The organism is Botrimarina colliarenosi (assembly GCF_007859955.1).
Classification (GTDB): Bacteria; Planctomycetota; Planctomycetia; order Pirellulales; family Lacipirellulaceae; genus Botrimarina; species Botrimarina colliarenosi.
Window position 1 is genome coordinate 510388 of sequence record NZ_SJPR01000001.1, and the last position, 115343, is coordinate 625730.

Annotated in this window: 62 protein-coding genes, 1 tRNA gene and 2 rRNA genes (1 of these 65 running past the window's edge); 26 read left to right on the top strand and 39 right to left on the bottom strand. The window is 62.7% G+C overall.

Annotated elements, in window-relative coordinates; genetic code table 11:
- The 9 genes from Pla108_RS20750 to Pla108_RS02070 all read right to left on the bottom strand — a co-directional run.
- The coding region (locus Pla108_RS20750; RefSeq protein WP_197526158.1) for a hypothetical protein at nucleotides 1-238 on the bottom strand (238 nt) is incomplete at its 3' end.
- A 339-nt stretch (nucleotides 239-577) separates the two neighbouring features.
- The gene (locus Pla108_RS02035) at nucleotides 578-1270 is read right to left on the bottom strand and encodes an imm11 family protein (protein ID WP_146442251.1); all 693 of its coding nucleotides are present in this window, start codon (nucleotides 1268-1270) and stop codon (nucleotides 578-580) included.
- 8 nt (nucleotides 1271-1278) lie between these two features.
- A complete protein-coding gene (locus tag Pla108_RS02040) occupies nucleotides 1279-25587 on the bottom strand; it encodes a choice-of-anchor Q domain-containing protein (protein WP_146442254.1) in 24309 nt (8102 codons plus the stop codon).
- 286 nt (nucleotides 25588-25873) lie between these two features.
- Nucleotides 25874-26884, bottom strand: coding sequence for an IS630 family transposase (locus Pla108_RS02045; RefSeq protein ID WP_146442257.1), 1011 nt, complete (start codon nucleotides 26882-26884; stop codon nucleotides 25874-25876).
- 58 nt (nucleotides 26885-26942) lie between these two features.
- A complete protein-coding gene (locus Pla108_RS02050; protein WP_197526160.1) occupies nucleotides 26943-27098 on the bottom strand; it encodes a hypothetical protein in 156 nt (51 codons plus the stop codon).
- Nucleotides 27099-27108: 10 nt separating this feature from the next.
- Complete coding sequence (locus Pla108_RS02055; protein WP_315851604.1) at nucleotides 27109-28326, bottom strand: transposase; 1218 nt, start codon at nucleotides 28324-28326, stop codon at nucleotides 27109-27111.
- Nucleotides 28327-29263: 937 nt separating this feature from the next.
- Entirely contained in the window at nucleotides 29264-29998 is a 735-nt protein-coding gene (locus Pla108_RS02060) for a PEP-CTERM sorting domain-containing protein (RefSeq protein ID WP_146442263.1), read from the bottom strand.
- A gap of 378 nt (nucleotides 29999-30376) precedes the next feature.
- Nucleotides 30377-33025, bottom strand: coding sequence for a PEP-CTERM sorting domain-containing protein (locus Pla108_RS02065; protein WP_146442266.1), 2649 nt, complete (start codon nucleotides 33023-33025; stop codon nucleotides 30377-30379).
- A gap of 129 nt (nucleotides 33026-33154) precedes the next feature.
- Complete coding sequence (locus Pla108_RS02070; protein ID WP_197526161.1) at nucleotides 33155-34228, bottom strand: DUF1559 family PulG-like putative transporter; 1074 nt, start codon at nucleotides 34226-34228, stop codon at nucleotides 33155-33157.
- Nucleotides 34229-35329: 1101 nt separating this feature from the next.
- Here Pla108_RS02070 and Pla108_RS02075 point away from each other — a divergent pair.
- The 3 genes from Pla108_RS02075 to Pla108_RS02085 all read left to right on the top strand — a co-directional run bounded on the left by Pla108_RS02075 (nucleotide 35330) and on the right by Pla108_RS02085 (nucleotide 40791).
- Nucleotides 35330-35893 carry a sigma-70 family RNA polymerase sigma factor gene (locus Pla108_RS02075; protein WP_146442272.1) on the top strand — a complete coding sequence of 188 codons (564 nt, stop codon included), beginning with the start codon at nucleotides 35330-35332 and terminating at the stop codon, nucleotides 35891-35893.
- Nucleotides 35894-35974: 81 nt separating this feature from the next.
- Nucleotides 35975-37429, top strand: a complete 1455-nt coding sequence (locus Pla108_RS02080; protein ID WP_146442275.1) for a hypothetical protein — start codon at nucleotides 35975-35977, stop codon at nucleotides 37427-37429.
- A 356-nt stretch (nucleotides 37430-37785) separates the two neighbouring features.
- Nucleotides 37786-40791: a PQQ-dependent sugar dehydrogenase gene (locus Pla108_RS02085; RefSeq protein ID WP_197526162.1), complete on the top strand. Its 3006-nt coding sequence runs from the start codon at nucleotides 37786-37788 to the stop codon at nucleotides 40789-40791.
- Between the two features lie 76 nt (nucleotides 40792-40867).
- On the opposite strand, the gene Pla108_RS02090 is transcribed toward Pla108_RS02085, so the two are convergent.
- The 4 genes from Pla108_RS02090 to Pla108_RS02100 form a co-directional block, all read right to left on the bottom strand.
- Nucleotides 40868-41710, bottom strand: coding sequence for an SDR family NAD(P)-dependent oxidoreductase (locus Pla108_RS02090; RefSeq protein ID WP_197526163.1), 843 nt, complete (start codon nucleotides 41708-41710; stop codon nucleotides 40868-40870).
- Complete coding sequence (locus Pla108_RS20755; protein WP_197526164.1) at nucleotides 41703-42206, bottom strand: zf-HC2 domain-containing protein; 504 nt, start codon at nucleotides 42204-42206, stop codon at nucleotides 41703-41705. The genes Pla108_RS02090 and Pla108_RS20755 overlap by 8 nt, the downstream gene beginning before the upstream one ends.
- A 156-nt stretch (nucleotides 42207-42362) precedes the next feature.
- A complete protein-coding gene (locus Pla108_RS02095; protein WP_146442281.1) occupies nucleotides 42363-43097 on the bottom strand; it encodes a Crp/Fnr family transcriptional regulator in 735 nt (244 codons plus the stop codon).
- Nucleotides 43094-44494 carry a dihydroorotase gene (locus Pla108_RS02100; RefSeq protein WP_146444404.1) on the bottom strand — a complete coding sequence of 467 codons (1401 nt, stop codon included), beginning with the start codon at nucleotides 44492-44494 and terminating at the stop codon, nucleotides 43094-43096. Before Pla108_RS02100 ends, Pla108_RS02095 begins: the two co-directional genes overlap by 4 nt.
- Nucleotides 44495-44785: 291 nt before the next feature.
- On the opposite strand from Pla108_RS02100, the gene Pla108_RS02105 reads away from it, so the two are divergent.
- Entirely contained in the window at nucleotides 44786-48241 is a 3456-nt protein-coding gene (locus Pla108_RS02105; protein ID WP_146444405.1) for a S8 family peptidase, read from the top strand.
- 11 nt (nucleotides 48242-48252) lie between these two features.
- Here the strand turns inward: Pla108_RS02105 and Pla108_RS02110 are convergent, their stop codons facing one another.
- The 11 genes from Pla108_RS02110 to Pla108_RS02160 all read right to left on the bottom strand — a co-directional run bounded on the left by Pla108_RS02110 (nucleotide 48253) and on the right by Pla108_RS02160 (nucleotide 60704).
- Complete coding sequence (locus Pla108_RS02110) at nucleotides 48253-49290, bottom strand: glycosyltransferase family 4 protein (RefSeq protein ID WP_146442284.1); 1038 nt, start codon at nucleotides 49288-49290, stop codon at nucleotides 48253-48255.
- Between the two features lie 30 nt (nucleotides 49291-49320).
- A complete protein-coding gene (locus tag Pla108_RS02115) occupies nucleotides 49321-50766 on the bottom strand; it encodes an O-antigen polymerase (RefSeq protein ID WP_197526165.1) in 1446 nt (481 codons plus the stop codon).
- A 53-nt stretch (nucleotides 50767-50819) separates the two neighbouring features.
- Nucleotides 50820-51602, bottom strand: a complete 783-nt coding sequence (locus tag Pla108_RS02120) for a class I SAM-dependent methyltransferase (RefSeq protein WP_197526166.1) — start codon at nucleotides 51600-51602, stop codon at nucleotides 50820-50822.
- A gap of 39 nt (nucleotides 51603-51641) precedes the next feature.
- Nucleotides 51642-53177, bottom strand: a complete 1536-nt coding sequence (locus Pla108_RS02125; RefSeq protein WP_146442294.1) for a lipopolysaccharide biosynthesis protein — start codon at nucleotides 53175-53177, stop codon at nucleotides 51642-51644.
- Between the two features lie 115 nt (nucleotides 53178-53292).
- Nucleotides 53293-54495, bottom strand: coding sequence for a DegT/DnrJ/EryC1/StrS family aminotransferase (locus Pla108_RS02130; RefSeq protein WP_146442297.1), 1203 nt, complete (start codon nucleotides 54493-54495; stop codon nucleotides 53293-53295).
- On the bottom strand, nucleotides 54485-55180 hold the full coding sequence (locus Pla108_RS02135) for a sugar transferase (protein ID WP_146442299.1): 696 nt from the start codon (nucleotides 55178-55180) through the stop codon (nucleotides 54485-54487). The genes Pla108_RS02130 and Pla108_RS02135 overlap by 11 nt, the downstream gene beginning before the upstream one ends.
- A 12-nt stretch (nucleotides 55181-55192) precedes the next feature.
- Entirely contained in the window at nucleotides 55193-56149 is a 957-nt protein-coding gene (locus tag Pla108_RS02140) for a sulfotransferase family protein (protein ID WP_146442302.1), read from the bottom strand.
- Nucleotides 56068-57252, bottom strand: a complete 1185-nt coding sequence (locus Pla108_RS02145) for a glycosyltransferase family 4 protein (RefSeq protein ID WP_146442305.1) — start codon at nucleotides 57250-57252, stop codon at nucleotides 56068-56070. The genes Pla108_RS02140 and Pla108_RS02145 overlap by 82 nt, the downstream gene beginning before the upstream one ends.
- A 95-nt stretch (nucleotides 57253-57347) precedes the next feature.
- The gene (gene wecB / locus Pla108_RS02150) at nucleotides 57348-58481 is read right to left on the bottom strand and encodes a non-hydrolyzing UDP-N-acetylglucosamine 2-epimerase (RefSeq protein ID WP_231934252.1); all 1134 of its coding nucleotides are present in this window, start codon (nucleotides 58479-58481) and stop codon (nucleotides 57348-57350) included.
- Between the two features lie 25 nt (nucleotides 58482-58506).
- Complete coding sequence (locus tag Pla108_RS02155) at nucleotides 58507-59655, bottom strand: polysaccharide biosynthesis C-terminal domain-containing protein (RefSeq protein WP_197526169.1); 1149 nt, start codon at nucleotides 59653-59655, stop codon at nucleotides 58507-58509.
- Nucleotides 59652-60704, bottom strand: a complete 1053-nt coding sequence (locus Pla108_RS02160; RefSeq protein WP_146442312.1) for a polysaccharide biosynthesis protein — start codon at nucleotides 60702-60704, stop codon at nucleotides 59652-59654. The genes Pla108_RS02155 and Pla108_RS02160 overlap by 4 nt, the downstream gene beginning before the upstream one ends.
- A gap of 303 nt (nucleotides 60705-61007) precedes the next feature.
- Between Pla108_RS02160 and Pla108_RS02165 the strand changes: the two genes are divergently transcribed.
- From Pla108_RS02165 to Pla108_RS02180, 4 genes are all read left to right on the top strand, one after another.
- Nucleotides 61008-62108 carry an SLBB domain-containing protein gene (locus tag Pla108_RS02165; RefSeq protein WP_146442315.1) on the top strand — a complete coding sequence of 367 codons (1101 nt, stop codon included), beginning with the start codon at nucleotides 61008-61010 and terminating at the stop codon, nucleotides 62106-62108.
- Nucleotides 62109-62156: 48 nt separating this feature from the next.
- Entirely contained in the window at nucleotides 62157-64424 is a 2268-nt protein-coding gene (locus Pla108_RS02170) for a polysaccharide biosynthesis tyrosine autokinase (RefSeq protein ID WP_146442318.1), read from the top strand.
- An 83-nt stretch (nucleotides 64425-64507) separates the two neighbouring features.
- Nucleotides 64508-67210: an O-antigen ligase family protein gene (locus tag Pla108_RS02175; RefSeq protein WP_197526170.1), complete on the top strand. Its 2703-nt coding sequence runs from the start codon at nucleotides 64508-64510 to the stop codon at nucleotides 67208-67210.
- A gap of 23 nt (nucleotides 67211-67233) precedes the next feature.
- On the top strand, nucleotides 67234-69045 hold the full coding sequence (locus Pla108_RS02180) for a polysaccharide biosynthesis protein (RefSeq protein ID WP_197526171.1): 1812 nt from the start codon (nucleotides 67234-67236) through the stop codon (nucleotides 69043-69045).
- Between the two features lie 8 nt (nucleotides 69046-69053).
- Here Pla108_RS02180 and moaCB read toward each other — a convergent pair whose 3' ends face one another.
- The gene (moaCB, locus tag Pla108_RS02185; protein WP_197526172.1) at nucleotides 69054-70034 is read right to left on the bottom strand and encodes a bifunctional molybdenum cofactor biosynthesis protein MoaC/MoaB; all 981 of its coding nucleotides are present in this window, start codon (nucleotides 70032-70034) and stop codon (nucleotides 69054-69056) included.
- Between the two features lie 4 nt (nucleotides 70035-70038).
- Entirely contained in the window at nucleotides 70039-71229 is a 1191-nt protein-coding gene (locus Pla108_RS02190; protein ID WP_197526173.1) for a molybdopterin molybdotransferase MoeA, read from the bottom strand.
- A 241-nt stretch (nucleotides 71230-71470) separates the two neighbouring features.
- On the opposite strand from Pla108_RS02190, the gene Pla108_RS02195 reads away from it, so the two are divergent.
- The 5 genes from Pla108_RS02195 to Pla108_RS02215 all read left to right on the top strand — a co-directional run bounded on the left by Pla108_RS02195 (nucleotide 71471) and on the right by Pla108_RS02215 (nucleotide 80895).
- A complete protein-coding gene (locus tag Pla108_RS02195; protein WP_146442335.1) occupies nucleotides 71471-74275 on the top strand; it encodes a TolC family protein in 2805 nt (934 codons plus the stop codon).
- 72 nt (nucleotides 74276-74347) lie between these two features.
- Nucleotides 74348-75919 carry an efflux RND transporter periplasmic adaptor subunit gene (locus Pla108_RS02200; RefSeq protein WP_146442339.1) on the top strand — a complete coding sequence of 524 codons (1572 nt, stop codon included), beginning with the start codon at nucleotides 74348-74350 and terminating at the stop codon, nucleotides 75917-75919.
- Nucleotides 75919-76725: an ABC transporter ATP-binding protein gene (locus tag Pla108_RS02205; RefSeq protein WP_146442342.1), complete on the top strand. Its 807-nt coding sequence runs from the start codon at nucleotides 75919-75921 to the stop codon at nucleotides 76723-76725. Before Pla108_RS02200 ends, Pla108_RS02205 begins: the two co-directional genes overlap by 1 nt.
- Nucleotides 76726-76730: 5 nt before the next feature.
- The gene (locus Pla108_RS02210; protein ID WP_146442345.1) at nucleotides 76731-78068 is read left to right on the top strand and encodes an ABC transporter permease; all 1338 of its coding nucleotides are present in this window, start codon (nucleotides 76731-76733) and stop codon (nucleotides 78066-78068) included.
- A gap of 166 nt (nucleotides 78069-78234) precedes the next feature.
- Entirely contained in the window at nucleotides 78235-80895 is a 2661-nt protein-coding gene (locus Pla108_RS02215; protein WP_146442348.1) for a CehA/McbA family metallohydrolase, read from the top strand.
- Between the two features lie 87 nt (nucleotides 80896-80982).
- Here Pla108_RS02215 and Pla108_RS02220 read toward each other — a convergent pair.
- Nucleotides 80983-81055, bottom strand: a tRNA-Phe gene (locus Pla108_RS02220).
- A gap of 228 nt (nucleotides 81056-81283) precedes the next feature.
- Here Pla108_RS02220 and Pla108_RS02225 point away from each other — a divergent pair.
- Complete coding sequence (locus tag Pla108_RS02225; protein WP_146442351.1) at nucleotides 81284-82657, top strand: purple acid phosphatase family protein; 1374 nt, start codon at nucleotides 81284-81286, stop codon at nucleotides 82655-82657.
- An 8-nt stretch (nucleotides 82658-82665) separates the two neighbouring features.
- On the opposite strand, the gene Pla108_RS02230 is transcribed toward Pla108_RS02225, so the two are convergent.
- Both Pla108_RS02230 and Pla108_RS02235 read right to left on the bottom strand, forming a co-directional pair.
- A complete protein-coding gene (locus Pla108_RS02230; protein ID WP_146442354.1) occupies nucleotides 82666-83577 on the bottom strand; it encodes a response regulator in 912 nt (303 codons plus the stop codon).
- Nucleotides 83574-84392 carry a sensor histidine kinase gene (locus Pla108_RS02235; RefSeq protein ID WP_146442357.1) on the bottom strand — a complete coding sequence of 273 codons (819 nt, stop codon included), beginning with the start codon at nucleotides 84390-84392 and terminating at the stop codon, nucleotides 83574-83576. The genes Pla108_RS02230 and Pla108_RS02235 overlap by 4 nt, the downstream gene beginning before the upstream one ends.
- Nucleotides 84393-84740: 348 nt before the next feature.
- On the opposite strand from Pla108_RS02235, the gene Pla108_RS02240 reads away from it, so the two are divergent.
- The 3 genes from Pla108_RS02240 to rrf all read left to right on the top strand — a co-directional run bounded on the left by Pla108_RS02240 (nucleotide 84741) and on the right by rrf (nucleotide 90047).
- Nucleotides 84741-86219: a diguanylate cyclase domain-containing protein gene (locus tag Pla108_RS02240; RefSeq protein WP_146442360.1), complete on the top strand. Its 1479-nt coding sequence runs from the start codon at nucleotides 84741-84743 to the stop codon at nucleotides 86217-86219.
- 763 nt (nucleotides 86220-86982) lie between these two features.
- Nucleotides 86983-89790 (top strand): 23S ribosomal RNA (locus Pla108_RS02245).
- Between the two features lie 148 nt (nucleotides 89791-89938).
- Nucleotides 89939-90047: ribosomal RNA gene (gene rrf / locus Pla108_RS02250) — 5S ribosomal RNA — on the top strand.
- Between the two features lie 193 nt (nucleotides 90048-90240).
- Here rrf and Pla108_RS20760 read toward each other — a convergent pair.
- From Pla108_RS20760 to Pla108_RS02260, 3 genes are all read right to left on the bottom strand, one after another.
- Nucleotides 90241-90405, bottom strand: a complete 165-nt coding sequence (locus tag Pla108_RS20760; protein WP_197526174.1) for a hypothetical protein — start codon at nucleotides 90403-90405, stop codon at nucleotides 90241-90243.
- 489 nt (nucleotides 90406-90894) lie between these two features.
- Entirely contained in the window at nucleotides 90895-91851 is a 957-nt protein-coding gene (locus Pla108_RS02255) for an alpha-L-glutamate ligase-like protein (protein WP_197526175.1), read from the bottom strand.
- 64 nt (nucleotides 91852-91915) lie between these two features.
- The gene (locus Pla108_RS02260; protein ID WP_146442367.1) at nucleotides 91916-93490 is read right to left on the bottom strand and encodes a 7TM domain-containing protein; all 1575 of its coding nucleotides are present in this window, start codon (nucleotides 93488-93490) and stop codon (nucleotides 91916-91918) included.
- Between the two features lie 270 nt (nucleotides 93491-93760).
- On the opposite strand from Pla108_RS02260, the gene Pla108_RS02265 reads away from it, so the two are divergent.
- On the top strand, nucleotides 93761-94363 hold the full coding sequence (locus Pla108_RS02265) for an ATP-dependent zinc protease family protein (RefSeq protein WP_197526176.1): 603 nt from the start codon (nucleotides 93761-93763) through the stop codon (nucleotides 94361-94363).
- 118 nt (nucleotides 94364-94481) lie between these two features.
- Entirely contained in the window at nucleotides 94482-96248 is a 1767-nt protein-coding gene (locus Pla108_RS02270; protein WP_231934254.1) for a sodium:solute symporter, read from the top strand.
- Between the two features lie 252 nt (nucleotides 96249-96500).
- On the opposite strand, the gene Pla108_RS02275 is transcribed toward Pla108_RS02270, so the two are convergent.
- From Pla108_RS02275 to Pla108_RS20765, 5 genes are all read right to left on the bottom strand, one after another.
- Nucleotides 96501-97871 carry an alkaline phosphatase family protein gene (locus Pla108_RS02275; RefSeq protein ID WP_146442374.1) on the bottom strand — a complete coding sequence of 457 codons (1371 nt, stop codon included), beginning with the start codon at nucleotides 97869-97871 and terminating at the stop codon, nucleotides 96501-96503.
- Nucleotides 97872-98021: 150 nt separating this feature from the next.
- Nucleotides 98022-98864, bottom strand: coding sequence for a sugar phosphate isomerase/epimerase family protein (locus tag Pla108_RS02280; RefSeq protein ID WP_146442377.1), 843 nt, complete (start codon nucleotides 98862-98864; stop codon nucleotides 98022-98024).
- Nucleotides 98865-98956: 92 nt separating this feature from the next.
- On the bottom strand, nucleotides 98957-99871 hold the full coding sequence (locus tag Pla108_RS02285) for a UbiA family prenyltransferase (RefSeq protein ID WP_197526177.1): 915 nt from the start codon (nucleotides 99869-99871) through the stop codon (nucleotides 98957-98959).
- Between the two features lie 196 nt (nucleotides 99872-100067).
- Nucleotides 100068-101072, bottom strand: coding sequence for a sugar phosphate isomerase/epimerase family protein (locus Pla108_RS02290; RefSeq protein WP_197526178.1), 1005 nt, complete (start codon nucleotides 101070-101072; stop codon nucleotides 100068-100070).
- A 12-nt stretch (nucleotides 101073-101084) separates the two neighbouring features.
- Entirely contained in the window at nucleotides 101085-102260 is a 1176-nt protein-coding gene (locus Pla108_RS20765; protein ID WP_197526179.1) for a class I SAM-dependent methyltransferase, read from the bottom strand.
- 108 nt (nucleotides 102261-102368) lie between these two features.
- Here Pla108_RS20765 and Pla108_RS20770 point away from each other — a divergent pair, with 108 nt between their 5' ends.
- The 5 genes from Pla108_RS20770 (at nucleotide 102369) to Pla108_RS02320 (ending at nucleotide 109494) form a co-directional block, all read left to right on the top strand.
- On the top strand, nucleotides 102369-103388 hold the full coding sequence (locus tag Pla108_RS20770; RefSeq protein ID WP_197526180.1) for a DUF6690 family protein: 1020 nt from the start codon (nucleotides 102369-102371) through the stop codon (nucleotides 103386-103388).
- A 24-nt stretch (nucleotides 103389-103412) separates the two neighbouring features.
- A complete protein-coding gene (locus Pla108_RS02305; RefSeq protein WP_146442387.1) occupies nucleotides 103413-104348 on the top strand; it encodes a GNAT family N-acetyltransferase in 936 nt (311 codons plus the stop codon).
- 469 nt (nucleotides 104349-104817) lie between these two features.
- Entirely contained in the window at nucleotides 104818-106329 is a 1512-nt protein-coding gene (locus Pla108_RS02310; protein ID WP_197526181.1) for a DnaA/Hda family protein, read from the top strand.
- Nucleotides 106330-106506: 177 nt separating this feature from the next.
- Complete coding sequence (locus tag Pla108_RS02315; RefSeq protein ID WP_146442393.1) at nucleotides 106507-107973, top strand: Gfo/Idh/MocA family protein; 1467 nt, start codon at nucleotides 106507-106509, stop codon at nucleotides 107971-107973.
- Between the two features lie 183 nt (nucleotides 107974-108156).
- Complete coding sequence (locus Pla108_RS02320) at nucleotides 108157-109494, top strand: sugar porter family MFS transporter (RefSeq protein WP_146442395.1); 1338 nt, start codon at nucleotides 108157-108159, stop codon at nucleotides 109492-109494.
- A 24-nt stretch (nucleotides 109495-109518) separates the two neighbouring features.
- Here Pla108_RS02320 and Pla108_RS02325 read toward each other — a convergent pair whose 3' ends face one another.
- A complete protein-coding gene (locus Pla108_RS02325; RefSeq protein WP_146442398.1) occupies nucleotides 109519-110436 on the bottom strand; it encodes a hypothetical protein in 918 nt (305 codons plus the stop codon).
- A 212-nt stretch (nucleotides 110437-110648) separates the two neighbouring features.
- Between Pla108_RS02325 and Pla108_RS02330 the strand changes: the two genes are divergently transcribed.
- Together Pla108_RS02330 and Pla108_RS02335 are read left to right on the top strand one after the other, a co-directional pair.
- Nucleotides 110649-112517, top strand: a complete 1869-nt coding sequence (locus Pla108_RS02330; protein WP_146442400.1) for a glycerophosphodiester phosphodiesterase family protein — start codon at nucleotides 110649-110651, stop codon at nucleotides 112515-112517.
- A 231-nt stretch (nucleotides 112518-112748) separates the two neighbouring features.
- Nucleotides 112749-114194 (top strand): cytochrome c peroxidase, encoded by a 1446-nt coding sequence (locus tag Pla108_RS02335; RefSeq protein ID WP_146442403.1) that lies wholly within the window; start codon nucleotides 112749-112751, stop codon nucleotides 114192-114194.
- Nucleotides 114195-114232: 38 nt separating this feature from the next.
- Here the strand turns inward: Pla108_RS02335 and Pla108_RS02340 are convergent, their stop codons facing one another.
- Nucleotides 114233-115343 carry the 3' portion of a CRTAC1 family protein gene (locus Pla108_RS02340; protein ID WP_146442405.1) on the bottom strand. Its footprint extends 674 nt past the window's final position, so the window shows 1111 of its 1785 coding nt (coding positions 675-1785); its start codon lies off the right edge, out of view; the stop codon is at nucleotides 114233-114235.

The following is a 115343-nucleotide window of genomic DNA, read 5'->3' on the forward strand; positions in this document are numbered from 1 at the left end:
GCTTGCCCGGGTGGGCGAGCACGGCCCGCTGGGCGTGGGGCTCGACCAGCCGCAAGAACCACTCGTAGCCGACGGTCGCCTCGACGACGACCTCGTGGGGCCCCAATTCGCCGAAGAAGGCCTCGATTCGATCGGGCTCGACGCACCAGAACCGCCGCGACTGAAGCACCTCGCGCGATTGACTCACGACACAAACACTGATCGACTTCTTGTGGAGGTCCACGCCGACGTAATCCATGACGGTCTCCTGCAGGGGTAAAACGGGGAGGGTGACAACCCTCGTTTACCACCAATCCGAAGAACCGCCTACTCGGCGCGGCCTCCTCTCATAGGTTCACCCGGCACGGTGCTTCCAACAATTCGGGTTCGCGCAGGGGTGGCCAAAGAAGAGCGGCGAGTGGCTGGAGGCGAGAGGCTACGGAAGCAGCCGCCACGACGCCAAGCGCGCCAGGCCCCCCCGGGGTGGCCGGCGTCGCAGGGGTCAGCCGGATTCCCCGGAGCGGCGGCCGTCTTGGTGATTCACCGGGGGCTCCGCTTCGCTGCGACCCCGGCCACTCGCCACCCGCCACCTACCAGTCTACACGCTACTTTGCTCTCGTCGTTCCTCCCGCATCGCGCGGTACTCTTCGAGACTCCACGGAACTCGCTTTCGGACCGTTGGCTCGTAGTAACTGATGCCGCCGATCAGAAGGCACTCCGTGTTCACTTCGTAAAACACATGCCGATCCACCGCACCGTATAAAATCAGCGCGTCCTTCACGTCTTGGTTGATGAACATCCGAAAATTCCAATCCGGCAGCCTGAATATCGCATTCCCGGCAGCCTTGTCGGCGTCAAACACCAATCGCCCGATATCGTCGATCTCACCCCGCTTGTTGGGCCAAGAGCTCAGGCCTTGTGGATGATAACACTCGATCACCGACGCCTCCCAGTCGAGGCAATCGACCATCGAGAGGGTGTTCAGCAGAAACAGATCCGGTTGCGCCTCGTACTGGCAAGGAATAAGCTGGATGCTGTCGCCGGCGATCCCTCGGAGGACCTCCCCAAGCTCCTTCTCGACTACGAGGATGCCGTAGCCTTGCAGGTAAAGCGGACAGGGGACGCCGTCGTTTCCTTCCACCAGTTTCACCGGAGGCTCTTCGGGGAATCGGGCGCCGCGAATGTACTCCCAGTCTTCACGCGGACCTCCTTCCAGCGTCGCCGCGATATGCAAGCACCGCGTCTTGTCGTCGTATTGCAGATCATCATCGTACAGCCAGTAGTATCTCATTCTTGAACTCATCTTATCGCTCCGCGCTCGGCTGTTGACGCCCCCGCTTGGACCAATGGTAAGAGTTCGCCATCAGGGCCAAGCTCTCGACGAATCCCAAGAAGACCTGTTACGAAGGCGTTCTGATACTCTCGCGTCCCCGGCGAGAAACCAGCAACCGCTTTTCGAAGTCTTTCCTCGACAATCGTGTTGTAGTAACCGTGCGGACCGATGTGCCCTGGCACCTCGATCTTGTTTAGACTTCCGTCGATATCGACCCGTGCGTTGTTGAATAGCTTATTTAGCCGTCTTCCTATGGCACCGTAGGGCGTCGCAATGTGATGGTCGTTCACGCGGAACAACTGCTGCGGCGTGACAATTCTCCCGCCGATTTCCTCGGCGAGCAGTTGCTGCCGTTTCACAACCTCTCGCACGCCCCCACGCACCCCAACGTACACCTGAGCCGCGAACGCGCTCAGGGGGTCATTGACTCCAAGCAGCGGGCCGCGAGCGCTTAAGAAGCCTTGCGCAAACGGCAGGCCAGTGTCGTAGGCAAACTGCCGGCCAGCAGCGATCGCGTTCCCCGTCGCTTTCGAGACAACTCGGCCCGAGACGCCCGTCAGAGTCCCGCCGCCGTGGACAAGTCCGCCGCCGACCGCACCGCCAAGGGTGGAAGCGGCGAAACCCCCCACAGTGGGGCCGGCGGCGCCGCCTCGGTCAAACGCCGCGTCGAAGGCGGCGGCGGTCACGGTCGTTCCGAGGTACTCGGCCCCACCCGCCGCGCCACCCACGAATAAGGCCGTTGCAAAGGTCCCCAGCCCGTACGAGGACGCGGCGATGCCCGCGCCGGCGCCGGCCAGCACGCCAAGCCCGGCTCCGACGCCGACACTCGTGTAAACTTCTCCGTCGGTCGCGCTGGCGAGGAACGCGTCTCCCAGCACGCTGCGGTATCCTTCCCCGAAGGCGTAGAGGACTGTGCCGAGAATACCCTCCCCGTAGATCGCCGTACGTTCTTCAAGGCTGAGCTCGGGGATTGCCGCCGAGCCGGGGGCCTGCCGGACATTCACCGGGTCGCCGCCGGCGTACTGGTAGAGGTTGGTCGATCCCCCCGCTTCGCCAAGCGGGTCCTCGCTGAGGAAGCGTTGGTGGGTCGGGTTGTACCAGCGGGCCCGCATGTCGTAGAGGTCGGTCGATTCGTCCAGCTGGTGGCCGGCGAAGAAGACGGGGCTCGCCGCCAGGACCTGGGCGAACGGGGAGCTCTCTCGGCCCAGGAGGACGCTGTCCTGCATCCCGGCAAAGTCCACGCCGAGCCCGCCGGCCGCATCGACATTGCGGTGCCGGAGATGCCAGTTGGAATCGTTCGGGTCGCCGGTGTAGTCGTAAACGCCCACCGACGTGACCGTGCCGACGTGGTCGGCGAATTGCCACACCGTCTTGATGCTGCCTGCCGCGGTCTGGTCAATCGCCAGGACCTCATTCACGCCCGGGCCATTGAAGTAGCTCCGCGTCACCTTGTCGGTTGCGACGTCGATCTCGAACGCTAGCCGCTGGCCGTCGTAGGCGTACGCCGTCCGCTGCGAATCCGTCAGAGACGTAAAAGACCTCTCTGACTTTCTTCCCAGCACGTCGTAGTAGTAGTCGACCGTGCTGTAGGTGATGGAAGTCGGGGCGCCGGGATGGGGATTATCGACCTGTCTCGTGACTTCCACCGAGGTAAGCAGGCCACGGTGGTCCCATGTGTAATCCGAGATTTCGCCACTAGAGCGTAGCGTTGTTTGTGTGAGCCGCCCTTCGAGGTCGTACGCGTAATCCGTCGTGGCGTCGGACACGAGCCGGTTTAGACTGCCGTAATCCTGGCCGGCCGCGTTCGTATTGCCGAACCCGTCCCTCCCGAAGTTCGAGGGAGTGGTCTGGGTGACCTCGCCGATCGAGCTCTTGCTGTCGGCGCCGACGCCGGTGACCTCGCCGCGGGGGTTGTAGAACACGGTGGGTCGCGAGGTGCTGAGCAGCCCGCCCATGTCGTCGTGGATCGCCATGCCGGCCCCGTCGATGCGACCCGTGTCGTCGTACCCGAAAAGGTAGCTGGCGATCGCCGACGCAGCGCCCTCGGCCCGGTGGTGCGCCAGCGTCTCGAGCGTCCCCTCGTCCAGGTAACTGTAGTCGGTGTGGCCGATCGAGCCTCCAGTTGTGCTGGCTGTAGCGTACCGGTCGATGCGGTGGCGGCGGTTGTCGGCGTTGTAAGCGAAGGCCGCCGCTTTGGCGTCGGCGGCGACTCCCCCAGCCCACGGGCCGCCGCCGCCTGCCGACTGTGTCACGGCGTTCACCCGACCGCGGGCGTCCAGGCCGTACTCGTTGTGGGCAACCAGCGTCGTCCCGTTCAGGTTCCAATCGGCCCGCTCGCGGACCCCGTTGCGGTGATACGCGATTCCTTCCACGCTGGTGGTCGGCGCCTGAACCCCTTTGAACGTATGCTCTGAGGTTTCTGAAGAGAGTCGCCCGTATTCGTCGTAGACGTACTCGACCGCGGATTGGTCGATGCTGCTGGCCAGGAGAGTGCTTCCGTCCCATCCGGCGGTCCAAGCGTCGATGGCTTCTTGAAGGCTGCCGTCGGCGTTGTAGCGGAAGTAGGCGGTGTAGGCCTTGTAATCCTCATAGCCGGCCGGCGCCGACACGGTCCATTCTTTATCGACCGCTGGTCCTTGCGGACCAGCAGGGGCGAACTCGGCGGCGAAAACCACTCCGTTCCGGTCCTTACTAGTCGTCTTAAGCCCGTCATAGGTCCACGTGCGGGTGACCTCTTCGGTCCCGCCGCCGGGCTCGTCAATTGTCGCAGACTCCTTGACGATGCGCCCGGCCTGGTCGTACTCCCAGGTGATCTCGTTCATGCCGTTGACGCTCATTGAGAGCCGATTGCCCGCCGAGTCGTAGGCGTATTTTGTGACTTGCTCGCCGCGCTTGACCGTCTCGACGAGGGGCAGGCCGATCGAGGTGTTGTACGTGTACGTCGTCGTCTTGCCAGCGCCGTCGATTGATCCGGAGAGCAGCCCGTTTTCGAAGTACTCGTTCGTCTGTCGGACCTCGTAGCCTGGAGAAAACACGGCCGCCCCTGGGAATGACCCAGCAGGGATGTCGTCGGACTCTTCGAGACCGCTAACCCGCACGGCCGACTTCAAGACATCGCCGCGGGTATTGAGCAGGCTACGCGAGACCGTCGTCTCGTCATGTTCGCGAGTCCCGGACGTAAAGTCTTCATGCTCCGCGCGGCGGCTGGTGGCCCGGGTCGTCACGACGACGAATCCGCCGCTGTAGGCGTACGAATTGATGACCAAGAGGTCGTCGTTCATTGACGCGTCTCCCACGGTCTCGTCTCCCACCCGCACGACGACGGCGTTGCCCAGCGAGTCGTACCGGGTGCTCGTCTTCACGCCGAGGGGGTCCGTCACGACGAAATCGTAGTTGTTGCCGGAACCGTCGAAGTATTGCGTCCTCGTGATGAGCTCGCCTACTCCGTCGTCGGGACTGGCGTCGATCAGCTCGCCGTGCTGAGTCGCTTTGACGATCCGATTGAGACCGTCGTAGGCGTAGGTCGTGATACAGTTCCCGCCGCCGGTGGGGGCGTCCTCGGTCACCTTGATCAGATTGCCCGATTTGTCGTATTCGTAGTTGGTGACGCCGCCGTAAGCGTTCGTCCCGCGCAACAGTCGCCCGGCGCCGTCGAAGTATTGGTAGGTCTTGACGCCTTCGGGCGAAGTGGTCTCGACCTTGCGGGTGACGATCGGATTGGTGCCGATGGTGGCGGCCGACGCATCGTTCGTCGATGTGACCGTCGAGACCCGGGCGCCGCCGTTGTCGTCGGCGTGGTCGGTGACTTTGCGAAGCCGGCCCGATTGGTCGTAACCGTATTCGGTGACGTAAGTCTTCGCGGCGCCGACGGGCTGCTTGCGGTACTCGGTCTCGGTGAGCACGTCACCGGCGGCGTTGTTTGCGTAGACAAACCTCGCCCCGTCGAGGGAGAGAACGTTCGTCTCGATCAGGTAGCCCAGCTTGTCGTAGCGATAGGCCCGCGGCGCCGCGCCGGGAGTCCGCTCGAGGATCACGTTCCCTTGGATGTCGTACACGAACGACGATTTGATCTCGTGCGGGTCATACTCGTTGTTGAGGTGGAGTTCTTCAACGACCTCGGTCGGCGCGTCGTGTCGGAGGTCGGAGTAGGCGTAGGTCGTGAGCGCTCCGCTGAGGAGATTCTCCTCCGAGATTAGTCGCCCTGCCTTGTCGATTAGCTGCTCAACGGTTTCGGTTAGTTCGCCGAAGCCGAAGGCTCCACCACCGGCGCCATTCGGGTCGTATGTCGTGAGGCCGGCGACGCCGGTTGTGCTTGTGCTCTGCTGGAGATAATTCTTAGCGGTAACGCTACTGCCTACCAGCGGAAGTTCCTGCCGCTGGACGACGGCGTCGGTGACGGTGATCGTCTCGCCGTCCGGGAGGGTCGTCTGCTTCAGACGGCCGTCCTTGTAGTAGGTGTAATTGGTGGTTACGGGGTTGGTGTCTGTCGCTCTATTGGCGAACTGTTCGACCTTTGTCAGCAGTCCGCGTAAGTCATAGGTGTACTTGGTTTTGCTGTGATTATTCGCTTCTCCAAGAGTCTCCGTCTCGATCAAGCCGTCGTCATAGTAGGTATAAGACGCTTCTGACAACACGGCGCCGCCCGATTTGTCATACACGACCATCGACTTCAGCAAGCCTGTGCGGTCGTAGTCGTAGACGGCATAGGAAAGGACGACGTTGTCGACTTCCACGGTCTTCGTCGCGACAAAACCGTTGTCGTCGTAGGAATAAGTCGACTTTGTGGTCCGACCGCTGTCGGCGAGGTTTGCTACGCCGGTGTCGGTCACCTTTGTGGATTTAAGTCGCCGGTCGCTTGAGTCGTAGTCGTACTCCGTGACGAGGCCTCTGCTGTCGACGTGTTTGGCGAGCAACCCCGAGAATGCCAGATTGTAGAACTCGTCGTTAGTCCTGGTCGAATCACCGTGGAAATAGACCCACGTCTCTTCATACTCGTTACCGATCGTCAGCTTGACGAGTTGGCCGTACTTATCCCATTCTCGAATTGACTTGAGGCCGTTCGGGTCTACCGCCTGGACGAGCTTGCCCATCGCGCCGAACTTGTTGTCGTCCGTGGAGTAGGCGTATCGCGTGGTCCCGGAGAAAGAATCCAGGCGGACCACGTTGCCGCGGTAATCGTCATTGTCGTAGAGACCCGACGTATCGTTCGCGGGATTCGGCGCGGAAACGTCAGCGTTCTGGTAATCGTAGACGAAGTACGAGACGCGCCCGATTGCGTCCGTGTACGATTTGACCGAACCGAGGTAGTCGTAAGTCCACGCTTCGGAGGAAATGAGGGCGCTGGCCACATATCCTGTGCCGAAGTACGACTCGGTTGTGACACGGTTGCCCGTGTCGTCGTAAGTATGTTTAGTAAACCAGTCAGTGGTTTCATCATTGTCGAGCGCGACCGTCGCAAACCGCCCCGTGTTTGCAATTCGAGAATCGCCAGCGTTATCGATTCCAACCGAGGCTTCAGTGCCCGTACCATGTACTACACGCCCTAACAGCGAAGGACTTACCGTGTAAGTGCCGGCTCCGTGGGTGATTGTCTTGATGGCTCCTGACCCGGTTTGTGCCGCGTCAAAAATAAAGCTGGTTGAGCGTTCGATCGTTCCACCACCCCATTTGTCCGTCGCAAGGAGAGCCGTTGCGTTGCTGACGTAGGTGAAATCACGTATCCTATCGCCTGACGTCAGGTCATACTTGTGCAGAATCTTGTCGAGTTGATTGTTGCTATCGATTGTCAAATCGACACGTGCATCTCCGTTACCAGCGGCGTCGAAGTCAACGTGTACTACGTTGCTTTGTAGCGCCCCAATCGTGGTGATGTATCCATCCGTGCCCGTTATGCTCGCAATACGCAGTGGGTCGTTCGTGGAATACTCGAAACTGATCGGACGATCAGCTTGTGGCACGCGGATCTCGCTCAACCGCCAAGCCGGATGCGAATCGACCGTCTGCATCTTGAAGACGTAAGCGACTGCGTCCGGAGAGGTGTAGACGATAGAGTTGCCAGGCAGCTTGTTGATCTTTTGCGTTCCGAATTCACGGGGGTCTTGCAGGCCCGTCTTTAGGTTGAGCGGTACGAACTTGCTGAAGGCGCCATTTGCGGGGTCGTTGAAGTAATCTTGGCGGCTGTAACCCTCGCCTAAGTCTCCAAGTCCGAAGACAATCGGTTGCTCGCCCGGAAACCACAAGATGATCCTGTCGTCCTTGGTGGTGTCGCTTCCTGACCGGAGGTCGTCGATGAACAGCTGCGGCACGCCCTCCAGCGCCCAGCCTTCGCCGAACTGAGGCGTGTAGTTCCAACTTGTCGGGCTGCCAGTGACAAAATCACCCGCGTCAACCTTTTTCTGCACCACCACTGCTGTTTCGCCGCTTTGCGTGAAGTTGAGCTTCTCGTCGCCAGTGATTTTGCGGTTGTCAACCTCTGCTTCGAATGCAACCTTCCATCGGTACACGCCGGAAAAGATGGGAGCTTCGCTGGGCTGGAACGCGAAGTGGTACGGCTCCCCTGTCGCGAGGCCATTGCTAATTTGCGTCAAGGCGGTGCCGGTGTAGGTCACCTCCGTCACAACTTCGCGCGGAGTGGTACCGCCTGTGCTGACGTGGTCGTACCAGGTGAAAGTCGCGGTCAGTTTCTTAACCTTCGTGTCTTTCGGAGCGGTGAGCGTCGCCTCGATTGTCGGCCGCGGGTCCGCCACCGACGAGTCGTAGATCAAGCCTGGTAAAGTCGCTTCGGCGGCGCCGCCCGACCCGTCCAGCACGAGGTCGTGGCGCCGTATGATCGATCCGTCGACCAGGTTGACGAGGGTGTCGCCCACGACTTCACGATCGACGCCCTGCCGGTACGTGTTGACGTCGGACGCAGCAACCGACCACCTGTCGGTGTCCAGCAAGTCGTCGGGGTCTTTCGTAACCAAGCCTGGGCGATGGATCGAGCTAAGCCACGCGGCTTCGGTCGAATCGCCCGTTTGAACGGAACTAGTCAGCGGATGAACCGTGAGCCGAATCTGCTTGACCAGAGCGGCATTCTGGCTGTTTGCCTGCCCGTCGGTAGCGGAGACAATAAAGCTGTAGGTGCTGCTGAATCCAAACGCGTTGAGAGAATCATTGGACTTTGAGTCCTGGCTAATAACGATCCGGGCGTCGGTCTGGGCCGGCACGTCCGCGCTTTCCAGTTTGACCTCACGAACGGCTGATGTATTTCCACCCAGTTGCTTGTAGGCAAAACTGGCGGTGATGCTATTGCCGCCTGTGAGCGGGTCGGCCCCTCTGAACGGTTCATCTGAATCTGACACGGGGAGCGTGAGAGGGTTCACACTCTTGAACTGCTGTATTTTGATCGGATCGCCGTCGGGGTCGTACAGCAGGTCCGCTAGGTCAACGACATAGTTCCAGTTGCGAGCGACGTCGATCGTTTCGGTTAGCTCTAAGACTCCGCTAGGGTTGCCGATATAGTCGGACCGGAACACAGGCAGGCTGTTGGTCACCTGGATGGTGAGTGGTTGGTCTTTGAGCAACACGGCGCCGTCGTTTGTATCGACAATCCGATAAGAGAGCGCCTCTTTGGCGTAGTAGTACGACCCCCCTCCTCCTTCCGACTGCAAAGCGTTCTTGGTGAGGAGGTCGCTCTTCGGTTGGTAGACGAGGGCGCCGTCGTTTCTGAGAGAGAGAGTGCCTAGCTTGAAGACTCTAGACGGGTTTCCCGTGGTGAGCAGCTTGCCCGTCTCGGAGTAATTGAAGGTAAGGACGGATGAGCCGCCCGATTGGACGATTTCAACTCGGAAGGCCTTCCCGGGAGAGTTCTCGAAGGTCGCGACGGGATTGAAGACCAGCGTGGAGGCGTGCGACACCGTGTGAGTAAATGCCGCTTCGGTGGGCGTGTTCGCAACGACAATCGGCTCAAGGCCGGCCTCGGCGGCGAGTTTGGGATCGAGCGCCGCGATCTTGAAGAGGTTAACGCGGACATCGACTTCTTCAAACAACTCGCCTAGGTCGGACGCCCGGACCTTGAATTCAAGCGCGTCGAGCCCTCGCAGATCGGCGCCGCTCTTAACCTTGATCAGGCCTGTGTCTCTGTCGATCTCGATCGCGTTCGCGACGGCGGCCCCGCCGATGATCTCGTACTCTAGCTTGTCCGACGTATCCTGGTCGTAGGCGGTGACAACCCCTACGACGTCTCCGGTGATTGCTGTCGTGGGAAGGTTGAACGTGAGCGATCCGGCGAAAGTGGGCGCCTCGTTCACGCTTTCGACGACGATGCGGATATAGCCCTCAGCGTCTTGAGCATCGGGCCCGTCGGCATAGACCTGAAGGGCGTAGATCGGAGTCCGCTCGGCGTCGAGCTTCGAGGCGTCCTCGACCCGTATCTCTCCGGTCAACGCATCGATCGAGAAGACTCCGTTGAGGTTGCCGCCGATGATGCTGAACGTGAAGTCTCGCCAGGCAGGATCGATCTGGACGCGGGCCACCAGCTGGCCCGTTTGGACGCCTTCCTTGAGAACGACGTCGCTGCTGAGAAATACCGACGGACTGGTGTCGGCTTCCCCTTCGAACTCATAGGCGCCGATGTCCCGAAGGGTGTCGGGAGCCTGCGGCACGTATCCCCGCTGGTCGATATAGAGTTTGTGCTCGTCTGAAAGGGGGCCGCTTGGAGGGTCGGCGTCGGTTTGGACGATGGCAGGCGACCCACTTACCAGTGGGTGATACTGAATCGCCTCGTTGGCAGGCGCCAACGCGCTCAGAACTTGGCTTACATCGGTGACGTCCGTATTCGCTGCGAACGAGATCGTTTTGAATGACGTATCGAGGAGGAGCCCGCCGGCGGACGTCGCGGCATTTTCGATTAAGTTTCTCGTCGAGTCATCGGTAAACGCCTCTCCGGCGCCGTCGACAGAGATGGTTGTTAGTGCGGCGCCGGCGGAGTTCGTATTGCCGGCGAAGAGTGTTTTCACTGCGGTGACGACTTGGCCATCGGTGTAGATCGCCGCCCCGGCGGCCGCCCGGTTATGTACGAGTGTGGCGTTGACAAGCGTCAGTATATTCGCGCCCGCCGTGGGGTCGCTCGTGAAAATGGCTCCCCCTTCGTTGGCGCGATTGTTGGAGAAAGTGCTGTTGATGACCTCGACGACGGATTCTCCTTCCTGCCAGAGGCCACCGCCTTCTAAGACGGTGCTCGCCACTCCATTGCTGATGAAGGCGCTCCGGTTGATAGAGACCTCGCCGCTGTAGACGGCGAGGCCGGCGCCTTTCTGCGCCTCGTTCTGATTGACGGCGCTCCGGATGATTGTGGCTTCGATCCCCGCGAAAGAGACTCCGCCGCCATGGCCGTATGTCGCCGTGTTACTTTGAATGACGCTGTCGCGGATCGTCAGTTGTTCGCCGACGAAGGCCACACCGCCGCCATCGCCGGTTGTTGCCGTGCTGCCGGTGATTTCGACGCCGGAGAGCGTGAGATTGCCGGCTGAGTAGATGGCGCCGCCGCTGTCGGCCTGACCGTCTTCAAGAATCAGGTTCTTGAGCGTCGCGTTGACATCCTCGACGACAAAGAACAGTCGCGTGCTGCTGTTTCCATCGATTGTCAACTTGCCCGCACTGACCTCGCCATCGATGGTCACGGCGGTGTCGATCGTGTATTGGGCAGTTGGCGAGAGGCTCGTGAGGTTGTCGGCAAAGGCGATCACATCCGCCTTTGAATCCGTCTTGGCCCACAACAACGCCTCTTCAAGCGTCAGGCCGCCCACTCCGACCACCAACTTTTCTTCCGTGAGTTGCGACGCCTTGTCAGACGGCGTGTAAACGTAGGCGCCATTCGTGCTCAGGACGTCGTCGAGCTCGTCGCCTTTAACAAGGTCGAGCGTCACAGCATGGGCGCTGCCGGCGCTCGTGATCGTCTGCTTTCCGTCGTACCCCAGAACGATCGTAGCGGGGTCCCCGGCCCAGTCGGTGAGCAGTAGCTGGTCGACCCCACCCGCGTCCGCCAGGACGAGGTCTGCGTCGTTATGATCCGACAAGTAGTACCTATCGGCGCCCAAGCCGCCATTGACCGTCACCGACCCCGCGCCAATGAAAATCGAGTCGTCGCCGGCGCCTGTTGAGATATCGTACAAAACGTTGGCGTTCAGCCCGACGTTCACAAGGCCGCGAAGGTCAATGGCGTCGTTGGTGGACCCCGTGACGATGGCGATCTTCAACACGTCCGATACTTTGACCGTAGTGAGTTCGTCGTTCACCACGAAGTAATCGACGCCGCCGTACGACGCCACCGACAACTCAACCCGCGGAGTCTTGCTCGACCCGTTGCGAACCTCAAAGCGATCCCCATTGAGGCTCCACTCCACCGCCTCGAGTTGGCTGAGTCGGTACCTCTGCGCCACGACCTGTGCGCCGGTGCTCGCTGTCAGGTCGAACTTGCCCGACTTGCTTGCGGCCAGCTCGGGGTCGCTCCACGAACCGGACACGGCTTGCGTGAACGTGTTCTCCGTGGCGCCACCTTCCTCAATCCATCGGGTGGTCAGCAGCGACGAGCCGGCAACGCCGACGACTTGCTTGATCCAGGCCAAGCCGAGGCGTCCGTAGCGGTCGGCGGCAAGACTAAAGCCGCTGATGCGTTCTCCCGTTGTAATTCCCAGAGTGCTTGACGCATCCGCGACGTCGATATCCTCGACTCCGGACATCCAGACGCCGTTCGCGCGTCGGCTTATGCGTACACGATCACTTCCCCCGCTGTCGGGGCCTTCTGCCGTGGACAGGTTGCTCCATTCGGCAGTCTCTCGCCAGCCCACGACGGGCTCTCCACTCGGGCCGATCGCGAGTTGGATGTCACTAACGGCCCAGTCATCGAGGGAGTCGCCGTACGGCGGAACGGATGGCGTGGCGATGAGTAAAGTCGCGTTCCCCCAAGAAATAGACGACAGATCGTAGTCAGCGGCATACAACCGACCTTCGGTAACCGATTCTTCTAGCCACGCCAGGTGAATCGTCAGACCGTCGCTCGAGACGGTCGAGACAACGCCGCCTTGCGTGCCACCGGCAAGATTGACGGGAACGACGCTCGGCGCGAGCAGCTGCATCAAGTCACCCGAGCCACTCAGCGCGTACCGCCCGAGATAAGCGGAGCCCGAGGAAACCCATGTCACGATGAACGAATCGTCGTTGGCGATGAACGACAGAGAGCTTAGTCCGTCGGAGGCGACCGACTCCGCTCCGGTCACCGCTACCGCGTTTCCGGCAGCGACGAGCTGCTCACCGATCAGATTGAAGCGTCTGGCGTACAGGCACGCGCCAGTACCGCTTGTCTGTTCCCAGACCACGAGGAAGCTGCCGTCTTCCCCCGCGACGACCCGGGGGTTTGACGCTGTCACGTCGTCGGCGACAACGACAATCCCAGAGAGCAACGAGCCATCGGCCGCCACCCTCCTACCCCGGAGCCCCCCCGCCTCTTGCCAGACATGCAAGCCAATGCCACGGGCGTCAATCGCCACCGCCGGCGATCCGCCGTCGCGAGCGGCAGTGGTCAACGTTTGGACGGGCCCCACTTGTGGCGTGACGGCGACGTCGATGGCGCCCGTTGCGATGCTGAGGTCTTCGCCGTCAGCAAGCGCCTCGTCGACCAGACTCAGCGACCCGACAACGTCCTCGACGCTGACGACTTTCCCCGCCTTGCCGGCGGTCTGATCCCAGACTCGGAAGAAGACAACGTCCTCGACTGAGCCCGTGAAGTCGTCCTGCTTATTGAATCTTACAAGCGCGGCGCCCGGCAGAAGGAAGGCCTTGCCGGACAGGAGGTAGGGAACGGACCGCCAAGTCAACCCGTTGTTCAAGCTGTATTCGACCGAGCTGTTCGGAGTCGAGCCGAGTTCGACGCGCACAATCGCCATGCCTATTTCGTTCTTCGGACCGACATCCTCGTCCGAAGCTCCGGCAAGGAGCGAGGAGACCGCTACGCCTGGGTTCGTAGCAGGCGTCACGTCGCTCGCTAGCGAGATCGGCGGCGCCGGTCTGTCCAGCGTCGGCAGGTCGTTGACATTGATGACGCTGATCAGCGGGAGCACCAACGGGTCGGATTCGCCGTTCGCGCCTCGCGACGGGTCGGTGATGGTCAGGCTGACCTCTAGCGTCGCCGAATCATTGACATCGGAGTAGAGCGACTCGAAATCGACGACCGCTCCGGGCTTAATCCACAGCTCGCGGGTCAAACGCCCCTGCGCGTCGGTCGGGATGAAGAAGAGGTCGCTATTCGCGCCGCCAATCACGGCTGACCACGGCGAACTCGCGAGGTTTGTCAGCCTCAAGCCCGCGACCTTCATCCCGTCCGGTTGCGGGCCTTCGACGATACTCGGGACGACATTCGTCGCTTCAACGAGCGGCGGAGAGAGCGGATCGATCAGAGCCCCCGTCTCGTGGGCGCCGATGTCGATTGCGTCGCCAACTAAACGGTCGTATCCGGAGCCTCGCTGGTCCGTCGTCGGCGAGGCGCCAAGGGTCGTCCGGCCCGCGTCGATCGCGATGCTCTTGTCGTTGACGGCGAAGTCGTCGCTGAGCTCGCCAACGAAGCGTATCTGTCCCAGGGCTACGCGGTCACCACCGGCGGTCACGTCGGGTTCGCCGTAGAAGTTGTCGGTGATCGTGATGATCACCTGATCGGCGAGCACGGGCGTATCGAGCACATACGTCTCGGACAATCCCGCAACGCTCGGCGTCGTCTCCCGCGTCCATGTGATACAGGATCCAACCGGGTCACCATCGCGCTTGAAATCGATCTTGAGGACCTTCGCTTCGTCGCCGTTCCGGAAGAGGCTGGTGATCGCCGACCAGATGACGATCTCAGATAGCTCGACCGACCCCCCCAGGTCAAAATCGAAAGATGGTTCATCGTTGATCGCGCTGCCGCCAAAATTGCCGGGATCGTCGTCGAAGAAATCGCCCGAAGCGCCTCCAGCAGAAGTTGTCCGCCACGATTCGTGGCGAATCCTCTGTTTAAGGATCGCCTCATTGCTTCCGTAGGGCAGCGTCATCGGCGACGCATTGGCGGGAGGTCCTACGCCGTTGATTGCTTCATTGAATCCAACGATCGGATCGGCTGTCATCTGACTCGCCTCTTCGCCGGCTTCAGACCCCTGGCCCGTGTAACCGATGGCGCCGCTGGGGACGTGAATCATTGCGAGGGTGGAAGTGCCTGAAACTAGCGGCGCATGCGTCGCGTTAGCGCCTCCATTGTCCGCTAGGAGATCAAGCCCTGGGTCCAGGACGCCTGCGAAATAATATGGATCCGTCGATAAACTGACTCCATCCATGTAGTAGTACCCGGCGCCGATAGCGTAGCCGCCGATGAGATTGCCCCATTGATCGGCCTCCGGAACGCCTCCTTGGTCCCACGGCAGATTCTGGCCGGGCACGTCGGGGTTTACATACCGACCTTGAACATATCCAAATGACCGGTTAGGGGATGCCGGTCCATTTGCCGAATACCATGACGAGTACAGCGAGTAGTTGTTCCCTATCAAAGAATGATCGATCTGAAGCATGTCTCTTATTAGAGGTTCAATGCTCGTGTCGTTCGGGTCGGAGGAACTGGGCAAATATCCAAAGTAAATGTCTGAGGAGCCGGTGGTCGAGTTTTTCGCAGTCTTGGCATTGCTTGAGTCTGTCGAATCATCTAAGTGCTCGAAAGTGCTGTAGCTATAATTCGACGCGACGATGGAATGGTCGATCGTTAGCTTGCCGTGGTAGTCTTCGACCGAGGCGGGACCGCCGTCGGGGAAGTAAATGCCCGCCCCTACGTTCGCGGAATCTCCGGAAACCTGGTAGCTTCCATGGACGCGGTTCTCGACCACGGTCGAGTGTTCCAACGTGAGCGCGGCTTTACCATCGGCAGCGATGCCGGCGCCTTTTGGCGAGTCATAGAGGTTGTACCCCTCCGTCCGTAGGATCCGCACCTTCGCGTCATTGTTGGAGATCGTTGAGTTTCTCACCGCTAGATAGGCGCTCGAAGCGAGATCGAACTGATCCTTGGAACCGTGGAGGTACACACCGGCGCCGTAGTGAGACTCATTGAAGGAGATCTCCGAGTTGCTAATGACAACCGAAGAACCGTCGATGAAGAGCCCGCCTCCCGAAGCGCCCTTCAATTCGTCAAGTAGCGACGGCGAGTACGATTCCAGGCTCTCGCCGCCACTGTAGAGGTACGGTTCGTCAGAAGCTAATGCAATGTTGTTAGTGATGACGCTGCCGTCGATAACGGCCACACTTTCAACAATAGATACCCCCCCGCCGCGTGGATCAATCGAAGGAATGTTTTCCCGCAAATTGGAGTCATTGGAAGTATCTTTGGAAACATCGATTGTATTCTGATTCCAAAGATCTAGAGATAATACGCGGCGCGTTAAGTTTTCAAAGATGGCGCTCGAATTTATATCGAGACTGCCACCTTCGACATGAATGCCCCCTCCTGAAATGTTGGCGCTGTTGTTGGATACAGTGCTGGAGTCGAGGGACAGAGAGCCGCCTTGTGAAAAAATACCACCGCCACTCGGGGCAAGGGTTTCGGGAAAAGCCAAAGAAAGACCTAATCCACCTTGGACAGCTTCAGTGGGATTTCCGACGTGAGTGTTCTCCGGACGGGTGTACAAGTTATGCGCGCTGTTCCCGACAATCTCGCTGTTGTATATGGTGAGGGTTTCAGTTGACCTTATGGCGCCGCCAGAACCGTGGACGAAACCGCCCGTCAGGACGAGATTGCTGATCTCAACCATCAACAGATCGTCGGTCTCGTCGTCGATGTTAAAGAGCCGGCTCCCCAGCACATTCCTGGTTCCCGGCAATGTCAAGGAGTGGCTCGAATTCGGCTGCGCGAAGGCATTGACGGGGCCGGGCAGTTCAGCGCCCGGCGGATTGGCGATTTCAGGCAGCGGCACGTAACTCTTCGACGCGTCGATAGTAAGGCGACCCCCGCCGATTGCGGCGATGTCGAGATCGTCGGTGATCCGCAACTCGCCACGCTCGAGGAAGACCACGCCGTCCCCCAAGGAACTCGGCACGGCGATCTTCTGCTTGCCGTCGAGTAGATTGGAGAGCAGGATCGCTTCGCGGAGCGACAGATGCCCTGGGCTGAGATCGAGGTCGATCACCGTGTCGTCCACGTCTGAGACGACAAGGTCGTAGCCTGAAATGTCAGCGCTCGTAACGCCCAGGGCGGCAAGCATGCCCGAATCCGGCAGTGAAGGCAGGTGGGTGTACACCGTTGGGAGTTCGAAGGCGCCGATGTCGATCTGCCCCACTTTCCGGTCGAACGGGTAACTCTGCGGGTCGTTTTGGCGGTGGCCCCGCTGATCGGTCAGGCGTTTGCCGCCAAACCTAACTTCCCCCAAGGCGACCTGCTGGTCGCGCTGAAGACTCGGGAAGCCAATCCTGACGGTATCGGCCTCCACATAATTGCCATCCGCCAGCAACAGCGTGATGCCTGTCCCATAGCCCGCTCCGTTATTCGTCCAGTCGACCAACTCCGCCGGCAGGTAAGTCCAGCTGCCGCCACCGTCGTTGGAATACGAAATCTGGATCGTCTCCGGCAGCGTCGAGTTTACCGTCCCCGTCGTGACGGACCACAAGACGACTCGCTCCAATTCTCGGACTTCGTTGAAACCGAAAGTAAGCACCGGAGCGACATTGGGCCAATCGGTTTCGGAGTTGGGGTCGTGGCTAATCCACTTCGCCCCGTTGTAGTCGGTTGGAAGCGTGCCCCCTATGAGCGGGTAGACGATCGAGTCGATGTCGCGAAGTGTCGGTGACTCGGTGATCAGATTGAATGCCGGAGAACTGTCGTAGCGGAAGGTCGACGAACTCGCGGTGACAGGGCGGATCAGTTCATCGTCACTGCTGTCGTAGGGGGAGTTCCAGAACCCCGCGTTATAGGCGGGGCTGGCGGGCGTTCGGATCGCGTGTAGCTCCGAGGGTCCCCCGTAGTCGCCGAGTGGCGTCAATTGCGGGTCTGCCCCAATAATGTTCTCATTGAAGTCTGGTTCCTGTGGGTCCTGAATCGGCAGCAGGGGGTCGGCGCCATCGGGATCTACACCAACTCCGATGATATTGTTTCGACTCAGTGTTGACAGTGAGTGAAATGTTGCCGGCAAGATTCCGGTGTCAAGATATGTCTCTTTGTTCGGCGCAGAGAACCAAACGTCTGCGGTATTGGCGCTATTGACGGCAAAGATTCCAACCCTGCCGTCTGGGTTGACATATCTGTGATTCTTCACCCATGTGTGCGCGTATCCCTCTTCCGCGTTTAGTTCCTGAAAGAGTGGAAGGTCCCAGGCCACGTTACCAGCGACGATCGAATTCACAAAGGTCGCGGCGTTGTCGTTGTACGGCACAAACACCGCTTCTTTTATATTATCGAGCCAGCCGCCTACAACGAAGACGCCTCCACCCTGGTAACCCGCTTCGTTGTCGGTAACCGTCGTGTTAATTAGTTCGATCTGATCGGTGTTGGCGACGAAAATGCCGCCGCCCGCGATGCCGGCTTGGTTCCCTGATATCGTCGAGTTCTCGATGCGTAGCCGATGCAGCGAATTAGCGAGGATACCGCCTCCGTACCCACCATCATACGACAAATCGTTGAATAGGTCGGTTCCTTCTTCGGCAAGCAATCTCAGATCGGTTACGGGTTGTCCATCCCTCGCGTCTCCCATTTGCCGATTATCGGAGATTGTGCTCCTGGAGATGAAGACATCCAGGGGGCCCGACAAACGAAGGCCGGCACCCCCTGCAGCGCCTACGGCGTTTACACCAGCGCCATAATAAGTGCGGTTATTCGAGATTGTCGATCCGTCAATCGTGACCTGAAACGGCAGGACTTCACGCACGCTAAAGTGCACGGGCTTGTCTTGTTCAGGAGGCAATTCGTCGTAGTCTTCGTCCGGCTCTTCAGGTTCGGGTGTGACACTAGTTGGTACGAGTACAGCTAACGCGCTACCTCCGTCTACACCGCGTATGACACTGTCTCGAATCAGTATTGATCCAGGGAAAGCGAACGGAAATACGGGCGTTTCCGTAAAGCTCGCGGCGGCTCTTATCGCGTTGTCGCCCTGAATATTGAAAATCGTGCTCTGGATGAGTTCCAGTTTGCCCCATAGATCGACGTCGATCACGGGCCCGCGGAGGCCTTGGAAAACGGAATCGGTGATCGTTAGCTGGCTCGCCTTCGCCAGGACTGCGGTGCTTCCGGAGCCCACGTCAAGTCCTTCTGGCGGCAGAAAGCGGCTGTCGTCGATGACCACGTCCGACCACAATACGGCTACGGCGGCGCCGGCCGTCGATGCGTGGTGAACTGTCAGATTCTGCACGGACACGTTGGAGCCCAGCACCACGAACGAGCCAGACGGGTACTCGATTAACTCGCCCGGGTTATCTGGGTCCTCTCGCGCCTCGATGACCATCGCCCCGATCGAGTCGATCATCGTGACGTTGGTGATGGAAACCGTGTTCTTCCTGTCGAGGCCCACCAGCAACGATGTGGCGCCGGAGAGGTCGAAATCCTCCCCAGCGTTGATGTCGAAGCTGCCGCTGCCTTCTCGTGCGCCTTCCTGATTGAGCGTGCCGTAGATCGGCAGCCATTCCGTGGCGAAGTCGCCGTCGTCTACGATCCGGATCTTGAAAGAGGGCGGTGTAGTTGAGCCGTCGTGCTGGAACTTGATGAGTGGATATTGCTCCGGGAGAAATGAAAGAAGGGGGGTACGCTCTTCTTCTGGAATCTCATATTGGGGGTCGGACAGGTAGAAGTACCCACCCGTCACCTCCGACACCTCGTACCGCGCGATATCGCCACGCCCAATGCTTGAGGGAAGTTGTGTATGATCCGCCCAATTAAGAGTGTCGACGGCGATTCCACGGCTCGTGTCGAACACGGTGTTGTTGATCGTGACCGTGATCGGCCGACCACGCCTTTCGTTGGTCGTGTAGATGCCGCCCAGCCCGAGATTGATGTCGTTGGTCGGAACGCCGACCGCTACCCCTGATGCGACATCATCCATGTCGATGGGAGTGGTCTCGAAGCGGCTACCCTCAATGACGAGGTTGCCCATCGTGTAGATGTCGCCCGCAAATATTTCGCCCAAGGCTGAATAGGTATGCGGTGGATCATCAATCTCAGTTACGCCAGCATCCTCCAGGTAGCCCTGGAGTTGGTCTGAGTCCAAGGATTTTCCGACATTGAACGTGGCGTTGTTGACGAAGCGCGAATCAATAATCGTCAAATCGCCGGTCGAGTAAACGCCGCCGCCGCGCGCGGCAGTCTGGTACTCGCCGAAGATGGGCGCGAAGTTCATGGGGTCGTCACGGGGATAATCGACGAACCCTGTGTTGCCGATGATCTCGTAACCCGCCGGCCGCGGCGCGGCGTTGTGACTGACTTCGACGTGATCGAGGGTCAGAGAGGCGCCGAGCGAGTAGATCGCTCCACCGTGGGTCCAGGTGTCGCCGCCGCTGAGCGTCAGACTCTTCAGAGTGACGTCGACGTCTCTGCCTTTGACGTAAAAGACCCGCCCGCCATTTGCGTTGTACAACTGGTAACCCAGCTCTTCGCGGTCGGGGTCGTAGGCGCGGACGGTCAAGCCATTGTCGAGGCTGCTAGCGTCGATCGCCAGCGACTTGTCGATGACCAGATCGCTTTGCGATCCGAGCTCGATGACGCCGCCGTTGAGCCAGGGAGCGAAAGTGATCACTTGATTGCCCGACGCTTGTGCGATCGCTTCGCGGAGGGTCAGCTGACCGATCGACGGTTCGTCTGAGAGCGTGGTGACGACGATTGGCGCTTCCGCCTCAAGAGCGCCGATGTCGATGGCCTCGCCGAGCACGCGCGGGAACCCGACGCCACGTTGGTCGGTCGCGTCGCCGTAGTCGTACGCGGTGCTGCCGGCGTCGATGGCGATGCTTCCCGGCAGCAGGGCGTGCGTTCTCGTCGGCCCGCCGTTGTACGCAAGGTCAGCAACTCGCAACCCCTCCTTGGTGTATCCCTCTTGTGAGAAGAGATCGACGCTATTTGGAGAGTAGTCGGCAGTCGTACCGAGCAAGTTGTAGCTCGCAGAGAGCAACTGGCCGTAGTCGCCAACATACAGGTCGGTGCTTGACGTAGCATTGCCGTTTCCCACCACAAGCGAATTGAGGAGGGATAATTCGCCGTAGTAATCCGCGTAAATGCCGAGACTATTCCCGATTATTGTTGTGTTCGAGACACTCACATTTCCAAGGAAGCTTGTCAGACCCGTCCATCCATTGCCGGAGATTGTCGAGTTAGATACGCTCCCGTAACCTTCGAAGAACAATCCATAGTGGTCGTTTTCGACGATGGCGCTCTTGCTCACAAAGGTGGCGCCTGTCGAGTGGATGCCAGCCCCATTTCCGGAGCTTTCGATGGACTCGATGTTGACGTAAGCGCTGCTCCCGACTTCGATCGAATAGGAAGTGGCGCCGGTCAGCCTGACGCCCGTTAGCGTGGAGGCGCCGGATGACAGCATGAAGACGCCGTTGGCGCCGTTTCCGTCGATGGTGAGCAGGTCGGCGCCGGGGCCAGTGATCAAAAGGTTGCTGTTGACCGTCAGGGGGTCGGCGGCGCCGCCGTCGTGGTCCGCTAGCGTGATCGTCTGCGGCGTAGCGAAGACGACGGGGTCGAACTCGATCGTGTCGGCTCCTGGCGTCGCGTTTGCTAGCGCGATCGCCTGACGCAGGCTTAGATCGCCGGCTCCTACTCCGATGTCCGACGCCGTCGTTACCACAATGGCGCCGTCGCCCTGATACTCGAACGCTCCAGTGTCGGCTGTGTCGAGACGCGCAAAGTCGCGTTGGTCCGCTACCGCGCTGGTGGTGAATCCACTCTTGTCGATAGCGATGCTCCCTGCGGCCAGGGCGTGCGTCCGGGTCGGGCCACCGTAGTCCCCCAGGGACATCAACTTCACGTCGGACAATTCGTATGCCGAGTCGCTGAGGACTATATTCTCGGCGACTCCGTCGGTGAAGCTGCTGCCGTACTGGCCGCCGATGATGTTCCCGATGCCCCCGGCTGCCGTGACATACCCGGGGTCGAAGTCGATCCGCGCAGACGGAGTGGGTTGGGCGAGGTTGTTGTTGACGATCAGGCTGTTGTGGAAGGCGACGGAGCCGCCATACCCACCCCAGACTCCGAGGTCCTGGTTCTCCGCGATGGTGACGTGCTGCAGCGTTACGTCTCCTTCGAAATTCCACACGCCGATGCCCGCATTCTTCGAGACCGTCGAGTTCATGATCAAGACGTAGGCGCCGTCAAGCACCCAGACACCGCTGCCGTTTTCGGCGATGACACTGCTGTCGAGGTAGAGCAATCCTCCGTTGGCTTCCACCCCCGCGTCGAGGTTGTCGGCCGCCTGAACTCCCTTGAGCGTTAAGTAACCGGAGCTCTCAATCCCGACATTCGCCCCCCGCACGGTGATCCCAGAGAGCTCCGTTAGCCCAATATTGCTTATAACAGAGCCGGCTCCGCTACCGTCGATGGTGAGCAGGTCGGCGCCGGGGCCAGTGATCACTACGTTGCTGGTGATCGTCAGGGGGTCGGCCCCGCCGACCCCGTCGTGGTCCGCCAGCGTGATCGTCTGCGGCGAGGCGAAGACGACCGGGTCGAAGACGATTGTGTCGTCGCCGGGCATCGCGTTCGCCAGCGCAATCGCTTGACGCAGGCTCAGCTCGCCGGAGCCTACGCCGATGTCCGACGCAGTAGTCACAAGGATCGGACCTGCCTGGAACTCGAAGGAGCCAATATCGGCCGTGTATTCGAGGCTAAAATCGCCGTCTGCGGGTCGGAGGAAACCGCGTTGATCAGTCAACAGGTCGATTGATGCGCCGTTGTCGCCAGCGTCGATGGCGAGGCTGCTTGGATCGAGCGGGTGGACTGAGGTCGGCCCTCCGGCATGCGTCAAAGCGAGCAGGCCGACGGTCTCGGGCGTCTGGCCGAATGAGAACTCGGAGAGACCGCTCGCTTCTTGAGAAAGGTAGACCGTCCCTAGAAGGTTGTGCGATCCACTTGCAGCGACTTCCTCCCCGCCGTTGATGTCGTAGGCGGTATTGCCCAGTATTAGCGAGTTGTTGATTGTGGCTGTGTAAGGTTCGTCCGCTGCCGGCGCGAATACGACGCCGCCATAGGCGTTGTTCGTAATGGTGACGTTGGTCAAGGAAGACGAGTGCGACTCAGCATGAAAAACCCCCCAATGGTCGTTCCCCGAGATGGTCGTATTCTCAACGACGAGATTGGCGGTAATCGCCTGCACGCCATTACTGTTGCCCGAGATCGACGTGCTCCGGATGGTGACATCTCGGATGTTTCCGATTGGATAGTACGAGGTGTAGTCGTAGTGGGCATAGACGGCGCCGGGGCCGTAGTGGCCGGTCATCTCCAGGGAGGCTAGAGTCACTTCTCCGCCGTCGATGTAGACGCCGCTTCCTGAGTTGCTTGTCGAGACCCCCTCAATGGAGACGATGCCTTCATGGATCTGGAAGATCGCCGAGGCGCCATCGCCATCCAGATTGAGAAGATCAGCGCCGGGACCCACGATCACGACATCGCTGTCGATCAATAGCGCGTCCTCGTCCCCATCGCTGTCCTGATCCTGCAGCGTGATCGTCTGCGGCGTGCTAAAGACGCCTGGGTCGAACACGATCGTGTCGTTGCCCGGCGTGGCTGTCGCCAAGGCGATTGCCTGACGCAGGCTCATCTCGCCAGAGCCCACGGTGCCGTCCGACGTCGTGTTCACCACGATCGGTCCGTCGCCTTGGTACTCAAACGCCCCGATGTCGATTACTGGGGTCACATCCACCGTTGGGTCGCCATCGACGGGTCGCGAAAACCCTCGCTGATCTAACGCTAGAGTCGAGGTGCTGTTCCCCTTGTCGATCGCCGGGCTGCTCGGCAGAAGGGCGTGCGTCTTGGTGATCCCGCCGTAGTAATCGAGCGGCATTAGGCCGGCGTCCTGCCCCGACAGCAGCTCGATGTTCCCAACCCCGACGTTGGGGTCGAAGTGGTCGTTGCCGTAGCCGACCATCGTGTAGGAAGCCGAGAACGCCGGGGCCACCTTGCTGCCGCTGAGGTACAAGTCGGGAGTCGATCCGGAGCCGGTTAGGTTGCCCGCCAGGATGGTGTTATTGACGATGAGGTGGGACCCCGAACTCTTCTTGTAGAGAGCGCCACCCGCCCCGCTCGAAACGTTGCCGGTGACCGTGACGCTATCGATATCCACGTCGATCGGGTCGCCATAGACCGTGATGCCAGCGCCGGCGGGAGCATGGTTGGCGGAGAAGGTGCTGTTCAGCACCTCGACCGTTCCCCGCCCCGCCCCCGTGTTGAACTGGGTGATCTGCAAGCCGCCGCCGTAGTTGGTTGCGGTGTTGTCCTCGAAGGTGCCCCCTTCGATCCGGACCGTGTTCGCCACGGTCGAGGCATTCGAAGCTGTATAGACCATCAGCCCGCCGCCGGAGAACGCCGTGTTGCCCTCGAACGTGCTGTTGACGACGGTCGCGTCGCCATTCACAACGTAAGCTCCACCTCCATGGCCGTATGAGAAGTTGTCTAGCAGCTTTACTTCCTTGAGGTTGAGCTGATTGCCGTCGGAGCTGATTCCGGCTCCGTTGGAGCCCGTTTTACCGCACTCGATGGTCAGGTTCTGGAACGCGACTTCGTGGCCGCCTCCCGCCTCGATCAAGAACACCCGCGTTAAGTCGCTCCCGCTAATCGCTAGGCCGGGTGCGTCGGACCCATCGATAATCACGTCGCTCGCGACCTGCAGCTGGGTCGGGCTCTCTCCGCTTTCTAGGCCGTCGCCGTCCACGTCGCCCAGCACGATCGTCTGACCGGCGAGTGAGGTAGCAAAATAAATTGTGACTTGTTTTGGTCCAATCTTATTCGCTGCCGCCGCTAGGGCTTCACGCAAGGAGAGCAGGCCATCGAGGCCGTCGATGACGTCCTTGGCCGTATCGACGACGAGCGGAGCGACGTACTCCACTGCGCCGATGTCAACCGCGTTGGCGCTAATCACTAACGGCTGGTCTTCGCCGCGGTTGAACCCGCGTTGATCGGTCGTGAGTCCCGTCGCGAGAGAATAATCGCCGGCGTCGATCAGCGGACTCCCTGGGAGAGGCGCCATCGTACGGGTCGGTCCACCATAGTTTCCTAGTGGAGCGAGTTGTGGATCTGTGCCGCCGGAGTAATTGTGATTAGGTGCGTTGGTGACGACGCTTCCGAAGTGATCCATCCAAGTATTGCGACTATTGTTGGCGTAGACCGTATTCACAATGCTCAGCGTGCGCCCATCGCCGGAGCTCGCTCCGGAAAGCATAATCCCGCCTGAAGCTCCAACTGGTCTGGCAGTGTTATTGACGATTGTTGAGTTTTCTACATCGACCGAAGTCGTGCGGTAGGCATCGACGGCACCGCCGTAGTGATAAGACTCGTTGCCGACGAAGGTGCTGTTGACAATTCTCAGGTCGCTGCCGAAGTGGGCCTGGATCGCTCCGCCGGTTCCGCTCGTGCGGTTGTTTTCAAACGTGCTGCCATCGATCAGCGCACCCAAAGGGCCGTCTATTCTGACGGCTCCACCATAAGATGTAGCTGTGTTATTTATGAACTCGCTGTCGCGAATGGTAATTAATCCACTTTCTGAATAAATCGCACCGCCAACAGAACCAGCGGCATTGTCCTCAAACAACACTCGCTCAACGGTGAGCCCCCCCTGACTGTAGATCGCACCTCCCGACCATGTGGTGGTCACTCCCGCCATGCGTAGATCGCTGAACTCAACGTCAATGCCGTTGTTATTAACCCGGAAAAGTCTTTGCCCAGTAGCACCGCTAATAGTGAGCCCAGGGGCCATAGCTCCGCTGACCTTAACATCCGAAGATATTGTGATCTGACTGTTGAGGTTGATAACCTGGCCAGCTAGTCCCGACGCAAACTCAATCCGGTCGACGCCATCATTATCAGCCGCCGAATGAGCGATCGCTTCCCGGAGACTCCACTCTGAGTCGGTAGATGTCCCTGCCATCTCCGTATCTACAAGCGTTGTGACCGTATAGAGATACGACGTGAGAAGGTCTCGCCGTTCCAACGCCTCTGGCCAACTCCGGCGCCGACGATAGTGGTCTCGTTTAACTCGTTGTGTACGGCGGCGAAAGCCGAGGGCCGTAAGAGTCTTGTCCCATGACGAGGGAAATCGGCGCATGCTTACAAGATGTTGAGGCGAACGGAGTGCGGGCCGCTGAAGAGTTCTCGCCGAGCTCGACGTTGCTTTGCCGGGCTAGCTTGGCCCCTTTTTAGCGTATGAATGGTCCCTTACAAGGCAAAAGCACCAGCAGACTTCGCACGACGACATCGGCTGTTTACCCGCTGATCAGATTCCGCGATGTCGCTGGAGCCTCAGGATGCATAAGACGCGCAAACCAATTCGCATCAACGCAGAAATCTGCGAAATCGCCTACTATTGACCGTCACGCCGCTAACGAGCCCCTCTATAGCCTGAGTTGAGCGGTTTTGAAGAAGGAGAGTTTGAGGCGGTGGTCGGTGGCTTGATCGTCGAGCGAGGCGTGGACGGCGGTGTTGAGTTCATCGATGTCGTCGGGGACGAAGTTGGCCAGGTCGGCGTACTTGGCGTGGCTCCACATCGCCTCGACCGGATTGAGCTCCGGGCGGTAAGCGGGCAGATACTCGGACTCGATCCTCTTCCAGCCCCTCTGGGTGATCCGTCGCTCGGCCGATCGATGCACGCTCCAACGGTCCCAGACCACGATCAGCGGCCGGCGGACTTTCCTTCGCAACCGACGCAAGAAGTCGATCACGTTGTCTGTCTTGACATTCTTGCGTTGCACGTCGAAGCAGCAACCGGATTGGGTCCTCGCCGGCGAGAGGACGACCGCCCCGATCGCGCTCAGACGGTCGCGTCGGTCCCAAGAACGCGGCACCGGCGTGCAGCCGCGGGGGCCCAGGTCCGCCGGTTCAGCGGCTGCAGCAGGAAGCCCGTTTCGTCTCGGAAGACGATGCTGGCACCCCGCGGCGGTTTTTTTTTGATCCGCCCCACTCGTCCCGACGCCATGCTCGACCGCCTCGGGGTCTTGCTCACGAGCGACCGTGCGGGGCTTCTGCGGCGTGAAGCCCAGCTGGCGGAGCACCCGCGCGATCTGTCCCGAGTCGTACTCGACGCCGAACCGGTCGCGGATCAACTCGACCACCCGGGCGCAGGTCCACAGGTCGGTCGGGAAGCCCGCTGCACGCGACCCGGCGATGAGCGAGTCGACCAGCTCGTCACGCTGGGCGTCGGAGAGCTTGCGTTTACCGCCGGGGTGCGGCTTTGCGGCGAATCCGTCGGGGCCCTCTTCACGCCAGGCGCGCCGCCAGCGTTTCGCGCTGCTGCGATCGACACCGAAACGTTCGGCCACCGTGCGGACGGACTCCCCTGCTTGGAAGCACGCCGCAGCGCGACGGCGTCGAGCTTCCAGCTCCGCCGCACTGCCGTGAGGTCTCATGCACCTTGCTACGGTGCTAGCGATACGAAGAAGCTCTGACAAAAACTTGGTTTACGAATCAGGCTAGGGCGTGTTTTTCGCTTGCGACGCGGTAGCAGCGCACGGCGACGGCGAGTGTGTTCCAGGCGTCTTGGATAACGGCCGATCGGTCGTAGCGGACCCGCATCCGCCGCAGGCCCTGCAGCCAGCCGATGGGGTCCGTTCGACCACCCATCTCACCTTGCCTAGCAGCCCGTTGATTTCCTGGTTTCGATCAGTCGGATGAGCAGGGGGAGGGCGAGGGCGAGTTGATCGAGGATTGCGGCGAGGGCCTTGGGCTTACCGGCGCCGAGGAGCCTCCGCATCAGGATCGCCAGGTTGTGGGCCGCGGCGACGATCAGCGTCCGCTTCCGCACCTTCTCGATCCCCCGCAGCCGCGTCCGCCTCGCCCCGCCCGTGTCGCACACGTGGGCGAACGAGCGTTCGACCCGTTCGGATCGCAATCGTTGCAGCTTCGAGTTCTTCTCGGTCTTCGTCCGACGCCGGTTAGCGTAGATCGCTTCCTTCAACTCGATCGGCTTGTTGTTCCAACGCAGGCGGTGACGCCGGTTCGGCTCGGGCACGTACGTCCGCAGGCCCAGGCTCTGGGCCAGCTCGAGCTGCCCCGCCGCGTGGTAGCCCTTATCGGCCACCACCTCCCGGAAGACCTCCTCGTGTCCCGCCTCGGCCAGGTGCGTCCTCGCCGCCATCGCCGTGTCGGCCAGCGTCTGGGAGTCGCTGTGGTCGGCGTGATAGACCTCCGCCGCGACGATCGGCTCCGTCTCCAGGTCGAGCGCGTGCTCGGCCTTGTACGCCAGACGCGTGCGGCCGTTCTTCAGCTTCGCGGTCCGGGCGTCTGGGTCGGTCGGGGACTCCCACTCGGTGTTGGAGACCTTCTTGTTCTTCCGCCGCTTGTCGAACCGACGCAGGTCCTCGTCCGAGGGCTCGTCCCCTTCTTCGATCTGGCCCGCCTCTTGCATCAGCCGCTTGACGTACGCCTTCCAGTCCTCGCCCGAGCCCTTGCGGACGATGCTCCGCATGGCCGCGTCCGCTTCGAGCGTCGTGGAGTCCACGCCCAGCGTCTTGCCCTTCAGCAGGCCCCGCTCGGCCGCCGCGGCGAGCACCAGGCGGAACGCCAGCTCGTGCACCTCGATCGGCAGCCGGTCGCGGGTCTTGGAGAGGGTCGAGTGGTCGGGGGTCCGCTCGGTGAGCTTCACCCCCAGGAACTCCCGCAGGCTCAAGCTATCCGCACAACGCCAAGCGATCCCACGCTGCGAGTCGATCGCCTCGAAGTACCCGATGAAGAGCATCCGGAAGTAGACGCCCGGGGCGATCGAGTCGCGGCCGCCACACGCGTCGTAGTACGGCCGGCACGCCGCCTCGACCGCGTCGTCGAACCCACACTCGGCCAGCAGCTTGTTCAGCCGCCGTTAGAATGCGTGCCCCGGGCTCTCGGCCAGCTCGCCTGAAGCCACGAACAGCTCCCCCTGCGACTCCCGCCGCCGCTTCCCCATCCCCCTCGCAAGGCCTCCAAGGCGTCCCCTACCAACCGCCAAGAGCCTAGCGCCCAATCGGCGCCGTCGCCAGCGGGAAAATCAACGGGCTGCTAGGCGGTAGGACCCCCCCGCCATCCAACGCGGTGAACCCGCAGGTGGTCGCTTATAGTTGTGAGCGTGATGGAGAAGCGGTCTTGGGGCGGCGTGGCGGGTGGGACCTTCCTGGCGATTGATTCAGGTTGACGACAGCCGGCCATCAGCCCCTGTTGGTGAGAACGAGCAGTGCTTGAACTCATCCACAAAATCGGACACAAATGTGACACAGCGTGGCCAATGCAACTCCCATACGAGCTGCCCGCTATCCCGACACGGATCACCGCAAATCACTGCAGTTGAAAGCCTCATCCACCCAAGTGTCCACTCTCCGCCCTGCGAACCAAATACGACGGGTATAGGTTCGAGTCCTAGAGGGAGCACTGAAGCACTCATCAAACCCCGTGAAACACCGAGTTTCGCTGGGTTTTCTCGCTGAAGTGACGCACCTTCGGTGCTTGTTTAGGCTCCTTCCGGCCTATCGGGGGCCCCATCTCAAGGGTAACCGCCGCCGAAGCGTCGCCAAGCGCTTGGGCGGGCCGCGTCGGCCGTACTCGTTGGTCACGGTGGCATTGTTACCAATCCACCCTGTCGCTTACGTTGCGAGTTCTTGGGCTTCGACGAGCCAAGGAGCAACCGTTTGGCATGCCCTCCCGCCTCATAAGCTCGCGTAAGGCGATCGTGCTGGACACAACGCAGTTCCGCAAATAGCGAAGCGGGGTATCGCCATCGATACCCCGCTTCGTCGTTAAGATCGACTGCGCCTACGTTGTTAGACGGGCTTGCGGAAGCGGGGGCGGGAAACAAATCCCAGTCCAGCAACTCCCAGAAGCGCAAACGTCGAGGGCTCGGGGATGCGGATCTGGTTGAAGCTCAGGTTGTCCATCGCATGGCGACCGTTGAGTGGGTCGTTGACGCCCGCGAAGATAAGGGTGTAGCTCTCACCGGCATTGCCCGTAAAGTTCGGCGCTACGGTGATCACGTCGTCGTCCGGGTTCGTGAGCACGACCTGCTCACTCCATACCACTTGGTCCAACGAGTCCGTGATGGAGAGGTCCCATGTGCTGGAATCCATTGTCTCTTCGGTGTTGCCGAAGTCGAACGAGTTGAGAACCAGCGCGTAGCCGGGGTCGGCCGCAAAACCGATCGAGTGGTAGTCGAAGTCCAACTGAGCAATCCGCTCGTCGGGCCCTTCATTGTCCCAGTCGCCACCACCGATGGTCTGGTTCTCTATTTCGGCGAAGAAGTTTGACGTATGAATGTCCCACGCGTTGCCGCTGCCGCTGTTTTCTTGACCATCGACATCCCACGTTACCGTGATGTTGGGCGTGGAGCCGTTGCTCACGACCAGCCCATTGGTGTCGACCGTGGCGTTCGATCCGTAGTTGACCGGGATCGTTGCGTTGCTGCCACCAATCTGGCCAAAGCCAAGGATTGTTGCTTGGCTAACGCCCGCCGTAACCAGCGTGCCGATGCACGCCGCTAACGTCGCTAGTTGTCTGGTCATTGGTTCATTCTCCCTAGTGCGTTTCGTGGAACAGATTCAAGTACTCAACTTGCGTGCAGCCGATGCGGCGCGCAATACATCACCGATGTCGATTCATGCCTTTGTCGGACACCCGTAATCCTCGGCTACTTTTTCTTCCTTGAGGGACCTCAGCGTGTTTTGGAGACCAAGTCGAAGTCGCCTCCTCGATCTGAGCTACATCCTGAATCGGAGTCGGATCAGCTCATTCGTTTCATATGAACGGATGAAAACTGCGCGGCGGGCCGAGCTGCCAAACGTTCTGCCGACGCAGATTACTTCACCCCACCCGTTGGCAGTCGGCCCGCCGAGCAATTGCCTCGCTATTGGAATAGGTCACGATGTGTACGGCTCCCCGCGCTAGACGGCTTGGTCACGTCGGGTGCGCCGCCAGCGAGTCGTCACGCCAGCCGCAACAACCAACATGAGGACCGCACTGGGCTCGGGCACACTGACAGCCGAACTCGGCGAAGTCTTGCCGTAGTTGTTGCTCCACGCCGTGTAGTCTGCCGCGGTGACACTGCCGGGAGACGAGTCGTTAGGAAGCGAGACGTTTGTGTCTAGGTTGTCACGCCACACGGTGTAGTCGGCAGCATTCACCATGCCATCGTCGTTGTAGTCGCCGGCAATGCCGGGGGCGACGCCGATGTACTCGACTCGTGCGTTATAGACTTCGCCGTTCGTGTTGGACCACAGGAAGGCTAAGTCTTCGACGCCCGATAGGTTGTTGTAGGCGTTGCCGAGGCTGATGGCGCCGGACCCAGCGGTGAGGGTGGATTGGCCCGTAAAGAAAGCCTCGGCGAGGCGATTGGGATTGCTTGCCCCCGCCAATTCCCATCCGTTGCCGCTGCCGTTCCCCAGCGGGAACGACCCATCGCCGCCGACGCCATTGAAGCCCGCCGACGTCAGAGCGCCGCCGGGGCTATCGATGGCGTAACCATTCATTAGAATGTTTTCCGCGCCCGCCAGATTGTTGCGGAGAGTTAGTTCGCCACTCGTACGGTTCACGGTCAGCACGACATCACTGGGGCCGTCGAGCAATCGAAATTCATGCCCACCGATGCGGCTTGTGCTCGTGAGGGCGCCCGAAGCGGCGGTTTCGGTGATTCGCATGGCCACATACTGGCCGGTGTGATCTCCGCTCAGGGTGTAAGGTCGGATGGTGCTATCCGCAATTCGATTGTCGCCCGGCAACAGGTTGACGATGGCGTCAGGAGTGCCCGTTGGCGCAACGCCGGCGAAGTCGGTATTGCTGAACCAGAACTCGAACTTGCCGACTTTATCGGCCACCGCGTTGCCGCCGGTGCGCTGAGAGTAGGCGAACCAGTTGGCGGTGACGGGGGCTCCGTAGTCCATGAAGACGAAAGCCGAATCGACAGCTCCCGGCGTCTCGCCGCCGATCGCGTACTGCCCCAAGAAGCCGCCGGGGAAGAGAATGGGGTCGGTGTAGTTGGTCGTGAACAGGTCGAAGACGATTTGGCCCGACTCGTCGAGGATCGTATCGTCGAAGAGCTGATTAGGGCCGGCGTTCTCGTTCTCATTGAGCTGCCCTGCGGGGATCGAGGTGATAGGCGTCGATCCGACGACGCTGAATCCCTGCAGGGTCTGGGCCAGAGCCGACGAGCCTTGTGAGACGCCAGCAACGACGATCGCTAGAACAAGGGCGTTGCGGAGACGCCGTCTGGCAAAAATCGCGACGCCAGTCAACGCAATCAACGCCATCGACGAAGGCTCGGGGACAAGCAAAGCGCTTGCGCCGCCAGCGAGCGCGACGAACACGTTGTAGTCGTGGATGTCGCTGTCAAAGTCGCCGTCGAGGTCGCCATGCAAGTAGGCTTGGGAGGCCGTCATGCCGCTGTAGTTCCCGCCGAAGCCAGCGCGGAACAAGGGCCAGTCTTGAGCGTTCACTACTAGGTCGCCGTTGTAGTCGCCCCACGGCACGGGGCTGCCCACGTACTCCGGAGCGACCGCCAGTAGCGTTCCACCGGCGTCGTAGATCGTGAACGCGGCGTCTTCCCAGTTCGTTGGGGTCGTTCCATCCCGGCGGAATGTCGGCAGTATGTTGACGGCTTGACCCAGGTTGTACTGGGCGCCGGCTCCCAGGGAGACGCCGTCGTTTGGACCCGTGGGCCCGTCTTTCTCGTGCAACGAGGCGGCGGTTTCGCTGACAATCGACCAGTCATCGGTGGGGTCGGCATTCGTTCCGGTGATCGATGTCCAGCCGTCGGGATTCAGGGCGCCACTCGGCGAACGGATCTCGTACTCACTAAACGAGAATGCTTGGTCCGCGCGGATCGAGGCGACGCCAGCATTCACGCCACTTCGGTTGATGACCAAAGAGCCAACCGAATTGGAAAGATCCGGGATCTGACCGAAACTCAGGTTATCGATGGCATGCCGACCGTCCGAGCCGTAGGTTGAGTTGGTTCGCATGAAGGTGAGGAGATAGTCCTCGCCCGCCAGACCGACGAAGTTCGGCGAGATTGTCTGGGCCATGCCATTCGTGAACGTGACCGACTGACTCCACGCGACGTTCGACACCGAGTCGGTCAACGTGAGGTCCCACATGGTCGTGCCGGCCGTCTCGCCGGTGTGTCCGAAGTCGAGAGAGTTTAGGACGAGCTGGGCGCCGGGATCCGCGGCGAACCCGATGGTGTGGAGGCCGAAGTCAAGCTGGCCAACACGTTGCGTCGAACCTTCGTTGTCCCACGCGCCGCCACCGATCGTCGTATTTTCTATCTGCTGGAAGAAGTTGGACGTGTGGATGTCCCAGCCGTTCGAGCCAAGATTTCCGTTGTTTTGCTCGCCGTTGGCGTCCCACGTCAGAACGATATTGGGCGTCGCGCCATTGGTGACGACAAACCCGTTGCCATCCGCGGTCGCCCGCGAAGCCAGGTTTTTCGGAACGGTAGAGTTGCTGCCACCGAGCTGGCCGAATCCAACAACCGTCGCGTGGCAAACGCTCGATGCGGCGAGAGCTCCCGCCAGAAAAAAGGTCCTGCGAATCATCAAAGGTACTCCCAAGGAAGGCTCGTCTATGTCGCTTGAATCGATGTCGCTTGAAGCATGCCGCTGTCGGCGGCGTGCTAGTCACTTGAATCTTGCTGTTTCCGTACCGTGCTTAGCGCGTAAGGCGTCCTACCGCGGAGCGATCTTCGTCGCGCCGTCATCGTTCCGAGCGCCCATTCGCCGGTACGTCTCGGGATCGATATCGAACCCGATGCTCGCCACCGAGCCATCGCACATCGAGAACAGACAAACGCCGGGGTGGCTGCTCCCGAATATCTCGCGGGAAGCTGGCACGCCGACATCGGCTTCGACCTTGGCCAACGTGTCATTGGTCGAGCGGGGCGAGTGAGTCGCCTTGCGGGGCACACCGGCCGCAGAAACTCCGATGTAGTAGGTCGAACGAACCATATCGTCCTGAAAACCGATGAACATCGACCAGTCATCGCCTTTGTAAACTCCGGTCTCGTTGTGCTCAGCGGGCACCCACTTCTCTCCGAGCGCGATGGTGTTCGACAACCCGTCCGTGACGGCGCGCGTCGGGACGGCGTTGCCACAGAATGAAACCCCCGAGAACTCGGTGAGGCTCGGAGGGAATCCCGCCGGATAAGTCGAGTAAACGTAGTTGGTCGGCGAGATCGCGCGGCATCGGCTGTTGCCGGTTGTGTCGTAGTCGGTGTCGTCACCCACATTGATCGCGTAGTCGCTTCGCGCCGCCTGAGTGTAGGTGTATCCGAAGACCCCGCCCGTCCCGTCGCCCGTACGAACCGCTCCGCCATGAGGGTAGGCGTAGGGGCCGCCCGATCGTCGCGATGGGCAGTTTCCCAATGGCAAAGGCGTGGCGTCACGCTGGATCATTGCGGCGCTACGAGCCGCCCCGGTCAGGCCGTCGCCCGTGTCGTGCAACGCTTGCTCCTCGACGAAAGGTAGCGTGGTGAAGAACCAGCCGCCGGGCTGTTCGGCGCCACTGCCACGACCCGGGTCGGAGCTCCACTCGCCGGGCCAACCCGACCCCGGCAACCTCCCGTAGGTGCTTTCATGATTAAGCATCCCCAGCGTCCAGTTCTTGAGCTGCGAGGTGCACTGAGCGCGCCGGGCGGCTTCTCTCGCGGCTTGTACCGCAGGCAGCAGCAGCGCCACGAGGATGCCGATAATGGCGATCACCACTAGCAACTCAACCAATGTGAATCCAGCTCGACGTGTCACCAAAGGTCGCCTTGTGTTTGTCAAACGCGTGCTATCGTTCCGAATTGCTTTTGAAGGAAGGGTGATCGGCATTGGTAATCCACCGCAATTCATTTGCAGCCCTTCCAGGTTTCTATGAAAGATTGGGCCTAATCGCCGCGAAGGGCGTTGGTTGTACGAAGCCTTGGTCCGTTAGCAGCAAATGGCCTTTGCTCTCGTGGCAGGCGCCGCTTGATAGCGAGCAAAATACAACAAGGACTGACTGTGCCAATCACAAACTCACCATCTTCACTAGACTTTAATACGAATTTATATTGACACCGCGTTGATGTAAATGCGCCAGAATCAGCAACCGTTCACAACGGTGCTGATGACGAAGGCGCGATGTCAGTTTCGGCGGATTGAGCCGTTGGAGGAGTAGCCGCGGGAAGAGCACAGCTTGCCTTATAGTAGTCATACCGCGGCGGCGAGAGAGGTTGCGCAGCGGACGCGTTTTTCTCAAGAAGTCGGCCCGCTTGCTTGGGCGTAGTCAACGCTGGCGACCAATTCCTTACTGAGGCTAGGCCCTCCGCAATCCGTCAGAAACAGCGGCGTCGCCCGGGTGCGGGTGATTTCGGAGAGACTGTTGGATATCCCGGGGAAGATTTGTTGCGATGGACGCCACTCTTCTGGGGGGGCGGCGTGTACTTCGCCCCGCGACATCCAGGTGCGGGTCGCGGGGCGCCCCCTCGCATGGCTTACCGGAAATCGCACCGCGATGCTTCCTATCTCGCCCAGGAGGTCTGAGCTGAGGCGGATCGGCTTCTCGGCCCGTCCGGAGCCGTTCCAATGAGGAGAGGCCTTCAGGTTTCTCTCTTTCCCGGGCGGCTAGTGCGCAACCAATCCGAGATTGGCGGTATGTCATGGGTAGGCCTCAGGGAAAGTCGGCATGGCGGGCGGTTGCTCGGCTTATTACTTGTTCCTTGGTTGTACGGGGCTGGTTCCTTAGGCTGTACCGGGCGGCAAGCCGGCGTTAGTCTTCCTTTTCACTTTGGTCATTCTCGTTTCGGCAAGGCGGGCCCGTTCGATCAGCTCCACGCGATCGCGGGCCCAACGACTAAGAGACCCAACGGCTAGGGGGCGGTGTTGAACGAGATAGGCGACGACTCGACCGAGGCCCCATCGACGCCGCACGATTCCGCGAGTCGCGGGGAATTCGTGCAGCTGTTGACCAAAGCACAGCTCGGTCTGCTCCGCTACATCACCACCCTGGTGGGCGATCCGGATGCGGCCTCGAACATCCTACAGAATACGAACTTGCTGCTTTGGAAGAAGGCGGACGAGTTTGAAATGGGCACCAATTTCGACGCCTGGGCGACCAAAATCGCGTACTGGCAGGTCAAGGCTTTCGTCCGCGATCGTGGTCGCGACCGGCATGTCTTTAGTGAACAGCTGATTGTTCAGCTTGCCGAAGACTCGCAAGAGCTTCACGACATGGACATGACGATTCACTTGTTAAGAACTTGCCTGCAGAGCCTACCGGGGAAGAATCGCGAACTAGTTAGTATGCGTTACAACCTTGGGTTATCGATTCAACAACTCTCGTCGCGGCTCGGAAAGTCGCCGTCGGCAATTAAGGGGTCGTTACTTCGCGCGCGCCGAGCCCTCCGCGACTGTATCGAGGCCAAGCGATTAGAGACTCGTTGACGTTGTTCAGGCGTTTCGTTGATTCGACGCATCGCCTGCTGTTGGCTCATTGAATTAAATACCGTTGTTGGGAGGCTTTTGTTGAGAATCGCCGATTTCAAGGAGCTTGAGCGGCTGGTGTCCGATCTCTATGACGAGGGTCTGTCGCCTAGCGAAATGGCCCGTCTCGAGGCGTTGTTAATCAACAATCCGTCGGCTCGGACGCAGTACCGTAGCTTGGTCGACACCCACCTGGCGTTGTCTGTCGCCAGCAGCTCTTTGGAAGCGGAGCCCCAGAAGAAGCAAGCCAACGACGCGATCGCGACGCCGATGGCCCGCGCAGTGGCCCCGTCTACTTCTCCGCCTCGGGCGCCAAGCGCATGGGGATGGCCGTTGGCGACTGCGGCGGCCCTCCTGCTTGCCTCCTCTTTGGTTCTTATCCAGAGCCTTGGGCAAATCTCGGGCGACGCCCTCTCCGTTCACAGCCAATCCCGCTTTGCCGATTTAGCGACTCTCCCGACGGTCACGCACGTGTCGTGGGAAGGTCCGGCATTTCAATCGTTGGCGGATCAGTCCTTGCCTCCGATGACGGTTTCGCCGGGAGCTATTCGGTTGCGGCTTAAGGAGGGAAAGACAGCGGATGGCTATGTGTTCTGCCTGCGTCCGGGGATGTCCGTCGATCTCGTAGCGAGCTTCGACGCGACCGGTGAGAACAGCTTGTCGATCGTCGAGCTCACCGGCGGGCAGCAGTCGGTAACGAAGAAGTTGACGTTCCACAACGCCGGCGAGGGGCCGAGGCCGCTCCACGCCAACCCCTCCGCGAAAAACCGGCGGTATGGTGTTCTAGGGCATTGGACGGAGATCAACTCGGGGGCCCTTCCACGGTTCTTCTTGCTAACGGGAGTTCACAAACTCGCTCAACCCACGCCGGGCGAAGAGTGGCGGTTGAGCGAACTGGAAGTCTTGCTCGAGAACGACGATGCGGCGCACATCGGCTGGGATGACAGCGGTCCGGTTCCCCACGCTGGCGAGTCCTATCAGCAAGACGGCGACTACGACGATCTGGCGGCAAGCTTGTTCTTCTCACCCCTCGAGGGGAATCGATGGACAGACGCGAGCGGGCTGCGTGTCGTTTCGGGTGACGAAGACTCTCGGCTAGAGGTTCCGGCCAACCTCGATGAGGGATTCGCCTTCGATCTCCCGCCCGGCGCCATGGCGATGGTGAAGGGGGTTAGCGAAGCGCGATACCCCAGCGGCATGGTGATCGTTGACGCCGACACGAACGAGGTGCTCTGGTCGCGATCCAAATCTCGGGAATCGAACGCCTGCCTTGGCGCCGCGTGCATCAGCAATCACTCACTCACCTCACGGGCGTTGCGTGTTGTCGGCGTCCACAAACCCCTTGCGTCAGACGCCAGTTGGCGGCAGTCGGCAATGAAGACGCTCTACGAGCAGCCACGCTTCACAATCCTAGGATTCGACGATTCCTTGGGGGATGAGGACTACAACGACGTTCGAATCAACCTGTTAATGGAAGGTGGCCAAACGTCGGATTAGCATCCAGGGAGCGGGTGCGAGTGAGGTGGTTTGTGACGTACCCCAATTCGACCTGATCTGTACGCTGCACTCATCAGGGATCGCTCGAGCCATCTCCTTGAAGTTGACGCAAGCCGTCAAAAGTATTGGCTAGCAGGGCTGGAGAGGTAGGCTGTTCACGCACTTGCCAAACTCGATTCGTGAAGCGGCAATCGGCGGGCTTAGGCAAGCCGTCCCCTCGACGCATGACGCACTCACCCGGCGCCTCAAGCAAGCGACTAGCTCGGTAACTTCTCGTCCTCAATTTCATTGCACCATTGATGCGCACCCTCCCGAAGCGTCGATCCTTTCAGCTGGAGCGACTCGAGGAACGTCATTTGCTCGCAGGCGACTCGTTCTTCGTCAACTTCCAAAACGATGAGGCGACAACGCCCACTCATTACTCGCGCGACACGGGTTTGGTGTTTGGAGACCGCGGAGGTGGTCTTTTCTACGGCTGGACGGCCGACCACACCGACCAGTCACGCGAACGCAGTCTCGAGGCGGACCAACGGCTCGACACCCTGATTCACTTTGAGCAGGGCCAGTCGTGGGAATTCGCGCTGCCGAACGGGACCTACGAAGTTACCGTCGCTGTCGGCGATCCGGCTAATAACGATGGCCTCCATACGATCAATGTGGAAGGAGTCAACCTCTTTAACGCCGTGCCGGATGGGGAGACGGCGATCGTTGGCGTTGTCATCGTAACCGTCAACGACGGGCGTCTGTCCCTCGACCAGGGGGCGGCCGCGAACAAGTCGACTCGGATCGACTACGTCCATATTGTCGGCGTCTCGACGGGCGGCAACATAGCGCCTTCGACGCCGACGATCAATGAGCCCTCGATGGTCGGGCAGGTTGTGAGCCCCGCCGACGTGCACATGGAGGCGGTCGGCTACTCGGACAGCGATGGCGACGCCCACAAATCAACGGACTGGTCGATCTGGACCGTTGACGGCACGCCGGAGCCTGTCTGGCAAACGCTCGGCATCGAAAGCATCGAGCGTTATCACACCCACCTCGGCGACGGAATCTTTATCAACTCGCGGGCGGGCACAACCGAGTTGGCTCCCGACACCGACTACGAATTGCGGGTCCGTTTCCGCGACGACGCAGGTTCGGTCGGTCAGTACGCAACACGGCTCTTCCACACGAGCGCCGCCTCGACGGAGTTCCCGATGCTGATCGAGGACGTCGACGACGCGGTGGCGCCTGTATGGGCCAGCACGTTCGGCGACCCCGTCGAGTTGGCGGTTGGTTCGACCGTCGAGATCGTCGACGGGGCGAATGGTGGGCCGTTCCTGCAGTTCTCCGGTTCGCGAGCGGTAGGTAACACGGTCACCAACTTCGCCGCGATCGGCGTTCATTCTCCCGTCAAGGTGGTTATCACGGCGGGGTCCGCCGGTCTCTTGCTGGCGGAATCGGACCTGACCTTTACGAGTGACGACGGCGAGGAGTTGACGGTTTTCATGCCCGGCGTGAATCTCGTCAGTGGGGGGCAACTCGTGCTGTGGGTCGCGTCGTCCGGCGCGACGTACGTCGGGCTTCCTGGCCAGACTTCGCCGGACTTTACGTCGCTTGCGCGACAGGCGGATCTGAGCGTCCCCTTCATCGCCAACAAGCCCGGCTTTGTCATCGAAGAGGTGGGGGCCGGCTATCGGTTGCCGGTGAACATCGCGTTCGTGCCCGACCCGGGGCCAGATCCCGACGACCCGCTCTACTTCGTCACGGAGCTCTACGGATCGATCCAGGTTGTGACCCGTGACGGCACGAAGCACGAGTTCGCGACCGGGCTGCTTGACTACAACCCCACCGGGCCGATCTCCGGCTCGGGTGAGCAGGGCCTCACCGGAATCGCCGTCGTACGCAACGCCGAGAACCCCGAGGTCTACGAGGTGTTTGTCGCTTTGCTCGCCGACAACGGCAGCCCCAGCGGCGGCGCGGTGCACTACCCCAAAGTGGAGAAGCTCACGAGCGTTGCAGGAGGGCTGTCGATGCAGTCGCGGACGGTGCTGCTGAACATGCAGCCCGAGACACAGGGACAGTCGCACCAGATCTCGAACCTCTCGATCGGACCCGACGGGAAACTCTACGTCCACAACGGCGACGGCTTCACGGCCTCGACCGCCCAGAATCTCGACCAGTTCCGCGGCAAGGTCTTGCGGTTGAACCTTGACGGCAGCGCGCCGTCGGACAACCCGTTCTACGACGCCTCGAACGGCGTCACTGCTCGGGATTATGTCTTCGCCTACGGGTTCCGTAACCCCTTCGGTGGCGCTTGGCGGGCCTCGGATGGCCAGCATTACGAGGTGGAGAACGGGCCCAGCGTGGATCGCTTCGCGCGGGTGTTGGAGGGCGTCAACTACGGCTGGAACGGCTCCGACGCGTCGATGCAGATCAACGCGATCTACAACTGGTCGCCCGCCACGGCTCCGGTCAACCTGACGTTCGTCCAGCCGGAGACCTTCCGCGGAAGCCTCTTCCCGGCCGAGATGCAGGATCACGCCTTCGTCAGCGAGTCGGGCCCGACTTACGCGCAAGGGCCGCAGTCCAACGGCAAGCGGGTCTCCGAATTCGTTCTTGGCGCGAACGCCGAGCTCCTCGACGGTCCCGACTCGTTCATCCAGTACGTCGGCGCCGGCAGGTCCTCCATTGTCGGGCTCGCCGCGGGTCCGGACGGGCTGTACTTCACCACGCTCTATGAAGATAGCGGCTCCGCCGGGCCCACCGCGGCGGGGGCCAAGGTCTATCGCATCCGCTACGTCAACCCTTTGGCGGGCGACTATGACATCGACGGCGATATCGACGAGGATGACGCCACCGTCTGGCGCGAGACTTACGGCTCGAACCTGTTTCTAGGGGCGGACGGCAACGGCGACGGGCGCATCGATGCGGCCGACTACACCGTGTGGCGCGACGCCTACGAAGCTTTCACGACGGAAGCTGCGAACGCGGGCGCCCCTCTCCTGCAAACCGCGACGGAGCCCACGGTCTCCGAATCGTCGCCTCTCGTCGCCCAAGAAGTCGGTATGCCGCGTCGAGTTGCGTTCGAGGCGGTCTTAGTTAACGGGGACACCACGACTGCCCTCGGCGGCAGGACGCGATTCCGGCCTCCTGTCCGGGCGACCAGCGAGATCGACCATGACAAGATGCTGTTAGTAAACCGGACTGAGTCCGCGCCCGCCGAGACGCCAAACGACACCGCCTTCGCGTCGCTGAGAGGGTCGGTGAGCGACACGAGCGACGATGCCGAAGAAGAAACGACCAGCTTGCAATCACCCGACGGGGGCGCCGGCGGCCAAGCTCACCCACTTTCAGGCCACTTTCGCGGGGCTCGCCGCTAGGTTCGACAGCACGTCGATTGGGTCGAACACCGGCGGCGTGACGCAACTGGTGGGCGCCGGGGCAGGACACCAGGTCTTAGCCAACATCGCTGAGTTCTCGGTTCGCTTCTTCCGCGGTGCGCTTCAGTAGCCAATCGGGCAGCCAGCGTTTCAACCAGTAGTAGCGAGTGGCCCTCCGGCCAATCGGAACGACGAGTCGCTTTCGGCGGTACGCCACGATGGCCGCATCCGCGACCGAATCGGCCGTGAGTTCCGACTTGCCAAGTCGGCGGTGGACCGTGTCACGCAGGTGCTCGTCCGCGTAGACGGCTTTGCTGAAGAGGCCGGTTGGGGTGACTCCCGGGAGGACCGCCGTGGCGGTCAGCCCCAGGGTGCGCCACTCACCGCGGAGCGTTTCGGTCAGAGCGACGACGCCCGCCTTCGAGGCGTTGTAGGCGGCGAAGCCCGGCGGCGATACCGTGGCGAAGATTGACGCGACGTTCAGAACGCCGCGGGGCAGGGGAGGGGCTTCCGACGACATCGCTGACCGAGCGAGCAGCGGCGCCATCGCCCGGGCGCCGAGCATCACCCCGGTGAGATTGACCCCGACGAGTCGTTCGATGTCGGTAGGGGAGCAGTCGGCGAGCCGCCCCGCCACGAGGACCCCGGCGGCTTGCACCAGCAGGGCGACATCGGCGCCGTCGTGAGCAAGCGTCGCGGCAAGGCCCTCCCACGCGTCGGCGTCGGAGGTGTCGGCGGCGACGAGCTCGTGGTCGGCGCCGCCGACCGGAAGGAGCGACGCGTTGAGGCCGAGCAGCCCCTGGTGATCTTGGTCGATGAGGACAAGTCGGTACCCTAACGCGGCGAGCCGCAGAGCGATGGCGCGACCGATGCCGCTAGCGGCTCCCGTTACGACGGCGACTGGCGCGCGCTCATCCACAGAAAGCAGAGCGTCGACCGCCGCGAAGACGCCAGCCGAAGGCGAAGAATCCAACGCCGGCGGCAGCGGTGACGGCGCCGGGGTACGTTTGTTCGTAAACCCGGAGGCACCGTGGACACGACTTGAGATGGGCGGCCACCAGCGCTGCGTCTTCTGCGGAAAGCGACGCCAGCGAAGCGGTCGCGTCGCTATCGCTGAGTTGGTTCTCTCCGACGAGACGCTCGTGGTACGCCGGCATCAGCGCGACGCAGCGCCCGCACGAGATAGTCGCCGGCGCGGACGGGGCGAAAGCGGCGACCAACAGCACCGCCGTCGCCGCCACCGCCACCACGCCCCCGACCGCCTTGGCCGTGGTGCGGAGGGCGGTGCGGCGGGCGTTCTCCACCCCGAGGCGGTGACTAAGACCCCGCAGCGTGCCGGGCGCGCAGGGGGCCCAGTCGTCGGCGGGGGTCCAGTCGTCGGCGGGGGATTCGGGTTGCAGGTGGTCGTTCTTCATGGTTCTCGGCCTTACCGACAGCTTAACAAGTCGGGGCGCCGCTTGCCCGTTTCGAATTCGGCGTGAGCAAGGTCCGGCGACTAATCTCTCTCTACGAAATAATATCGTCGAAGGATTCGTCAACGTCCGTGGTCTACCTCACGTAATCGTGGGGGGTCAGTCAATCGGCCCGCGGGCCGCAGCCGGCTCCTGCCGCACCGGTCCGTCCGCCGCCCGTTCGAGAGCCGCGAGGCTCGTCAGCACGATTTTCCGCCGGCCGACGCAGACGAGGCCCTCGTTTTGCAGTTCTCCGAGCACGACGGTGACCGTCTCGCGGGTGCTGCCGATGACGCTCGCCATATCCTGGTGAGAGAGTTTGATGCCGAGCCGGACGCCGGGCGGATCGGCGGAAGGCTGGCCATACTGCCCGGCCAACTCGAGTAGCAGGCTGACAAGCCGCTGACGGTTGGAGCGGAACAGGAGCGATTTAAGGCGGCGTTCGATGCGGCGCCGTCGAAAGCCGATCAGTTTGGTGACGCCCATGGCCAGCTGCGGGTCGGACGCGATCAGTCGCCGCAGCGCTTCGGCGGGTAAGAGGACAACGGTCGATTTTTCGGCCGCTTCGGCGAACTCCTCACGGGGGCCGCCGTCGAGGGCCTCCATCTCGCCGAACAGTTCGCCCGGTTCAATGAAAGCGAGGAGGGTCTGCTTGCCGTCGCTGGTGAGTGAGCCGATTTTGACCCGGCCTTCGGCAAGCACCATGGCGGCGTCGGCCTGGTCGGCGGGCAAGTAGACCGGCTCGCCACGCCGGAAAGTCCGCGAGCGGCAGAGGGGCTCCAGCCGCGCGACCTCGTCCGGGCCGAGCCGGCGGAACAGGTCGCATTGCTTTAGGTACCAGAGCTCTTCGGTCATGCGGTCGCACTTTGGAAGCCGGAGCTGTCGGGGCCGAAGGGGGTGGCGCCGTGGCCGCCGGTCGCCCAGTAGCCGCCGCGGGAGTGGTCGTACTGTGCCTCGGCGCCGCGAACCGCTTCGTCGAAACGTCCCTCGTGGTAGACCGTCCGTCCGCCTACCAGCGTGCGGATGGGGCGCCCGATAAGTTCGACGCCGTCCCACGGACTCCAGCCGCATTTGGTGACCTGGCTTACCGAACGCACGGTATGGCGGGCCTCCAAGTCGACAAGGACGAGGTCCGCATCGTAGCCGACCTCGATCCGACCCTTCCCCACCAAGTCCCACGTGCGTGCCGGGGCGTCGCACATCCAGTGGATAATCTGCCGTAACGTACAACGCCCGGCTTGGGCTTCCGTCAGCATCAGGGCGAGCGAGTTTTCAACGGCCGGCAGTCCCGAGGGGGACTGCGGGTAGGGCTTCTGCTTCTCCTCCCAGGTATGGGGGGCGTGGTCCGTGGCGATCACCTGCAGCGTCCCTTCGCCCAGCGCCTTCCAGAGCCGCGCCGCGTCGTTCGGGGTTTTGAGCGACGGGTTCATCTGCACCAGCGTCCCCAACCGTGCGTAGTCGTCGGTCGTGAAGAGTAAATGGTGCGGGCACGCCTCGCCGGTGAGCAGGCCATGACCGCGATCGATGGCGGCCCGGATCAGGTCGGTCTCGTCGCCGGTTGAAACATGCAGGACATGGAATCGGTGGCCGTGACGCTCGGCGAGGTCGATCGCCCGGGCGGTGGCGATCCGGGCGGCGGCGTGGTCGCGGATGCGCGAGTGGTCGGCGACGTCGGTCGTTCCGGCCAGTCGTTCGGCGTTCGCGCGGACGGTCGCCTCGTCTTCACAGTGGGCGGTCAGCGGCAGTGTCGTCTCGGCGAAGATGCGCTCGAGGTCTTGCTGCCCATCGACCAGGAGGTCTCCCGTACTCGAACCGATGAAAACCTTGATGCCGGGCGTCCGCTCCGCCGCCTTGAGCTCGTCGAGATTGGCCGGCGTTGCGCCGATATAGAAGCCGTAGTTCACCAGCGACTTGGTCGCCGCTAGGGCGAGCTTCTCGTGCAACCGCTCCACCGTCGTTGTTGTCGGTGACGTGTTGGGCATCTCCAGGAACGTCGTGACGCCCCCCTTCGCACACGCCCTGCTGGCGCAGGTGAGGTCCTCCTTGTGGGTCAGCCCTGGATCGCGGAAATGGACTTGATCGTCGACGACCCCTGGCATCAGACAGAGACCCGTCGCCTCGATCGTCTCGTCGACCGTTAAGCCGACGCCGGGGTCGATATCGACGATCTCGCCCCCCTCCACGACGACCGCCACATCCGCGGCGCCGGTGGGGAGCATCGTCATCGCGGGGCGGATGAGGGTACGCATCAGTTGCAGCGGGGCGACAAAGGGGGACCGGGTGTGGTGTAGACGCCACCAATTGTGACGGCCTGAGTAGCGTTCGGGCAACATGCCGCGAAGTCTCCACACCGCCGGCAGGGAAAGGCGAGTTCCCCGGATCGCTTTCCTGCAAGGGGTTCTCTGCGACCTAGGCTTATCTCGGCCCCGAGAGCTGTCTCGGCGCCCCCCTTTTCCCACCCCTTCGGCCGATCGGCCCCCTCCTCCTGCCTGGCGCTCCGGTCGTTTGAACGGCCCCGTCGCCCCGCAATCGCGTCAATCACTATGGCACGCCGCGTCAACCGCCGCCTCGTCCCCAAGCAGCGCAAGCACGAGACACTCGAGTCGCGTGTCGTGATGTCTGCCGATCCGGTCTTGGGCTTGCACGGTTCCCTGTCGCTCGACGAAGAGCCGATGCTGAGCACGCACGGCGCGATCCCAACGGTTGAAACACAGATCATCGAGTCGGCGCCGGCGTACGATCCCGGCGCCGATTTCTGGCTCAAAGAAGGCGGCTCCTTAGAGGACGCCGACCTCGGTCAGCGTATCGAGCAGACGCTCTACGAAGCCAACCTAATGGTTGGGCAGGACCAAGTCGTCGCCGAGTATGGTTTTAACGGCAACGGTCAAACCGTCGTCGTTATCGACACCGGAATCGCCTACTCGCACACCGCCCTCGGCGGAGGCGTCGGCGCAGGGTACCGCGTCGTCGGCGGATGGGACTTCACGGAGAACGACGCCAACTTCTACGACGATCAGGGCCCCGAATCAGCCCACGGCACGCACGTCGCCGGCATCATTGGCGCCGATGGTGCGAGCGCCCACAAGGGCGTCGCCACCGGAGTCGACTTGATCGGCCTCCGCGTCTTCGACGACGCCGGCAACGGCTACTTCAGCTGGGTGGAACAAGCCCTGCAGTGGGTGCACGCCCACCGTAACGACTACGAGAATCCCGTAACGGCGGTCAATCTGTCGCTCGGCACGGACTGGAACTCCGACAGCATCCCCAGCTGGTCAACGCTCGAGGACGACTTCGCCCGGCTAGAAGCGGACGGCATTTTCGTGTCGGTCTCTGCCGGTAATAGCTTCACCTCGTACAACACGAAGGGCGTTAGCTATCCGGCGGCGAGCGATCACGTCATCCCCGTCATGTCGGTCGACCCCAACGGCCAGCTCAGCTACTTCAGCCAGCGGGCCGAGTACGCGATCGCGGCGCCCGGCCGCTACATTACCAGCACGGTGCCCGACTACGCCGGGAACGACGCCAATGCTATCGACGACGACTGGCTGAGCATGTCGGGCACCAGCATGGCGGCGCCCTACATCGCCGGAGCAAGCACGCTCGTCCGCCAGGCGATGGAATTTGTCGGCCAGACCGGCATCGATCAGTGGGACATCTACGACCATATGATGGCGACGGCCGACACGTTCTACGACTCGGCGACCGCGACCAACTACAAGCGATTGAACCTCTGGTCGGCCATCGACGCCCTGATGCCGGCGGACGACTACGGCTCGATCGAATCGACTGCCTACAACCTCGGGACGCTCACCGACAGCTCAAGCGCCGCGCCCCTCAGCACGCTTAGTGGCGTCATCAGCACGCTCGAAGACGCCGATAGCTTCAAGTTCGTCGCCGGAGCCACCGGCACGGTCACGGTCCAGGCGCAGGACGTCACGCACGACCTCGTCGCACAGTGGCAGGTGTCGGGCGCCGCCGACTGGAGCATCGACTCGACGACGGGGGCGTGTGTCTTCGACGTGGTCGCTGGCCAGACCTACATGATCTCGTTGTCGTCGTCCGACGGGTTGGGCTACTACGACCTCTCGATCGACCTCGAGGCGACCTTCGCCGCTATCGAATGGGGCTCGGTCAACGTCCAAGAAACCCGCAGCGGGCTCTCGGTCTCGGGCGAGCAGTGGTACCTCGTCACCGCCAACCGAGCCGGCTACTTCACTGCGGAAGCGATCGCCTCCAGCGGCGCGGCGAATGTCGCGATCTTCGACACGCAGATGAACGCGCTCACCACCGCCGGCGCGCGTGCCGACGTCCAAGCAACAGCCGGCCAAGACCTCTACCTCCGCGTCACGGGAGAAGCGAGCGGCTACGACCTACGGATGACAAACGCCTTAGCCGTCAGCGGCGGCGTGGCGACGCTGCTGGGGACGTCGGACGCGGATACATTCGTCGTCGACCTCAGCCTCGAGTCTTACAAAGCAACGCTAAACGGTGTTGGCTACACGATCGACCCGTCGCAAGTCAGCAGTTTTAACGTCAGCGCGGGAGCAGGCCAGGACAGCATCACCCTCTACGGGTCGTCGCTCAATGAGACGGCCTTGATGGGGTATCAGAGTGCGAAGTTGACGTCTCAGGTGTTGGTGACGAACGTTTCTCAGACGGAATCGATTGTTCTGGTTGGCGGGGGTGGGGTCGACACCGCATTCCTATACGGGTCGAGCGGAAGCGACACGTACCGAAGCTACGGGGATCGGGCCGTCATGTCGGGCGCCGGGTTCTATAATCGCGCTTCGCTATTTGATGTCACCTACGGATTCGCCAATGGCACGGACGACATCGCCTACATGTACGGATCGAGCGGCAAGGACACGTTCCGTGGGTATAGCGATCGCGCTGTGATGTCGTCGACGACGTATTACAACCGAGCCATCGGTTTCCAGAAGGCCTACGGTTACGCCAACGACGCCGCCGACGTGGCGTGGATGTACGGGTCCTCCAACGCCGATACGTATCGGGCCTACGCCGATCGCGTCGAGATGAGTGCAAGCGGCTACTTCAACCAGGCCAACGGATTCGCTACGACGTGGGGCTATCAAGAAGGAGGCAACGACGCCGCCTACTTTTACGGTTCGGCCGGGGCCGACCAGTACCGGGCCTCCGACACTCATGCCATAATGACCGGCGTGGGTTACAACAATTCGACAGCAGGTTTCGCGCAGACTTACGCGTATGCCGACAGTAGCCAAGACCGTGCATGGCTCTACGGGTCGTCAGGAGCCGACACGCTTCGGACGTACTCAGATCGCGTCATTATGTCGGGCGCTGGGTTCTACAATCGCGCGACAGGTTTTGCCGAGACGTATGGGTTTGCGAATACCGCCGATGATGTCGCGTGGATGTACGGCTCGGCGGGCGCGGACGTCTACCGCACCTACGGCGACCGAGTGATTATGTCAGGCGCGGGCTACTACAATCGCGCAACTGGATTTCAGGCGACGAATGGCTACGCCAACGATACGGCTGACGTCGCTTGGATGTATGGGTCCGCTGGAGCGGACACCTACCGCACCTACGCCGACCGCGTTGTTATGACGGGCGCCATCTATGCTAATCGCGCGTTCGGATTCTCCTCGACGCGCGGCTACGCCGATGGAGCGAACGACTCTGCCTGGATGTACGACTCGGTTGGCAACGATACTTACACGGCATCGGCAAATCGCGTTGAGATGGCGGGGACGGGGTTCCGTAACGAAGCGTTCGGGTTCGTCTTCAGCCGTGGACTGTCGCTATACGGAATCGATAGTGCTCTTCTCTACGACAGCGAAGGCAATGACGAAGCCCTCGTTAGGGGGTGGGGCGTCGCTCTTGATCACGAATCGGGCGTACGAGTTGAGGCCCACGGATTTGATGACGTCACTCTGGACGGCACGACCGGTGGGTCCAATTCTGTCGATCAAGAAGCAGTCGATTACGCCCTAAGCGTGACCGACGGCTGGGCTTGAGCCCGAGTGCCTCAAGCAGCACGACGTGGTTCTCGTGCATAGATCGCATTGTCCGTGCACTTCACCATGCCGTCTAGAACGTCGCCGAGAAACGCCTTCCGGCGGGCAAAACGGAACTCGCGATTGACTCGCTCAGCAGCGGCAATCCCCAACCGCCGCGACTTTTCTTGGTTTCGCAGCGCCTGCAGCAAGGTCTTGGCGATGCTCTCGGGCGTCTCGTCATCAACGTAGTAGCCACAGTCTCCCACAACCTCGGGGATTGCGGTCTTTCGATTCACGACTACCGGTGCGCCGCATGCCATTGCCTCGGCGATGGCTAAGCCGAATCCCTCGTGTCTCGAACATTGAAAGTAGACTCCGCAATTCTGCATCAGATCGATCTTCACTTCCTTGCTGATCTTACCGAGGAAGTCGACGCGATCGGATAACCCCAACTGATCGCAGAGTTGTACCATCGACTCTTGGCCGTCGACCGGTTCGCCTGCCAGCACTAAACGGGCCTCCGGCACGTCGTCGGCGATCAAGCGGAAAGCCCGGATGAGTTCTAGCTGCATCTTGCGTCGGACATTAGCCTTCTTCTTCCACGCAACGTTGAAGATTATGTTTGGCAGGCTTCGGTGGTTTCCCTTCGATCCGAGTTGGTACTCGTCCATGACGATGTGGGGACATAACAAAGGATCCCGGAGACGCATCATCGTTCGCAAACGATCGATCATGTAGCGGCTTACAAAGACGCTGCGGTCGGCATATCGCATGCCGTAGCGAACCAACGACCGGTACATCCACGATCGCTTCTCATAAAGATCGGGTTCCAAAGAGCCCGTGACGCAGATCGGCAATCCACGGGCTTTTAAGACTGGTCCCACCAGCCAGAGCCAGTTCCACCACCACAGGAAGACGACATCGGTGTCGCGAGGCACCTCCCGTAGTTTGGTCGCGATCGTCACTTCATGGCCGAGTGACCGCAGGATCTCAATGTCCTGCCGATAGAACTCGGTCGTGAAAAGTCGCGATCGATCAAGCCGATAGACCAGGAAGGTAACTCGCATCGTCGGAAGCCTTGTTGAGGTAGCGGTGCTCTAAGGAAGCGGCGTTGATTCGAGAGCGGGCGAGTAGACGCTCTTCGTTGACCTTGCCGGCAAAACTCGCTTTGACGGAACCGCGCGCAGCCTTCGCGGATGCAATGACAACGACTGGCGACGCTGTCGTAGTGGCTTCCGTAAAGACCGTTGTTTGGTCAGCCGGCACAGCCAACGCACAGGTTGTATGAGCACGAGGAAGACGAGGAATAGGGCGAACATTTCATAGGGCTCGCCTCGGTGGATAAGGACCAGGAACCGACCTATCAGCGGACCTAGCGAAACGAAAGCCCAAGGGGACGTCTGCAAGCTTCGAAAGAGCACGCAATAGAGGGCTCCGTGAAGGAATAGCACCGGCAGACCCCACCAACCCCAGAAGTTGATATAGACATCGCCCAGTATCGATGGTGGGACCGTTACCTGTAGGTCTTCCGGCCGTCCGTGTACTACCAGACCGAAAAGGATGTTCGTGTCAGGCGGTTTTATGTCGGGGAATCTTGATTCCGGCAAAAAAAAGACGAACATCCGCCGGTACGTAGCGGCGTTTAGATAGGGATGCCCGTCGGGGAACGTCTCGACCGCACCGACAAGGTTCGAGCCATAACCCAGGGGATCGCGGTCCCACATGCCACTGTACGTCGAGGGGCTGCATAGGGTTTGAGCAGCCTTAACAAAGGTCATCGAGTCTTGGTGCTGACGCAGCTCAAACAAACCAATCGCCAAGAGGAGGCTGAGCGTGCCGGCCATAGTGACGAGCACCACACTGCGCGCGTTGATTCGATAGCGAAGACTAATTGCAACAAGTGCGGTGGCGACGAGCGCTAGCGGGATCGATCGAGTTCCCTTAGCGAAGACAAAGTAGAAGAGCAGGCTTGCCAAAGGGAGGTAGGCAGCCGTTAGTATTTGGTAGCGGCGGTTAAGAAATACACCGACGAAAGCGGGCACGTAGATGAAGCTCGTCAAGTGCGTCGCCATTACAGAAAGTGCGCCCTGATTGTTAAATCGATGGGCGAACCGGCCTGCGGCAATCAAGTCAGAGACACTAATGCCTTTCACTCGCATCATCATCACTTGCGCGCCAACCGTGATGATGATTGCGGCCCAAAAAACGGCTTGAAGCCGCCTTTGAGTCTCTCGGCATTCTATCCAAGCGAGCATTTCTCGTCGCTTGTGGTCCATCTGTCTGTCGGATCGCCGAAACACTGCGAAGCCGGCCATGAGAGTGATGACGCCTCCTAGAGAGTACCAGGCCGCCTCGATGCGTGAGGCGTCACTAAATTCAGCGACATAGCTATGGCTCGATTGCATGATTGGCGCGACGCCAAAAATCAATCCGAACGACGCGAAGAAGACGGCTTCAGGAAAGCCGTGCGAGAGATACTTGAGCCGTGAACTGACCACTGTACAGCACAGCAAAGTGGTCAGTAGGCAAGGTATGAGGAGCATCCGTGCTCTCCGTATCGATCGTTTCGCCGTCGGTTAGGCTTCAGCGACATGTCTCAAGCGGCCACCGAACTGCCCGAAGCGATTGCGGGCTTCTTGAAGCCGACGGACAGACCGAGGTAGCCGCCGTGGTCGGTGTACTCAGCCTGAAACTCGTTGACTCCCGATCGCTGAAGAAGGTGCATGACATGATTCAAATTGTAGTCATTCATCTGCATCACTGGCGTCGAGAAGCGTCTTCCCCGCGCGACGTTGATTAGCCCGGCGGCGAGTGGGAGTCGCTTCTTTACCCAGGAGATGTAGCGGAGCCGCGGTTCGTCTTTTGTATAGGTTAAGTGGAGGACGCCGAATCCGCCCTCCGCCACTTGCTTGACGAGCTGTGCGATCAGCCGCATGCCGTTCCCTGGCGGGATGTGCTGCAGCACTATGAAAGTGTGGACCAGGTCGAAGCGGCGAGTGGGGTCTTGGAGCCAAGCATCGGTCTCGACGAAGTTGATGTTCTTCGCGCCGACGCGCTCCTGATTGTGTTGCGCTTCCCGCAGCATCGCCGGTGAGATGTCGACCCCGGTCACTTGGTCTGCGTACTTTGCCAAAGGGATTGCGAGTCGGCCAACGCCGCATCCGAAGTCGAGAACGTCGCCGAACCGTTGCGGAGCGTCCAGTCGCGTACGGAGCCGCGTCAGCAAGCCATCGACGTATTCGGCTCCAGAGTCAAAGAACTCTTCCAAAGCTCCTTCGGTTAGAGATCCCCGCCGATAGCGTGGCTGCGAGAGGACACCGAAGTACGGATCGTCCTCTCCGAACTTCCTCCACGCGGAGTTGCTTTCTGTGCGTGACATAGACTCTCGGTAAAAAGCGAGCATTGGGCCTTTGCCCAATTAGGTGAGTGGTGACGAGGCGGTTTTCGTTTTGCTCCGAATGGCGTTCCATGCCTGCCGGGTCAGAGAGCGGTCGTCCTGGCTGAGGACCCAATGCCAAGCAGCGAGGATAGCTACTAGCGATAGGATGGCAGTCGCCGCGAGACGTATCGGGTACAGATCAACCGCTCCAATAATCGCGGCGGCGAAGGGCACGAGGGAAGCGAAGGCAAGTGGTCGAAGGAAGGACTGCTGCAAGTAGTCTCGCCAAGTCGCGTCGATCGCGGAGCGGATTAGAAAGGGAATAGCGATCCCCGCCAACACCGATGTCAGTACAGAAGCCGCTGCAACCCCAACAAGCGGAGCATCGAAGTGAGGCGCCAGCACGATGGCGCCGACTCCACTCATCGCCGCTTTGACAATCAATAAACCCGCCAGCAGTCGCTGACGGTTCATCGCGATAAGTACGAATACGGGGGTACAGGCGAAACTCTCGATGAGGAACGCCCCAGCGACCATCCAGAATAGGACGTCGCCGGGATAGCCCTCGTACCCCAACCAACCGTTAACTAACTGCCGGGCGAAGGGCGCAACGGTGGCGACGAAGAGCGTGGCGGCGACCGTTGTTGCTTTGGTGAGATAATGGGTAATCCGACGCAACTCGGTAGTCTGCCGCTTCGCGGACCACATAACGATATAGGGCTGCACCGCGCGTGGCATCGCCGCAATGATCGAGTATGCCGCGGTCCGGAAGAGGCTCGTAAGCAAGAAGAAGGCCGGCGTCGCGCTCAAGGAGTCGAGACGCGGTGCTAGCAAGATTGTAAGGCTCCGATCCAGAACTCCGGCGATCCCGATGAGGAAATAGAAAACCGAGCTAGCTAGCAGGGGGCCGACCAGTCTACCTCGGTAGTTTCGAAGTCGCAGCCTCGCCCATTCCCCGCATTGACGCGACGACAAGCAGATCGCTGCGCTAACTGCGAACAGGGCAGAATTCATCGTGACCGTCAGGCCGAGAAGTCCAAAACCGCAGTAGATTGCCAGAACGGTCGCCACGAGCGCTATGACGCTACCGCCAATCTCCCAGAGAGTCCGCAGCGGCAGACGGCGGACCCCGATTAGCAAGCCTGGAAAGACCAGCGTGGGGATCCGTAGTAGGGCGAGCAAGGTAGAAGCAACAAGGCAAGCCTTTAGCAACGGCTCGTATCGTGCTGCGTCTTGCTCCGATAAGAGGTAATGCCCTATCGGTAGTAAAATAATGGCCGCAATGGCGACACTTCCGGCGATCAGAATCAGTGTGCAGTAAATGGCGAAGGCGGTCGCCATGATCTGACTAATCCGCTCTTTTTGTTCCAGCGCATACGCCCGACCGATCTCGTTGACGACGGTTTGTCCTATCCCTGATTCGGACAAGCTGAGGTACATCGTGACGGTCGTAATCGAAATCCAGAGTCCGTAGTGCTCGCGCCCGATCGCAGAGATCATCAAAGGCATCAGCACCAGCGCCGACGTCGCGCGGATCGCCGTGCTGAGGATGATCAGCAGTTTCGCCGAGACCACACTCTTGGCGCCGTCGCCCTGGTAAGAAGCGGGTTGTGCTCGGGCGGGAACTGGACGCGCAGCGGAGGCGATCGAGGCGGAACTCGATGGGGGTCGAACGACTATCGGCTGCGCGTCAAGCTGCATAGAGGTCGTCGGTCGACGAAGACGCCGCCATCTCGAGCGCGGCGATCAAGTCGTCAGCTGTCGCTCTCACCGCGGCGTCGGATTGGAGAGGATCAACCAGCAGCATGAGGCTTGTGTCGGCGAGTTCTTGAGCCTTGGGAAGTCGGAGGCCGTGCGGGTGGATGTCGCGGAAGGCGCGTTCAAGATAAATCTCGCCACACGAGCCGCTGTAGCACTTGGCGCCACGATCTGTCACGGCGTTCAGCAGTCGATCACGGGACCAGCCCACCGCTAGTTGGCTGGGTCGCAGAAACGCATACCACTTGTAGTACGAGTGCCTCACGCTAGAGGGCGGGCTTGGAATACGAAGCTCGGAGCGGGCTCTGAGTAGCTCGGTGAGAGCCGCGGCGTTGCTTCGCCTTTTTGACACCCAATCTTCTAAGTGACGTAGCGCCACTCGGCCCACCGCGGCTTGGACTTCGGTCATCCGTCCATTGGTGCCGAACGAGTGGTGAAGCCAACGGAAGCCATTCCCGGACGAATGGCGATGGACTTCGTCATAGTCCTTGCCGTGGTCCTTGTAAGACCAGGCGCGTCGCCATGCGATCTCGTCCCGGAGCAGGAGCATTCCTCCCTCACCGGCTGTCGTGATGATCTTATCCTGACAGAAGGAGAACGCCGCCGCGTCGCCGAACGAGCCAACATGTCGGTCGCCAATCTGTGCTCCATGCGCCTGAGAGCAATCCTCGACCACCAGCAGTTTATGACGGGCGGCAAGTTCACAGATTGCCGGCATGTCGCACGGCCAACCCGCTAGGTGTACCGGTATAACGGCGCGGGTTCTCGGCGTGATTTGCGCGGCGACTGTGTCGGCGGTGATATTCTGCGAATCGGTATCGACGTCGGCGCAGACCGGCTTCGCCCCTCTGGCGACCACGCAGCTAGCCGTCGCTATGAATGTGCGTGCTGGGACGATGACCTCGTCGCCCGGGCCGATTCCGTAGGCTTGCAGGGCGAGCTCAAGGGCGACGGTGCCATTCGAGACCGCGATCGCATGAGGCTGACCGACGTAGTCGGCGTACTCGCGCTCAAACTGTTTGCCTTCGTTCCCTGTCCAGTAGTTAAGCTGGCCCGAGCGGAGAACGCGGTTCGCCGCCTCGACTTGCTCATCGCAGAGTTGTGGCCAAGTCGGAATCGATTGATCAGGCGGCATCGCGATAGTCGTTTGGAGTTAGGTCGCCTCGTGGCAGATCGTCGAGCCGGGTCAAACGCGGCCCGGTGGCCGATAGCGTCCGCCAGATACAGACCAAATCGCCATTGAACGTATAGGAGCGCGCGTACGCCTCGTTCAACCGCAGTTTGTGCGGCAGCAAGACGCTTTCGTTGATTGCGTCAGGAAACGGCATCGCTGCTAGCAGGGTTTCCTCGTTACGATAGAGGAGCGTCGCGGGGCAGGTGATTCCCGGGCGGACACGCAGTACGTCGGGGTGGGTTTGTAAAAACCGGTCAAGATGCTGTGGCACTTCCGGGCGAGGCCCGACGAGTGACATCTCGCCGACAAGCACATTCCATAGTTGCGGAAGTTCGTCGATCTTCGAACGTCGAAGCAATCGACCTAGTGGAGTGATCCTTGGGTCATTGGCAGCGGTTGCGGTCGTCGCATTAGGCGGTCCCGGCCGCATCGTCCGAATCTTGAATAAGGTAAAGAGCACACCCCCGCGGCCGATCCGCTTCTGACGGAAAATCCCGCTAGCTCCGGTGTCGATGCGTGCGGCTATCGCAGCAGCGGCGATCAGCCAACCGAACAGGGCCAAGCCCAATCCCGAGGCGACGACGTCGAAGAGACGTTTCGTCTTTCCCAAGGTCGGGCGGGCGTAGGAGGGGATCGCGGCAGTCATGGTCCTGGGTCTTCAAGCGGCGTGGAAACGGTGCGATGCCGCGTGGACGATTGGCTGAATCGTCGCGATGTCGGATTCGGAAAGCGATCGCTTGCCCGCCCCGACACTTCCGGGGCGAATGGATTTGGCGAATTCACCCGTTAGCTGATCGGTGGTAGGGATTTCCAGAAAGTCTGCGACCCGTTTCAGCGATCTCGCTGGGTCGTTCACAAGACTCTCATAGGTGAGCGAGTAGACGCGGTGGCTTGGCAACTCAGCGAGCTGGGTTGTGGCGACATCGACGCATCTTCGCCACTGTGTCGCACAGACAACGGCGAGCGAGTTGCTCGCCCGCAACTCTTCAATACCTTCGAATCGCGGGCCCCATGACCGGAGAGCACGATCTTCAGAAAACCGACGGCGGGCGTGGCCTAAGAGGTATCGGGACGCGTAGTACGGGAGATCAGATAGCGGGACGAACCGAGCTTTCTTCGCCAAGTAGCGGAGTTCGATCGGCGCCGTCCAGCGCTTCATCGCCGACGCTGTGACGTCGAATCCATCACGCGTGAGATGAATGAATCTCGCGTTGGGCAGCACGGCGTTGACGAAGCCGGGACGCAGCGTATTGGCGCAGGTTTTCTCAACGACCCACTTCGCCCCGTAGCGCCGGGCGACCCAGTCGAACCCCGCGACGATTCGGCGTTGCACTGCCGGAGTCGCCATGCTTGGCGTGAACTCGTCGGTTGGGAATCGTTTTGCGCCACTTCGCCAAAGGTAGTTCACTTCATCGCATGGCCACGTCGCTACACCGTTAAGGCGAGTAAGGCCATCGCGTAGCAGATTCGTTCCCGAGCGGCCCGCCCCGAGGATGACGACCGGCGTATACCGGCGTATGGGTCCCATGCCGTTCATGCCGCAACCTTGCCGTGGGGGGCGATGCGTGGCTGACCTGCTGCGGCATTGCCGAGTTCTCGCACAAGTCGGCTCCATGCGTCGAGCATGCGATCAGCGCTGAAGTTATCTTCATAGAAACGAGCGATTTGCTGTCGGCGTTCGGGAGTCCACTCCGAACTTCGTTCAACCGCCTCCGTCATCGCTTCGGCGATTGCTTCTGCGCCGGCTCCCCTTGAGACAATGCCGAGCCCGTGCCTTTGGACCATCTGTGATAGCTCACAGTCGGCCTCGACGATCAAGAGAAGTGGCAACCCAGCCGCAAGATAAGCGAGCGTCTTGCTTGGGTACGCGTAGCGGATTACTCCCGGCGCGAGCGAGACGATCCCGTAGTGAGCCTCGTGCATCGCGATGTGAGCAGCGTGAATGGATTGTCGACCGACAAATTGGGTGATCGAAGGGTCAGCGATCACGCGCAGGCGCGCCTCGAGCGCACCGGCGCCCATGAAGGTGAGTCCGACCGGCCTTTTTTCGCAGCGGACAAGTTGAGACGCCGCTGCGACGTCTTCCAACGCTTGGAACTGGCCAAGATTACCGGCGAATAGGAATCGGACGCCGTCAGATGTCCAGAGCGGGCGAGACGGATTGGTAGGCGACTGTCCGTACGTCGGTAGTTGACAATTATTGATCACGCAGATTGGTGCTGGCTCGACGCCTCGATCGCGCAACGAGTCGGCCATGTCAGAAGACAGGGTGACGACGCGCGCCGCTTGGCGGCACGTCGTGGCGTCAATGTCTCGTAGCCACTTGTACAACCTGCCGTCCGACTTGATTCGACCAATCGCTCCAGCCGATTCGGGGTGGATGTCCTGGAGGTGGACGACATAACGGGCTCCTGTCAGTCGCGAGATCACGCGGAGAGCCAGTCCTATCGCGACGGGAGGATGGGCGTTTGCAATAATGAGGTCGTAGCGCCGAAACATTGTCGCGTGCGCGACGGCCCGGAAGAGAAAGAGCAATGCGTTCAGTAAACGCACGAGTTCCCATCGCTTCCGTTCAGGTAGAAGCCAGCATCGGTTGACTCGAACGCCCCCGACGAACTCGCTCCAGGGTTGCCGAGTCACAGCGTGATCGTTGTAGCTTGGTTGAGCCGTCACAACAGCGACATCATGTCCATCCGCTGCGAGCCTCTCCAGAATCATCCGGAGTAGCCCTGCGTAAGGCGTCGTGTCGGGCCAATAGTGGCGATAGACGGCTAGGATTCGCACGTGAGATTGAAGTCTTGTCGCGGCTAAGTTCAAGCGGCGCGGATGCCGTCCCAGAGGTGCCCGAGCTTCGAGGTGCCGAGGATCAGCTTCACCACGCGGTGCGAGACGTTCGTCACTTGGTACTCGGCAGCAATCGGCTGCAGGAGGGCGTGGTCACGGTTCTGGGTCACGAACTCGACCGACTCGGCGACGGTGTCGGTGTCGAGCCCGGTCAGCACGATATGGCCCGAGTCCATCGCTTCGGGCCGCTCCATCGCGGTGCGAGTCGTCACGGCCGGGAATCCGAGAATCGAACTTTCCTCACTGATCGTTCCGCTGTCGGAGACCGTGCAGAACGAGTCGATTTGCAGCTTCAGGTAGTCGTGGTAGCCAAACGGCTTGAGGAACTGGATCCGCTCGTCCATCTCAACCTCGACCGCGTCAAGACGCGCCCGGGTGCGTGGATGCGTGGTGACGATCACCGGCATATCGAATCGCCGGCAGAGCGTGTTCAGAACGTCCAGCAATTGAAGCAGTTGGGTCTTGTTATCGACGTTCTCAGCGCGGTGTAAGCTTACGAGCAGGTACTGGCGGGGCGTCAGTCCGAGACGCTCTGTCGCGTCCGACGACTCAAAGCCAGCGCGGTTGTCGTCCAGCACCTCTCTCATCGGCGAGCCGGTCAGGTAGATCCGTCGTGGGTGGATCCCTTCGGCGAGGAGATTCCGGCGGGCGTGCTCGGTGTAGACGAGGTTGAAGTCGCTGATGTGATCGACGATCCGCCGATTGATCTCTTCGGGAACATTGAAGTCGAAGCAACGATTGCCCGCTTCCATGTGGTAGACGGGGATCTTCATCCGCCGCGCCAGCACGCCGGCGAAGGCGCTGTTGGTGTCGCCCAGGATCAGCACGGCGTCGGGCTTCTCGGCGAGCAGGACCTGCTCCGTCTTGAGAAGCACATCGGCGAGGATTGTTCCGAGCGAGTCGCGCCGGATATTGAGGAAATGGTCGGGCTGACGCACCTTGAGGTCATCGAAGAAGACCTCATTGAGTTCGTAGTCCGAGTTCTGACCGGTGTGGACCAGGACGTGATTGACGTGCTGGTCCAACAACGCCATGACGCGCGAGAGCCGGATGATTTCTGGGCGGGTGCCGAGCACCGTCATCACTTTCAGGGGAGCAGTCACGCAGGCTTCCTTGCCGTGGTGGAACTCAGGCGGCGTGGCGGGTCGCCACGGGCGGCAACACGTCCTCGTAGAACGTGTCGGCATCGGATGGGTCGAACAGCTCGTTGCACCAGAACAGCGTCAGCAGTTCGGCGTCGCCGGTGTTCTCGATCGAGTGCGTGTGCAGCACCGGGATTGAGACGAACTGTGGTTGGTTGCCGGCAACGGTGAACTCAGTCACTTCGGCGCCGCCAATCTTCCGAAGCCGGATCGTCGCCTCGCCGCGGACAACGCAGAACCATTCCGCTTTACGCGTGTGGTAGTGATTGCCGCGGGTGACGCCGGGTTGGGTCGTTGAGAAGAAGACTTGGCCACCGGCGACCGTCTTGATCACTTCGCAGAGATCGCCTCGGGAGTCGCTGTGCAGTGGAGGGCGATGGACGTGGTCCGCCAAAGCGACGTACGAGAGAAACGTTGTGTAGAGCGTCGACCGCAATTGCGTCGTCAGGTCGGGGACAACATCCCTGTCGAAATAGTCGCTCCGGAACCCCTCGAGTAGCTCAAGAAGTTCGGTGATCCGTAGCTCAGCGGACCCATGGACAGGAAGGGTGACCGCGGAGCCCGGCTGAGGCGCCGCGGCGATTTGAGCAATTCGCTCGGCCAGGTCTCCCACCCAGACGAATTCAACAACGCGGTCTTCGACGATTGTCGGCCGCTCTCCATGCGTGAGCTGGTGGCAGAAAGTCGATACGACCGAGTTATAAAAGGGCCGGCAGCCGGCGCCGTAGACGTTTGGGATAACCAGCGTGGTAACGCTCGCGCCGGTCTCTTCTGCCCACGCGGCAAAAGTCTGTTCGGCTCGGAGCTTGCCACGGCCGTATGGGGAGTCCTCGTCGCGCTTCGTCGTCGACGAGTAGATAAGATGGGGGGTCACGCCGGCTCGGCGACAAGCGGCAGTTAGCTGCGCAGCTAACGCCAAGTTCTGCGACTCGACGTCGGCGGCGTCGCCGCGGTTGACGCCGGCAAGGTGAATGATCGTGTCGCACTCCCCAGCGAGCCGGCAGAGCCGGTCGGGATCGTTCCAGGCGGTGCGGTCGATCGTGACGATATCGCATGACGGGTCTTGGGCGAGTCGCCGGGTGACCCACCCGCCGACGAAGCCGTTTGCCCCTGTAATGCCGATGCGCTGCGTCACGCCGCTACCTTGAGTTGAGTCCCGCCGCTGGCGCCACGCCATGAGTCGAGCTCGGCTCGTACCTCAGGCAGCTGAAGCAGCAAAACTTGGATCTCACTGACCGAGAGCGTATAAGCGTTCGCCGACGTATAGCCCTCGGTGACGAACCGTGACTTCGTATCGCCCTGCGTAAAGTAGCGGGCGTAGTCACGGCCCCCTTCGCAGGGGACGCGGTAATAGTCGTCGAATTCCTCGGAACGTGCGAGTTCTTCGGGCGTGACGAGCATCTCGTGAAGCTTTTCACCCGCCCGCACCCCGACGACGTCGATCGGGTTGTCGGCTTTGAACAGCCCCAGCAGCGCGTCGGCCAGGTCCTGGACCGTGGCGGTCGTTGCTTTGCGGACAAAGAGGTCGCCCTGTCGGCCGTGCTCCATCGCAAAGGTCACCAGCCGCACCGCTTCGGCCAGTGGTAGGAGCAGACGCGTCATCCGCGGTTCGGTGATCGTGATCGGTTTGCCCGCCTTGATCTGCTGGATGAAGAGCGGGATCACCGAGCCACGGGAGTACATCACGTTGCCGTAGCGGACGCCGCAGTAAGTGACCCGCGACTGATCACTGAGCGAGCGGGCGAAGGTGAGCTTCTCCATCAGGGCCTTGGTCTGGCCCATGGCGTTGATCGGCTGGACCGCTTTATCGGTGCTCAGCACAACCAGCTTCTGGACGCCGGCGTCTTCGGCGGCCTCGAGCACGTTGTGCGTCCCGAGGACGTTGGTGCGGACCGCCTCGATGGGGAAGAACTCGCAGGACGGCACTTGCTTGAGAGCCGCCGCGTGGAAGACGTAATCAACGCCCCGCATGGCCGATCCGATCGCCTGGCGATCGCGGACATCGCCGATGACGAACGCGAGTCGCTCGTCGGCGAACGCCAGCCGCATGTCGTGTTGTTTTTTTTCGTCGCGGCTGTAGACGACGACCCTGCGCGGGTTGTGGTCTGCTAGCACGAGCTTGACGAAGTCGTTGCCAAACGACCCGGTGCCGCCGGTCACGAGAAGGGTTTTGCCTTCGAACATCCTGTTCTTTACCCGCTGTGGTGGGACGGTAGACCCGTGGGCGAACCGCCGTGTGCGAAGGCCTCCTGCCTTCCACCACCGAACATAAGCCGCTCGGGGTTTCGGCGCCAAGGTCGAATGCGAGACAGCGTTGCGCCCGGGCGAGAGGATTCGCCTCAAGTTGAGAACTCGCCTTGCCGGGGGTAGCCGGCTTCGGTACCACTCCGCCCCACTTGTGTCGCGAGGTGCGTCCCGGGGATCCCCCCGGGCGCCCGAAGACACGTCGTTCGTCAGGATCGCAGCAACATTCTCTCCTTGAGCCGAATGATCGAAGGCCATCGCAAACTGCTCGTCGGCATGCTGGCGCCGACTTTGCTGGTCGGGTTCGGAGCCGCGGTCGGCTGCCGTTCACCCCGCATGATGGCCCGCGCGTTGCCGAGTGAGTATCGCGCCACGCCTGGCGCCGGGATGCAGCGGGTGCGGCTTGGCGGATTCACGTCGGCCGAAGTCTCGAGCAAGTCGATCGGCGCCGATGACCTTCTTACGATTCAGATCGCGACAGGCCTCCTTGGCGAGGCGCCGATCGAACACAAGGCTCGCGTCGCGCGAGATGGCGCGGTCGATACGCCGCTCATTGGGCGCGTCACGGTGGTGGGTCTCGAACCGGCCGAGGCCGCGGACCAGATCGCCTCTGCCGCCACCGCGCGGGGCGTGTATGTTCGACCGCAGATTAGCGTCGAGGTCACCGAGCAGGCGACCAACAGCATCACCGTGCTCGGCGCTGTCGGCGAGCCAGGCGTGAAAGAACTGCCCCGATCGGGCTGTGACGTCCTCACCGCGATCGCTGCGGCGGGAGGACTCAACGAAGACGCAGGCGCCGTCGTTGAACTCCTTCGCGGCGGCTCTCTTGCCCTAGCCGATTCGGAAACGCCCGGGCCGTCGGCCGGCGTTAAGCAGGTCTCCTACGACGGCCCCGCGACTCGCAAGGGCGCCGAGCTGATCGACCTCGCGAAGCCGGAAGCGGTCTCGCCGGATCGCATGCGTCTGGCCGATCACGACATCCTAATTGTCCGTCCGAAGCAGAAACGCGTTGTCCACGTGACGGGTCTCGTCAAGAACCCGAATCAGTTTGAGCTGATGGAGGATCACGACCTCCGCGTGCTCGACGCCATCGCGATGGCGGGCGGAGCGGTGACCTCAATGGCCGATAAAGTGCTTGTGGTGCGGCAATCTCCCGAGAACGATGAGCCGCTAGTCGTCGAGGTCAGTATCTCTCACGCCAAGAACGATGGCAGCGAGAACCTGATCCTCCAGTCGGGCGATCTCGTGAGCGTCGAATCGACCCCCGCCACGGTCGCGGTCGAGGCTGTAAAGAACGTCTTCCGGATCTCGATGGGGGTCGGCGGCAACCTGTCGTTGTTTTGACGTTTGCGGTTCTCTATCACGTCTTGCTGCTTAAGAGACAAAGAATCCATGTCGCTGGAATCGGCTAACGAACACGGTGAGCCGTGGCGTGACGACAACGATGCGAGCGAGCACGCTCTGGAAGCGTTGGTCCGGCTCGCGCGGGTGATTCGCTACCGTCAGCAGACGGTCCTCTGGACGCTGGCGGCTTGCCTTGTGGTTGGCGCCGCCTACTACGCGACCGCCCCTCGCTACTACCGCTCGACGGCAAAGCTGCTTGTCGTCGACCAGAGTGGCGGCGAGATGGTGAGCTTGAACGAACAGGCGGGCGCGGACAACCTGATGGCGACGCACCGCGAGCTCGTCAAGAGTTCCGAAGTGGTGAGCCGCGCTATCGATCGATTGGGGCCCGAGTATCGGATTGATTTCGTCGACAAGAAGGCCAACGAATGGGTTGAAACGATCAACGAGCAACTCACCGCCTCGACCGTTCGGAAGACCAACTTCATCAATGTCGGTTACGACTCGCTCGACCCCGAGGCGGCGGCGGCGGTTGTGCGGGCGGTCATTGAGGCGTACCTCGATTTCGTCGCTGAGACGCACCGTGGGACCGCCGCAGAGGTGCAGGACGTGCTGACGACCGAGGGGACCAAGCTCAAGCAGGAACTCTCCGCCAAGCAGCTCGAACTGCAGCAGACACGCGAGCAGGTGGGCCACCTCTCGCTGCCCGACCACGAGAATGTCGTCGATCCGATTGTCGGACGGGCGATTCAGTACAACGACGCCCTAATGGGCGCCCAGCGTCGACGGCTCGACTTGACGGCGTCGCTAGCGACGATCCAGGTCGCGATCGCGCGCGGCGAGGACCTGTCGCAGCACATGGGGCTCGTCGAGGAGTCGATTGGCCAGGCGGCGATGCTCGCTGCGATGGGCATGGCGCCGAACGACATCGAGGTGCTCGCCGCGCAGCAGTCAAAGCTGATCGGCGTCCGCGACGAGCTGCGCCGCGTCGAGCCGTTCTACGGCCCCTCGCACCCGCAGGTGGTGACGCTCCGCAGCCAGATTGAGGCGACCGAGCAGTACCTCGCTTCGTACCGCAGCGACGCCTCCGGCCGCCCGACCGGGCTGAGCCGCGAGGAACTCGGCCCGCTGCTGATTGGCATGCTCAACCAGGCGCTAGCGCAATCGAACGAGCGCGAGCGGCAGCTCGCTGAGGCGTTCGAGGTCGCACGCAGCGAGGCGTCTCGGCAGAGCGGCGACCTCGTGAAGCTCGAGATGCTCAATCGCGACGTCGCTCGGCTGGAGAAACAGTATGACGCCGTCTGCGACAAGATCTCCGCGATCGACATGACCCAAGTCCAGGCGCCGATCCGCGCCACTATCGTTCAGGAGCCCTTGCCAGCCGACCGGCCCGCCTCGCCGCAATTGAGAATGGTGCTGATGGCCTCGCTGCTGGGCGGTCTCTGTCTGGGGATTGGCGTCGTTTATGTCCAAGATCTCCTCGACGATCGGTTCGGGTCGCCCGAGGAGATGGCGCTGCAGTTGGGCTGTCCCGTCTTGGCGGTGGTGCGTGACTTGCCCGCCCGGTCTGGCGTCGGTCTCGAGAAGGTGCAGATGTTTGCCCAGCCGCAAGGCGCCGAGTCCGAAGCGTTCCGCACGCTTCGCACGGCAATCACTCTAGGCGCCGCAGTTTCGGACCGACTGGTGATCTCCAGCAGCGAGCCGGGCGACGGCAAGACGACCATCTCGGCAAACCTCGCCGTTTCGTACGCCCAGACCGGGAAGCGGACCCTCGTCATCGACTGCGACCTCCGCAAGCCGGGCCTGACCGCTCTTCTGGAGCTCAAGGGGCAGGCGGGCGTCACCGACATCCTTACCACCCGCGACGATGTCGCCGCTGTCGCGGAAAGGTGTGTCCTCCGTACGGCGCTCGACACGCTCGATGTGATTCCGGCCGGACCGCGTCGGCCTGACCCGGCCGAACTGCTGCTAGGAACCAACTTTGCCGATCTGCTTGCGTGGGCCGATTCACGTTACGACCAGGTGCTGGTGGACTGTCCGCCGATCCTGGCAGTGAGCGACGCGCAAATTGCGGCCCGCCTCGTGGATGGGGTGGTTCTGGTCGTCACTCCGGAAAAGAACCATCGCCGCTTGGTCACTCGCGCCTGCAGCCACTTCTCGACGGGCGGTGCGCCGCTCCTTGGGGTGGTTGCGAATCGCATCTCCGAACAGGCCGGCAAGGGCTACGGGTACGGCTACGGATACGGCTATGGCTACGGAGTCGATGAAGCGGATCACGATGAGCCAAACGACCGGTCACTACCGGTCGCGGCCTAAGTTACGGGAACTCTTAGTAAGCAGGCGTCTCCCACCCGGGGGCAACCGAGGAAACCATGTTCGGCTCATTCCCACGCTTGCGAATGCCGTCACGAGCAACGCTCGCCGACGGCTGTCAGCGAACCCGGGAGGTGGCGCTCGTTGTTGGCCTGGCGTTGACGATGTTGACGCTCGGCGGACGGCACGACGGTGGTCGACTCATTTACGCGTTGGCAATTGCGGTGGCGACAATGGCGACGGTCGCCCGCGCGTCGCTCCTGGGGCGTTCGCTCTGGACGCCCCTCGGGCCACTGAGTGTCGCCATCGCGGGGAGCGCTTGCGTCGCCGCCCAGATTCTTCCGCTGACGGCAGGGATTCTCAGCGTGATGGCGCCGGGCCATAGCGAACTGCTTCCACTCTGGGCAACCGACTCTACCTTCGGAATCTGGAGCACCATCTCGCTCACTCCGGCCGAGTCGGTTGAGGGGCTTGGCGTACTCCTCTGCCATGGGCTTCTGTTCTTCGTCATCGGGGACTGGGTGAGCAGCGAGGAGGATGTCTCAAGAGTGCTCGCCTGGATCGCTGGGCTCGGTGTCTTCGCGGCGATCGTGGCGATGATGCAGCAGTTCTTCCCCGATGAACAATACCTGTGGCGTTACGATTTCCCGTTACAGCGATTCGATTTGGGCGTGAAAGGGCCGTTCTCTAATCGCAACCATCTGGCGCACTTTCTCATTTTCGGAGCGGCGGCCCTGGCGCCGCTCGCATTCTCACAAGCCCTTCCGAGCCGCCGTGGAGCCAAGAAGCCAAACGGCCCGTCGAATGGCGTCGTCCGTATCGCCTCATTGGTGGCTTTGGCGGTCCTCTTGGTCATGGTGCTGGCGACTCAGTCCCGCGGAGGCGCCGCGGCTCTGGCATTCGCGACCCTCACGGCGGCGCTGCTGAGTTGGTGGGGGGGCCGGCTCGGATTGAAAGACCTGATCATTCTCGCGGCGACCGGATCGGTCGTTTTGGGAGGAGTCTCGTTCTTCGGTTACGACGAAGTAACGGCGAGGCTCGATGATCTGGTTTCTGGTCAAGTCGACGAGCTCGACGCCGATGCACGGCGTCGTTTGATCTGGGCCACGAACGCCCGCGCCTTTACGGCGAATCCGTGGTTCGGACATGGCGCCGGCTCTCACCGCTTTGTCTATCCCTCGTATCTGGATCGATCGAGCTACAAGGAATTCACCCACGCCGAATCGGGGTACTTGCAGATCGCTACGGAGAACGGAGTCGCGGGACTGCTGGTGATCGGCGCCGCGATGGCCCTCTGTCTCCGCTGCGTGGCGACAGGGGTCCATGGCGCCAAGACGCCGCGCCGCATCCTGTTGTGGTCGGTCCTCGGCGCCGGACTTGCGGCGAGTTTCGTCCATTCGATAGTCGACTTCGTCTGGTACGTACCGGTACTAGCGGCCGTAGCGGTCGCCTTCGCGTCGTGCGCGATCCGCCTCGGAGAGATCCAGGCGGCCGAGGCGGCGCAGGCGGAAGAGCGTCCGCGACGAGAGCGTCGGGATACGGACTGGTTCAGGGGAGGACTTGCTGTCGCCGCGAGCGCGTTTGCCGTCGCCTGCCTGGTGGCGCCGGCAGCCGGCTCGCTCGCCTGGGACCGCTACTTACGCACGTCCAAGACGATCGCGTCGCTCGAATCTCGCCTCTTTACGTCGGCGCCAGATCATTTGGACCCCCACCTCAATGCAACCATCGACGAAACGACCCGTCGCTCGCTTGAGTCGCTCAGGTCGGTGGTCACCGTGGATCCGCTGAATGCTCGGGCGCACAGCCGCTTGGCTGGTCGGTTGATGCAACAATTTGAAAGAGTTGCGGCGCAAAGCGACAACCCGATGTCGATCGACATGATTGCCGATACGGTTCGGACCGGCTCCTTCAGTTCTGAGGCGGAGATCCGCGACTGGTTGGTCCGGGCTTTCGGCGAGTCGTCGCGGCTGCTCGCCGAAGCCTCCGCCCACTCGGAAGCCGCCGTACGGCTCTGCCCGCTTCAGGGGGAGGCTTACCTCCAGTTGGCGAGCCTCTCCTTCCTGCAGTCTTCCAATCCGCCGCTTGAAGCTTACGTTGAGCAAGCGGTCCGGTTGCGACCCTTCGATGGACGCGTTCGATTCGAGGCGGGTCGCCAGATCCACCTCGCGGGTGACGTTGATACCGCGTTCGAGCACTACCGGGCGAGTATTCGCTTGCCGGGGTCGCATCGCCAACGTCTCGTGGCGCAGCTGGCGCGGGTTCTGCCGGCGCACGCGCTTGTCAATGAGCTGAATCCCGACTGCGCCGCAACGGATTTCGTTCTGGCTGCTTATCGGAAAGTGGGCAAGGAAGCGGACCTCGTGGCGATCGCCGAACACGCCGAAGCCGAGTCGGTAGTCGAAGGCGAAACGCTCTCTCCCCAAGACGCGGCCCGACGTTGGCGCCAGGTCAGTATCGTGAATCGGTCGCTCGGGCGGTACGACAAGGCGATTGAATGCGCCACCAAGGCGTGCGAGTTATCGCCGAACGACTTCTGGATTCGGCACGAGATCGCTCTCGCCTATTTCGAGGCAGAGGCCTACGACGAGGCGGACCCGCACTTGCGATGGTGTCTTGCCCGGCGCCCCGATCTCCGCTATTTGCAACGGTCGCTGCATCTGTCGGCGAAAAAGCAGGCCGCCCTGAAGCTAGCCCAGCGGACACGGCCGCTAACGACGCCTGCTCCTCAGCATGAACAGGGGGCCGCAAGCGACAGCGAACCTCAACAAACTTCCACTGAGTTACGATGAGTCTTCAAGTCCGCCGTTGTCTCATGCTGACTGCGTTTGCGGCGGTTTCCGCCGTGACGTTTGTGGCGGCCTATTCGCTCCGCTTCGGTGGTCCCATCCCTGAGCAGCACGTCGCCGGCATGACGGTCGCCATGCTCTGCGCCGTCGGCGTCAAGCTCTTCTCGTTCTGCTGGCATCGGCTTGACCAAAACGTCAACCGCTACATTGGCTTTCATGATCTCGTAACGATCGCCAAGGCGACCACGCTAAGCACCATCGGGCTGTCGTTTGTCGACACCTTTCTGCTGCCCGAAGTCTCGACCCCGCGCGGCGTCTTGCTGATCGATTGGGGGGTTACCCTGCTGGCGGTCGGATTATTGCGATCGGCGCCCCGCGCGTACCGCGACTTGCGGAGTAACTTTGCCAAAGAGACGGGCCGCCGCGCCCTGATTGTCGGCGCCAACGACGAAGGGGAGTCGCTCCTCCGGACGCTCCGCATGGCGCGGATGCAACCGCTACGCGCCGTCGGCTTCATCGACCCCGATGTCCGCCAGTTCGGCCAACACATCGGCGGGGTCCCGGTTGTCGGCGTTCCTGAGGACCTCCCGCGGCTTGTCGCCGAGTACTCGGCTCACGAAGTGCTGATCGCCGGTTCGCTGCCCGGGCGGGTGGTGCGCACCGTGATGGCGGACGCCCAACGCGCCGGCGTGCCGGTCCGGGCGATGCCGACCCACGAACAGCTGCTACGCGGCACGGTTTCGGTTGGTCCTCGCGACGTCTCGATCGAGGACCTCTTGCGCCGTGATCCCGTGCGGCTGGACAACGGCGCCATCTCCAACTGGCTCGCCGGACAGACGGTGCTTGTCACCGGAAGTTCCGGCTCGATTGGCTCGGAGATCTGTCGCCAACTGCTCAAGCACAAGCCTGCCAAGCTGGTCGCTCTCGACCGCTCTGAAACGGGGCAGTTTTTCCTCGATCGCGAGTTGGAAGCGCTCGCCCCCGGGGTCGTTGAGGTCGTGCTCGCCGACACGAACGACCGCGAGCGGCTCGACGCGGTGTTTCAGGAGCATCGCCCCCGCGTGGTATTCCACGCCGCGGCTTACAAGCACGTGCCGCTCATGGAAAAGCATCCCGGCGAGGCGATCAAGAACATCACGCTCGCCACACGCAATGTCGCCGACGCCGCCGAGGCGTCGGGCGCCGCAAGCTTCGTTATGGTGAGCACCGACAAGGCGGTGAACCCGACCAGCGTGATGGGCGCCTGCAAGCAAATGGCGGAACGCTATGTGCAGGCGAAGAGCGTCGGGTCGGCGTGTCGTTTCGTAACGGTCCGATTTGGCAACGTGCTCGACTCGGCCGGCAGCGTGATCCCAATCTTCCGCCAGCAGATCGCCCAGGGCGGTCCGATCACGGTGACGCACCCCGATATCAATCGCTACTTCATGATGATCCCGGAGGCGGCTCAGTTGGTCGTCCAGGCGGCGACGATGGGGCAGGGGGGGGAGATCTTCGTTCTCGACATGGGCGAGCCGGTGCGGATTCTCGATCTGGCCCGCGACATGATCCGGCTGTCGGGCCTGCGAGAAGGCGAGGACATTGAGGTTGAGATCACCGGCTTGCGACCGGGCGAGAAGCTCTACGAAGAGCTTTACAACGACAGCGAGCAGCACAAGCCGACTTCGCACGAGAAGATCATGACGGCCGACTGTGCGGTGCAACCCCTCGTGCAGGTGCTGCACGATCTGCGTCGTCTTGAGGCGGCGGCCAACGACTCGGTTGCCGAGGCCTTGGCGGCGCTCGAAGAGATCGTTCCGCGGATGCCGACCGAAACCCTGGCGCTGCGCGTCGCCGCGTGAGCGCTGCGCTACGGGTGGCTCGCTTCCTCGCCACGCAGCGTTTCGAGCGTGTGGGGCAGTACGTCGGCGATCAGCCTGAGCGTCTCGACGGCGCCACGCGGCGAGCCCGGCAGGTTGACGATCAGGGTCCGCCCGACGACGCCGGCGACGCCGCGCGACAGATAAGCGTGCGGCTTCCCAGGAAGGCACCGCGCGCGGGCCAAATCAAGCAGGCCCGGATGGAGCCGCTCAGCGACTTCGATCGTCGCCTCGGGAGTGACGTCGCGTGGTCCGACGCCTGTGCCGCCTGTCGTGAGGACGAGCGACGGCGCAGCGGGCTCGCTGGCCCAGTCGCGGAGCTGCGTGGCGATCGCTACGCGATCGTCCGGGACGAGCTTCGAGGCGACGACGTCGCCTCCCAGGAACCTCTGCACGGCGTCGGCCAGTAGCGGCGTCGCCAAGTCCTCTGCGGCGCCGGCAGAGCGACTGTCGCTGACAGTGAGGATCGCGACGCGCGGCCCCGCGGCGTGGTGGCGGGTCGGCCCCGATTTACCGCCCGTCTTCTCGACGACTCGGAGGGAGCGGATCTCGATCGCTGGATTGAGTGACTTGCCCATATCGACGACGTTTAGCGCCGCCCCGGCGACGGCGGCGAGCGCCTCCATCTCGACGCCCGTTTGTCCCGCGGTGCGGACCGTGGCGGTGAGGACGACACAATCTTCTTCGAGCGTCGCCTCGACATCGATGTGGGCGAGCGGCAGCGGGTGGCAGAGCAGGACGAGGTCGGCGGTTCGCTTCGCCGCCTGGACGCCGCCGAGTCTCGCCACTTGGAGCAAGTCGCCTTTCTTGAGGGAGTTCTCGCGGATGGCGGCGGCCACCTCGGGGCCGACATCGACGCGGCCTTCGGCCACGGCGCGGCGGTCGGTAACCGGCTTGCCGCCGACGTCCACCATCCGCGCACGCCCCGCGGTGTCGAGGTGGGAGAGCGGCGGTTCGTTGGAGCGAGTCATGCGATCAAGGACGCCAAGCGTAGTAGGGATAGGGCCCAACGCCGGAAGTGTCGGCCGGGACCTCAATGAAGCCATCGGTTGCGGCGGGGCCACAGACGTCGCCCGAACCGCGGAGGGACGCGAGGCTCGCGACGCCCTGCGCGTTGAGTCTCACCGGCCGCCACCAGGTGAGCGGCAGCGTCTTACCCGACCACGCCTCCAGCGTAACCTGCGGCGTTGGTGATTCGATCGTAGCGTGCCCGGCCAACCGCCTCAGCACCGGCGTCAGCACGCGGCGTCCCGCCGTGAGCACGGCAAGTGGGTTGCCCGGTAGGCCGACGATCGCCTTCTCACCCGCCACTGCGCCGAGCGTCGGTTGGCCCGGCCGCGCACGGATCCGGTAGAACACGACTTCACCGCCGATGCTCCGGACCGCGTCGGGCACGTAGTCGTAAGCGCCCTTGGAGACGCCGCCGGTGAGCACGACCGCGTCGTTGCGTTGCAGCGACTCTGCGAGGACCGTAGTTAATTCTTCGAGCGAATCATCCGCGTGCTGTAGCTCGACCGAGTCGATCCACGGAAGGCCGCCAAACATCGCCGCGAGGGCCGGCCCATTCGAGTCGCGGAGACGCCACGGCGGCAGGTCGCTGGCGTCAGGCCGCTCGAGTTCGCTGCCGGTCGTCACGACACCGAGCCGAAGCGATCGGTGAACGCAGAGCGAACCGAGCCCCACCGTCGCAGCGGCGGCGATCGAGGCGGCGGTGAGTTCGACGCCACGGTCAACGACGACGTCGCCCGCGGCGGCGTTTTCGGCACGGCGCCGAAGGTCTTCCCCCGTGGTGACGGTGGTTCCTGCCTGCAGCCGGATCACCCGCTCGGCTTCATCGACACGCTCTAATCGGATGACCGCGTCCGCCCCGCGAGGGAGCGGGCTGCCGGTATAGATCCTCATGGCGGCGTGAGCCGGCAGGGCGCCGGGTGGCTCACCAATGCGGCACTCGCCGACCACCGGCAGAGCCCCCGCCGCTAGTTCGGCGGCGCGGACCGCGAAGCCATCCATCGCGCTGCAGTCGCAGGCGGGACTATCACGGTCAAGCAGGATCGGGTCCGCCAGCACCCGTTCCGCGGCGGCCGAGGTCGCCACGGTCTCGACCCCGATCGGCGCGAGCCGTTGCGTTAGTTGCTGAATCGCTTCGGCGGGTTCGAGTGGAGGCAAAGCCACAGCGATGCGGGGCGTGAAAGGTGGTGTTGTTAGCAACAAGTCTAAGCGACCGCGTTGCTAGCGTCGCGGGCGCCCGGTGTTCCGATTGATCCGATTCCAACGGTTTTGAGGCCAACTCACGTCAAGCGGTGATCGTCACGGCGTCGATGCTTCGACTGCGGGATGGCTGCGCCGTCCCGTGTGAGTCGCCGAGGGGGGTGGCCAGGCTGAGGCACAAAAGGCGGGGGGTCGAGGGTTGAGCGTTTTCCTACGCATCGTGTGCGTCGTCGCGGTCATGGCGTCGCTCGAGGGCTGTAGCCGCAGCAAGGCGCGGCTGCGCGCCGACCGCGACGCGTACCACCTGCTCGACCAGAAGTCGACGGTCGCCGGCGGCGACATCGGGGCGTACCGCATCGGGATCGATCCGCGGTCCCGGATGTACGACAACGATTCGCCCGACTGCCCGCCGATGCCGCCCGACGATCCGACCTCCCACCACTACATGGTGAGCGTCGACGGAAAAAAGGGGGCCAAATACTGGCGGGAAGCGCCGCGGACGCCGTGGGTCGACCCGCCCGACTGGCGTGCGACGCTGCCCGTCGACGCCCAGGGGCGCCTCGTCCTCGACTCCACCGCCGCGGTGCGGCTCGGTCTGGTAAATGATCCTGACTTTCAGAACGAGCTCGAAGAGCTGTACCTCTCGGCGCTCGACGTCTCTTTCGAACGGTTCCGCTTCGACACCCAGCTCTTCGGCGGCTCCGGCATCGAGTACGTCGCCGACGGCCGTGTCCGTTCCGGCACGGGCGAGTCGTCGAGTCAATTGTACGTCTCCCCCAGCAACAGCACGCTCGGGCCCGGCCCTGCCAACCGCTGGCGACTGCAGAAGCTGACGGCTACCGGCGGCGAGATGGTTGTCGGGCTGGCGAACACGCTCGTCTGGCAGTTCGCCGGCGGCAATGACTACTCCAGCCGCACCTTGCTCGACTTCTCCATCGTCCAGCCGCTGCTGCGCGGCGGCGGCCGCGTGCGGATCCTCGAGCGACTGACGGTCGCCGAGCGGGCGCTGTTGGCGAACGTCCGTTCCATGGAGCGCTTCCGAGGCGAGTATTACCTGAACGTCGCGGTAGGGCGCTTCCTCAGCGGCGGGCCTCAGCGGCGGGGTGGGTTGCTCGGCGGCGCGGGCCTGTCGGGCTTCGCGGGAGTCAACCTGCAGGTCGGCAACTTCGGCGGCGGCAACTTCGGCGGCGGCAACGGCAACTCGGGCGTCGCCGGCGCGGCGGCCGCCGGGGGGTACCTCGGCCTCCTCCAGACCCAGAAGGTCCTCAGCAACCAGCGCGCGAACGTCGCGGCCCTCCGCGACAGCACGATGCAGCTCGCCGCGTCTTACGACGCGGGACGGATCGACCGCTTCCAAGTCGACTTAGCACGGCAAGCGCTGTTCAACGCGCAGAGCCAATTGCTCCGCGCCGAGGCTGATTTCCAGACGTCGCTGGATAACTTCAAGGTCGATCTTGGTTTGCCACCCGACATCGAGTTGGTGATTGCCGACCCGCTGCTCGAGCCTTTCAATTTGCTATCGCCCGAGGTGACGGCGCTCCAAAACGACGTGGCGGACGTGCTGCTTACGACGGTCGATCCGGTGGAAGCGGTCGAAAACCAAGTCGACACCGCCCTCGATGCGACGCCCGTTCCGGACGCCGAGCCAGTCGATCCGCTTGCCGGTCCGACGTTGCCGACGCCAGATGGTCCGACCCTCTCGGAGAGCGTCCCCGAGGAGGTCCCGGCTGAGGCGGGCGAGACGGTCGAGTCCGACCGGTTGCTCGCCGAGGCAGCGGCGCAGTTCGCCGTCGTTGAAAGCGATCTCCAAACGCTCTTGAACGTGGTTCCGGCCCGCCGCGAGCATTTGCTCGCCATCCGGGATCGATCGGAAGTGGTCAATGCCCAGATCGATCGGGCGCTGTTTGATCCCGATCTGCTCGACGAGCGTGTCGCCTCGATCGAAGTCGATGTCGCCGCATGGCGTGACTCGCTCGCAACGCTGCAGGCTGAGTTCGTCGAGGCGGATGCGGCCGAGCGTCCCAAGCTGCTGCGTCGTTTGTCGGCGATGCTTCTTGAGTTGTCGATCCTGCAGGCCCGGACGCGGCTCGACGCGCTCGACCTGACGCCGATGGAGCTCACGCCCCAAGAGGCCCTGGAGATTGCTCGGGTCAATCGTCGCGACTGGGCGAACGCCCGCGCCTCGTTGGTAGACGCGTGGCGGCTGATCCACTTCAACGCGAACAACCTGATGTCGGCGGTCGACCTCGTCTTCTCGGGCGATCTGGCGAATGTCGGCGACAACCCGCTGCGATTCCGCGACACCAACGGGCGGCTACGCGTCGGCGTCGAGTTCGATTCGCCGACGTCGAGGCTCGCCGAACGGAACGTCTATCGGCAGTCGCTGATCGAGTACCAACAGGCGCGGCGGAGCTATTACCAGTTCGTTGACCGCATCTACCAAAGCCTGCGGGGCACCTTGCGGCAGATCCGCCTGAACGAGGTCAACTTTGAGCTCCGCCGCGAAGCGGTCCTGGTGGCGATCGCCCAGGTCGATCTGACCCAGCTGCGGTTGTCCGAGCCCCCGAAGCCGGGCGCCACCGAACAGTTCAACAACACCACGGCTCGTGACCTCGTGCAAGCGCTGGGGGACTTGCTCAACGCACAGAACGACTTGCTGTCGGTCTGGGTCAACAACCGCGTGCAGCGGCTGAACCTCGAGCTCGACCTCGGGGTGATGCTCGTTGATTCGCAGGGGCTGCGGGTCGAGATGGGGGATGATTTCGACATGTTCGTGCCCCGGTGTCCTTGCCCCGGCGGGGGCGATGTCTCGCCGTTGCCGCTGGCGGGGCCGTGCCTCCTGCCGCCCGACTTGGCGCAGGAGCTGCAAACCGACGCGGACGGGTCGCCAAACGAGCTGATGAAAGGGGAATTAGCGAACCCAATGGGTCCGGCGCCCGCAGAAGAGACGAGAGAGTTGACGCAAATCGACGCCACAATCTCGCCATCGCAACTGGGCGACTGACCGTCATGCAGCCATAATGAGGCGTGGCCCGCTTCGCCCCCCCTCCGACTCCCTTCTCCTCACGGCAACGAGATGTTTCGGCGCCCCCCCCATGCGTTGATCCGACAGCGACACTCAGGCGGCGCCCTCCTCTGGTTGGCGCTGCTCGTCTGCCTCGCTAGCGGGGGAGGCTACGCCTGGTGGCGTTCGGTCCAAGCGAGCGGCGCCGCGTCTGGCACGGACGACGCCGTGTTGCACACCGTCGAGCGGCAGGACTTTTCGCTCCAAATCACCGAGCGGGGCGAGATCCAGTCAGCCGGTGGCGTCGAGGTGAAGTCCGCCGTGAAGACCCAGGGAGCGACGGGGAACGCCATCCTGCGGATCATCCCCGAAGGGACACAGGTCGAGCCCGGCGACTTCCTCGTCGAACTCGACTCCTCAACGCTGGTGTCGGACCGCCTGCTGCAGCAAATCAACGTCAACACGGCCGAGGCGGCTGTCATCGAGGCCCAGAACCTCTACGAGACGGCGATCATCGCCCAGCAAGAGTACGTCGATGGGCTCTTCGTCCAAGAGAAGCAGACCATCGAGAGCGAGATCTTCGTCGCCGAGGAAGACCTCAGCCGGGCGAAGGAATACGTCCAGTACAGCAAGCGACTAGCCGCGAAGGGGTACGTCAGTGAGCTACAGCTCCAGGCCGACCGCTTCGCCGTCGAGAACGCCCAGAAGGCGCTCGACGCGGCAAAGACCAAGCTGCGGGTCCTCGAGGACTTCACCAAGGCGAAGACGGTCAAACAACTCGAATCCGACGCTGCGATCACAAGCGCCAAGTGGGAATCGCTCAAGAACAGCTACCAACTCGAGACCGACAAGCTCCGCGAGATTGAGGACCAGATCGCCAAGTGTGTGATCACCGCGCCGGCGGCGGGGACCGTCACCTACGCCCACGGCGAGGACCAGCGCGGCGGCGGCGAAGAGTTTGTCGTCGAAGAGGGCGCCGTCATCCGCGAGCGTCAGACGATCATCCGCCTGCCCGATATCTCGTCGATGCAGGTCGAAGTCGAGGTCAATGAGTCACTGATCCAGTACATCCGCCAAGGGATGCCGGCCGCGGTGAAGCTGGTCGGCGGCGATGGCAAGGTGCTGCGGGGCCGTGTCGCCCGCGTCAATCAGTACGCCGAGCCGACCAACTGGCGTCGGGCCAACGTCAAGGACTACAAAGCCTTCGTCGCGATTGAAGAGCCGACGGCTCAACTCAAGACCGGCATGACGGCGAGCGTCACGATCAGTGCGATGTTCGTCCCGGACTCGCTGGTGACCCCCGTTCAATCGATCTACGCCCATGGCGACAAGCTTTACTGCTTCGTGAAAGAGGGCGACCAACTGGCGCCGCATGAGGTGACGGTTGGACCGACGAACGACCGATTCTTTGTCGTTGAAACGGGCCTCGAGGCGAACGACCGCGTGGCGCTCAACCCGCGGGCGTTGGTGGACCAAGTGGCGCTGCCCGAGATTTCCTCCGAGCAGAAGCAGCACGCGGTCGACACCGGGTCCGACTGGCGTCGCCTCCAAGAGGCGCCCAAACCGGCCGCCCCGGCTAGCGACGCCTCGGGCGACACGACGGCCGCTAAGCAGACGGCCGGCGGCGTTGCGGGGCAGGGCTGATGACGGCCTCCGCCCGAACGCCCGCCAGGCCTGCGACAGCGGCTTCCGCGGCGGTTCTGAACGACGGCCTGGCCGTCAGCATCCGCGACCTGAAGAAGGCGTACGTCCTCGCTGGCGGAACGGTGCACGCCCTCCGCGGGGTGTCGTTTGACGTACCTACGGGCGATTTCGTATCGATCATGGGGCCCAGCGGCTCGGGGAAGAGCACCCTCTTGAACCTGCTGGGGTGCCTCGACCGGCCGACCGGAGGCGAGTTCTACCTCGGCCCCGATAACGTCGCGCAGATGAGCGACGACGAGTTGGCGGACGTACGGGCGTCCCGGCTGGGGTTTGTTTTCCAGTCGTTCAACCTGCTGCCGGCGCTGACCGTGCTTGAGAACATCGAACTGCCGCTGCACTACAGCGGCCGGCTGGGCCGTGACAGCCGTCAGCGGTGCGAAGAGCTCGCCGACAAGGTGGGCCTCGGCGACCGCCTCGACCACCGGCCGATGCAGCTCTCCGGCGGCCAGCAGCAGCGTGTCGCGATCGCCCGCAGCCTGGTGAACGACCCCTGGTTCCTGCTCGCCGACGAGCCGACGGGGAACCTCGACACCGCGACGACGCGTGAGATCCTTGACCTCCTGACGGGGCTCAACGAAGAAGGCCGCACGATTATCCTCGTGACGCACGAGCCCGAGGTCGCCGACCTCACCAAACGGACCGTCGTGCTCCGTGACGGATTGGTGGTCTACGACGGCCATCCGGACGGGTCGCGGGCGGCCTTGGACGCCAGCCGTCGCAAGGACGGACCCAACGGGGCTCGCTGACCGCCATGCAAAACACCTCCTTTGTCGCTTCGTTCGCCCGCTGGCGCCGCACGGTCGAGCTCAGCGTGAAGAGCTTGCTGCTGCACCCGATGCGGTCGGGGCTGACGGTGCTCGGCATCCTGATCGGCGTCTTGAGCGTCGTCTGGCTTCTGGCGATTGGCGAGGGGATCAGCCGGGCTTCGCAGGAGCAGATCGCCTCGCTCGGCGCCAAGAACATCATCGTCCGCACGGTCAAGCCGACCGGCGACGACTACGACGGCGCCGGCTATGGCGTCACCCGCGACGACTACGTGAAGCTGAGTTCGACGCTCTCGACGCTCGACTCGGCGGTGCCGATCCGCGAGATGACCTGCGAGTTCCGCGTCGGCCGCCGGTCGCTCGAGGGGCGGCTCGTTGGCGTGACGCCCGAGTACCAGGAGACCGCTCGCCTGAAGATCTCGATGGGCCGCTTCCTATCGGATGGCGACGGCCTCTTCGAGCGGAACCATTGCGTCATCTCGGCGGAGGTCGCCGACCGGCTCTTCCCGACCGGCTCGCCGATTGGCGAGTTGGTCCAGGTCGACCACGAGTTCTACAAAGTCATCGGCGTCTGCCAGCCGCGGTCGGCGTCGGCGGGGATCGGCGGGTCGATCGCGGCGGAAGACTACTCCAAGGACGTCTATATCGCGTTGCAGACGATGTGGCGCCGTCTGGGGGATCAGATCATCCAGATCACGCCCGGTCAGTTCCGTCGCGACCTGATCCAGCTCTCGCAGGTGACGCTCCGCGTGGCCGAGCCGAAGGACGTGCTGCCGACCGCCGACCTCGTGCGCGAGACGATCGCCGGCGACCACCCGCTGAAGGACTACGCCGTCACCGTCCCGATGGAGTTGCTTGAGCAAGCGAACACGACGCGGCTCATGTTCATGCTGCTGTTGGGCTTGATTGCCGCGATCTCGCTGGTCGTCGGCGGCATCGGCATTATGAACATCATGCTGGCGACGGTCACCGAGCGGACCCGTGAGATCGGCGTCCGCCGGGCCCTGGGCGCCAAACGGCGTGACATCGTCGGCCAATTCCTGACCGAGAGCGTCGTGCTGTCGATCGTCGGCGGTGGCTTGGGGGTGCTTGGGGGGCTTTTCTGCCGCCCCGTGGCGATCGGGCTGCGATACCAGCTGGAACGCTGGATCCCGGAACAGATGGCCGCTGTCCCCGACCTGGTGCGTAACGTCGAGCCCCAAGTGGTCCCGTGGTCGATCCCGCTGTCGCTGGGGATCTCGGTTGTCGTCGGCGTGGCGTTCGGCGTGTACCCGGCGATCCGGGCGGCGCGGCTCGATCCGATCGAAGCCCTCCGGCACGACTAGCAGCTTCCCGCTAGAGCGAGCAGGAAGGTAGGACGCCGCCCGGGGAGAGGCGATTGTAAGCGGCCTCGCCGCGCCTTTGCGCATTCTTCATCGCCGCTTCACGGTTGGCGCCTACGCTCCACGACGCAGCATTTCGCATCGTCCACCGTTCCTCTGGCGAACAACAATGACTTCACGCTTATTTCTCGTTGCGATCGCGGCGTCCGCGGCGTCCTGGTCGATAGCGGCCGAGTTGATCCAGCTCGACGCGACGAACTACGACGCGGCCGTTCCCGCCGGCAAGGAGACCGACGCCATTTACGGCGACTTCTTGCTGCGAAACGACCAGATCATCGCGGTGATCGCGGCGCCCGGCGACGAGCGTGACGCCAATCTCACGGTCCGCAACGTGGGCGGCAGCGTGATCGACCTGACCGAGCGCGACGCTCCGAACGACCAGCTCAGCTGCTTCTATGCGGGCGGCGGTGGCTACGCCTACGACCAGCGGATTGAGTGGCCGACCGCTTGGGACGCCGTGGCCGAGGGGAGCCAAGCGATCGCCTTCGCCGGCGACGCAACCGGGCCGAAAGCCTCGCCGCTGGCGATCCAGACCGGCTATGAGCTACGCGACGGCGAGGCGTTCGTTCGCGTCACCTCGATGCTCACCAATACCGGTGACGAGCCGGTCGAAGCGACGCCCTCCGACGGCGTCCGGGCCGACACCGACTTCAAGTTCGGCGTCGATCACGAGGCGAACCTCTGGTGGGCGTACGACCTCCCCTGGCGGCAGGCCTACGGCGTCCAGCCCGAATCGGGCACGGCGCAGATTGATCGGAAAGTAAACCGCGATCGGCGGTCCCCCAACCCGATCCTCTACCCGGAGGACCGAGACGACCCGCAGCCGGTCATGCTGGCCCCGGGCGAGTCGGTAACCTGGCGGCGGCGGCTCTTTCCGGCAGCGAGCAACGTGGCGCTGCAGACGCTCGCTTACGAGAATCGGGGTGAGTCCCTGCGGGACGCCGTCGTGACCGTCACCGACGGGGACACCCCCATCGAGGGCGCCCGGGTCCGTGTGATCCGTACGCCCGCCGACGGGGCGCCGGGAGAGCGGATTTCATTGGGAATCGGCCTAACCGATGGCGCCGGTCGCTTCGAGTTCGCTCTGCCCGCGGGCGACTATGCCTTGCGGGTCTCGGAGCTGGCTCACGGCTCGGCCAAGGCGACGATTGCGCTCGGTGGCGAACAAACGACCGCCGAAACAACGGTCACGCTCGCCCCGGCAGGTTTCGCCGAAGCGGTGATCACCGACGGCGCCGGGCGGCCGATCCCGGCCAAGGTGCAGCTCACCGGCGTCGGGGAGACCAAGTCGCCTGATTTCGGGCCCGAGTCGGGCGAGAGGGGCGTCAAGAACGTGCAGTACACGCCCGACGGGCGCTTCCGCTGCAAGTTGGCCCCGGGCGCTTACAAGTGGGTCGCCAGCTATGGGCCCGAGTACGACGCGGCCTACGGTGAGATCGTCGTCGACGCGGCCCAGACGGCTCGTATCGCCGCTTCGCTGCCGCACACCGTCGATACCACCGGCTGGCTCAGCAGCGAGTTGCACAGCCACAGCAGCCCCTCGGGCGACAACACCGCCAGCCAGGCCGGTCGGGTGCTCAATCTGCTCGCCGAGCACCTCGAGTTCTGCCCCTGCACCGAGCACGCCCGGATCGACGTCTACGACGAGCACCTTGAGGCTTTCGACGCTCAACACCGGATGCTGACCTGCCCCGGCATGGAGCTGACGGGCCAGCCGCTGCCGCTCAACCATCAAAACGCATTCCCACTGGTCCACCGGCCCCACGAGCAAGACGGCGGCGGCCCGCAGACCGACGCCAATCCCGTGACCCAGATCAAACGGCTCGCCGAGTGGGACAATGGCGCCGAGAAGGTCATCCAGACCAACCACCCGAACACGGCCCAGATGATCGGCGACCGTGACCTCAACGGCGAGCCCGACGAGGGGTTCGAGGCGATGTTTGGCTACATGGATGTCATGGAGGTCCACCCACCCGAGTTGATCTTTGAGCCCCTTGGGCAGCCCGGCGACGTGAATAACGGCGTCGGCAGCGGCGGATGGGACGGTCGGGGCTCGGTGATCCAGAACTGGCTCCAGATGCTCAACCTGGGCTACCGCGTCACCGGCGTCGTGAACACCGATGCTCACTACAACTTCCACGGCAGCGGGTGGATGCGCAATTGGGTCCACAGCGCGACCGATGTCCCGGCCGAAGCGTCGGTCGCGGACCTCGTCCATGAGTTCGAGCATGGGCACGTGGTGGTCTCCAACGGGCCGTTCATGCAGGTCACGGCGCGATCCGCCGCCCAGGACCGAGTCGCCTTGCCGGGTGACGACCTGCGTGCCGCCGACGGCAAAGCGACGTTCCGTGTCGTCGTCCGCTGCCCGAACTGGATCGAGATCAACCGCGTCCAACTGTTCGTCAATGGCCGGCCCGATCCCGAGCACAACTACACCGTCCGGTCGCACGGCGATTGGTTCGGCCGCGGGCCCGAGGTCTTCGACCGGGAAATCGAGGTCGCCCTCGACGGCGACGCTCATGTCGTGGTCGCCTGCTGTGGCGAAGGCCGATCGCTCAAGCCGATGTTCGGCGGCGACGACGTGAAGGACAGCTGGGGGCGGGAAATGCCCGTGGCGGTCGCCAACCCGATTTTCTTGGACACCGATGGCGACGCCGACGGTGACGGAATCGTCTTCGAACCGAACGGCGACGACCTGGGTCTCCCGCTCCCCAGTCCGGCGGGGCGTAAGCCGTCGCACGGCCACGACCACCCGAACCACCGCCGCTGAAGCGGGGCGATTCGGGGGTAGAAACGACAAAAGCCGCCGGCCGCTGATGCAAATCAGCGGCCGGCGGCTTTGATTAGAGTGTTGGAGTGGGCAGAGGCGGGGTCGAACCGCCGACACCGGCATTTTCAGTGCCGTGCTCTACCAACTGAGCTATCTGCCCGCCGCGTAGACCCCTGATCTTAGCTCCCGCTGCCGCCATGTAAACGGGGCAGGGGGGCGTCAGGGCGTTCTTCGGCATCCAAATCCGCCGGTTGGCCCGGCTCTACCGATTGCTCAGGAACGCCGAATCCTCGATAGCCCGCATGTTGACGCCCAACCCGCCTGTGGTAGCAATGGCAGGACGCCTGCCGTTCCCCGTCCGCTAGAAAACCTGCCCCCACCGGAGCCGATGTCCCTCTCTCCGATCTTCCGCTCGTTCTCGATCGACCTCCTGGCCGTCCTCGTTATTGCCGGCGCCGGATCGATTGCTTCGGCGCACCCCGACCACGACGCCAAGCCCCGTGCATACGACCTGGCTGACCATTTTCGGCCGACGCCGATCCCCGACCGGGTAGTTCTGACCTGGAGCGACGATCCGGCCACAACGATCGACATCACCTACCGCACCGCACCGGGCGTCGAGCCAACGCTGTGCCAGTGGGTCGAGGCGAGCCGGATCCTGGGCGACCACGCCTCGGGCGCCGTCCCCGAGTCGGAGCAGACCGAAGGGACCAGCGAGCCGTTCACCAGCGATCGGGGCGACTGCCTGATGCACAGCATCGCGTTACGGAAGCTCGCGCCCGAGACGCGTTACGCCTATCGGGTCGGCGATGGCGTCAATTGGAGCGAGTGGCATCACTACACCACCGCGAGCCGCGACGCGAAGCCGTTCGAGTTCCTCTACTTCGGCGACGCCCAAAACGCCGTTCGCGCGCTCTGGTCGCGGGTCCGTCGCGAGGCGCACGCCGACGCGCCGCGGGCGGCATTCGCCCTGCACGCCGGGGACCTCATCAACGCCTCGAACGCCGACACCGAGTGGGGTGAATGGCACGGCGCCGCCGGCTGGCTCAACGCCACAGTGCCGACCGTCGCCACGCCCGGCAATCACGAGTACTTCATCCGCAAGCTGCAGCTGACCGTCTCCGACCACTGGCGGCCCCAATTTTCCTTTCCATTGAACGGTCCAGAAGGGCTTGAAGAGACCTGCTACTGGTTCGACTACCAAGGGACGCGGTTCATTTCGCTCAACTCGAACGAGAAGCAAGAGGAGCAGGCAGAGTGGCTCGACCGCACGCTCAGCGACCTGCCGCCCGCCCGGTGGACGATCGTGACGTTCCACCACCCGATCTTTGCCGCCGCCAAGAACCGCGATAACAGCACGCTCCGCGAGCTCTGGAAGCCGATCTTCGACAAACACCAGGTCGATCTGGCGCTGACGGGGCACGACCATGCCTACGCCCGCTCGGGCCTCGGCGGCCCAGGCGATCAGATGGTAGGCGCCGAAAATGCAGGCGAAGGCGTCAGCACCAAGGAAGGGAAAACCGTCTACGTGGTGAGCGTCAGCGGCCCGAAGAGCTACCCGCTGGGTCAGGCTTGGGACGAGCCCCGCAGCGGCAGCGGGATACAACTCTATCAGGTGATTAGCGTCGACACCGGTTCGATCCGCTATCGGGCGTTCTGCGCCAGCGGCGAACTCTACGACGCCTTCACCATCGAGAAAGACGTCGATGGCGCTGTGGAACTCATTGAGCAGGCCCCTGAGACGCCCGAGATCCGCAAGTAAGCCTCGGGCTAGTCGGCCATCGCGAACTCGCCCCCGAGGTCGTAGAACGGCCCACACGGCTTGCAGCGTCGGATCTGGCAGACGACGCGGATCTGCTTTGCCGGCAACTGCGTCGCGTTCCAACAGAGCGCGAGGTACGGCGCGTTGGTCGCGCGGGTGTGAATAAGTCGCGCGCCCCCTTCTGAGAGGTCACGGAGAGCGAGCTTGAACGGTTCGCCAGTCAGCTCCCAATGTCGATTGACCGGCGCCGCGATAACCGTCGTGTAGCAGGTCACGCGATCCGACCCACGCAGATCATGCCCCGGAAGCACCGTGGGGACCGGCTTCTCGTTGTCTAAAACCTCCGACTCGGCGAGGCGGCGGATGAATTCGCGTATCGATTTGGGCGGATCCGTGAGTTCGCCCGGTGAGTCGAAGGCCTTGTCGAGTCGCTCCCCCGCGAGTTCGGTGAGTTCGACCAGTGAGGTTTCGATCTGATGGAGGAGATTGATCTTCTTGGCGACGTTCTTCTTCGGCGGGGCTTTCGAGAGCACCCTTTGCTTGAGCTGGCGGTGCTCCACCATCGCCTGGACCTTGAGGGCCAGGATGTCGTAGTTGACCGGTTTGGCGACGACATCGTGCACGCCTCGGCCGATAAGGTCGCGAACTAGCCGGGGGTCGTAGAGCGCCGTCAGCACCAAGATGCTGGGCGATGCAGGCATCTCTAGCAGGTCCAGGCAGAGCGAGTGCCCGTGCTTGAGAGGCATCCGCAAGTCGGTCAAGACCGCGTCGTAGGACTTCTGAGACGCTTTACGAATCGCGTCCTCGCCGTCGCACGCCACGTCACATTCGAAGCCGTAGCCCGTCAACGCACGACGGGTCAGGTCACGAACCTGAGGTTCGTCATCGACGATCAACAGTTGGTTGTTGTTTTGGATCATGGGGTGACCAGGAGCGGCGCCGTGAAGCCCGCTTCGTCCAAGGATTCAATCCCGTCGCCCTCGGCGTCCACAGCGACCGGCAGATAAAGGTCGAAGCGAGACCCCTCGCCAGGTTGGCTCGTAACACCGATGGCTCCGCCAGCCGACTCGACGAACGTCGCCACCATAGCGAGGCCTAGCCCCGTGCCTTTTCCGGGAGACTTCGACGAAAAGAAGAGGTCAAAAATGTGCGGCAGATTCTCTGCGGGGATCCCTTCTCCGGTGTCGATTACCGAGATTTTGACGTAGTTGCTTGGGGACAGCTCCCCCACCGCAAGATTGTCCGCCGAAGGGGCCGAGAGGGCGGCGGCTTGCACCGTCAGCACGCCACCGCTTGGCATCGCGTCACGTGCATTAATACATAAATTCAACATCGCTTGTCGGAACGTGGCGTCACTGGACGCCACGACAGGGACGTGCGTCGACGCGTCGAACTCAAGACGGATGTTCTCGCCAATAATCGGCCGCAACAACAGCCTCAAGGAGTCGATCGCGTCATTGACGTCGGTCAAATCGCCTTCGTCGAACTCGGATCGAGCGAACTGGAGCAGCCGCCTAGAGAGGTCCGCTGCGCGGTCGGACGCCGCCATTGCCGCGTCAAGATCGCGTCGGATTTCACTGTCGGGCGGAAGCTGGTTCCGCGCGAAGGAAAGATAGCCTTGAATGATTTGCAACACGTTATTGAACTCGTGCGCCACCCCTGCAGCGAGACCGTTGATCGTCTCCATCCGCTGGAAAGCGAAGCCGTCCGGGAGTTCACGGCGTGAGTCTGGCACAGTGGTGAATAGCCTGTCGCTTGCAGTAAGCAGGTTCTTGTCGCCTCGAAAGTACGTCGCCCCCAGGGTTCCCGCTTAGCGTTTGCGGTATTCCGCGGCCTTCTGAGGCCATTGCGGGTGAAGACGATTAACACAGTCACGCCGGCCGGGCCTTTTCACCCGGTTTTTAAGGGCGTCATGCCACCCGCGCGACGCCCACTTCGGCGTGTCTTTTTGTTCGGTTTACCGTCAGTTTCGGTCCACCCCTCTCGCATTGCGAACTACCTTTTTCGGCTGACCGGTATCCCCTGGGGTGCCGGAACCGCCCTAGGCATCGACCGTCACAGCTCTCAGTGAAGACTGCTAAGAATGGACTTGCTAGCCAACGCCGCATCCGTCGCCCCGCTCGTTCTGGTGAACCTGGTATTCGCCGCGATCGCTATCGGCGTCGGCTTTGCCGCAGGAGCGTGGGTCGGGAGTGCGAAGTCGGATCGCGTCACGCCGTCGCCGGATCTTTCCCCCAAGCTCGACGAGCATAAGCTAGTCCTCGAAAGCACGATGCTGGCGAGTGATCGACTCCGTGACCTCGCCGTCAGCGTCGCTTCCGATGTCGGCGCCCATAACGCCAACATCGGCGCGATCGAAGCGCAACTCTCCTGCGACAACGCCGACGGCGCGGCCAGCGCCGAGACCGTGCTCAGAGCCCTCGAGCAGATCGGTGAAGCCAATCAGGCATTGCAGTCAAAGCTCGCGAAAGCCGAACTACAGATTCAATCCCAAGCCGAGCTTATTCGCGCTCACGAGTCCGAAGCCCGGACCGATTCTCTGACACAACTCGCCAACCGGCGCGCCTTCGACGACGAAATCCAGCGCCGCTTCGCCGAATGGGAACGGTTCGGCACGCCTTTTTCATTGTTAATTCTCGACGTCGATCACTTTAAGAGTTTCAACGACACGCATGGCCACCAAGCCGGCGATGAGGTGCTGCGTCGGGTCGCCCAGGCGATCACAAGCGGGGGCCGAGAAATGGACCTTGCCTGTCGCTACGGTGGTGAGGAATTCGCCGTCGTCATGCCGACAACCGAGGGGATCGATGGCGGCATTCTGGCGGAACGTGTGCGTATGGCGATCGAGACCATGAGTATTCCCTTCGAGGGGAAGAGGCTCTCGGTGACAGCCAGCGGCGGTCTGGCGGGCGTGGAGCCGGGCGACAACATCGCCAGACTGGTGAAACGGGCCGACGAGGCGCTGTATGCCTCGAAGGACGCCGGCCGGAACAATACGCACCGACACACCAACTCGGTCTGCGTGGCGATCGGCAATCTCACCGGCCAGCCCGACTGCGCTACGGCGGACGTGGTGCAGCCCGAAACAAAGATGGAGATGGACGCGCTCCCCAACCGGACCCGCTTTCTTGAGCTCCTGCGGTCCGAAGTTCGGACTTCTCAACAGCGTTCCATGCCGCTTTCGCTCGTCACAGCCGACTTTCGGAGTTATGGCCGCCTGAAATCGGAGTTTGGCGACGCCGTCGCTCTGCTCACACTGGACTCCATCGCCCAGTTCCTCGGCAATGCGTTGCAGGAGGGGGGGTGCCTCGGGCGGCTCGGCGAAAGTGCCTTCATCGCGCTGATGCCGGACTGCACCGCTGCGGCAGCCACGGCCGCCGGTGAACGGATCAATGCCGCTCTGGCTCATTGCTCGGTCCCCCTCGGAGACGGGCACCTGACGCTCTCGACGCAGATGAACGTCACGGAGCTGCTCCCGAGCGACACTGCCGCGAGCTTCATGGAGCGCGCCGAGAGCGCCTTGGGTCACGTCGTCAGCAACGCGGAACCGGTCCTGGTTTAGGCGGACGTTCTGCTCGTCGCACCGGCGTACCACCGGTGTCTCGCCCGCATTTTGCAGGGCTTTTTTGGCTGGTTGGACGGGAATCGACAGATTTTCCGGATCGCCCCCCTTGTTCTCTCTCAAGGGGCCAGTAGGATTCTGCCGAAGTTGGTTGGCCTAGTCGTCGCTTGCGACAAACAGGCGCCACCAACAGCGGAGAGACCAGCGGCGATGATCTGTAAAGGCAACGCCGCAGAGCGACGAACGCCGACCGTCGGCGGCCGTAGTTCGGGGGAAAGGCCAGGTGACTGGATGACCCCGAAAAAAACTCTCGAATGCCCTTTGACAGCATCGGGAGCCTCGGTTAAAGTTCTGAGCTCGCAGCAGACGGAGCGAACGAAGTAGTCAGTAGCAGGGCGGCTAGCGAGCCGCCAGATTTGGACTGGCTCCTTCGTGCGTCCCGTCGCTGTGCGACGGCGAGGCGTAGATCCCGGCAGGCTGTGGCCGGGCCAGCGTTTTCGCTGGCGATCTTTGACAATTTGGCTTGAGCAAGAGTGGCATCTTAATTGGGGCGACTCGGCCGTCGGTGCGTCTTTCGAGACGGTCCGGTGGGTGAGTTGTCCTTGTCGAGCACCTCGCTCTGTAAGCGACCTTGGGTGTCTAGCCCGGGGGAGCAAGCGGAGCAAAGAAGCGTTACTCGCTGTTGGTCTTCGCCGGCCAGCAGCAACGATAGCAACCATTCTTCGATAGTGATGAGCGTAAGCTTTGAGCGTTCGATTAATGTGGCCAAGCTATTAAGGGCGTATGGGGGATGTCTTGGCATCAGGTGGCGATAATGGGCGTGGAAGTCTGCGAAATGCTCGGGGGAGTTGACAAACTAACAGTGATCCCGAGATTCCCTAGCAAACGCGGTGAACTGAAACATCTAAGTAACCGCAGGAAAAGAAAGAAAAATCGATTTCCTCAGTAGCGGCGAGCGAACGGGAAATAGCCCAAACCGTCGAGGTTTCCTCGGCGGGGTTGTAGGGCCCTTCACATGAGAGTTACAAATCCGATTTGAAGCAGAAGTCCTTGGAAAGGGACGCCGCAGAGGGTGACAGCCCCGTAAGCGAATCTGGTCGGACTCTCGAGGGGTACCTGAGTAGGTCGGGTCACGTGAAACCCCGACTGAATCCACGGGGACCATCCCGTAAGGCTAAACACAACCTGATGACCGATAGTGAACTCAGTATGGCGACTGAAAGATGAGAAGAACCCCTGTTAGGGGAGGTATGTGAACCTGAAACCATACGCTTACAAGCGGTCGGAGCACTATTTTAATGTGTGACGGCGTGCCTTTTGTATAATGATCCGGCGAGTTACCGTTTGCGGCTTGGTTAAGGCCTTCCGGGCCGAAGCCTCAGGGAAACCGAGTCTTAATAGGGCGAAATTGTCGCGGGCGGTAGACGCGAAACCTGGTGAACTACCCATGAGCAGGTTGAAGCGCGGGTCATACCGCGTGGAGGACCGAACCCACTTGGGTTGAAAACCGAGGGGATGACTTGTGGGGAGGAGTGAAAGTCTAATCAAACCAGGAGATATCTCGTTCTCTCCGAAATGCCTTTAGGGGCAGCGTCGAGCCACTATTTACCGGGGGTAGAGAGACTGATTTGGTTTGGGGCCCTTCGCGGGGTACCCTGCTGAACCAAACTCCGAATACCGGTAAAACTATCTCGGCAGTGAGTCCGCGGGGGATAAGCTCCGCGGTCGAGAGGGAAACAACCCAGACTACCTGCTAAGGTCCCGAAGTCGTGCTAAGTCACTAAGGAAGTTGAATTGCCGTGACAACCAGGATGTTGGCTTAGAAGCAGCCATCATTTAAAAAGTGCGTAATAGCTTACTGGTCGAGCAGTTCTGCGCCAATAATGAACGGGAGTAAGCACGACACCGAAGCAGTAGATTTTATGGTAGGAGAGCGCCGCTGAGCAGATACGAGCCGTACCGGAAGGAGCGGTGTCGGGTTCAGCGGGTGATTATGCCGGAATGAGTAACGATAAGGCAGGTGAGAATCCTGCCCGCCGAAAGCCTAAGGTTTCCTGGGGTAGGTAATTCCGCCCAGGGTTAGCCGGTTCCTAAGTCGAGGCCGAAAGGCGTAGACGATGGACAGCAGGTTAATATTCCTGCGCCGGTTCTGTGGACCAATGAGGGGACGGCGCTACGATCGCGAGGGGACGGTTAGAAATGTCCCTGGCCGCAAGGCTAACCCCGTTTACGATGGGTATGTCGCGTGAAGAGCGTCCAAGAAAAGCCTCGGAGGGTTGAAGCAGACCGTCCGTACTAAAACTGACACAGGTAGGCGAGACGAGTAGTCTAAGGCGCTCGGGAGAACACTGGTTAAGGAACTCTGCAAAATGATCCCGTAAGTTCGCGATAAGGGATGCCGGCGCAAGCCGGCCACAGTAAATCGGTTCCTCCGACTGTTTATCAAAAACACAGGACTCTGCTAACACGCAAGTGGATGTATAGAGTCTGACGCCTGCCCGGTGCTGGTAGGTTAAGGTAAGAGGTTAGTTATATTTATATAGCGAAGCTTTTGACCGAAGCCCCAGTAAACGGCGGCCGTAACTATGACGGTCCTAAGGTAGCGAAGTTCCTTGTCGGGTAAGTTCCGACCTGCATGAAAGGCGTAACGAGAGGAATACTGTCTCAACCAGTGACCCGGTGAAATTGTAGTCGTGGTGAAGATGCCACGTTCCCGCAGCTAGACGGAAAGACCCCGTGAACCTTTACTGTAGGCTGATATTGGGCTCGTGTATTGACTGTGTAGGATAGGTGGGAGGCTTCGAACCTCGGGCGCCAGCTCGAGGGGAGCCGTTGGTGAAATACCACCCTTTTAATGCATAAGTTCTAACGCTGTTTCCCGTGAATCCGGGCAGCGGACAGTGTCAGTTGGGCAGTTTGACTGGGGCGGTCTCCTCCTAAAGAGTAACGGAGGAGCCCAATTGGTACCCTCAGCCTGGTTGGCAATCAGGCATCGAGCGTAAAGGTATAAGGGTGCTAAACTGCGAGACTTATAAGTCGAGCAGGTACGAAAGTAGGGCTTAGTGATCCGGTGGTCCCGCATGGAAGGGCCATCGCTCAACAGATAAAAGGTACTCCGGGGATAACAGGCTTATCGCTCCCGAGCGTCCATAGCGGCGGAGCGGTTTGGCACCTCGATGTCGGCTCATCACATCCTGGGGGTGGAGAAGCTCCCAAGGGTTTGGCTGTTCGCCAATGAAAGTGGTACGTGAGCTGGGTTCAGACCGTCGTGAGACAGGTCGGTCCCTATCTACTGTGGGCGCACGAAACTTGAGAGGGTTCTTCTTTAGTACGAGAGGATTTAGAAGGACGTCCCTCTGGTGTTCCTGTTGTCGCGCTAGCGGCACGGCAGGATAGCTAAGGACGGAAAGGATAAACGCTGAAGGCATCTAAGCGTGAAGCCCGCCTCAAGATTAGGTTTCGTAGGTTAAATACCGAAAGTCCCCTGGGAGACGACCAGGTTGATAGGCCGGGTGTGTAAGCACGGTAACGTGTTCAGCTGACCGGTACTAACGGACGAACGTTTGGCCACATTAATCAAACGCTTCAAGCGTGCTAGAGACAGTCACCGTGAGGTGATTGTCAGTCCCTCTTGCTCAAGTCATGTCATAGACAGACACAGTCATGTCGCTGAGAAATCAGCGGCGAGGCGTGTTAGGTTTCACCACCTAACACGGCTTTCTGGCGACCATATTCGAAAGGAAATACCTGTTCCCATTCCGAACACAGTAGTCAAGCTTTCGAAGCCGATGATAGTGCCTACCAGTGCGAAAGTAGGTATCGCCAGTTTTTTAAACCCTCCCGGGCTTCGGCCCGGGAGGGTTTTTTTATGGCCTTATCCTGCCGTTGGCATCGCCTCGCATTTTGGCCAATAGGGTCCAGCTGAGGCGTCGGTTGAAGACGCCGGTTGCCCTTTGCTCAATGGCTAACCAAGCTGGCCATACGTGATGAAGTCCCACGTGTCGTCACGACATGGGGGGTCTTACTTCGACAGGTGGCCGACGAAGCCAGCCGCTTCGAGCACCGGCTGGGTGAGCGGGTCGGTGAATTTCACCATGGCGATCTCGTCGAAGGGGATCACGAGAAAGCGACCGCCTAAGGAGTCGGGGCTGGTCCGCTCTAGAAGCAGAAATTGACCCCGAATCATGAACGCCTTGAAGGGCGACGCCTCATTCAGCTTGCTGATCAGGATCCCGCGTTGAGGAACTGAACTCGGCCAATCACAGAAGAGATCGTGCCAGTGGCTTTGGGCAACGGTCGTGGGCTCTGCGACGACTGTCGGTAGGGGAGGGGCCGGAACCGACGGACGCGTCTCGGGGGGAGCCGGTCGCTGTACGGAGGCCGCCTCGGCGCGGGCCAAGGCAGCGATGGCGGGACTAACGGCGGGGGCCGACTTCGCGGCACGTTCCTGGACTGACGGTGGATTCGTCGGTGTTGCCGAGGCGACGGCCGGAGGGCATGTCGGAACGGAGGAAGGCAAACTCATCGCGGAAACCTAAGGCGGCGCGGAGACGGGCTGGGCGCGAGCAGTTGCGACCCCAGAGAAGGGCTCGACCCCCACGGAAGGGTAGGTCACGTGGGGCGGCCGGGCGCTGCACTGCCGATCACAATCGTCCGCCAGCTCTTGAAGAGGCCGCTAGAGGCCCATATTCGCCACTTCATCGATGAGCCGCCACCGCGCGTCACCTTTCAGGAGGTGATCCGGGTTGGACCTGACCCGCTCGAGCCGCGGCCAAATGCCGACGCGGTTGGCCACTTGAATCGCCAACCCCGGACGCGCGTTGGCCTCAAGGACGACCGGTCCTTTCTGGGCGTCAATGACGAAGTCGACGCCGATGTAACCCATTTCGAGGGCGTCGGAGAGCTTCATGGCTGAATCGAGCAGGTGCCTCCAGTTCGGCAGTTCGATACCAGCGATCGGCTGATGGGTGTCAGGATGCTCATCGACGATCCGGTTGCTGCAGACGCCGCCGTAGGTTTGTCCACTCGAAAGGTCGATTGCAGCCGCGATTGCGCCCTGGTGCAGGTTGGCTCGGCCTCCCGAGGCGTGCGTCGGAAGCCGTAGCATCGCCATGACGGGGATCCCGCGGTACAGGATCACACGGACGTCGGGGGTGCCGCCGACCGAGACGCTGTCGAGGGCCGGATGAGTGACGATCCGCCGTTCGACGATCACCGTGTCCATCTTGCCGCCAAGCGAGTGCAAGCCGGAAATGATCGTCGAGAGGTGATATCGGACCTCATTCCACCGGAGCCCGCGTCCGCTTGGGCTGATGTAGATGTCACCGACATGCTCGGCGATGACCATGACGCCGCGCCCAGCGGCGCCACAGGCGGGTTTAATCACAAAGTCGGTGATTTCGCGGACGAGTTCCGGGAACCTGCCTACTTCGCCGTGCTTGTCGAAGACCCCGTAGGTTTCGGGGACCGGGATGTCGTTCGCCTCGCAGATCGACTTCGTAATGAGCTTGTTATCGACCCGGGGATAAAGCCGGCGGGGATTCGACTCGAGGATGTACGAGAGGTTGCGGCGGTTGATCCCAAGGATCCCGCTATCTTTCAATTCACTCGGCCAGGCGAACCAGCGCGGCATCTTGGTGACTCGAGGGGGGAAGGGCGTCGCGGACCTGAAATCGGCAAGGGGGATCCGGACAAGGTCAGTCCGTCTTGACGAGATCGCGGAAACGCCAGAGCTCGACCAAGCGATACCCGGCATAGCGACCGATCGCGATGAACAAGGCGACCGTGATCAGGTGGGTTTCGGGGTAGACCAGGATGATATGGCCGATCGTTTCCCAGCTGAGGACCATGTAGCAGACCGCGCCGACGCCGATGGTGCCGGCGACGAGCTGCATGGCGAAGCCGACGCCGTCCTCCTCGGTGGTCACATAGAACCTTTCGATGAGGACGGTGACGATCACCAACGGCAGCAGCACCGCGTTGGCGCTGGGGGTGAGATTGAGATAATCGAGGGCTGAAACACTGAAGACCACGCACAAAATGATCGTTGTCAGAATGATGCTAAGTCGCGGCACCATAAGCAGCTGCAGTCTTCCGACAAGGACTCGGCCCGCTAGGCCGGCGATGATCACAACGGCCAGGATGAGCAATCCCGACGTCCCGTCGGCGTAGACGAAGCTGACGGCGAACAGGGCCGGAGCAAAGGTCCCGAGCGTCGGGATGCCGACGATGTTGCGGAAAAACGCCGTGATCAGGGCTCCGAAGGGAAGTAGCAGCAGAAGAGCCAGCACCTCGTGCATTTCGACTGGCAGTCGCGTCAGGTCGAATACTTGCGAAGGGTGGTTCTCGGTGCGGTCGAGCACCGAGTCGGGTGGCCCGAGGCGGACAATCGAGTACTTCGACACGATTTCCTCTGCGATCGCACTCTTGGGGGTGCGGACAATCTCCTCGCCATCGCGGCGAGCCGCGACGAACTCGTTAGGCAGCCGCCGGGCGTGGCCGTAGACCGGATCGAAGGGGAGCCAGCGGGCGTCCCGAAAGACTTCGACCCAAGTGTGGGGCTGCAACTGCTCCTGCTGCCGGAGCTCAAAACCGGTCACCAAGCGGGCGGGGAACTTCGCGGCCCGGCAGAGAGTCACCATCAATCGGGCCCGCCCCAGCGGGGTCGCCGAGCCGTCACGGAGGGCGCCCAGGACGCTGTCGTTGGAATTGTCAGCGGCGTGCTTCAGGTCGCGGGAGCAGTGATCGAAAATCCACTGCAGCTTACCGCCGTCCGACGTCGTCTCCGATTCGGCTCGACGCAAAAGAGCGAGAACATCGGCGTTCCGCGTTGGGAAAATCGTCCGCTCTTCGCTCAGGTACTTCGCCTCGGTGTCGCCCGAGAGGTTCTGGAGGGGGGGCTCACCCCAACCGCCGCGGGGTCGCAAACGGGCGACAAACTCGGCCGTCACCCGGTAATTATCCTGCTGACTGGTGCTGACCACGAGCTCGCGCGTGCCGCTTGGTCGGAGTCGGACCATCCGCTCCGAGAGCATCGGATTGGTCGAGTTTTCGGTCTCAATTGCGACGTGATCGCTGTCGGAGGGGAGGGCGAGCCGCACCTCGGTCCGGTCGCCGGTCGCCTTGAACTGCACGTCGTAGGTAAGACGCCACAGGCTGTCTTCCAAGGCGGTGCGATCGGCAACCCTTCCTGAATGGCGGATCGCCAGCCCAACTCCGCCGATAAGGAGCAGGCCGAAGATAGCGAGTTGGCTCAGCGAGCGACTACTCACAATAAGTTTCAGTCAAAAGGGGGAAATCAAGGTGGGGCACGGCGTCGACGAGCGAAGCTTCCGCAATTGCGCGGCATGCGCCTGCGCAAGTGAACCTCTTTGGTGGGGTTCGCGTAGACTATAGCTCAGAAATAGTCCCCCTGAACTGCCGGCATCTTGCTATTCTTCCGGAGCACCCTCATTCTCCAAGCCCTCCCCACCCGCCAAGTCGCGCCGCCTACACCGATGTCAACGGATCGGAAACTCCCGGGAAACGCCCCGTGCGTCCTCTTGATCGTTGCCGCCTTGCTGCTGGCCGCCCCCCTGGGTTCGGTGGCGATAGGGGCTGACGACCCGATTTCAGAGAAGGTGGACGAATCGATTCCACCGGAAGAATCGGCGCCACTGGACTGTCCGGAAGGCGAAGAGAAGGCAGTCATCGGGGCGACCGCCGACTTCGTTGAGAAGTCGTCCGGCTTCCGCTACACGGCTCGCGTCGACACGGGGGCGACGACCTGCTCGATCCACGCCTCCAAGGTCCGGGTCGAGGACGCCGAGAAGTCGATGCTCAAGAACGTGGGCAAGAAGGTGTCGTTCGAACTTGAGTCGGACAACGGCAAGAAGAAGCGGGTCTCGACCACCATCGCCGACACGATCCGGGTCAAGACGTCCGACGCGAAGGAGCGTCGCTACAAAGTCTGGCTGACTCTCCTGCATGGCGGGGTCGAACGCCGGGTGCACGTGACGCTCAACGACCGCTCGCATATGGAGTTCCCGCTGCTGATCGGTCGGAATTTCTTGTGCGGAAAGTTTGTGGTCGATGTCGCCGAAGAGCACAGCGACGGGGCGATCGCGGCCAGCGCCGAGGCGAAGTCGGCCGGCGACGGGGGCTGAAAGACAGGCCCGGGTTTGACTTGCGAGTGGGGGCGGTGGCGGGTTAATCTCCTACCGCTAGCGTGGCGTACTGATGCGCCGCGTGTCTCTTCACAACGCAACGATCGGGTTTTCGGCCGTGCAACCACTCGACTGGGCCGTCATCGGCGGCTATTTCGCGGTTCTCGTTGGGCTCTCCTTCTGGGCGGTCCGTAAGAAGAACGACACTTCGGAAGACTACTTCCTCGCCGGGCATAGCCTCGGGTGGTTCGTCGTGGGGGCGTCGATCTTCGCCTCGAACATTGGCTCAGAGCACCTCGTCGGCCTCGCCGGCAGCGGGGCGACCGACGGAGTCGCCTTGGCGCACTACGAACTCCACGCCTGGTGCCTGCTGGTGCTAGGCTGGGTGCTGGTGCCGTTCTACACCCGCAGCCGGGTGTTCACGATGCCGGAGTTTCTTGAGAGGCGTTACTCCCCGGCCGCTCGCTACACGCTGAGTATTATCTCGCTCGTGGCGTACGTGGTGACGAAGATCGCGGTAGGCATCTACGCCGGTGGCACCGTCTTCGCGGCCGTTCTGCCCGAGGTGAGCCTCGGGCCACTCGACGCGTTCTGGTGTGGGTCGCTGTTGGTGCTGGCGATCACCGGGGCTTATACGATTTTCGGCGGCTTCCGCGCCGTGGCGTACACCGAGACGCTGCAGACGGTCATTCTCGTGCTGGGGTCGGCCCTCGTGACCTACTACGGGCTACAGGCGCTCGGCGGATGGGGAACGCTCCGAGACACGCTTGGTCCCGAGATGTTCAACCTCTGGAAGCCGATGGTTCCCGAGGGGCTGACCTTCGAGTGGGCCCCCGTCGAAGAGGTCAACGAGGCGGGCGATTTCACCCGTCGGGCCTGGTACTTCAACGACAACTACCCGTGGTTCGGGATGCTGTTCTGCGCGCCGATCATCGGCCTCTGGTACTGGTGTACCGACCAGTACATCGTGCAGCGTGCTCTGGGCGCCGAGAACGAGACCCAGGCCCGTCGCGGGACGATCTTCGCGGCGTTCCTCAAGCTGCTGCCGGTCTTCATTTTTATCATCCCCGGCATGATTTGTTTGGCGCTGGCCAAGGGGGGCGAGTTCGAACAGCTCTCGGGACTGATCGACGCCAACGGCGACGTGGTCCGCAGCGAGGCCCAGGCCGTGTTCCCGCTCATGGTGCAAACGGTGCTGCCGGTCGGCATCCGTGGCTTGGTGGTGGCCGGCCTCTTGTCCGCCCTGATGAGCTCGCTGGCGGGCGTCTTCAACGCCTCGAGCACGCTTGTGACGATCGACCTCTACAAGAAGCGGTTCCCCCTGGCGACCGAGGCGAGGCTCGTGCAGGTCGGCCGGTGGGCGACGATGGCGGCGGTCGCTGTTGGGCTCCTCTGGATCCCGGTCATCAAGAACGCCGACAAAGGACTGTACGACTTCTTGCAGAGCGTGCAGGGTTATCTGGCGCCGCCGATCTTTGTGGTGTTCTTCCTCGGCGTTTTCTGGAAGCGGGCCAACGCGGCCGGTTGCCTAGCGGCGCTGCTGATCGGCTTCGCGATTGGCCTCTTCCGGCTGGGCGTCGATACGGCGCCGAAGGTGGCTGGCCCCGACTTCGCTTACAGCGAGGGAAGCTTCCTCTGGATCTGCAGCAAGATCTACTTCCAGTACTTCAGCCTGCTAATCACCGCGATCAGCACGGTGATCTTGGTGGTGGTCAGCCTCGCCACACGAGCTCCCGACGCGACGCAGATCAGCGGCCTCACCTACGGCTCGCTGACCGCCGAACATAAAGCCGAGACCCGCGCCAGCTGGGGTACGACCGACGTGGTCACCTCGTGCGTGGTGATGGCGTTAATCATTGCCGCGTACGTTTACTTCAGCGGCTAACTTGCTGAGCTTGGGTAACCCCCCCGCTCCCTTCAAGGAGGGTTAGGGGGTTGCCCCGAGCTGTTCATGCGTAGCTCATTGCCACGGATTTGATCACGGCCGGTTACAGCCGCTCCGCTCCGGGGTGGCGAGCTGGCATTATTCACGGAGCGGCTGCGTCCGATTTTGTGAGCGGCATGGCGCTAGCCGCCGGTGAATTACCGAGAGGGCAACCGGCGGCTAGCGCCATGCCGCTCACAAAGCCGGCTCGCCCTACGCCCCAAACTGCCGGAGCACGATGTCGAACACATCGACATCGGCGGTTGGCTGCTCGATGAAGGTCGCTTTACGGCTCGACAGCAGCACCCCGCGTTGGGCGTCGGTGCGTGCTGGCGCGCCGTGGGATCCCTTCACTAGGGACGGGTCGAGCGGCACGCCGCCGCCGTCGTGCTGCTTCATCGCGGCCATGTCCCAGAACTGCTCGCACGGGTCGTAGCCCGGCTTGTTGTGGATGTCGACTTGCCGCGCGAACCGCGGCGCCAGGGCCTCGTCGTTCCACCAGTAGTACGCCTGCCAGCTGTCAGGCTCACTGATCAGGACGAGATCGCCCGACCGCTCGTGGCCGAGGCCTTGGCGGGACTGCTCGTCGGCGTCCCATATGTCGGCGACGCCAGCGAGCTTCCCGAGTACAGCGGCCGCCTGGGCGATCGTGGCGGCGTCGTGTTCACGGACGAAAACGTGGCCCACTTGATGGTCAACGAGGGTCCAAGCCCGGCTCGCCGCGAAGTCGATCCGCTCTCGGCCGTCGTCGTCGAGCCGCACGGTGAGCAGTCCCGCGTCGCGCAGCGCCCGATTGGGGAAACTGGCGAGCGTTACCTCGGTGATCGCATACTCCGACGCCACCAACCACAGCGGCTCTTCTCCCAGCAGCGGGGCGGCGCCGTTGACGAGGCGGCCGATCTCCTCGTCGAGTTCGCCGAGCGCCGCGATCGCTGGCGGCGAGTCGGGCCCGAACTTCTGGGCGGCGTAGTCGAGGTGTGGCAAGTAGAGGTAGGCGAAGTTCGGCCGCTCGGTCCTGAGTAGTTCGAGATACGACGAGACAATCCAGCGGCTGCTCTCGATACTCGCCAAGGGCCCCCAGAAGTGTTTTAGTGGGAAGTGGCCCAGGGCGTCTCGCAACTCGCCGTAGTGCATCTCTGGAACGGTATAGCACCAGAGCGACTCGCTACCGTCGGGGTTGTGGATCGGGGCAAACGTGCAAACGAAGTCGGCGCCGCAGCCCTTCGCCAGCAGGGGGAACCAGACCGCCGAGGTGAGCGACGCGTCGTGCTGCTTGAGCCGTTCCCAGATCCGCGGCCGCTCGACAACATCGTTCCAGGCGGTCCACATCTCGACGCCGTCGTACTTCGGCCCGCGGCCGGGCGTGAGGCCGTCGCGCCAGTAGAAACCGTTGGCGATCACGCCATGCTCGGCCGGCGGCGTACCGGTCGTCATGTTCATCTGCACGGGGCAGGTGACCGCCGGAACACTGGGGACCAGCGTCGCCCGATCCCCTGCCGAGGTCAGCCGCTGCAGACGCGGCATGTGGGTGAGGTCGCGCTCGCGGAGCCCGGGGATCGAGAGCAGGAAAACGTGATCAGACATGCGTATTATAGAATCTGAGAACTACAAAGGAACGATGGAACAAAGGAAGCGGGGAGGGTTCGTCCGATAGGCCGGGAGGGTTTGGTTGCCGACTCTTTCTATCGGTCTCCCAGACAATCCGCTTGCTTTGCTCCATCGTTCCTTTGTGTTTCATCTTAAGGAAGTAAGAAACTCATAGGCAGCGCGCGCCGCCTGCGGTGCGGCGTGGCTGTGGCGGCTGAGCTCGACGCAGGCCGGGCCGGAGTAGCCGATTCGTTGCAAGGCGTCGAGCACCGGTGTGAAATCGATTTCTCCCTCGCCGAACATCAGGTGCTCGTGGACGCCTGCGCGCATGTCCTCCAAGTGGACGTTCGCCAGGTCGGCGGCGTGACGCTCGATCGCCTCGACAATGGTGGTCTCGCCGTTGCAGTGGACGTGGCCGATGTCGATGGTAAGCCGCAGCGCTTCGACCGCGGCGCCGCTGGCGGTGAGGCGTTCTTTCAGTTCGCGGTAATCGGCGAGCGTCGCGACAAACATGCCCGGCTCGGGCTCGAGGGCGATCGGCATCGCGTTGCGGTGAGCGTAGTCGAGCACCGGCGTCAGCCCCTCGACGAGCCGCTGCCAAGCTTCGCTCGCCGGGGCGTTGTCATGCACCACGCCCGACCAGAGCGACACGCAAGTGGCCCCAAGCTCCCGGGCCAAGTCGATGGCTTGCTCGTAGAAAGCGACCCGCACCGCCCGGCGGTCGGCTTCGGCGGTGACGAGCGTTGGTTCGTGCTTGGTCCACGGGTCAAGGACGTAGCGGCCGCCTGTCTCGACGACCAGCGTCAGGCCGAGCTTCTTGGCGAGCCGCCGCAGCTTGCCGGCTTGGTCGCCCAGCCGCGCGTCGCGGGGGTTGAGGACGCCGTGGTCGATCGTGAGGGCGACGGCCCGAAAGCCAATCGAAGCAAGCACCTCCATCGCGTCCTCGGGCGCGTGGTGGGCGAAGCCGTTGGTGTTGTAGCCGAGAAGCAAGATAAGGGACGGGGGGCTAGGGACGGGGGACGAGGCGGGGCAGCGAGCCGGAGGGCGTCAGCCCCCGGAGTGAATCACCGAGCAAGTCCGCATCAGGTCTGCGGGATCCACCGCGCCAACAACATCGTAACGGGCAGCAGCGCCAGAATCGCCAGCCCCGCCATCGGCCCGGCATAGAACGTGGCAAGCGTGGCGTCGATCACGACGAGCCCCTGGATCGCGATCCCCACCCCGCGGCCGATTTTTTTAGGGGTGGGCTGGAGGACGCCGGCGACCATGCCGCGGGTGGCGATCAGGGCGACGACGGCCCACGTAAGATTCCACTTCTCTGTCCCGATAAACCGGGGGAGTGGCAAAATGTCGAACTGCGGAAGGCAGCCAAGGAAGAATACACCCATGAGGGTTACGAGCAGCGAAAAGACAAGCCCGCTTCGTTTCCCCCCAATGACTTCACGACGGGCATAGAGAGTCAATCCGCAGACATAGAAAAAAATTCCTACGCCTAGGGAATCAGCTTGGGGGATTCTTAGGTCAGCCGATACTGCCGCGACCCCTAGGCTTACGTTCAGAACACGGCATAGAGCCATCAGTATCGGCCCGAATACCGTCCGCTTGAATTGGCTATTGTATGCGACGATCGCTACGAGTAGCAGAAGCACTCGATCCACGGCCTCGTAGGAGGCATCGAAGCACCCCGCGGTTATTCCGAAAGCCATTCCGGTGAGCAGTAATGATTGCGCAACCCGCTTGGCGACTTGGTAGGAAATCAGCCCTGCGGCGATTGGGCGGCCGCGATTGTCGAGAGCATCTTGCTCGGCGTCTCGAACATCGTTTAAAGCCATGCCGCCGTGATAGAGGCAAAGCGAACAGACCGTCATCAACGCCAACGGCAATGTCGGTTCAAGGGAACCACTTGCCACCGCGTAGCCCATCCACACGTCCGCCATCGCGGTCGGACCGTTCGACAGCCGCAGCAGCTTGGCGTAGGCGGCGATTCTTTGGACCACGGATGACACGGATGGACGGATGGAAGTGACGATTGTGCGATGCTTGATTGTGGGAGGGGTCTCCCGACGCCGATTACGCGCACCACGCCGTTTCGGAATGGACACCGCAATCGGGGTCGGGAGACCCCTCCCACAATGTTATCCCCCCACAACCTTATCTCATCCCGCCGACACGCCGTCAGCATGGCGGTGTCACTCATTCCTCATCCGTAAAATCCGTGGTTCTCCGCTTCGCGTCGTGCACCAGCGGCGCTAGGTAGGCGAACGCCTCGGCGGCGGCCGCGTCGGGGGCGTCGCCGTAAGGATAGAGCTCGACCGTTAACCAGCCGTCGTAACCCGTTGCGGCAATCGCCTTGATCGTCGCCTTAAAATCGATGGCGCCGTGGCCCGGGATCAGATGCTTGTGGACGCGCGTCGCCGCGATGTCTTCCAGGTGGTAGTGCACGGTGTGCGGCGCCATCTTCGCCACCCAATCCTGCGGGTCCTCGCCAACACAGTAGGCGTGGCCGACATCGAAATTCAGCCCCACGCGCGGCGAGTCCAGCGAGTCAACGAACTCGAGGTACTGGTCGAACTTCTCGATCAAGAGCTCGGGCTCGGGCTCGATCAAGAGGCCGACGCCGATCGCCTCGGCCATCTCGACACAAGGCAACAATTCTTCGCGGAAGATCCGCAGGGCCTCGGTCCGGGATTGCCCCTCAAAGGCCGGGCCGCCCGGCTCGGTCGTGATATGCGGCGCGCCGAGGTCCTTCGCCAGCTGCAGCGAGCGCTTGGTGTGTTCACGGCGGATCGCCCGGTAGTGGACGTCGGGGTCGGTCCAGCTGGGGTGCCAGTAGGGCTGCCGGGGGTCGGCGACGGCGTTCATCATGAACGCGTTGATGTTCGAGATCGTCAGGCGGTTCTCTTCGAGCGATCGCCGGATCGCCTCCTTCTGCGGCTCGAGCAGCCCCGCGGGCCAGGCGTGCGGCACGTCGGCCAGCAGTTCGACGCCGGCGTAGCCGGCCGCCGCGATCCGGCGCAGCGCCTCGTCGATCGGGTGCGAGAGGTAGGCGTTGGCGCTGAAGGCGAGTTTCACAGGCGGGACCTTGCAGTTGGGTCGGAACCATCGATTGTCGCCCACCGACACCCCGTAGGGAACGCCCTCCGTGGCGTTCCTGGCGCCAACGAACAGGTCCGCCATCCAGGTGTTCCGGAACGCCACGGAGGGCGTTCCCTACGGGCGGTTGGCGGCGACGACGGTTGGCTTGCCGTGTTGGTCGGGGAAAACGAGTAGCGTCATGGCGGCGTCGCCGCGGGGTTTGAGCTCTCGCCGCAGTGACTCGGGCCGTACGTCGACGCCGCGGCATTTGATCTCCAGCGTCCCAACGCCCCGTTCCGCGAGCCAGCCCGCCAGCCGTTTGCGGCTCAGCGGCATGGCCTCGACGACGCGGAACGAGGCGACCAGCGGGTCGGCCGCTGGCGTGTCGCTAGTGAAGTAAGCCACCCGCGGCGTGACTTGCTGGAGTTGGTTCTGGTTAGCGAGCGACCCCTCCAGGTCGGCGGCGAGCACCGCCGGGTCGAAGTCGTGCAGCCAATCGCCGATCGAAGTCGCGATCTCGGCCCGTTCGTCAGCAGCACCGAGGAAGGTGGCGAGGGCGCCGTCGCCGCTGAGCTTGGTGGCGCGCCGTTTCCCCGGTTTGCGGGCGAGCGGCCCGGCCCACGCCACGAGCTGCCGACACTCGCCGCCGCGGCTGATCCACTCCAGCTCGCACTCGGCTTGCCAGTCGCCAGGCAATTGGGCCGCCGGGGCCAGCTTGATCGCGGCGGCCGGCGTGCGGCGGCGCCAGGCGGCGAGCGTCGCCAGCGAGGGCTCGTGGGCGTCGGGCTGCGTGGTGCGGCGGCCGGCAGGGCGGCGGTCGGGATCGGCGTGCCAAGCGTCGCACTCGGGCAGGTTCTCTGCGTCGAGCATCGTGGTCGTGACGGTCGCGTTGACGTCGTAGGCGGCGGCGTTGCGCTGAGCAAACGCGGTCATCGCGGCGTCGGCGTCGATGCCGATTCTGTCGGCGACGCCCTGGGCGGATCCAACCAGATCGCCGCCGACGCCGCAGCAGGCGTCAACCACCGTGGTAAAGCCGTCGAGTCGCCGCGCCTTGTAGCGGGCGATCCACTCGTCGGTCGCTTGTTCAAGACCCCTGCGGGTAAAGAACATTTCCGCGGCGTTGGCGAACTTGTTTGTCCCGCGCCTTCTTAGTTCCGCCAGTTCGACCACAGCGGCGGCGTGACGGGGGTCGCCGAGCTGCTTACGCAGGCTCGTTAGCAGCGCCGGCGTCACTTGAGCGGCGGCGATTTCAGCGAGCACCGCGGCCGCTTCGTCGCCGAGGAGCCAGGAGAGGGGCGGGGGGGGCGTCATGCGGGCGGGCCGGATAGGAGGGTCGGGCAAAGCTCGCCAGCTAGCGGCGTCATAGCGGCGGACGCATCGCCGTGCGGCAGACACGGGCCAATGTGTCGATCTTCTCCGATGCGGACCTGTGTTGTTCCAACCACCCGCGTTTTCAACAAGTGGCGGCTCAAGATGATCGGACGACCTCTCGCTCTGGCTGGCCTGCTCGGCGCCGCCGTGGGGGGGCCGTACGTCGTGTCGCAAGCGAACAACGGCGACTGGCAGAACCCCTGGGGCGCCCCGCAGGCGGCGCCGCCTGCGGCCGAGCAGCCGATTGCTCAGGGTAGCCCACCGGCTGGTTTCGCCACCCGGCCGCCGAACCTCCAGGGACCCATGGGGCCTGGATCGGAGATCTACGAGAGCCCCGCGTCGCTGGTTGGCCCCGTCGGCACGCCGCTCGAGCAGGCGATGGACTGGAGCGTCGACAAGAACTGGGTCTACCACAACTGGGCCCGCAAATCGACCGGCTTGGCCGACCCAACGCTGTTTGGCGTCCGCGTCCCCCTCGTGACAGGGAGCGGGATGACCGACGTCGCCGGCTCGCTGACCTACTACTTCGACGGCGCCGGCGTGCTGCAGAAAATGTCGCTCTACGGCCGGACGGCCGACACGTCGCGGCTGGTGCATCTGGCGACGACGCGGTTCGGGATGCAGGCCGCTGCCGGATCGCCGGGGGACCAGGTCTTCCAGGCAGTTGAGAGCAAAAAGCTCCGCGGCCACCTCCGGACGCGGCCCGAAGGGACCCTGTGGGCGACGTCGCCTCACAGCAGCTTCGCCATCGAGATGCAGGTGACGCGGCCCGGCAGCCCCTACGTGGTGACGCCGACGACGCCGCGGCTCGAAATCCCGTCGGCGGCGGCCCCTCCGCCACCGCGTCTGGCGGAGGCTCAGGGCCCGAACGAAGGCGCCTCGCCTGTCTTTCCGTCGCGGAGCGTCGTTCCTGACGGCCAGCCGGTGAACCCCCAGGCGGCCGGCGCCGAGACGATTGGCGGCCCGCCGACGCCGTCGTTGCCGAAAGTCGGCTCGCCCACCGCGGCGCCGCCGGCGGAGTTGAAGCCGCTGGACGGCTACCGCGACCGGTTCCGCTGGCCCGGGTGAGGGGTGAGCGGCTAACGTGACGGCATGCCGGACCCGTCCCCCGTTATTCGTGTCGCCGCCCCTCACGAGCAGCGTGCTGCGCTTGAGCTCGCGCTGAGACCTTTGCCGGCGGCGTCGCGGGGCCCGTTGCTCGATGCGGTCGGGGCGACAGCGGGACACCCGCTCGGACCGCTCGACGCGTTGCTCGTCGCCGTGGAGAGGGAACGCGTCGTCGCCGCGACCTGGGCCCAACCGTCCCCCGGCGCGGCCGCGGCGCTGTGGCCCCCCGAGTGGGTAGGCGCCCGTCCGCCGCACGCCTCTGCTGTCGAGCTGGCCCTCGTGAAGGGGGCGGCGGCGGCGTGCGATGCGGCCGGCATTGCGTTGACGCAGGCGTTGTTTGAGATCGCCGACGATCCGCGGATCGCCGCCCTGCAAGGGGCTCGGTTCCGAGAGATCGCGAAGTTGCGTTACCTAGGGCGCACAATCCGGGCGGCGGACTCACCCACGGCGCCGGACGCCGTGCTGACCTTTGAGCCGCTGACCCAGCGTGACCACAGCCGATTGAAGAGGCTCCTGAAGCGGACGTACATCGACAGTCTCGATTGCCCGGGGCTCGATGACTACCGCGACCTCGACGACGTGCTGGAAAGCTACCGCGCGACCGGCCGCTACGACGCCCTGGGCTGGCAGTTTGTTCAGCAAGGGGGCGACGACATCGGCGTGGTGATCGTGGCGGAGCACCCCGACGCCGACCAAGCGGAGCTGATCTACATGGGGCTCGTCCCGGAGGCGCGGGGCCAGGGACACGGCGCAAGGCTGATAAAGCGGGCGATTCGGCTGGCGGCCGATTACGGTTCGGATCAACTCATGGTCGCGGTCGACGAAGGGAACACGCCCGCGCGGCGCGCCTACGAACGGGCCGGATTTGCGTCCTGGGCGAAGCGTTCAGTCTACGTCCGGGCCCGGGACGTCGCGGGGTGAGCCGCGTCACCGGCGCGGCGAACGCGTTATGCACGATCGGCGCGCCGTGTCAGCTTTCTGTCGACAACGGGTCGCGCGTGTGTTTCGCCCGGGTTAAGCCGAGATTAAGAATCGATGTTGGGTCAGGTTTTCCCCCGTTGTTCAGACAGCGTTTGACAGCGGCGCCAGCACCCCCATAATCGGCCGCTCGGGTGGACGGGGTGATCGCAGGGCAGGGCCGACAAGTTTGGCCTGCCGCGGACCTCTCTCGTTGGTGGTACGAAGTTCTGGTGGCGTCTGACGGTGGGGTTTTCCCGCTAGGCGACGCGTTCTTGCTGGCCCCGCTACGAAGGCGGGCCAGAGCCAGGCTGCCGCCGCGTTGGCCTCCGAATGGGGTGGGTGAAACGGGTCACGCAGGTCGCTCTTGTCGAGCGTTGCGTTGACCCTCTAGGAATCGGCACGGAAGGCTTGCATGGAAGGTCGGTGTGGAGTGGTTCGTTCTCACGAAGCGTGTCGCCAAGATGAGCGGACGGCCGGCGATTCGTTTCGTGACGCGTTACGACAGCAGATTGGCGCGACTCGCTACTCGACATGGTTTGCCGAGTCGGCGTTCGCCGAGGGGGTCCACGTGGCCGCAGGGACGGTTGGCATCGCCGTGAGCTTCGACCGAGGCGCCGCCGACCCGACCGTCACCCTGACGACCGCGTCGTCGTTCGAGCAGTCGCTGCTGCGGCGGCAGTTCCGCGTCGAGGTCGAGGCGGCCGCCCATGCCGCGTTCGGTCCCGCGGCGCAGGTCGCGTTCGAGGTGCAAACGTTAACCGCCCAACCCGCCCCAACCAACTCGACGAAACAGGCCGCCGCGACTAAGCCGACCGCCGACTGCCCAGCGACGTCGGCCATTCCGTCCCCAGCCGAACCGATTCCAGCTAAAACGTCCCCCAGCCCTACCAAGCCGATCGCGCGATCGGCGCCGCGTCCTGTCGATCCTTTGGAGGGTTGGGTGGTTGGCGAAAGCAACGCCCCCGCGACGCGGCTCTGCCAGCGACTCATCGCGGGCGACTTCGTCGCGTCTCCGGTTCTGCTATGGGGTCCTTCGGGGGTCGGTAAGTCGCACCTGTTGCGGGCCGTTGCCGAGGGGGTCCGTTCGCGGCATCGCCGCCGCCGAGTGCTGCTGATCACCGCCGAGCAGTTCCTGCGCGGCTTTGTCGATGCGGCCCGGGGAGGAGGGTTCCCGAGCTTTCGTCAGAAGCACCAGGGCGCCGACCTGCTGTTGGTGGATGACGTCCAGCAGCTGATCGGCAAGACACGCACGCTCGAAGAGTTCCGCCAGACGATCGATGCGGCGATCGAAGCGGGCGCCCAGGTCGTGATGACGGCCGACCGGGGGCTGAACGAGCTGCGCGAATTGGGCCCCGAAATCGCCTCTCGCCTTGCGGGGGGGCTCGCCGTCGAGACGCCGCTGCCGGACGCTTTGATCCGCGAAGGCCTAGTCCGGCAGGCCGCCGAACGGGTCGGCCTCGACCTGCCCGAAGCCACTGCCAGGGCGCTGGCTTGCCGGCTGGTGGGCGGCGGACGCGAAGCGCAGGGCGCCGTGAATCGGATGGCCCTCATCCACGACACCTTCGCCTCGGCCCTCGACGAGGCCCTGGCGATCCGGGTGGCGGACGACGCCAACCGGCTCTCGACCCCCCCCGTCCGGTTGGCCGACATTCAGCGGGCCGTTTGCGGCGTCTGTGGCGTTGATCTGAAGATGCTGCGGTCGGACAAAAGGACCAAATCGGTCACCGAGCCGCGGATGCTGGCCATGTGGCTCTCCCGCAAGATGACCGGCAGCGCCTGGAGCGAGATCGGCGAGTACTACGGTCGCAGCAGCCACAGCACCGTGATTGCCGCCCATCGGCGGGTCGAGACGCTGCTGGCCAAGGGCGAGCCGACCCGGCTCGTGTCGGGCGATCTGGGCGAAACAATCCGCCGGATCGAGGCCGCCCTCCGTTCGGCCTAACCGCTGCGGCGGGCGAATTCTTGCGTCCGATGGCGGCGGGAGCCGGTAGCTTGTGAGCCGGTTTCACGGGCGGGCCCTTTCATTCGGGGCTCCGGGTGGACATCGTAGAGACTTGCCGGGAACGCTGTTTCCGCCTTTTCGCACTTCTCAACGCACCTCGTTCCTTAAGGACGAATGATGGCCGACTCGTCGATTCCTCCCGTGGTTGCCTCCCGTCGCGGATTTCTGAAGGCGTCGGCAGCGACCGCTGCGACCGCGGGCTGGTGGTCGACGACGTCCCGCAGCTGGGCGGCCGGCTTCCGCAGCGCCAACGAGCGGCCCGTCTGCGGCTTTATCGGCACCGGCATCCGTTACGGGAGTCTCGTCACCGAGGCGGTCAAGTACGGCCCCTGTGCGGCGTTGTGCGATGTCGATGGGGCGCAACTGAACCATGCGGTGCGGACGGCTCAAAGTGTCTACAACCGGCACGGCGTCGCGGCGCCCGTCGCCGATCTCTACGAGGACTACCGCCGGGTGCTCGACCGTCCGGACATCGACATCGTCGTCATCGCGACCCCCGACCATTGGCACTCAAAGATCGTCATCGAGGCGCTGCTCGCCGGCAAGGACGTCTACTGCGAGAAGCCCCTCACGCACCACGTCGCGGAGGGACAGCAGATTCTCTCGGCGCTCGATCGGACGAAGCGTGTCATGCAGGTCGGATCGCAGCAGCGGTCGGGACTGCAATTCCAGACCGCCGTCGCGCTGGCGCGATCGGGAAGGGCCGGCAAGATCAATCGAGTGACCTGTAGCATTGGCGGCTGCCCGACGAGCGACTCGCTTCCGCTCTGCGCCCCGCCGAGCGAGATGAACTGGAACCGTTGGCTCGGTCCCGCGCCTTGGGCCGCCTACCGCGCCGCGGATTCGCTCCCCGACGGCGGTTACGGCGGCGAGCACCCGTACGGCCGCGGCCACGCTCACTTCCGCTGGTGGTACGAGTACGCCGGCGGCAAGCTCACCGACTGGGGCGCCCACCACGTCGATATCGCGATGTGGGGCCTCAACAAGTCGGACGCCTCGATCGGCCGCTTCACGATCGACCCGATCAAGGTCAACCACCCGGTCGAGTTCAAGGACGGCTACCCGGTCGATGACACCCGTTTCAATACCGCCACCACCTTTGAGATTCGCGTCACCTTCGAAGACGGCGCCGAGATCGACATTGTCGATAACTCTGAGCGGCTTGGCTTCGGGAACGGCATCATGTTCGAGTGCGAAGACGGCCGCTTCTTCGTCAATCGCGGCAAGCTGACCGGCAAGCCGGTTGAAGAGTTGAAGACGAACCCGTTGCCAGAGTCGGCTTTCACCGATCTGTATCAGGGCCCGTCGCAGGCCGCCGCCGACGAGACCGACGGGGACGGCCACGAGGCCCGCGGCTCGTCGCACATGAAGAACTTCATGGAATGCGTCAAGAGCCGGCAGACGCCGATCTCGGACGTCGCCTCGCACCATCGAAACCTGACCGTTTGCCACGTGTCGAACATCGCGATGCGGCTCGGGCGTAAGCTGACGTACGACCCGTTGAGCGAGCGCTTTGTCGACGACACCCAGGCCGATGGCCTGCTGAGCCGCGAGCCGCGCAAGGGCTACGAGTACGCCGTCTGAGGGCCTGGCGGTTCTCTCTTGTCGACGACGAACCTGTCGGGCGGTCGCCCTGCGCCGTGATGAACGCGCGTCGCTTTGGGCCCGACGCGATTTTTTTAATGCGCCATTCCGCTACCATGGGCCTTCTCATGCCGGGCCACGGCGGCCTCGTCACGTCTCTTGCGTTTTCTCACAAGTCGACCCATGCGTCAGTCTGGCAAGCTGTTTCAGAGCGCGTTGGTGGCGTCGCTCGGCGGGTTTCTCTTTGGGTTCGACACCGCCGTTATTTCGGGCGCTGAGCAAACGATCCAGTCGCTGTGGTCGCTGAGCGACACGCTGCACGGTCTCGCCATGAGCGCGGCTCTGTGGGGAACGGTCTTGGGGGCGCTCGCCGGTAGCGTTCCCACCGACCGCTGGGGCCGGAAGCCGACCCTCTTCTGGATCGGCGTGCTGTACTTCGTCTCGGCGGTTTGGTCGGCTTTCGCGGGCGATGTCGGCTCCTTCATGGCAGCGCGCTTCATCGGTGGCGTGGGCGTCGGCGTGTCGACCGTCGCCGCGCCGCTCTACATCGCGGAAATCTCGCCACCGGGCCTCCGCGGCCGGCTCACAGGGATGTTCCAGTTCAACATCGTGTTCGGCATTCTTATCGCCTTCGTGTCGAACTACTTCATGAAGCAGATTGGCGACGATAGTTGGCGGTGGATGCTGGGCGTCGAGGCGATTCCGGCGCTGCTTTACACGGTGCTCACCGCCACGATCCCCGAGAGCCCCCGCTGGCTGATCGGCTTCCGCGCCGACCGAGAGGGGGCGCTTACCGGTCTGGCGCGGCTCAACCCGGGAGCGACCGCCGCGGAGACCGCGGCCCTGGTCGATGAGATCGAGGCCGCCGCTGTCGCTGAAGAGTCGGTCACGGGCGGGTCGCGCTTCGCCGGCACGTTGACCAAGCCGCTGTTGTTGGCTTTCTTGGTCGCTTTCTTCAACCAACTTTCGGGCATCAACGCCATCCTTTACTTTGCGCCTCGCATTTTTGAAATGGCGGGGCTCGGCGACAGGGCGGCGCTGCTGCAGTCGGTCGGCATCGGATTGACGAATCTCGTCTTCACCTTCGTTGGCTTGGCTTTGATTGACCGGCTCGGTCGTCGGACGCTGCTCCTCATCGGGTCGTTTGGCTACATCCTTTCGCTCGGCCTCTGCTCTTGGGCGTTCTTCAACGACGTCGGCTCGATCGTGCCGGCGTGCCTTTTCGCCTTCATCGCGTCGCACGCCGTGGGGCAGGGCGCGGTCATCTGGGTCTTCATTTCGGAGATTTTCCCCAACGAGCACCGGGCGTTGGGCAACTCGGTCGGCAGTGGCACGCACTGGGTCTTCGCCGCCCTGCTGACGGCCTTCTTCCCGCGTCTGGTGACCGCGTTTGCTCCCGGGACCGTTTTCGCCTTTTTCTGCGGCATGATGGTGCTGCAGCTTATCTGGGTTTTGACCATGGTCCCCGAAACAAAAGGCGTCTCGCTCGAAGAGATCCAGCGTCGACTCGGGCTCGTGTGAAACCGAGGCCTACGAACGGACGGCTCACTTCTCGCCGAGCGGCACGTCGCGGTAGCGCTCGTGGCAGTTGACGCAGTTCGCGTTGATCCTCTGCAAAGCCACAGCGGCCTTTTCAGCGGGGATGCTTGGCGTGCCGAGCGTTGTCTCCAAATCGATGGCGGCCGCTTCGCTTTCGCGGAGCATTCGGAGGAACTCGGCCGGCTCGCCAGCTACAGCGTCGCTGCGGAGCAGTTCGGTGAAGTGCTCTCGGAGCAGTAAGGCTTCATGGCCCGGATCGAGGTCCGGATGATCCCTCGGCGCCCTCCAGCCGGCGGCGGCGAGCGTTTTGAGCCGGTCGTGGGTCTGCTCGATCGCGACCATCGCCGCCGCCATCGGGGGCGCCTCGACCGACTCGGGGAACTCTGCCGACATGCGGTCAAGCGTCGCCGGGTTGAGCGGCCTGGCTTCGCGGGCCGAGGCGAAGAGGCCGCGATAACTCGGGCTCGTGCCCGCCAGCTCAAGCACGCCCGGCGCGTCGGCTGGTTCCATCATCCCCGCTGTGACGCACGCAACCGCCGCGGCCGCCGGGCTGCGGTGCTTGCCGTGGTGGCAATGGACGTAGACCGGGCCCTCCAGGTCGCGGACCGCCTTGGCGAGTTGCGCGGCGCGTTCGGCCGGGACGCCGTCGTAGCCGTGTGGCAGGTGGATGTACCGCAAGCCGTGGCGGGCGGCCGCCGCCAAGTCGGGCTGTGCCGCATCGACGCTGATCACCGTCTTCACGCCCAGGCGGCTTAAGGCGGCGAAGGCCGTGTCCCCCTCGGGCGCCCCGCCAGAGAGGACCTTCGGATGGACCCGCACGAGGTTAGGAACCGGCGGCGACTCGATTCGCTGCGGCGACGCGGCTTGGGCGACGGCCGCTCCCAGGAGCGTCACGGCGGCAGCAGTCATTCGCGGCAGCGGCATAGCAAGCGATCGGCGGAAGAATGGACGCAATGGCGAACTCGCTCCTGTTGAGAGTCGCAGCTAGCCGTCAAAATGTCTACCAGAGGTGGCTGATGGGGGAGATTAGAATCCCGGCGGTCTGTCCGCTTCTCGCCGGTTGGTCAGGCCCATACGCCCCGGCCGGAACGGCGGCGCCAGTCGAATAAACTTCCCGTCGTCGGACAAGGACACGCATGCCCCCGCTCTCGAGCGTCTGGACCACGGCCGGTGACGCCTGGAACGACTGCCGCCACCGGTGGCGTTCTTTGCTCCTGACCGGCGTCGCGGTCCGGGTCGTCTCGCTCTTGCTGCTGACGCCCCTCTATGCGGTGACCCTCCGGATCGCGATTGCCGGTTCGGGGCGGACAGTGCTGACCGATCAAGACCTGCTGTACTTCGTGACGTCGCCGATCGGCTTGGGGGGGCTCTTCCTCGTGAGTGTTGCGATCGTGGCGGCGGTCGCCCTTGAGCTCGCCGCGTTCCTGGTCGTTCTGTCCCAGCCGAGTAACGCCACGTCGCTCGTAGCGGCCTTGCGCACTACGCTGGCGAGATGCCCCCGTGTCTTGCGAGTGTCGGCGCGACTTGTGATCCAAGTCATCATCTGGATTGCGCCCGCAGGGGCTGTTGCGGCGGCTACTTATGCACTGCTGCTCTCTCAGTTTGACATCAACTACTACCTGACCGCACGCCCCGCTGCGTTCTGGGCCGCCGGAGCGATTGCCGTCTGCCTCGGTGTCTACGTCGCAGTGGTTGGTTTGAAACTCTCAGCGGACTGGTTCCTCGCTCTGCCGATCGCCTTGTTCGAGGGGATCGAGTCTCCACGGGTCCCCACTGTCAGTCGCGAACGGATGTCCGGCAGCCGCTGGGAGGTCCGCGGTTGGATCATCGGATGGTTGGCCGCGTCGTTGCTTGTCTCCATGGGAGTGTCGCTGCTGGTCGGCGCCACGGCGTGGCTGTTGGCGCCGTTCTGGCCCCGATCGTTGACGGCGGTCGCCGCCGGCGTCGGCCTCGGTTTGGCCGCCCTTGTCGCGGTTGGCGTCGCGACAAACTTACTCAGCACGGTCGCTTTCGCGGCACTGCTGCGCCGGCTCTACCTGCGGCTCGGCGGCAGCGTCGACGCCGAGGTCGATCGCGAAGCTCTCGACCACCAACGCGGCGTTTGGCTCACGGCGACGCGGCTGGCGACGGGCGTTGGGTTGGCTCTGCTGGCCGCGGTCACGATCGGGTTCGTCGCGATCAGCAGCGTGCCGATCGAGGACGACGTGCTGGTGATCGGACACCGAGGCTCACCGCTCTCGGCGCCAGGCAACACGCTGGCGTCGGTCCGGGCGGCGATCGAGGATGGCGCCGACTGGGTCGAGATCGATGTCCAAGAGACGGCCGATGGCGAGGTGGTTGTCTTTCATGACAGCGACTTTATGAAAGCCGCCGGCGTCGATCTGAAGATCTGGGACGCCACGGCGAATCGGCTTGCAGCGATTGATCTCGGCGCCGGGTTCGCACCCGAGTTCGCTGGCGAGCGCGTCCCGACGTTCGCGGAGGTCCTGGCCGAGTGTCGGGGCAAGGCCGGCGTGGTCGTCGAACTCAAGTACTACGGGCACGACGTCCGACTCGAACAACGGGTGATCGAGATCGTGGAACGCGAAGGGATGGCGGATCAAACGATGTTCATGTCGCTCTACCGGCCGGGCGTCGAGAAGTTCAAGTCGCTGAGGCCCGATTGGCGGGTGGGGCAACTGCTCTCGGTCGCGGTCGGTTCGAAGAGCCGCCTCGAAGGCGACTTTCTAGCGATCAACGGCTCGTTCGCCAAACGCGGGCTCATTCGGTCTGCGCACCGCGACGGCCGAGAGGTGTATGCCTGGACCGTTGACGACCCGTTGGCGATGTCCGCCCTGATCAGCCGCGGCGTCGACGGTGTGGTCACCAACCTGCCCGCCGTCGCACGTTCGGTGCTCGCCGAACGCTCTGGAATGCCGCCCATCATGAGGCTGCTGGTCGACTTGGCCGACCGCTTCAAGCTTGCCTCGCCTTACACGCCGGCCCCGCTCGCCGAATCGCCGTAATGCGAACGAGATCATGGGAGGGGAGGGTGGCCCGGCACACCGTAACCCGTGACTCGGCTGCGCTTGCAGGCCGCGCAGGCGTCTAAGTAGAGTGAGAAATTCGACCCGTGCGGCTGTTCGGCGTTTATTGTGGGAGAGGCCTCGGGACGCAATGCCCCGCTGCTCGCCTATCCGAGCCTAGGTCCAGCCCCAGACGCCGCCCCCCCAAGCACTTCGGAAGTTGAATCCTTGATGCAGCACTTTGGGAAATTCTCTTGCTCGCTCGTCGCCAACGGGACGGCGACTCCTCCGATCAAGACGGTGGCGGTGGCGGTGGCGCTTGGTGCTTTGGCGTCTGGCTTGCTCTCTCTACCGGCCTCCGCCGCCCCGCCGCAGGTCCCCGGCCTGCCGTCGCAGACGGCCGAGTACATCAAGTACGCGTTGCAAGACCTGCCGACCCACTTTCAGGTCGGCGAAGTCGCGGCGCTCGACAACACGCCGGCAGACAACTTACTGACCGACGCCGGCGCGACGCTCGGACGCGTCTTGTTCTATGACACCCGGCTGTCGCATGACAGCAGCATCTCGTGCGCGTCGTGCCATCAACAGGCGAATGGCTTCTCCGACCCCGACCAATTCAGCGAGGGCATCAACGGGCAACGCGGCGACCGCCATTCGATGGCCCTGGCGAACGGCAAGTACTACGTGAACGGCGCCGCCTTCTGGGACGAGCGGGCCGAGTCGCTGGAGGCCCAGGCGCTGATGCCGATCGAGAACCCCCTTGAGATGGGGGCGACGCTCAGCGAGGTGGTCGACAAGTTGGGGCAAACGACATTCTATCCAACGCTCTTCACCGCGGCGTTCGGCACGGCGGAGATCACGCCCGAACGGATCGGCAAGGCCATCGCGCAGTTCGAGCGGGCGATGGTCTCGTACCAATCGAAGTTCGACACGGCGTTCGCCCCCGGTTCGACCACGCCCGACTTTGAGAGCGTCTTCACCGCCGATGAACTCGCCGGCCAAGCGATCTTCCACGGCGCCGGGCGGTGCAGCGGGTGCCACACGACCGAGGCGCAGGTGGGCCAGCAAATCGCCAACGTCGGCCTCGACGCGGACCCCCTTGACGGGGTTCCGGTCGACGAGGGCGCCGGCGAGGGGCGTTTCAAGACGCCGTCGCTACGCAACGTCGCCGTTCGGGGGCACTTCATGCACGACGGCCGCTTCTCTTCGCTGCAAGAAGTGGTCGAGTTCTACAGCACGGGCGTGCAGGATAACGAATCGCTCGACGAGTCGCTCCGCAACCCGCTGCGACTCCGCCTCTCGGAGCAAGAGGTCTCGCAGTTGGTGGCGTTCCTCGAAACGCTCACCGACGAAACGTTCTTAACAAGCGACCTCTTCTCGGACCCCTTCGTCACCTTGCCGGGCGACTACAACGGCGATGGCGAAGTTGATTCCGCCGACTACGACGTCTGGGTAGCAAGTTATGGCGACACGACCTCGCTCGTCGCCGATGGCAACGGCGACCAAGTCGTCGACGCCGCCGACTACACCGTCTGGCGAGACAACTACGGCCAGTCTTGGTTGACGGTGTCGGCGGCAGGGAACGCTTCGACGCCGACGCCCGAGCCGGCAACGCTGGGACTCGCCGCGCTGGTGATCGCCGCCATGGCCAGCCGACGACGGCGTCTTCGCTCGTAACCTCGGCGCGATTCGCTACTAATAAGCCCGGCGGCCCACTAAGCCCAGCGGCGGAGTAGGCCAAGCATCCCGAGCAACGCGGCGGCGAGGCTGTCCGGCTCGGGGACCGATGCCGATGTCTCAAGGGCGAGCGAGCTACCGAAGTTCGTCTGCCAGACATCGTAGTCCGCTTGCTGATACGTCTCGCCGAGGCCGTCACGCCAGACGGTGTAGTCGGCCGCATCGACGACACCGTCGCCGCTGTAGTCGCCCGGCAAGTAGGACACGGTGAGATACTGGTCGGCGGCGATCCCGCGGACGGTCTGCTTCGTCCCGTCGGGCCAGACGACCAGCAGCTCGTCGACGAGGGTGGCGTCGGCGAGCCCGAAGTGGACCGGCAGGTCGCTCTGGTTGAAGGTGCCGATGCTGGTGTTCGCTTCGCGGCGGAGCGTCTCGCCCGCTAGCACGCCTTCCTCAACGCTTGCGTACAGCGCGGCCCCGAGGCCGGTTGTGTTGGAGGTCGGTCCCTGCAACTCGACATACAGCCAGTGATTGCCGTTGGTCGAGGCGTCGCTCACATAGACCCGCTCGGGCGTCGGCGTGCCGGCGAAGGTCGAGTTGTTGGGGGTGATCAGGTCCTGGTCGCCATCGCGGTCGAGGTCGCCCCAAGCACTGTCGTAGCCGCCGGCGCCGACCGGGGCGCCTCCCGCCGCGACGTCGAGCCCTTCGAGCGACGTGACGTCGGTGAACTGCCAGTTGCCGTCGTTGCGGTACAAACGCTGGTTGCCGGTCGCGGCGAGGTTGTCGTGGAAGTAGAGGTCGAGGTCGCCGTCGTTGTCGTAATCGACCGCCTTGCTGCCGTTCATGTCGATCCCGTTGTAGCTCAGCAGCGGGTGACCGGTCAGCGTGTCGACGTCGGTGAATTGGTTATTCCCATCGTTCCGCCAGATCTTGGTGTCGCTGCCGTCGGCGCCCGTCGCGTAGAGGTCGACATCGCCGTCGTTGTCGAAGTCGATGAACTCCGTCCCGTAGGTGTTGTTGAAGTTCTGGGTGCCGTTGCTGTCGGCGATGTCAACGAAGCTGAGCGACCCCGTTTCGGCGAGCATGTTCTTGAAGAAGTTGTTGCGGATGTCACCGCCCGAGCGACATGTCGAGATATAGATGTCGATG

Bases quoted from the DNA above. Each gene is read 5' to 3' on its own strand.
- Pla108_RS02205 (WP_146442342.1), top strand. From the start codon at position 75,919: ATGACGGCCTCCGCCCGAACGCCCGCCAGGCCTGCGACAGCGGCTTCC.
- Pla108_RS20765 (WP_197526179.1), bottom strand. From the start codon at position 102,260: ATGACGCCCCCCCCGCCCCTCTCCTGGCTCCTCGGCGACGAAGCGGCC.
- Pla108_RS02180 (WP_197526171.1), top strand. From the start codon at position 67,234: ATGCTGACTGCGTTTGCGGCGGTTTCCGCCGTGACGTTTGTGGCGGCC.
- Pla108_RS02330 (WP_146442400.1), top strand. From the start codon at position 110,649: ATGCCCCCGCTCTCGAGCGTCTGGACCACGGCCGGTGACGCCTGGAAC.
- Pla108_RS02060 (WP_146442263.1), bottom strand. From the start codon at position 29,998: ATGACCAGACAACTAGCGACGTTAGCGGCGTGCATCGGCACGCTGGTT.
- Pla108_RS20755 (WP_197526164.1), bottom strand. From the start codon at position 42,206: ATGAAGAACGACCACCTGCAACCCGAATCCCCCGCCGACGACTGGACC.
- Pla108_RS20770 (WP_197526180.1), top strand. From the start codon at position 102,369: ATGCGGACCTGTGTTGTTCCAACCACCCGCGTTTTCAACAAGTGGCGG.
- Pla108_RS02215 (WP_146442348.1), top strand. From the start codon at position 78,235: ATGACTTCACGCTTATTTCTCGTTGCGATCGCGGCGTCCGCGGCGTCC.
- Pla108_RS02140 (WP_146442302.1), bottom strand. From the start codon at position 56,149: ATGGAGCCGACTTGTGCGAGAACTCGGCAATGCCGCAGCAGGTCAGCC.
- Pla108_RS02135 (WP_146442299.1), bottom strand. From the start codon at position 55,180: ATGACTGCCGCGATCCCCTCCTACGCCCGCCCGACCTTGGGAAAGACG.
- Pla108_RS02305 (WP_146442387.1), top strand. From the start codon at position 103,413: ATGCCGGACCCGTCCCCCGTTATTCGTGTCGCCGCCCCTCACGAGCAG.
- Pla108_RS02115 (WP_197526165.1), bottom strand. From the start codon at position 50,766: ATGCTCCTCATACCTTGCCTACTGACCACTTTGCTGTGCTGTACAGTG.
- Pla108_RS02120 (WP_197526166.1), bottom strand. From the start codon at position 51,602: ATGTCACGCACAGAAAGCAACTCCGCGTGGAGGAAGTTCGGAGAGGAC.
- Pla108_RS02325 (WP_146442398.1), bottom strand. From the start codon at position 110,436: ATGCCGCTGCCGCGAATGACTGCTGCCGCCGTGACGCTCCTGGGAGCG.
- Pla108_RS02105 (WP_146444405.1), top strand. From the start codon at position 44,786: ATGGCACGCCGCGTCAACCGCCGCCTCGTCCCCAAGCAGCGCAAGCAC.
- Pla108_RS02210 (WP_146442345.1), top strand. From the start codon at position 76,731: ATGCAAAACACCTCCTTTGTCGCTTCGTTCGCCCGCTGGCGCCGCACG.
- Pla108_RS02170 (WP_146442318.1), top strand. From the start codon at position 62,157: ATGTCGCTGGAATCGGCTAACGAACACGGTGAGCCGTGGCGTGACGAC.
- Pla108_RS02275 (WP_146442374.1), bottom strand. From the start codon at position 97,871: ATGTCTGATCACGTTTTCCTGCTCTCGATCCCCGGGCTCCGCGAGCGC.
- Pla108_RS02045 (WP_146442257.1), bottom strand. From the start codon at position 26,884: ATGAGACCTCACGGCAGTGCGGCGGAGCTGGAAGCTCGACGCCGTCGC.
- Pla108_RS02240 (WP_146442360.1), top strand. From the start codon at position 84,741: ATGGACTTGCTAGCCAACGCCGCATCCGTCGCCCCGCTCGTTCTGGTG.
- Pla108_RS02050 (WP_197526160.1), bottom strand. From the start codon at position 27,098: ATGGGTGGTCGAACGGACCCCATCGGCTGGCTGCAGGGCCTGCGGCGG.
- Pla108_RS02335 (WP_146442403.1), top strand. From the start codon at position 112,749: ATGCAGCACTTTGGGAAATTCTCTTGCTCGCTCGTCGCCAACGGGACG.
- Pla108_RS02130 (WP_146442297.1), bottom strand. From the start codon at position 54,495: ATGCCGCCTGATCAATCGATTCCGACTTGGCCACAACTCTGCGATGAG.
- Pla108_RS02110 (WP_146442284.1), bottom strand. From the start codon at position 49,290: ATGCGAGTTACCTTCCTGGTCTATCGGCTTGATCGATCGCGACTTTTC.
- Pla108_RS02065 (WP_146442266.1), bottom strand. From the start codon at position 33,025: ATGATTCGCAGGACCTTTTTTCTGGCGGGAGCTCTCGCCGCATCGAGC.
- Pla108_RS02175 (WP_197526170.1), top strand. From the start codon at position 64,508: ATGCCGTCACGAGCAACGCTCGCCGACGGCTGTCAGCGAACCCGGGAG.
- Pla108_RS20760 (WP_197526174.1), bottom strand. From the start codon at position 90,405: ATGATTCGGGGTCAATTTCTGCTTCTAGAGCGGACCAGCCCCGACTCC.
- moaCB (WP_197526172.1), bottom strand. From the start codon at position 70,034: ATGACTCGCTCCAACGAACCGCCGCTCTCCCACCTCGACACCGCGGGG.
- Pla108_RS02225 (WP_146442351.1), top strand. From the start codon at position 81,284: ATGTCCCTCTCTCCGATCTTCCGCTCGTTCTCGATCGACCTCCTGGCC.
- Pla108_RS02145 (WP_146442305.1), bottom strand. From the start codon at position 57,252: ATGATTCTGGAGAGGCTCGCAGCGGATGGACATGATGTCGCTGTTGTG.
- Pla108_RS02095 (WP_146442281.1), bottom strand. From the start codon at position 43,097: ATGACCGAAGAGCTCTGGTACCTAAAGCAATGCGACCTGTTCCGCCGG.
- Pla108_RS02230 (WP_146442354.1), bottom strand. From the start codon at position 83,577: ATGATCCAAAACAACAACCAACTGTTGATCGTCGATGACGAACCTCAG.
- Pla108_RS02255 (WP_197526175.1), bottom strand. From the start codon at position 91,851: ATGCCGCGCTGGTTCGCCTGGCCGAGTGAATTGAAAGATAGCGGGATC.
- Pla108_RS02320 (WP_146442395.1), top strand. From the start codon at position 108,157: ATGCGTCAGTCTGGCAAGCTGTTTCAGAGCGCGTTGGTGGCGTCGCTC.
- Pla108_RS02040 (WP_146442254.1), bottom strand. From the start codon at position 25,587: ATGCGCCGATTTCCCTCGTCATGGGACAAGACTCTTACGGCCCTCGGC.
- Pla108_RS02160 (WP_146442312.1), bottom strand. From the start codon at position 60,704: ATGTTCGAAGGCAAAACCCTTCTCGTGACCGGCGGCACCGGGTCGTTT.
- Pla108_RS02200 (WP_146442339.1), top strand. From the start codon at position 74,348: ATGTTTCGGCGCCCCCCCCATGCGTTGATCCGACAGCGACACTCAGGC.
- Pla108_RS02165 (WP_146442315.1), top strand. From the start codon at position 61,008: ATGATCGAAGGCCATCGCAAACTGCTCGTCGGCATGCTGGCGCCGACT.
- Pla108_RS02035 (WP_146442251.1), bottom strand. From the start codon at position 1,270: ATGAGATACTACTGGCTGTACGATGATGATCTGCAATACGACGACAAG.
- Pla108_RS02315 (WP_146442393.1), top strand. From the start codon at position 106,507: ATGGCCGACTCGTCGATTCCTCCCGTGGTTGCCTCCCGTCGCGGATTT.